The organism is Leeuwenhoekiella sp. NPDC079379 (assembly GCF_044542075.1).
Taxonomy (GTDB): Bacteria; Bacteroidota; Bacteroidia; order Flavobacteriales; family Flavobacteriaceae; genus Leeuwenhoekiella.
Genome location: NZ_JBITTU010000001.1, coordinates 288,357 through 403,699 on the forward strand (window position 1 = coordinate 288,357; position 115,343 = coordinate 403,699).

Sequence of the window (115,343 nt, forward strand, 5' to 3'; positions counted from 1 at the left end):
GGTTTTCTTTTATGAGAACGTTAGATTTATTACAGTTAAGCTAACAGATTTCTATATACCCGTTGTTTAGAGAATATCTATTTTTAGCATCAACATAAATCTTTAATTTTGATTAAAAAATTAGCAACCCTCTTTTTCCTGTGTATCTCGTTTATCGCAGTTGCTCAGCAAAACGAAATCACGTTAGTATCGTGGAATATCCGAGATTTTGGCAAAACAAAAAACAATGAAGAACTTAATGCGATAGCCGAAATTTTAAGAGACGCAGATATTGTTCCTTTACAAGAAGTGGTTGCAGGCTATGGCGGCGCACAGGCGGTCGCAAAACTCGCAGATATTTTGAACCGAAAAGGTGCTAAGTGGGATTATGTTATTAGCGATCCTACACATAGTCCTAAATATGTAACAGAACGTTATGCGTATCTCTGGAAAACCGCTCAAATCAAAATAAAAAATAGAGGTAACTTAATTAAACAAATAGATGAAGCCGTAGATCGTGAACCCTTTCTCATTGATTTCTACTACAATCGAACACCTTTTACAGTGATTAACTTTCACTCAAGGCCCTTTGATCAAAACCCAGAGCGCGAGATTAAAGCGATATCAAATTACATTCTAGATAAACTTACCGGAACCGTATTTTTAGCCGGTGACTTCAATATGAATGAGCAGGAAGATGTTTTTAATCCTTTAAAGAAAAGTGGATTTATAGCGGCTCTTAAAAATCAAAAAACAACACTCAAAAATCTGTGTAAAGCTTCAGGATATCTTAACTACCCTATTGATAATATTTTCTATTCAGACAATATTCAAGGTGTCAAAACCGGTGTTTTAGATTTTGTGAAATCGTGTGCTAACTTAGAGAAGGCACGTAATCTTTCAGATCATTTGCCGGTATTTATTCAATTTAAATTTAAAAACCAGTAGTTTTTTCAGACTTAGAAAATCTGTTTTACAGATTTAGATAATTCCTTTTCTAATAAGTTTAGCCACTAATTCGGTAGTATTTTTAACGCTAAACTCTACAAAAAGTCTGCTCACCCTTTTATCTATAGAACTTTCAGAATTAGGCTTGAGATTTTGTTGCATCAACTGCTCTCTAATTTCACGTTTACTATAACCTTCTGCTAGGCTTTTTAAAACAATTAAATCGAGTTCTTCGAGCTGAAAAAAATTAGAATCTGTATTTAAATTTATTTGTGGGGATGTGTACTTTTTATTTTCATTTACATCCTGCACAGCCATCACGAGTTCGTTTAAGCTTTGTCTACCCTTGCACACATATCCATCAATAGTTAATTGATCAAAAAGCGCCTGTACTTTAGACGGATTATCTTCCATAGAATTGACAATAATCTTAATGTCAGGTTGTATTTTACGTACAGCAGCGATAAGTTCTTCCCCAGAATTAAGCTTTTGTTTAAGATGACTTTCTTTAAAAGATAAATCTGTCACAAGAAGCTCAAATGGGTCATTTTCGGTTAATGCAACGCTAATCCTATTGTAAGCTTTATCACAATATAATTCTTCAAACAAATACGGCACCCCCAGTTTTTCTTTTAAAGTATCAACGATACTTTTATTATCACCTTGAAAATCTTCGGCAATTAGAACTTTTTTGAACATAATACAGAACTTTTATTTTAGTATATAGATCAAGGCTTCAAAGCCTTTTCCTGTTTCTGTGTCAAAACTAATAGTTCCTCTAATGGTTTTTATACGCTTTTCTGTATTACGCAGTGCATTTTTTAAAATTAATGCTTCTTTTGAGGCTCCTACTCCATGATCTTTATAATCAATCCTAGAAAATTTGATGTTTCAGAAAATTTTACCGTTGCTAATTTTGCCTCGCTGTATTTTTTCTGTAGATACTTTTCGGTTTGCTAAAGAACTGGTTTTATCCTGTGCCTCATTAAAATAAAAATATACACTATCTTGAATAGTCTGCTACAAATAATCGCGCTTGTTATCTTTTCCACAAGAGTGTAAAAATCCACAGAAAATAGGAGTAATGCTTTTTTCAATAGTAGAGTTTAAAGCTAAACTATTAACCTGCATCATCATCTTCTGGTCTTGGATATGTAACTTTCCCATCATCTCCAATCATTTTCATTCACTATCTAATAAAAACCATCTAACAAAAAGCCATTTAGATAATTATATATTTACTTAAATTAATGTAATCTCAATATTTACATACCACAATGCAACGCCTCCTACTTCTACTTATATTTTGCATACCGGCTTTAATACTAAGTCAGGAACTGCCCCCTATTTTAAATTATTCTACAGAAGATTATGGTGCAGATAATCAAAACTGGATGATTTCACAAAGTCAGGACGGTTTTATTTATGCTGCAAATAATGGTGGATTACTAGAATTTGACGGCGAGCGATGGTCAAAATACGATTCTCCTAACAGCACTATAATGCGTTCTGTAAATGTGATACACGCTAAGGTATATACGGGTTGTTTTGCTGAATTCGGGTATTGGGAAAAAACTAATCTAGGTACACTCTTCTATACCTCACTTGCATCAAAGCTTAATAACCCTATGCTAGAAGATGAGCAGGTATGGAATATTTTAGAGTATAATGAATGGGTTGTTTTTCAATCAAACAGAGCTCTTTATTTTTATAAAGAAGCAGATCAAACAATAAAAAAAATACCGAGTGAAAATCTTATATATAAAGTATTTATCGTTAATAAATCTATTTATTATCACGTTGCTAATGAAGGAATCTACACAATTGTAGGCGGCGAACCATCACTACTTATTCCTGATACGCAATTCAATTCTGATCGCATTATAAATATTTCTTCTCAAAATAATCAGCTACTCTTGATCTCTAGAAATTCTGGTTTTTTTCACTTTAAAGATAATAAATTAACGCGCTGGGTTACTCCGGGGGAGTCTGCATTAGATACTATTAACATCTTTTCTGCACTGCAGCTACGTGATGGTAGTTTTGTTTTAGGTACCATCTCTAATGGTCTCTTATACTTTGACAAAACCGGTCATTTTTTATATAAAATCACGCAAAAAAGTGGCTTGGGTAATAATACCGTACTTTCTCTATTTGAAGATGAAGACTCAAATTTATGGGCGGGTCTTGATAATGGTATAAATAGTATTAATATAAACTCTCCCGTACGATCATACTCAGATTTTGAAGGTATATTAGGTACAGTTTACACCTCAATTGTCTTTAAAGAAACCCTGTATTTAGGTACGAACCAAGGTGTTTTTTACAAAGACTTAAATTCAAAAGCTACTCAATTTACGTTTCTACCCGGCACCGCCGGCCAGGTATTAAGCTTTTATAATTATAAGAATGAAGATTTACTATGTGGGCATCATCTGGGAACTTTTACCTTAAATAATAAGAAAGCCACGCGTATTGCTAATGAATTAGGAAGTTGGGATTTTAAGCCTATAGCAGACCGTCAAAACATATTATTACAAGGAAATTACAATGGTCTTTATTTGCTGAAAAAGGAGGCACAAGGTTGGAAACTTATATCTAAAATAAAAGGCTTTAATAATTCATCACGATATTTTGAATTTGTAAATAAGCAACATTTACTGGTAAGTCACGAATACAAAGGAGTTTTTAATCTCAAACTGAATGATTCATTAACAGCTGTCACAGAACAAAAATTTATAGATAATGTACCTGTAGGAAAGAATTCGGCATTAACATCGTACCAAAATTCAATTCTTTACGCAACCGAAGAGGGTGTTTACACGTTTTCACCACAAACTGAAGCTTTTAAAAAAGATTCATTACTCTCTTCTATCTATAACGATTATGGCTATATCTCAGGTAAACTTATAAGTGATAAAAAAGACCGCTTATGGTTATTTTCTAAAGAAAACATTAGTCTTGTCTCAACAGACAATCTCACTAACCTACCCAGAATTACACAGTACCCCATTCCTTCTTTTTTGAGAAAGGGTGTTCTGGGTTATGAGAATATTAATATGATTGCTCAGGATGTATATCTATTAGGCGTTTCTGGCGGATATCTAACCATTGATATTTCAAAAGCAGAACAAACCCGTTCCAATAAACTGTTTATAAATAGCATACAATCATCAGACTTAGAAGGTCATACACAACGTCTATCATCACAAAAACCCGGAGTACTTAATTTTAGACACGGCATGCTCACCTTTAAATACGCCGTGCCGCAATACAAGAAATTCATTGATGTAAACTATCAATATCAACTTAAGGGATTTCAATCTAAGTGGAGTGAATGGACGCATAATAGCGTAGTAAGTTTTGAAAATTTACCCTTTGGTGATTATGAATTTCTAGTACGTGCAAAAATTGGTAATGAATTATCTGTAAATACCGCCTCTTATACGTTTTCGGTAGAGCGTCCCTGGTTATTATCTGGGTATATGCTTGCAGTTTATGTATTGATTCTAATTGTAATTCTCGTAATTACTCACAGAACCTACCGCAGATATTACAGTAAAAAATTAGAGCGTGAGCAACTCGAGAATCAACAAAAAATTATGCAAATCCAAAATGAAAAACTCAATCAGGATATTGATAATAAAAACAGAGAACTCGCAATCTCTACGATGAGTATTATTAAAAAGAATGAGGTACTTAGCAAAATTAAAAAAGAACTACTTAAAGATAAAGATACCGCAGATCCTAAAGGCGCAATTGATTTGATTGACAGTCATCTCAACAACAATAAGGATTGGAAATTCTTTAAGCAAGCATTTAATAATGCAGATAAAGACTTTCTAGATAAAATTAAGAAAGCACACCCAGATCTTACTCCCAATGATTTGCGCTTTTGTGCCTATTTGCGCTTAAACCTTACCTCAAAAGAAATTGCTCCACTACTCAACATATCTACTAAAAGTGTTGAAACAAAACGCTACAGATTACGTAAAAGACTTGATCTTGATCACGATGATAGCCTAGTTAATTATATATTAAAATTTTAATACCCCTACATCAAGAAATATCACCTAGACAATACCACTACAAAGTCTTTAAATACTTAAATATTAAGTACGTAACCTAAATTTAACCTTAGCCCAGAAACCTGCATTATACGTGCTCTAATTCTTAGTTATTATTCAATTAAACAGATGTTTTTTACGATGTTCGTTTTTTATCGTGGTGTTTTTTGAAGAATACACAATCACTTCATATTAGATTTGTTTAAACCCAAAACAATTTCATCAGTTGTAAAAAAATTAGGCATTTACAACATAGAACGAAAAACGAAACACTATGAGAAATTTTACTCGCAATCAAAAAGTGAAGTGGTTGTTTTCCTTAATGCTATTTACTTCTTTAACCTTGCTCGCGCAAAATCAAAGAACAGTTACAGGGACAGTAACAGATGCTTCAACTAATATGCCGTTACCGGGGGCGAATGTAATTTTACAGGGCACGTCTTCTGGAACCACTACAGACTTTGATGGTAATTTTAGTCTTTCTGTAAATGTAGAAGCAACAACATTAGTAATTACGTATCTAGGATTTAAACCACAGAATGTCGCTATCACAAATGCTACAATTAATATTTCACTTCAACCAGATGATAACGCGCTAGACGAGGTTATTGTTGTAGGGTATGGTACACAAAAGAAAAGTGATCTTGTGAGTGCAGTTGCACAAACAGATTTAAGCAAGGCCACACAAACCCCTACTTCAGACGTAAATGAGATGCTACGCGGTAGAATTGCCGGACTCGAAGTAAATGTAGGAGGAGGCTCTCTAAGGCCAGGTGGTACTTCAGAAATTATTTTTAGAGGACGCGGTTCTATAGAAGGTAACGTAAGTGGTATTTATGTAGTTGATGGCGTTGTTAGAAATGGCGGTATAGAAGACATTAATGCAGATGATATAGAATCAATAGAGTTTCTAAAAGATGCTTCAGCACAGGCGATTTATGGTTCAAGAGCGGTAAATGGGGTGGTTTTAATTACTACTAAACGAGGTAAGACTAATAAAGTTTCAGTATCCTATCACGGGTATACTACTGTACGCAAACTAGAGCGCAATTTTGATGTGTATAATGGTCAGGAATTTGCACAGCTACGTAGAGAAGCAAGACGCACAAATAATGCATCGGGAGAATATCTTGATGATGAAACCATATTTTCAGAAATCGAATTACAATCTATAAACAACAATGAGTTTGTAAACTGGGAAGATGAATTGTTAAGAAATGGTACAGTAAATAGCCAGTTTATAGGCATTAATGGGGGTACAGAGTTTACTAAAATCTACGGTAGTTTTAACTACTTGAAGGAAGAAGGGATTATACCCACATCGAGTTATACACGTAAAAATTTACGCCTAAATGTAGATCAGAAAATAAATGAGAAGGTTTCAGTACGCTTTGATTTAAACCTACTCAATGATGATACAGAACGCTCTGCAAATGTAAATGTTATTACAATCTCACCCTTAGGTAGAGCTTATGATGAAACTGGCGAAATTGTACGTTTTCCTAGCGGTGAAGAAGGTACAGCTACTAGCCCACTATGGAATTTAAGAGAGTCTGACGACGATGAGAAAGGAAATGATTTTGTTGTCAATGTGATTCCATCCTGGCAAATCACACCAGAATTGAGATATCAATTAACAACTTCTTTAACCCGAAGAAATACAGAGCGTGACAGTTATTTATCTTCACTACATTCTAGTGGTGAGACAGATCGCGGGATTGCGCGAATTCAAAATGAACTTAGGGAGGCTTATTTTGTCGAAAATATCTTGACATACGATAAAGAGATTAACGAGAATAACAATTTTAACCTAACCCTTGTACAGGCGGCAGACGAGAATAAATACACCCAAACCCGCACAACGGGAAGAGGTTTTACAAATGAAAGCCTTGGCTATGATGGTATACAAAATGCAATAGGTAATGTGACTGTTGAGCGTGATAAATCTACTATTAGAACAGCTTCTTTTATGGGTAGAGCGCGTTATAATTTATTTGATAAATACCTCTTCACAGCTACTTACCGCGCAGACGGTTCTTCGGTAAATGCTAATGGGTATAAATGGACGTATAACCCGGCAGGTGCCTTTGCCTGGAAACTGCATCAGGAGGAGTTTCTACAAGACGTGACAGCTATACAAGAACTAAAATTACGGGTTAGTTACGGTGCTTTAGCAAATGCATTAAGCCGCCCATACACTTCTCTTTTTACAGCAGATGGACAACCGTATATTTTTGACGGCACAACATTCTCTGGTTATTCTCCATCAGTGGTATTACCTAATACAAACCTTGACTTTGAAACCATTAGCACGCTTAACTTTGGTTTAGACTTTTCCTTATTCAATAGATTTCTATACGGAAGCGCAAACTACTACGAAGCAACAACTAAGAATTTATTATTACGCAGAGGAGTTCCTTCTATTACAGGATACCAGTTCACCTACTTTAATGCCGGCGAACTGTCGAACAGTGGTTTAGAATTAAGCTTAACAGCAAATCTTATAAACACCGAAGACTTTAAGTGGTCTGTTTCAACAAACTGGTCAAACAATAAAAACGAAATAAAAGAACTATATACAGATGGTAACGGCGAAAATATTCTTCAAGATGACTCTTATGGCTATTATGTAGGGCAATCTACAAATGTTATCAGACAGTATGCCTTTGATGGTATATTTCAAGAAGGTGACGATTTTGAAAATGCACCACAGGCAAATCCTGAATCTGCCAACCCACAAGCAAATCTAGCTCCGGGAGATATTCGTATTAAAGACACTAACGGGGTAGATGAAAACGGAAATATTACCGGGCAACCAGATGGTAAAATTACTCCAGAAGATCGCGTATTTACAGATAGCAATCCAGATTGGTTTGGCTCTCTTTCTACAACGGTATCCTATAAAGGCTTTGACTTATTATTAGACTTTTATGCAGTAGAAGGAGCTACAAAGGTAAATCCGTTTTTATCTGATTTTAATAATGGCGGTACACTATCTAGTAAATTAAACGGGGTTAAAGTAGATTACTACACTCCTGAAAACCCTTCAACATCCTATCCGCGTCCTAATTTTGATGCCGCTCCGCAGTATCTTAATTCGCTGGCTGTAAAAGATGCTTCTTACATACGTTTAAGAACACTTAGTCTGGGGTATACCTTGCCAGATGCAATTGTATCTAAATTAGATATCGAGATGATTAAACTCTACTTTACAGCTACAAACGTATTTACAAATACAGATTATATAGGATACAGCCCTGAGGTAAATATTAGAAATACATTTTCTAATGCAGATACAGGCTACCCTGATGCACGCAGTTTTACATTTGGCTTAAAAGCTCAATTTTAAAAATAAGAACTATGACTACTAAAGATTTTTACAACAGAACTAAATTTTGTTTGTTGCTTATAATGACTCTGGGTTTTGCAGTTTCCTGTGAAGAGTTCTTAGAAGAACAACCAAGTACTATAATTGACTCTAATTACATTTACACAACTGAAGAAGGATTAAAATCTGGAGTTGTTAGCTTGTATAAAATTAATCGAGACCGTTATGATAATAGTATAGAAGATTATATGGGTGGTGTTTTAATACCTTCTCGTAGTGATCTTGCCTTTAACAGATCTGGTTATTTAGGGCTTATAGGTAGATATGAGCGTGCTGTTTCTCCTGTAGATTTAGGAGCTAACTTTGCTTCTTCGCTATTTTGGAAGCACTATTATAACTTGGCTAATAAGGCGACAGATATTATTAATGCAGCAGAGGTTATAGAAGGTGTTGATGATGAGGTACGCAATAAGATTATAGCAGAAGCTAAATTTTTTAGAGCAGAGGCTTATTTCTATTTATACCGCATGTACAATAATATTTATGTAACGACCGAATCTACAACTGTTGACAATGCTTTTAATGTAATTGATGCAAAGTCTACAGATGAGGAAGTATTTGCTCTTCTAAACAGTGATTTAAGTTTTGCTATAGATAACCTGGAATGGACAGATACTTTTGGGCGCGTAACAAAAGGAACTGCTAAACACGTAAAAGCAAAAGTTGCAATGTGGCAGGGTGATTGGACCGAAGCTAAAAACCAAGCTGTAAGTCTTATTGAAGAAGGGCCACACAGCCTTGTAGAAAACACTGCAGATGTATTTGCAGGTGACCGCAATCACGATGAAGCACTATTTGTGGTTCAGTCTCAAAATGATGTTTTAGGTGGCGGAGACAATACGATGATAAACGCAAATTTCGTAACCCAGTATTTTCAGATTCCCGGCATTGAAGCTAATGTAGAACAGGGCGGTAGAGGCTTTTCACGTATCTTGCCTAACCTATATCTTTTAGGCTTGCTTGATGAAGATCCTAACGATACCCGTAATGACGACACCTATTTTAGATTGGAGTATTTCTATACTTCGGGAGATAATATTGGAGAGAAAATAGACATATACAGCCCTATTACAGACACATACCCAGAAGGAAATGATTATGCGCGCTATTACCAGAGATTACATCCTTCGTGTTTAAAATATGCTCAGGAGGATGACGATTCTGAGTCCTATTTACAACGCAGTAATATTTTAGTTTATCGTCTTGCAGAGACCTATTTAATAGCTGCAGAAGCAATTTTGCGCTCTACTGGAGATCCTTTACCATATATAAACGCCGTTAGAAACAGAGCAAAAGCAGCAGATCTAACCGTTGTTGACGAGCAAGCAATTTTAGATGAGCGAGCTCGTGAATTGGCTTTTGAAGGGCAACGCTTTTTTACACTCAAGAGAATGGGACAAAATGTTATAAATCGCCAGATGCGCACCTATGCAGGTGATGGTAAATATTTTCCGGCAAACTTTAATGGCTCAAAAGATCCACGTATCAACTGGATGGATCATTTTATAAACTTCCCCATTGCCCAGATAGATTTAGACTTATTAGGTCCTAATTACCCTCAAAACGAAGGCTATAATTAAATTAAAGAACAAAAATCAAGGCTTGTATACCCAGGTTTACAAGCCTATTAAAATTAAGATATGCATAAATTTCTCTTTTATGTGATAAGTTTTATTGCAATGAGCTGCCAGCAACAAAATAATGCAACAGTACCTGTTTTTGCTGAAAATAAAGCGATTGCACATCGTGGCGCCTGGAAAACCCAAAACCTGCCCGAAAATTCTATTGCAGCACTTAAATACGCAATAGCACTCAACTGTACAGGATCTGAATTTGATGTACGTATGACTGCAGACAGCATCCTAATCGTCACACACGATAATACCTATGCAGGGCTCAATATTGAAGAAAACACCTATTCAGAATTAGCAAAGCAGAAACTTAAGAATGGGGAATCATTACCCCTTTTAAAAGACTTTATCAAAGCCGGAATGACTCAAAACGATTCTACCGCTTTAATCTGTGAAATCAAACCATCTTCAATAGCCGGTAAAAATGAATTACTCGCTCATAAAGTTGTCGAACTCGTAGCAGAACTCAATGCCGAAGATTACATAGGTTACTACATCAGCTTTAGTTATGACATTCTAAAAGCAATAAAAAAACTGAAACCGGAAGCTAAAGTACAGTACCTCGATGGTTCAAAATCACCAGAAGCATTAGCCGAAGATGGTATTGAGGGTATGGATTATTACATAGATGTATTTAGAAAAAAACCAGAATGGATTGCTACCGCGAAAGCAAAAAATATACGCCTCAATGCCTGGACGGTAAATGAGGCTGAAGATATTGAATGGCTCATAAATAATGATTTTGATTATATCACTACAAATGAGCCAGAGCTTGTTTTAGAACTTGATAATTAGAGTAAACACGCATTACTATGAAAAAATTACTATCCCTAAAAGCCGATTTTTTTAAATGCGTGTTTTCACTATTTTTAATTCATTTAGTTTCTATATTCTTAACTAGTTGTGCAACTAAATCTTCTTTAAAAAGTGTTCAAAAGCAAACCTTGGCAGTTGCACATCGGGGAGCTTGGAAGGCCAAGGAGCTGCCCGGCAATTCTATTGCAGCATTTCGAGAAGCAGTACACCTTAGATGTGCGGGTTCTGAGTTTGACGTGAATATGACTTCAGACGATTCTTTAGTTATTACCCACGGACCCAATTACCACAAAATGCCTATTGAAAAAACGCGTTATAAAGATCTCATTAAAGTGAAGTTGCCTAACGGCGAAAAATTACCCACACTCTACGAGTTTATAAATGCAGGAATGCGCGCTAACAATACGACTCGCTTTTTCTGTGAGATTAAATCTTCTTCTCAAAGTCAGGAACGTGGTTTATACATCGCAGACAAAGTATATAAAACCTTTACAGACCTCAAGGCGCAACGCATGGTGACTTTTATAAGCTTTGATTATGAAATCTTAAAATCACTCTTAAAACGTGATTCTCTGGTAGACACGCAATACCTCAATAATAATAAAACCCTTGAAGATCTAGAACGTGATGGTATTAAAGGAGCTAATTATCGTTTTCCGTATTGGCAAAAAAACCCTGAATTTATAGCTATTGCTAAAGAGAAAAGTATTCAGACAAACTCAGGAACGGTAAACGACACTTTAGTTATAGACTGGCTTCTATCACAGGACTTTGATTATATTTCGTCTGATGAACCCGCTGAGGTGATAAGAAGAGCTCAAGAATACCTGTATAAGAAGAAATAAAACTAAAATCCCATCAGCTGATGGGATTTAGTTATTAATATTTTAATCCTCTTTAGCAATCTCTCCTAAAGCATTCAGCATTTTAAAAAATAGTTGATTATTTTCAAAAACACCTCTGAAATTTTGAGCTTGCGGCCCATAAGAAAAAACAGGAACCATAATTCCCGTGTGATCTGTAGTTAAAAAATCTGCTTGTACTGCAACTTGTTCTAAGTCACCACCCACAATGCCCAGACCTGACGTCTCGTGATCTGCAGTGATTATAACCAGTGTATTTTTAGAAGAATCTGCAAACTTTAGAACTTCGGCAATTGCAGTATCAAAGTCAAGCATCTCCTGTATAATACCACTAGCTGAATTAGTATGCCCGTTACTGTCTATTTGTGCAGCTTCAATCATAAGGAAGAAAGGCTTTTTGTCACGCTCTAAAACACTAAGTGCTCTTTGAACACTTTGTCTTAATAAATCACCTCTGCCGTTAGCCATAGAAGGCACTTTATTTTCACCTATAAAAACAGCTGCTTTTTCCCTTAAATCGGTTAAATGGTCAATTGTTTTTAGGCGGTAAGAAGTGGAAATAGACGTTTCTTTAGACTTTCCTCCGGCAATAAAAAACTGAAGTGCAGCCGTTTCTAAATCCTTCAGAATTCCTTTAGAATCATCGCGCTCCTTGCGATGTGCATAAAATGAAGCCGGTGTGGCGCCATCAATTACATCTGTAGATATTAATGCCGTATTATATCCTCTTTCACCTAAAATTTCTGTGATATTTGTTACCGCTTTATCTGAAGCATCAACCCCTATCGCCCGGTTGTGTGTCTTAAATCCGGTTGCTATAGCCGTTGCTCCCGCTGCAGAATCTGTAATTAAATCATCTGAAGATGCCGTTTTTAAAAAGCCTATATCATTTAATTGTGTCAAAGTCAATTCACCCTGGTTAGCAATTTGTGCCGCAGTAATTTGCGCCAGACCATTACCATCGCCTATCATCAAAACTACATTCGTGGGTTTGCTCTGGTAATCAAAATCAAATGCCGGAGTATATACTTCAACCTGCTGCGCATTAACGTAAGTGTTTTTATCTAGCGTATTTAAATAAGAAACCGCTGGCACAGGGTGATCTGTATTTATAAAATCTACCCCCATTTTTGCTAAAGAAGACCAGGCTGTTTTAGTATCTGGACTTCCCCAAAATCTCAAGGGTTTATTGAGTGTATGTGCTTTGCCTATTAATTCTGAAAGTGCTGCCAACTCCTGTTCTACAGGTCTTCCTAAACCATTCCATACTGAATAGTTCTTAAAATTTACACTCAGCATCGCTACTTTATCTAGGTTTATCGTGTCTAAATTATCTAAACGCTGGTGATCAAACTGAATAAAATCAGGATATTTAGCATAGTCAGTTGCAGGAGGCCGGTTTCCGGAAACCACAATAGTTAGCCTATTAGATGCTGTTAATTGGGGATATATACGCAATTTATGTATCAAATTCTGAAGTGTAGATTCTGCTTCCGTTTTAATGTCAATTAAGAGCGTAAGCTCACGTAATTTTGACTTTTGAACCAGCTGAAAAATAGGCTCTATATACAAACTTTGCAGAGTATTTTCAGGATTTAATTCGTCTGCTGTATGCGCTACTAAAAGGGTTCCTTTTTCTAAAAAAACATCAGCTTCAATAGATGCAGCCCCGGCGATATAAGATTCCCAAAACGGAAATTCATGAACATAATCATTGTGAGCATGCACAGAATATCCCGACTGACGCTGAGCATTACAGCCCGTTAGACCGAACCAAAAAATTACAACAATAAAAAACTTCATAGGTTCTATTACTTGGTGTTTATCGCATCAAGAATTTTGTGATAAATCGCATTATTTTGATAAATACCTCTAAATTTTTCAGAGCCTTTACCTTTTGCAAATACAGGAATTAGCTCCCCGCTGTGTTGGTCTGTAATAAAATAAACCGCTACTTTTTGAGGTACTTCGGTCTTTTCTCCCGTCTCCTCATTAACATCATAATATTTACCTATGCTCGCACCACCAGTCTCGTGATCTGCAGTGACAACTAATAAGGTATTAGGGTGTGTAGCCACATAGTCTAAAACCGCACCTATAGTTTTATCAAAATCTGCCACTTCCTGAATCATCATTTCCGCATTTTTATCGTGACCACCCCAATCTATGTAGGAGCCTTCTATCATCAAGAAAAAAGGTTTATTGTTAGTATCAAAATAATCGAGCGCAGTTAAACTTGCTTCTTTCAAAAAATCTCCTCTTCCCTGTATTTTAGACGGAAGGCCCTCATCTTCGATAATAAAAGCATTGCGTTTTGAAACTACCGGTTTGCTTAAACTCAAGGTATCTAAGTTGTAATTGCGTGCTAATAACGTATTAAACAGGGCTTGTTTATCACTACGCTGACTAAAGAATTTACGTCCACCACCTGCAAGAAAATCAATATCTGAAGTCACTAATTGTTCTGCAATTTCTTCGTGCAGATCCCGATCTTTTACGTGGGCATAAAATGAAGCTGGTGTCGCATGGGTAATTGATGTAAGCGAGATCAAACCCGTTTGATACCCTTTATCTTTTAAATGCTCAAGTATTGTTTCTTGCGGAATAGTATCTTTTGAAACGCCTATTGCCCTCTTATAAGTCTTTTCACCTGTGGAAAAAGCAGTGGCTCCTGCCGCAGAATCTGTAATTAAATGACTTACCGAATACGAGCGGTGTAATCCTATATCTTCAAAACGCTCAAAATTTGAAGCTTCTGCTCCAAAATAAAATGCACTTGACACCTGCGGAATTCCCATCCCGTCACCTATCATTAAAATAACACTTAAAGGTGTGTCGTCTAGTTGAGTGACTACTGCAGATTTTGAAGCACAACTGTGTAGTGCAATCACTCCCAAACCTAAAAGGCCTATTCTTAAACTATTTCTCATATTTTAATTTAAATAACTAACGGTAAGAGTTAGCTCTTACCGTTAGATTATAATTCTATTTTAAACTTAATACCCTCGGTTTTGATCTAAATATCCGGGTGTGTTTGAAGCGCCATCAATTGCCGTTTGCGGTATAGGAAACAAGCGATGATTTACATCAGTATCTGTTTTTGACGTCCAACTATCTTCATATTTCCCGAAGCGTATTTGATCTGTACGACGTGTCATTTCCCAATAAAACTCAAACCCTCGTTCTCTAAATAAGGTCTCTAAACTAATCGAACTTAAAGCCGGTGGAGTTTGCGATGGACGTGCAGTTCTTGAGGCTCTTACAGTATTTACATCTGCCAGGGCTGCTGCATTATTGTTTAACCTTAAATATGCTTCAGCACGCATTAAATATACTTCAGCAAGACGTAAAAGTACCAGATCAACATCACTGTAATCATTTCCATTAGGAGAAGTCTTGCTAAACTGCCACTTAGAAAAACGATATCCACCTGCATAACTGTTCTGATTCTGAATGCTAATGTCTAGTGTATGATTTACATAATAGGTGATATCTTCCAGATCTGAACCGTTCTCACGTGCCTCAGCTAAAGGATAAATACGGAATTTCGTTTGCCCAGAGCCATTTGTGCCGGTCAGAAAGTTACCCGATCTAAATTTCTCTTTACGCGGAGCCCACATCGTACCCCGTATGATGCCGCGGTCAATCTCAAAATCTGCTCCGGCTAAAAAGTAATGATCCTTATCTGTTTTAAGTCCTAAAGTATCTTTACTATATGGTGTAAGACCAGATATATCTTCCAGATTTTCTGGTACCATTGCATTTTTCTGGTAAAAACGAGCATCTGCTTCTGCAGGATCTACGCTGCCATAGGCATCTAACCAGGTTTGATAAAAATCTGGAGTTGCCGCAGGACCGTCTGTACCATCCATACTTAAGTATTTATCTCCTGGCCTCGGGAATAACGATCCAGACATAGACCAATATGCCCAGCGGTTATGATCGCTGTCTAAAACACCGCGTAAATCAAGGGCAAAAATCAGCTCAGGATTGGTATGGTTTTCATCATTAAAAAGATCAAAATATTCTGGTGAAAGAGAAAAACCACCCCCATTAATAATATTACCGGTGTACGTTACTACTTTATTCATATCTGCTTCATTAAAAGCAGGTGTACCATAAGGATCTCTGTAAACGGCTGCATTTAAATACAACTTTGCTAAAAAGCCATAAACCGCATCACGTGTCATACGCCCGGGACCTTTATCTGTATTGATTGTATCTACTACCGCTAAAAATTCTGCTTCGATGTATGCAACGGCATCTGCCCCACGTATGATTTCTGAGGTTTGTGAAGTACCCTCTTTCATAAAAGCAATTCCCCAACTGTCTAAAAACAGCATATTTTCATAAGCACGTAATGCCCGCATTTCGGCTAGGGCCTGTACTGCATCTGCATCTCCACTTTCCGCCAGAGGCGTTAAAACATCTATTGCTGCAACCGTTCTAAATAAGGCCGTTGTAAGGTAACCCCAAGAATCACTTACTAAGCTATTGCTTGAAGACATTAAATGCCTGTGCGCTGTGGTATAGGTGTCATTATCTGCCCATTGTGTACCACCTAACCCGGTACGCGGAGGTAAAATAGCCTCATCTGATGCTATTTCCTGCAACCCAAAATAACGCGTATGTCTAAAGGTTTGTGGTAAAATACCATAGGCAGCAGCCAGCGATCCTGATATAGGTTCTACTAAACCGTCTGTACCATTAAGGGATTCATCTAAAATTTCTTCTTCCAGATCTGTACAATTACAGAATATCAAGGCGCTTAGCCCAACCAGGAGTGTAACTATTCTATGTCTCATTTTATAGTGTTTTAAAATTAAAAGGATACGTTAAGACCAAAAACAAAAGTTTGTGGCTTTGGGTAGGTGAAATAATCAATACCATAAGATTTAGAATCACCAGAGCTTCCTGTATTTAGCTCAGGATCAAAACCAGTATACTCTGTAATAACAAATAAATTTTGACCCGTAACCGAAAGATTAATTCCGTTGATCCACTTACCCATTCCTATAACCTGAGGGTCTAAATTGTAAGCCAGCGTTGCGTTGTTTAGGCGTAAAAAGCTACCATCTTCAAGGTATCGTGTTGAAACCGTATTTGAGTTATTAATATCTTCTCCCGGAAACTCTATTGCCTGATCTGTTGTATTCAACGAATTTGCGATTTGCGTGATATTAAATAAATTCATACGGGTATGGTTGTAGATTTTATTACCACTTACCCCATTAAAATTGAATCCTAAATCAAAGTTCTTGTATTTAAATTTTAAGTAAAAAGCATAGATTATATCAGGTACAGCACTTCCTGCCGAAATACGGTCAGAGTCGTCTATTTGACCATCTCCATTTACATCTGTAAAGCTGCTAAAACCATCTTCGCCAATACCATTAAATTCACGTAAGAAAAAATTACCGATAGGCTTATTATTCATATACCCATTAATAGTTGCTCCGGTCTGGCCTCCTCCGCTTGCTGCTCCCGTAGTTACTATAGTAAAGGGTGAATCTGTAATTTCATTTTTAATGTAAGAGAAGTTTCCTCCTACGTTATACGAGAAGTCGCGGGTTCTGTCACTTTGATAATCTAAGGCAAACTCCAGACCGCTGTTTTTAATTTTCATCCCTGGTATATTTTGCCACTTATAACCTACCTCATCAATAGGATCTTGAGTAGAGAAATATAAAAGCACATCATTAGTCTCTTTCATGAAGTAATCTACAGAACCGCTTAATTTGTAATCAAGAAACCCAAAATCTAAACCTATGTTTGTCTGTGTCGTTTCTTCCCACTGTAAATCTGGGTTTGCGGTACGTGCAAATACTAAACCGTATGGGTAATCCTCACGACTGGTAACAGCATCGTCCAGCGGGTAAATGTCATCGTCTTCAAAACTCTCCCCATAGCTTAAACGGGTTTGCTTTGAAGGAATTTCTTGATTACCAGACTTACCCCAACTTGCACGCAGTTTTAAATTATTAAAGCCTGAAGTAGCCATAAATTCTTCCTTAAAAATATTCCACCCAAAAGCTAAAGAAGGAAAAGTTGCATAGCGGTTATTCTCACCAAACTTAGTAGAACCATCAGATCTAAGCGTTGCCGTTACCAGATATTTATCTGCGTAGGTGTAATTTACTCTCCCAAAAAAAGATTGCAATTCATTACTGGTCGCATTAGAATACTGGGTAGCATCTTCCCCGCGTGCTTCTCCTAACTGATATCTGGGTTCGATACCATTATCAGGGAAGTTTGAAAAGTAAAATCCTTTTGACTGAATAAAAAATTTCTGATACGAGTGTCCGGCTAATAAGCTTAGATTATGCTCTCCAAAATCTTTAGTGTAGTTCAGGGTATTTTCTACAAGGGTGTTTTTATTTGATGTGAAACTGGTACTTATAGATCCTAAGGCATAATCAGGATCTGCAGAGTATGGTATAAATTGTACATCACGATCTGTTTTAGAATAATCTACTCCCAGATTTAATTTATAGGTAAGACCGTCTATAATCTCGAGTGATGGCGCGATATTGGCGATCATTCTATTATTTTCTGAAAAATCACCGTAGATATTTTCAATAATTAACGGGTTTACTCCGGTACCAAAAACTGTAGGCTCACCGTTTGTGTAAGCCGGTGTCGTAGGATTTAACTGAAGCATACCGTTTATCATCGTAAACGTATTAGGGCGCTCATTTTCGGTACGTGTGGCGGTAAGATTAAAGTCTACCTTAAGACGGTCATCTAAACCCTTTTGAGAAACATTAGCCCGTGCGGAATAGCGCTTTAAATTACTGTTATTCAAAACCCCTTCCTGATCATTAACTCCTACAGATGCAAAGTAAGAAGTGTTGGGTGTACCACCACTCATTGAGAAGTTTACGTTATGTGTGATTGCAGTTCGGGTAAGCTCATCCTGCCAATCTGTATTACCACCATTATCACTTAAGCTACCTCCTATTTGAGGAACAATCTGTCTAAACTCATCTGCAGAAAAAACATCTATTTTATTTGCGATGCTGGCAATAGCGGTAGATGCAGTTAAATTCATTTGGGTTCTACCAGATTTCCCTTTTTTAGTAGTAATTACAACAACACCGTTTGCAGCACGCGAACCATAAATAGCTGCTGCAGATGCATCTTTTAATACGTTAACAGACTCAATATCCTGCGTATTTATAAAGTTTAATGGGTTTGTAGGCACTCCATTTGCAGAGTTATCGAGTACAAAACCATCTACTACATAAAGCGGAGATGTACCCGAACGTAAGGTACCCACACCACGTATGATAATATCCTGACCTGCACCGGGTTCACCACTGGTATTGGTCACGTTAAGACCAGATACCTTGCCCTGTAATAAGTTACCGGGGTTAGAAACGACTCCTTTGTTAAAATCATCTGCTACTACCGAACTTACAGAGCCGGTTAAGTCAGACTTTTTCTGAGTACCATAACCTACTACCAAAACCTCATCAAGCTCAGAAGTATTTGCCTCTAGTTGAACGCTATATTGAGATGCTGCACCTACAGTAATTTGACTGGTTTTAAAACCTACGTAAGAAACTTCAAGTACATCACCTGCACTGGCTTCAAGGCTAAATATCCCATCAAAATCTGTTGTAACTCCCTTAGAAGTTCCTTTTACCTGTACTGAAGCTCCCGGAAGTAAAACCCCACTATTATCTGTTACCGTACCTGTAATTGTTTTTTGAACGAGTACTGCAGCAGTACTATTTATAACATTTTCTGAGAAGGAATTGTCAAGAATTGATTCCGCTTGCGCTAGAGAAACACATACCAGCGAAGCGAACACAATGGTATTGCTTAATGTATTTTTAATTTTAAAATTCATAGTTAAAAGATTGGTTGGACAATGCTTAATATTTAAGTTGAACAGTTTAAAAACAATCGCATTCAAATGGAGATTTGTTACATAATTAGATCTTTTTAATTGACCCTTTTGAGACCGCTAAATAATTGATTTTTTTAGTAAAACGTTTTACTTAATTGTTATGCATTTATTAACAGTTTGAATAAACCTGCAAGAGCAAAACTTTGAAAACCACTATAAATATAATTATAAATTATTCACATATCCTACTAATTTTTAGACATATACTAAAAAATTAAACTGAGATATTCAGAATTCAATAATATTTAAAGAGAATATATTACTCTAGACTATTACAAAAAGATAGAATTTTTAACAAAATTAGACCGCTAAATTAATCTAGAGTTTACATATCACAGATTATAAAAAAAGCCTTTTAGCTGCAAATTCACGCACTAAAAGGCTTCTCTAAAATTATTAAATCTACACCTCAACCCGTATACTTTAGAAAATGATAAAGGTGGTGCACTTTTTTACGCGTTGACTTTACTACCGTCAAGCAGATTAATTGTACGATTGCCATAAGCAGCGTTTGAATCAGAATGTGTAGCTTGGATTATAGTAACTCCTTCCTGATTTAATTCTTTAAATAGCTGCATAATCTCATCACCTTGCTTTGAGTTGAGGTTACCTGTAGGCTCATCTGCAAGTATTAGTTTTGGCTTTGCAACCAGTGCTCGTGCAATACCTACTAATTGCTGCTGACCACCGCTTAACTGACTAGGGAATAAATCTTTTTTACCTACAATATTAAACCCGTCAAGCATATCTGCTACCAGTGCTTTCCGCTCGGTACCTTTGATATTTTTATATAGTAGAGGCGTTTCAATATTTTCATAAACCGTCAATTCATCAATAAGGTGATATGCTTGAAATACAAAACCAATATATTCTTTGTACAAATTAGCACGCTGTTTTTCTTTTAAAGCATGTACAGATTCATCTAGAAAATTATATTCCCCTTCCTGAAATTCATCAAGCATACCTATAACATTAAGCAATGTAGATTTACCGCTACCCGATGGTCCCATAATACTTAAGAATTCGCCTTCTTTTACTTCAAGACTTACATCATTGAGCAGAAATATGCGCCTTCCTCCTTGTTTTACCCATTTGTAAATATGATTGAGTTGTAAAAGCATGTTTTATTGGTATTTAAATTAAATTAACTGGTTTTACTGAATAACTTTCCGTTAGGTTTTAGAAATGTTTTTGATAAACAGATTATTCTGTTCTGAGTGATTTTACAGGATTTGAAAGTGCTGCTTTAATAGCTTGAAAGCTCACCGTTAGTAAGGTAATTGCCAGTGCTCCTGCACCTGCTGCAATAAAAATCCATACAGAAATTTCGGTATGATAGGTGAATTTTTGAACCCATTGCCGCATCAAATAATAGGAAACGGGAGCTGCTATGAGCAGAGCGATAAAGACTAATACTATAAAGTCTTTAGACAACAATAGCCATAAATTTGCCACTGATGCGCCCAGTACCTTGCGCACTCCTATTTCCTTAGTACGTTGCTCTGCTACAAAAGAGGCTAATCCAAATAAACCGAGACAACTTATTATAATTGCTAAAAATGTAAACACCTTTGCTAAGCTTGAGATACGATCTTCTTCTGCAAACTTTTTTGCATATTCCTGATCTATAAACTCATAACTAAACAAAGCATTGGGGAAATTTCTTTTAAATACTTTTTCGATAGTTGCAATATTATCGCGAATGCTTTTTTTAGGGTTTAATCTTAAATTCCAATAGCTTGCAGACTGCCGGTCATCAAACGCATAAATCGCTTGTTTCACAGGTTCATAAGGCGATTGCACTACTATATCTTGTATTATTCCTATAATTTGATATTTATAAGAATCATCTTCCCCACTCTGTCTCAAATATTTGCCTACAGGATCTTGTAATCCCATATATGCAACAGCTGTTTCATTGAGAAGTACCGCACTAGAGTCTGTGGGAAATTCACGAGAGAAATTACGCCCTGCAACCATCTTAATATTTAGTGTCTCAACAAACTCATAAGATATTCTGGTATGTGCAAGATCTTCCTGAAAGCCTTCAGGTTTTCCATCCCACTCATACCCGCTTTGATTAGACCATACATCTGTTGTGGGGCTACTTGATGTGGCCATTTCTAGCACAGCCCCAGATTCTTTAAACTGGTTACGCATCATATCACTCTTGCCTAAAAACTGATTGCTCATTACCGGAATTTGAATCAAATTTTCGGTGGTGTAGCCTATAGGTCTGTTTTTACTGAATTCAATCTGCGCCATTACAATAAGTGTCCCAATTATTAAAGCTGCCGAAACACTAAACTGGGTCACCACAAGTATTTTCCGCGGAAGCGTACCCAGTTTACCCACTTTAAAGGTTCCTTTCAAAACTTTTATGGGCTTAAAAGACGACAAATAAAGAGCCGGATAACTGCCTGAAATTAGAGCCGTAACAATTATAAATATCAAGGCCACACCCCAAAACATTAAGTTTCTCCAGGGAAATAAAATCGCTTTATCTGCAAGTGTATTAAAAGGTTTAAGGAAAAGTAGTGTAATTGTCAATGCCAAAATAAAAGCGAGAACAACCACTAGAAATGATTCGGTTAAAAATTGTTTTACCAGTTGATTTTTTGTAGATCCTATCGTTTTGCGTATTCCGACTTCAATGGCGCGTTTTTCGCTTCGGGCAGTCGCTAAGTTCATAAAATTTATACACGCCAGCAGCAACACAAATATTCCTATAATACTAAATAGCCATACATTTTCTATACGACCACCGGTTTGTACACCATTTTCAAAGTTAGAATACAAATGCCACTCACGCATAGGAAACAAAAACAGTTGCGGATTGAATGAAGCGATATCTGGATCGCTGTCTTTTTTAACCGAAGATATTGCAGCACTTACGTTTGCGACTTCTACAGCATCAGCAAGCTCAACAAATAATTGAAACGAATTATTACCCCATTGATCTGCCGAAGATTTTACCCAGTCTCGGTTTATATAATGTGACCAGGGCATTAAATACTCTGTGGTACTAAAATCATTACCTTCTGGAATGTCTTCATAAATTGCACTCACAATCATAGTGTCAATGCCGTTTACTTTAATAAGCTTACCCATCGCATCTGCGGCTCCAAAAATTTTATGAGCAGCGGTTTGTGAAAGCATTATGGCATTATTCTGTTTTAATGAAGCGGCATCTCCCTGTAGAATTTTTAAACCAATCATTTGCGTAAATTCAGGTTGTACCGAATATCCTTTTAGCGATAAAACAGTTTCTTCATAATTAAAAAATCGAGAGTCTAACCACGACGCCATACTAATGTGCTTAAATTGAGATTTAAAATCTTCCCTAAGTGCAAATTCTAATGGACGTGGTATTGCAGGACTGGTTTGGGTTACGCCGTTAAAGGTTTGTGACTGGTACACCTGCGCCAGTCTAGACTTGTTTTCAAAATGATTATTGTAATTGAGTTCATCTGCAACCCATAACCCAATCATCAGCGTTACAGCCATTCCCAGAGCAAGACCAAAAATATTTATTGCAGAGTAGCCCTTATGTTTTAGAAGATTTCTAAAGGCGATTTTAATATGATTTTTAAACATGATTGATTGATTTTGATTGATACTTTCTTAGTTTCTTCTTTACTCTGCTCTTAAACTTTTTACAGGGTTTTTACGTGCGGTTTTAAGTGTTCTAAAACCCATAATTAAAATAGCTAGCAGCAACATCCCCAGCCCACTTGATAGAAAAATCCACCAGCTCATATCTGTTTTATACGCATAATCCTGAAGCCAGTTGTGTAATCCCCACCACGCCACTGGAGCCGCAATGACATACGCTATAACAAGTAATTTTAAAAAGTCTGCACACAATAACATATTGAGTTGAACTAATGAAGCTCCCAACACCTTGCGGATGCCAATTTCTTTAGTGCGACGTTCTGTAGTATGAATAACTAACCCTAACAGTCCCAGACAACTTATAATTATAGAAAGTGCAGTTGCCCAATTCAATAAACTTGCAATACGTTGCTCCTGCTCATAAAAACTTGCAATTGTCTCATCTATAAAGGTCATCTTAAAGACTTCTCCAGGATACACTTCTTTATAAACCTGTTCCACTTGTTCAATTATTTGGGTCCAGGTGGTAGCATCACCGCCTAACACAATATGGATGTTTCTAAAATTTGTGCGCCGTTCTCTACTTGTATCTCCCGTAAGCATCAAGGGCAAAACTGCGGTTTTAAGAGAGCGTTGCTTAAAATCCTTCATCACACCTACGATTAGTTTTTCTTCACTATTAAATGCTATATACTCGCCTAAAATATTTTCAGGATTTTTAAAACCAAAAGCTTGCATTCCGGTTTCATTTATGACATATTCTTCAATGGTATCGTTTAAGGCTTTTCTACCGGCTAGAAGATCTATAGTATAAACATCTAAGTAATCTGTATCTGCATTTAAGATTTGTAATTCCTGTATTATTTCCTCTTGATCGCTTTTGTAAATCGCCATTCGGGTCGCCATATTTTGGGAAGCAGGCGGCATTCCTCCTAAACTAACCTTAGCGATTTGAGGTATTGCTTTGATTTTATTTTCTAAGACTATTCTTTTGTTCACAGTAGCGTCAGTCCACGGAGTTTGAAGATAGGCGACCGCATCTGTTCTAAAACCCAGGTCGCTGTGCATCATAAAATAGATTTGCTTGCTTACCAGTAGCGTAGCAATTACAAAAGCCTGTGCAATTGCAAATTGTGATACGGTAAGCATTTTACGCAACGATCCTTTGCCTTCTGGTTTTATACGTTCTCCCTTAAGCGTACGAGCTGGTTTAAATCTAGAAAGTACTAGTGCCGGGTAAAACCCAGATAAAAAGGTAATTGTTACTATAAGACCTAATACAAAACATATAAACCAGGGAGCTATCATTAAACTGGTGTCGATCTCCTTAGACACAAAATCTTTAAAGATATTTAAAGCAAAAACAGATAAAAGGATAGAGCACACAGCAGCAATTACCGTAAGTAGAAAGGTTTCTCCTAAAAACTGTATGATCACCTGCTTTTTTGAACTACCCAGCGTTTTACGTATTCCTATTTCTTTTGCTCGCTGGGTTGCTTGAGCAGTATTTAGATTTATAAAATTGATACTGCCCAGAAGAAGTAGAAAAACCGCTATAAGTATGAGGCTAAACAAAATTTTTTTATTGGCTTCCTGACGAGTATAATCATAAACACCATACTCCTGATCAAAATGCAAATCAGAGAGTTGTTGCAAATTAAAGGTACGAGTATTGCCATATTTAATCATATCTGCATCTACATGCTGCTCACTTAAAACTTGTAATTGTGCTTTTACTTGTTGTGATGTACTCTTTTCTGAAATTTTAATATAAAGCTGAGAAGCGTTGTTTGTCATTCCCCAGTTATCACCTACTATTTGATCATGGCTAGGTGTCTGCTTAGCAGTTTCAAGAGATACAAATTCATCGAAATAAAGATCTGAGCGCTTGTCAAAATCTTTAATTAAACCCGTAACGACAGCTTGAACTTCAGAATTGTACACAATTGTTTTCCCTAAAATAGATTCTAACGGTGTATTTGGAAAATATGCCAGAGCACGTTTTCTAGTAAGCACTACGGTATTGGGTTCTTCAAGTGCGGTCTCTTTTGAACCCGCAATCCATGTATATTGAAAAATGTCAAAATAGCTTGCTTCGGTAAGAATAATACGTTCAGGATCAATAAACTGCTGCTCAGTTAATGCTGCTTTTGATTCGGCAACATACCAGTTGTAAAAATATGCAGACTTCTCAATCCCTGTTAAATCTTCTTTTACAGCTAACCGCATAGGGGGTGCTACACCTCCATTTTTTATGTTTCCTTGCGGAACTTCAAAATCTGAAACCACGCGATAAATGCGATCTCTATCCTTATGAAATGTATCAAACGTAAAATCGTAATACACCATCACACCTATCACAAAAGAAGCACTGAGTCCTATTGCAAGACTTAAAATGTTTATGGCTGAAAAAAGCTTGTTTTTCCAGATATTCCTCCAGGCAATTTTGATATAGTTTCTGAACATGATTTTTTTAGTTTTTGCTTTACTCCGCTCTTAAACTGTTTACGGGGTTTGCCAATGCCGCTTTTATCGCCTGAAAACTTACAGTTACAAGAGCCACAAAAACAGCAGTCAACCCTGCAAGAACAAATACCCACCAGTTTATAGGTGTACGATACGTAAAATCCTGAAGCCAACTCTGCATAATCAAATATGCCAATGGCGAAGCCAGTAGAAATGCTATTCCTACAAGTTTTAGAAAGTCTTTAGATAGTAAGGTTGTGATACCGCTAACACTTGCTCCCAGCACTTTGCGAACCCCAATCTCTTTATTACGTTGCTCTGCAGTAAATGCAGCAAGGCCAAAAAGCCCCAGGCAAGCAATAAATATGGCCAGTATCGAGAAAATAGTAACCGTACTTGCAGTCTTTTCTTCAGAGGCATAAAGCTGGGCTATATGCCTATCTACAAATTGATAATCAAAGGCAGTATTGGGAAGATTCTCATTAAACGTAGTTTGTAAATCGCCAATTAAACCAGGAAGATCTTGCGAGGTGTAACGTACTAGAAGGGTTCGTACACTTTCAGGAGCCTGGTTAGCCTTATAATATACATAACCGCCAATATCTTCTTTAACGGAGTTGAAGTTGAAGTTAGAAACCACTCCGGTTATCAGAGCCCTACTGCCCATCTCAGTATTTATGATTTTACCTATAGCTTCATCAGCGTTTTTGTAGTTTAAATAATTAAGTACTTTTTCATTAATTAAGGTATAGATTGTAGAATCTCCTGCGGCAATAGTTTCCGGGAGTTCGCTACCGGCCAGTAAATTTAATTTCAGCGTTTTAATAATATTACCTTCAGTACGGCAACTGGCAATAGGCATTCCTGTTACATCGGTACTTAATTTACGCACTGAACGTCCACTCTCATTAACTCCCGGCATAGACTGTACAGAAGATAAACTTTCGGTGTATGATTTACGTTTTAGGTCTTGCATTAAGTTTTGAATCTGCTGTCTACTTTCTGCAGATTTTACCGAGATCGCAACAACACCTTTAGGATCATAGCCTAGATTTTTATTGCGTATAAATGCCATCTGCTGAAGGATTATCGTCACCGCAATTATTAAAATAATAGACGCAGCAAACTGAAATACGACTAATCCCTTCCGAACAAATTCTGAACCTAAATTTTTCTTTTTTGATTTACTTACTAATAGAAGTGGCGAGATACCAGACATAGATAGTGCCGGGTAACCGCCAGCAATTAGCGTAACTAAAAGCCATATAAAAAACAATCCTACTACAATAGGAGCGGTTAATAAATCTAAATAGCTGAGTTCATTGCCTGTAATACTGCTAAACGAAGGAAGTGCCAAAAATGAAATACCATAACCTAGTATAATAGATATAAGCACCAGAATAGCGGTTTCTACATAAAAAAGAGAAAGCATCTGACTTCTTCTTGCGCCCAGTACTTTATTTACACCAATGCTTTTTGCCCGCTTACGGGAGTTTGCAGTAGCCAGATTCATATAATTAATACAAGCGATTAAAAGAACAAGCAGAGATAAAAAAAGAAGGCTTCTTACATTGCTGATATTCCCCATTTTTGATGAATAACTATCGCGAATGGCAGCAGAATACAAGTGTATTTTTGTCAAGGGCTGAAAAAGAAACTTAGTAAAATACCTTCCTTCCTTTTCAACATATTTAGTGATTAATCTGCTTGCTTGCGTTTCAATTTGAGCAACGTTAACATCTGGCTGAAGTTGTACATAGGTTTCATAACTGGCATTACTCCAGTACACATTAGTTCCCATCCAGGAGTCCATAATATTATAGACCATATCGCAGTCTATCACACTATTTTTTGGTAAATCTAAATACACTCCAGAAACCTGCAGCGTATCGCGATTATTAACTGTTATTAGCTCTCCTAATGCAGATTTGCTTCCAAAGAAACGCTCTTTTGCAGACTTAGAAAGCACGATTGATTTGGGTTTTGCAAAAGCATCTTTAGCATTACCCGCTATAAATTGAAAATCAAACATGCTAAAAACCGTAGAATCGGCGAGGTATAATCCCGTCTCATTAAAGTTTTTATCTCCTATTTTTAGAGAAGCGGTAACCCCAAAATCATCCTTTATTAAGCGCGTCATTTTTTTAACCTGCGGAATATCATTAACGATGGCCGGTCCAACCGCATTGGGTAATTGTGCCCAGGTTTCAAAATCATATTCTTCAGAGGTTTCCATATTTACTCTGTAAATAGTTTCTGAATGCGTATACATTTTATCAAAACTGAGTTCCCTGCTGATGTAGGCAAACAGAATAATGCAAACGCACAAGCCTATTGCCAATCCTGCAATATTTAAAACCGTAAACAGTCTGTTTGCTTTTATATTCCGCCAGGCGATCTTGATATAATTTTTAAACATGTGATTGCTTTTTTGATTGATGCTTTTCTTAGTTCTTGACCTATTCTGTTCTTAAACTTTTTACCGGGTTTGCCAATGCTGCTTTAATGGCTTGAAAGCTTACCGTTAGTAATGCTATCCCTATCGCTGCTAAAGCGGCAAGTACAAATACCCATGCATTAATAGAAATACGGTATGCAAAACCCTGTAACCAGTTATGCATTACAAACCAGGCTAGTGGTATTGCGATTGCGATTGCTATTACAACCAGAACTATAAAATCTTTAGACAATAAGCCTACAATACCAGCTATGCTAGATCCCAGAACTTTACGCACGCCTATTTCTTTACGGCGTTGCTCTGCGGTGTATGCAGATAGGCCAAAAAGACCCAGACATGAGATTAATATCGCTAACAGTGCAAAAATTTGAGAAAGGTTTCCTACCAGTTGTTCACTTTTAAAGCGCGCATTAAAATCATCATCTACAAAACGGTACTCAAAAGGATACCCGGGATTGTAGGTTTTTAAAGTAGTTTCTACAGTACTCAGTATCTCTGAAGCTGTATATTTTGGATTGGTTTTTAAGTACAGATACTGGGCTTCTGGCGGATAGTTGTAAAACATGACCGGGTCACTCTTACCATACATGTCGCCATATAAGTAATCACTAGTAACGCCTATTACCGTATACAACTCGCCATAGCGATCTATCGTTTTACCTATTGCGCTGCCCGTTCCCATTAGTTTTGCAAACGACTCTGTAATAATGGTATGTGTGCTGTCGTGGGCTACAGCACTGCTAAAGCCACGACCTTCAACCAACTCAATTCCTGACGTGTTTAAATATCCATCATTGATGTATCGGTAAGAAACCAGCACATTTTCGGTATCAGCACCGCCCTGCCATTTGAGGCCAGATCCATTATTTCCGGCAGATAAAATATTAGAATTAGACAAGCCTGTACTGCTTATCATTCCCGATGCCTTTAAGCTTTCTTGTAGTGCTACACTATTTTTTATCAACATGCCATTTACGGGAATTTCTATGAGGTTTTCTTTATTTAATCCCAGGTCGCGGTTCTTAACATGTTGTACTTGTTGATACACCACTATGGTACTTATGATAAAGAGTATAGAAACCACAAACTGGGTAATCACAAGGCCTTTACGTATAAAACCGGCTCCTTTAGCCTGTATGCGATTTCCTTTAAGAACGTCTATGGGTTTAAAGGAAGAAAGATAAAATGCAGGATATAAACCGGCAACGAGTCCGCAGATAGCAGTTATCGCAAGAAGCGAAAAAATATGCGACGGAACGGTAATTCCTAATGTAAGTTGCTTATCTATAAGCGCATTAAAGCCGGGGAGTATTAATACCAACACAACTACGCTTAAGGCTGCCGCAAGAATTGCTGTTAGTAAAGCCTCGGTAATAAACTGAAAAATTAACTGCTGTTTTCCCGAACCCAAGGTTTTTCTTACGCCTACTTCATTGGCGCGTTTTTCACTGCGGGCGGTTGATAGATTCATAAAATTGATGCACGCAATAAGTAGAATTATTAGGGCTATAAAGCTGAATAACTGCACATATTCTATACGGCCACCTATTGCTTTTCCGTTTTTAAAATCAGAACGTAAATGCCAGTTTGCGGCGCTGTGCAAAATTGCCTGTGTGTCTTCATCGCCTGTTTTTGTTGGCAACACCCCTTTTACTTTGTCATTTACTACCATATAATCTGCACCGGGAGCCAGTCTTACAAAGGTTTCGGTAAAATTGCTGCCGTATTCCTGCGTCCACGGTTTATCCTGAGTAAAGTTTTCAAACGGCGTTAACCAGTCAAAACTATAGGTCGTATTTTGAGGAAGATTTTCAATAACACCGGTAATTGTAAAATTATCTTGCTGATCTATACGGACTGTTTTGCCTAAAATATTGTTGGGATTTTCAAAAAGGATTGCGGCTATTTTTTGAGTAATAACAATGCCTTCTTTTTCTTTAAAAGCAGTGGTAGCATTACCTTCAATAAATTTAAAATTAAAAATATCAAACAGGTCCGCGTCTGCAAATGCACCAGCACTATTTACTGAAGAAGCCCCCACACTAAAAAGAAAGTCTGCTCCTCGTAGGCGTGCTGCTTTTGTAATTTCAGGAATATCTGTTTTTAAAGCAGCAGCCAGTGGTCCCGGCGTGGCCTGAAAAAACGTGCGCCACTGTCCGTCGTACTTTTGATTTGTAGGCACACTATATACTTCTTGCTTATCTGCAACAACCGCATCAAAACTAAGCTCATCTTCTACCCAAAGCAGAATTAAACTGGCGCAGGTAATGCCTATTGCAAGCCCAAAAATATTGAGCGCGCTGTACCCTTTCTTTTTCCAAAGGTTTCTAAAGGCAATTTTGATATAATTTTTAAGCATAGCTGATTGATTTTTTGTTTGATGATTTTAAATTTTTTCCTTTTTGAAAAAATGTCTTGAGTACAACAAGAGCTATTCGGTTCTTAATGATTTTATAGGATTTGCCAGCGCCGCTTTTAGAGCTTGAAAGCTCACTGTTAAAAGTGTAATTCCTAACGAAGCACCTCCTGCGATTGCAAACACCCACCACTCAATACTAATTCTATAAGGAAAACTTTGAAGCCAATTTTGCATGAGGTAGTACGATACCGGGGAAGCAATTAGAAATGCAACACCTACAAGTTTCAGAAAATCTTTAGTCAACAGTTGAATTACACTTTGCACGCTGGCACCTAAAACCTTACGAATACCTATTTCCTTTTTCTTCTGTTCGGCTACATAAGAAACCAGCCCAAAAAGACCCAGACAGCTTATAATAATTGCCAAAGCAGTGAATACGCTAGCTATTTTACCCAATCGTTTTTCTTCAGCATATAACTTTTCAACTTCCTTATCTACAAAACTGAACACAAAAGGGGTATCTGCATTTACGCTTTTCCAACTGCGCTCCAGATTTGTAAGTAAGGTTTGATAATCTTGAGTTTCGGCTTTTACTAAGACCCATCCCGGAGCAATCTCGTTGTAAAGTAAAATAGGTTTGACTTCTTCTTTTAGAGAAGCAAAATTATAATCTGTAGTTACCCCTACGATCTCAAATTCTTCATTCTCCCCGTTATACGAATTGATAAGCTTAGCGCCTATAGCTTTATCTAAAGGGATTTCAAAAGCATCTATTGTTGCCTTATTTACTAAAATTTGATACTCATCTGTAGCTCTCAAATTACGCCCTGCCACTATTAATGTACTTACAGTCTGTAAATAATCTGGTGTGATCCCATTGTACATTACTAAGGTTCTGTCTGCTAGATTTCCTCCGGGAAGCGTCATCCCCATATCTCCCATAATGCGCTGAGAAGGGTAATAATTTGATCCTGCGACACGTTTTACCCCGTTTACATTTTTAAATGCGTTCTCAAGTGCTACGTATTTTTCTGAAGCATCTTGTGTCCCCAGACGTATGGAGATCAGGTTTTCTTTATCAAAACCCATATTCATTTTCTGCGAAAATTGTACTTGCTGTGTAATGATGATTACTACAGAAATTAAACCGATAGAAACTACAAACTGAAACACAACCAGCGCTTTGCGCAGATAACCGCTTCCCAAATTCAGATTTACCGATGACTTTAAAACCTTTACCGGGTTTACTGCAGAAAGTATAAGTGCGGGATAGATACCGGCAAGAATACCGGTTAAAATCCCTAATACGAGAAGTGCTACAAGAACCTTCCAGTCTAAGAGATTTAAATAGGTAACATTCCCTTGTGTTAGCGTGTTTACAAATGGTAGTGCGATTGCTGTAAGCGGTAAGCTCAACAGAGAGGCAAAGATAGAGAGCAAAACAGACTCCCCTAAAAATTGACGGATTAAGTCTCCTTTTTCAGCCCCTATGGTTTTGCGCACGCCTATTTCTTTTGCCCGTTTATTAGCGCGGGCTGTACTTAAGTTAATAAAATTAATACAGGCAACGAGTTGAATAAAAAGTGCCAGAACAAGCAATACTATAAGATAGCTGATGTCTGAAACAGACTCCAACTGATTTGTAATTCCTTTAGAATATAAATGGATATCGGCGATTTTTTGAAAGAATAGTTTCTTGGTAAAACCTACTTCAGCAAAATCTTTAGCACCATGTCTCTGTAAAAAATCAGGGATTTTTGCTTCTATTTGACTGGTGTTTGCACCTGGCTTTAACTTAAGGTAGCTATAGGTGAAGTTTTGAGTGGCAAAATTTTTAATCTCTAAAGTTCGTTTTCCAAAGCCTCCGGAATCCATCGTCAGGATGTAATTTGGATTCAGGTGCGATTTTCCGAAATCATCCTTAAAAACTCCTGTGATCGTAAGCGTCTGCTCTGTTTCTCCACTTCCTAAAATCAAGGTTTTGTTAAGTGCATATTTGTTTCCAGACAGCACAATAGAATTAGGTTGCGTAAGAGAACCCGCTGCTTTTCCTTCGATAAAAGGATAATTGAAGACTTTAAAAAATGTAGAATCGGCTAGATACCCCCCATTTTCATAGAAGGCTTCATTGGTTTCCAGATTTTTTAAAAGACCCGAGTCTTCCGGCCCAAAATAGACCACGCGACAGGCTTCGGTCACTTCCGGAAAATCTTCCTTCATCGTAAAAGCTATAGGAGGCGAAACCCCCGCAGAAAGCGCTCCATCATCATGTTCTGCAATGGAGGTATTTATACGGTAGATATAAGAAGAATCTGCAAATTGAGTATCGTAGCCAAACTGGGCGATAACGTAAATAAATATGCTTAGGCAACAAACAGTGCCCACCGTTAAACCCAAAAGATTAATTAGGGTTTGAAGCTTGTTCTTCTGTAAGCTTCTCCAGGCAATGTTCATATAATTTCTAAGCATAATTGAAGAATAGTGAGATTGATTAGATCTCGGTTAACTGTTGTTTTGATTCCGGTTTCCCGGTTGATTGATGATGAATCCCCTTAGTATTTAAACTTCGAGCTTGGCACTTTTAAATTCTGCCAGTACATTTTCTGTTACTTTTTGACCGTCTAGCATCCTTATGATGCGGTGACTGTATTTAGCATCGTGCTCACTGTGGGTTACCATTATAATTGTGGTTCCGGCTTCGTTGAGTTCGGTTAGCAAATCCATCACTTCATTACCGTTGCTGCTATCCAGATTTCCGGTAGGCTCATCTGCCAGAATTAATTTTGGGTTGTTTACCACGGCTCTGGCGACGGCTACCCGTTGCTGCTGCCCACCTGATAATTGCTGCGGAAAGTGTTTACGACGGTGCATAATTTGCATTTTCTCAAGCACTGCATCTACACGCTCTTTGCGTTCTGCTGCCTTTACACCCGTGTAAATCAACGGAAGTTCTACGTTTTCAAAAACCGTCAATTCATCGATAAGATTAAAGCTCTGAAACACAAAACCAATGTTGTGCTTACGCAAATCTGCACGTTTGCGCTCATTAAAACCAGCAACTTCAATACCGTTGAATAAAAAACTACCGCCATCAGGATCATCTAGTAAACCCAGAATATTTAATAAGGTAGATTTACCGCAACCTGATGGCCCCATTACGGCTACAAACTCACCTTCCTGAACATGAAATGAAAGTTTATTAAGCGCAATTGTACGCACCTCTTCGGTAGCATAGTATTTTTCTAAGTCTGTTATTTTTATCATTAGGATAGCATTTGAGTTAGTAGTTCTAGAATTAATGTGATCATATTTTTAATTTTTTAAAATAAGTTCCTGTACTTCACCATAATTATCATAACTGCTGGTGATTACGTTATCTCCCGGCTCTAAGCCGCTTAATACTTCGTAATATTCTGTGTTCTGACTGCCCAATGCGATGTTTACTTTATAGGCTGTATTACCATCGTCGCTTACTTTAAAAATCCAGTTGCCGCCGGTCTGCTGAAAGAATCCTCCTTTAGGAATCAACAACGCCTGTTTTTCCTGACTTAAAGCAACGCGTATTTGCAAGGTTTGACCGCGACGTATACCTTCAGGCACTTCTGCTTCAAACTCCATATCTACCTGAAACCTTCCGTTAGTCACTTGAGTGTACACCTTTTTTATAATTAGTGTATAGTTTTCGCCATTAAAATCAAAGCTTCCGGTTTGACCCGTATAAATTCTGGAGATATAATGCTCATCAATATCTACACGTACTTTAAAACCACTTAAAACATCTATTTGTCCCAGACGTTCTCCTTTATTTTTTGACTGGCCAATTTCGGCACCAAGAGATGTTAACTGCCCATCTACAGGAGCACGCACCACAAGGTCGGCTACTTTTCTACGCATCAATTCCAATGCATTTTCGGTACGTGCATAGCTACTCGCAACCTGACCTTTCTCTTGCTTTACCGCCATAGAATCTTGTTTAAGAATCTTCTTGCTCAACCGCATACGCTCTTTTTGATAGTTGTAATCGTTTTCAGCCTTAATAAGATCCTGTCTTGCAATTACATCTTTATCGTAAAGCTTTTTGTTTAAGTCATATAGCCGCTTTGCTTCTATAAGTCCGTTCTCAACATCTGTATATTGATTTACTTTATTAATGGTATTTTGACTTGCTTGATTTTGAGAAATCTGCATTTGTGTAAGTAGGTTATACACTTGAGTTTCTTGATTTACCAGACTCAACTCGAGGTCTGTGTTAGACAAGCGTAGAATAGGATCTCCTTTTTTCATAATCGTACCGTCTTCTACAAATTTTTCTTCTACACGCCCACCTTCTAAAGCATCAAGGTAGATGGTTGTAATAGGCATTACCACCCCGTTAACCGGTATGTTTTCCTGAAAAACACCTTGCGTTGCTGCTGCAATACTTAAGCGCTCTTTTTCTACGTTAAGTTTTGCACCACCGGTAGATGCAATTATGACAAAAATGATGATTGCAGCGAGCAGAATACCACCGCCAATCAGCAGTATTTTTGAAGTGGTAAACCGTTTCTTTTGTAAAGGAATGTCCATAAATAATTTTATTACATCTAATTACTTATCAATATTATGCCAAAAACATAAAAAACTGTTTTACAGTTGTTTATATATTTATATTGACTTAGATGTGTACGATTTTGATACACCTTATGTACGCTGCCGATACAGTTTTAAAACCTTAGAAAATAGTCTTTTAAACTGCTTTTACGCCCCTGCTAAAATTGTAATATTGTAACTATGCAATTACGAGATGCTAAAATACTGGTCCTTGACGATGATGAAGATGTGCTTACCGCACTACGTTTATTATTAAAACCTAAAGTCAAACAAGTTGTGGTTGAGAAAAACCCCAATGCGTTACAAAGTATTTTCGATACGCAGGATTTTGATGTGGTTATTCTGGATATGAATTATAATGGGCTCGTGAATACCGGTAATGAAGGTATTTTCTGGCTCAATAAAATAAAACTTTGGAAACCTGCTACAGATGTAATATTAATAACGGCCTATGGTGATATTGACCTTGCCATACGTTCTTTAAAAGAAGGAGCTTCAGATTTTCTGGTAAAACCCTGGAAAAATGAAAAGTTGTTGGAGTCTGTTGCCGAAATTTTAAGCAAAAAGAAAACCGCAAAAACGATCAAAGTAAAAGTTGATTCTGAAACCAAAATAGTAGGCGATAGTGAGCCTATGCAGGAGGTTTTTATAAAGTTAAAAAAAGTAGCACCTACAGATGCTAATATTCTAGTACTCGGTGAAAACGGTACCGGTAAAGACCTCATCGCACGTTCTATACACGAAAATTCTCTACGTAAAAACAAACCTTTTGTAAAAGTTGACATCGGTTCATTGACGTCTACCTTATTTGAAAGCGAACTTTTTGGCTATAAAAAAGGAGCGTTTACTGATGCCCGTGAAGATCGAAAAGGACGCTTTGAAGCGGCAGACGGCGGCACCTTATTTCTTGATGAAATAGGTAACATAAGCCTACGCCAACAAGCGCGGTTACTCACTGTTTTACAAAATAGACTGGTAACACCTTTAGGTTCTAATGAAGCCGTTCCTGTAGATATTCGGCTTATTTGCGCAACTAATCTGAGCCTTACCGATCTTGCAGATGAAAGCAAATTTAGAAAAGACCTTATCTACCGAATAAACACAGTAGATCTTACCATACCACCTCTTAGAGAACGTAGTGCAGATATTACTTTGCTGGCTAATCACTTTGTAGAAGTCTATGCTGAGAAATACCTGAAGCAGCCTTTTAAATTAGCCGCAGATTTTCTCAAAAAGTTGAAAGATCATTCTTTTCCGGGTAATGTGCGTGAACTTCAATACGCTTTAGAACGCGCAGTAATTATGGCAGAAGGCGATGTTTTGTACGCTGAAGATTTAGCATTCTCTCAACTCGAAAAACTTCCCGAAACAGATTTAAAATTAAAAACCACCAATCTAGATGCGGTGGAAAAAAATACCATTCTAAAGGTTATCGAAAAAAATAAAGGGAATATCTCTAAGTCTGCAAAAGAATTAGGGATAACCCGCACAGCCTTATACCGCAGACTCAATAAATATGACTTATAAGGGCTATTTCATTCAGTTATTTTTGCGCGTTATGCTGTTGCTTGCGGCGCTAATTAGCATCGCCTATGGCGTAGTAAAAAGTAATGCCTATGCTCTTTGGGGCGGGGCACTAGTTTCAATTATTATACTTTATAATTTATACCGCTTTCTTATACGCCGCTTTGAAGAAATGGACGACTTTTTTGAATCTGTTAAGTACCGTGATTTCTCACGTTGGTTTTCAGAAAAACACGGTCCGCAAGATATTAGAACCCTTCATAAAGGCTTTAACAACGTCAATAAATCCATAAAAGCAATCAATAATGAGCGACAGGCTCAGTTTGTGTATTTGCAGAAAATCTTAGAAATGGTAGATGTGGGTATTGTAGCGTATAATCTAGATAGCGGCGAAGTGCTCTGGGCAAACGAATCGCTCATTACTACACTAGACCTACCCTCTTTTAAAAACATCAGCTTTGTCGAAAAAAGAAGACCGCAGCTGTATGAAGAACTTTTTGATACGTATCGTACCGGTGTAACTTCAGTAGATTTAAGTTTGCGAAATGAGAATCTTAAAGTTTTAATCTCAGACACGGTTTTTCAGGTTGAAAAAGATGCTTTTAAACTTGTTGTACTTCAGAATATAGAAGATACGCTTAATCAAAACGAATCTGATTCCTGGAAAAAATTGTTAAGCGTGATGACGCACGAGATTATGAATAGTATCGCTCCTATTTCTTCTCTGGCTGAAACCTTGCAACACCACATACAAGCCAGCCAGGAAAACCCAGAAGAAAACCCTCTTGAATTAGACGACCTCAACGCCGGTATAAGCAGTATTCAAAAGCGTAGTGAAGGTCTAATGAAGTTTGCAAAAACCTATCGTAGCTTAAGTAAAGTCACTCAACTTAATCTGGAAACTATTAAAGTCGCCGACTTGTTTAAAAATATAAGCGACCTTATGAAACCTACTCTGGCAGATAAACACATCCTGCTTCAGTTTAAAACTGAAAATACTGAAATGAGTCTGGAGATAGACAGCTACCTTATTGAACAAGTGCTTATAAATCTTATTTTAAACGCCATAGATGCCTGTGCTTCTGCCGAAAATGCACGTATTAGCATTACAGCCTCTCAAAACACACAAGGGCGTGTTCTACTAAAAGTATTAGATAACGGATCTGGAATTCCTGAAGAAATTAAAGACAGTATATTTATTCCATTTTTCAGCACTAAAAAAACCGGGAGCGGTGTAGGTCTTAGTTTAAGTAAGCAAATAATGACACTTCACAAAGGTAAAATTCAGATTAAAAGTGAACCCGATACCGGTACCGAAATACGCTTACTTTTTTAGAAAAACCATTATATTTTTACCAGTTCTCGATGCGCTATTCCCCAGGCAGCAATGGTATCTGTAAGTTCTTTTAAAGAAGAACCATAGGGCGTAATTTTATAGTATACACTTATGGGTTTTGTATCTTCAACCACGCGTTCTACCAGCTTATTCATTTCTAAATCTTTAAGCTCCCTGCTTAACATTTTCCCCGAGATTCCTTTTACCTCGCGCAGTAATTCAGAATACCGCATACCTTGATAACATAAACAGGCTATTATTGAGACTTTCCATTTTCCGCTTAAAACGTCCATAGTATCGTGTATAGCACGTATTTTCTGACTGCAGGTGATGTTGTTTTCTAAATTCATTTGAATCTCTTTAATGGTTACTCTTATGTCACTATCACTTTAGTTCACAAAGTTACTTTATGTCACCAACCTTTACTAATTTTGCAGAAAATTTAAAGACAATAGAAATGAGTTTATTAGAAGATCTACAATGGCGCTATGCTGCTAAGAAAATGAACGGTGAGCAGATACCGCAGGAGAAATTAGATTATATACTAGAAGCGGCACGTCTTGCACCGTCTTCATCTGGTTTACAACCCTATAAAGTATTTGTAATCTCAAACAGAGAATTACTTGCTAAAATAAAAGAAGTAGCCTGGGGTCAAAGTCAGGTAATAGACTGCTCTCACTTGCTAGTTTTTGCTGCCTGGGATGGGTATTCTAATGAGCGTGTGACTGAAGTATTTAACTATACCATGGATGAGCGCGGACTGCCTCATTCTACTATGGATGATTACAAAGCAACTATAATGGGGCTTTACGAGCCATTAGGTAAAGAGTGGCAGGCAGACCACGCTTCTAAACAAAGTTATATTTCTTTTGCTATGGCTATCGCAGCAGCGGCAGAGCAAAAAGTAGATGCAACTCCTATTGAAGGATTTTTACCTCCTAAAGTAGATGAACTTTTAAACCTTGAAAATAGCGGATATAAGAGCACACTTCTTCTTACGCTAGGTTACCGCGATGCAGACAATGACTGGTTAGTTAATATGAAAAAAGTGCGTACACCTAAAGAAGATTTTATCACAGAAATAAAATAAAGTTATTTCTGTTTAGAAACTACAAATGCCCGCTAAAGCGGGCATTTTTTTTAAAGACGTACTAAACTCAACATCCAATAAAACCAAAAAAACCCGTAGCATACGGGTTTTTTTTAGTTGTTCTAAATGCTTACTATTAGAATACACCTATAAAGTGACTTCCTGTAGTATTTACCAATTCAGCTCCTTTTGTAACTGCGCCGGTTTCTGTATCAATAACATAGATGTTTCCATTTTTACCTACGGGAGCCTGAGTCACATAAATATCGTTACCATCTACTACAAATCCTTGATATTGAAATAAGTAAAAGTCAGGATCGTAAGGTATAGCATCAATTTTTTGTGCGGTTTTAGCTTCTAAATCTACTAATGCAAAAAATCCTTGAGCTCCTGCAACACCTTCTGCTGAACCTGCGTGACGATAAGCAACAATAGCTTTTCCGTTAGCTGCTGGTCTCCACGCTAATATGTATGCATCATTTATACCTAATGCATCATCAAAATTAAATACATACGAATCATCATACGTATTGTCTGCATTTATTTTTAGGATATGCGAACCTTGAGGATCGCCTTGATTTGCCTGGTAAACGCTTCCATTATAAAGAAAAGAGTTGATACTTCTGTATCCATTTGTATTACCTAATCCTACATTAGAAGTAATAACCGTAGGATTTAATAATGATGGATAATCTAACACGATCGTTTTAGATCCTAAAATCTCATAGTCAGACTCACTTTCTGCTGTATCAGGATTTACCTTACTTAAACGCGCTCCTATGTATAATTTATCTCCTGCAGCATTTAAAGTAGGCATATCTATTCTTGAGATATAATATCCTTCTGCTTCTTCCTCTGCAGTGAGTCTTAGGCTAGACTCTTCAAAATTCTTTATTAACGAGTTTTCTAAATCTAAAGTTACAACACCCATTGTTGCTTCGGTACGTACATAGAAGTCATCTGTAACTATATCTGGCGTATCATTGTCATCAATTATATTTTCAGTATCTACATATACCGCAGCTCCGGTCTGGTCTCCATCAAATAATTTAATCCATCGTGGTGCAGATCCTACATAAGGTTCGATACTAATATCAGAACCTACCTTTGTATAAACCTGACCCCCTTCTACTTTAAATTTTGAGTAGTTACCACCGGTATCCCCTGCATAACTAATATTAAAAATTGTGCTACCATCTTCAGAAGACTGTAAACGCGCCGTTCTGTTAGAAGGTACTGTAAACCCGTTGTTAAAAGCGTCTACAGAAAAGTTAGGATCTTTTGCCTGCTCACTCGTAATCGAGAAAATAGAAGTTCCGCCATTTCCATCTCCCGCGTCTGTACCCATTCGTGCAGCTGCAATGGTGATAAATCGTGATTCTGCTACAGGATCTGTACCGGGATCTGTATCTACGCTCGTATCGTCTGTACTGCAAGATGCCATAAGACCTGTAAGCAGTGCTCCTACTGCTATATATTTAATATTAAAAAAATTACGTTTCATAATAGTTACTTTAGTAATTAAAATTTATTGATTGTATAGTTTAGTTTTAAGTAGAAAGCTCTTCCTGGTTTTTGTACCGAAAGATTATCAAACACCGGCTTATCAAAAATATTCTTGACATCAAAACTCATTACAAGATTGTTTTTAGGAAAGCTGTAGCTCAACCCAAAATCCTGTTGTAATTGCTCAGGCACTTTAAAAAATTCGTCGCCCACAGTGTTTGATCCTTGGGGTACGAGATAGGAAAACTCATCTGTATAATACAGGGTGTAGAACAGATTTAAACGAGCATCTTTTTGTATGAAGTCTTTAAATGAATATCTAAGACTACCATTCATAGTAAGAAAAGGCGTATTGGGAACATCTACTTCAGCTCCGCGATTTTCTATTTTTAGATCAAATTTTGAAACATTAAAATTGAATCCGAAGTTTCTATCATAGTTATAGTTTAATTGCGCATCAAACCCTTTAGAAGTTCCGCTTCCCTGATTTACGTAGACGATTAGTTCATCGTCTATGTTTGATGAGTTTTCAATAGGAAGTCCTATTCTGTCTTTTATATTTCGGGAAAATAAATTTGTAGAAACCGTAAACTGATGCTTCTTAATAGTAAACGAACCAAATCTAAAACCAAGGTTGTAGTTGTTACTTTGCTCAGGATTTATACTAGAGTTAGCAACTACATTATCTCCATCATTTCCAAAAATTTCGGTCTCATTAGGTAAGCGTATGGCTTTCTCTGCAGAAGTAAGTAAGGTGAGCTCAGGCAAAATTGCATAAGAAAGTGCAAACCCGTAACCCTCATAGGTTTTGTTACTACTTACCACCTCATCTACAAGTTGACTATCACCATTTGCATCGGTTGTTATTGCCGGGTCAACGCTAATTGATTTTTGCTGATAGTGCTTACCAAACAAACTGGCTTCTAGCTTATCATCAAAGGCATTAAATTCATAGGTAAAAGAGTAAATATTTTTATGTAAATCTCTAGTACCTATAAATGTATTTTCTAAAAGGGATACGAGTTCATCGCTATCTTCCCGATCAATCCCACTGTACACGTGATTAAGCAAAAACCTATGATTGTCATTTACTGCGTAAGATAATCCCGTACGTATAGACGCTACATTTCGCTTAATTTTTGCAAGTGTAGGACCACCCTCTTGTTGAGAACCCCACAGATATTCAAATTCGTTACCTCTAAAGTCAATTGCACGCTCACCCGCCCAGCTATATGCTGCAGCTACCGTATCATTAACCTGACGATTACGTTTACCGTAGTATCCATTTATATTAAGATCTAAACCTTCTACAAATAAATCTTGCTTTTGGTACGTAAGATTTGCAAGCGTCGCGTCAGACTCTAGAAAACGACCTTTATACGGTCTTATCGTCATAAATGCACCGTGCTGTACTTCTTTGTAATCGTCAGAACCGGTAAAGCCTACAAAAAATTGATCTGCCCAGTTTACATTGGTAAATCCTAATTGCACCATTCCTCCGGTTGAGCGGTAGGCATCGTTAAATCTACGAGCCGTAATAGGAGTTTGTACACCCCCTAATCCTGCAACTACAACACTTCTACCCGAAACCTTATAATCGTTATCTGAATAATTATGGAAACCAGAAGCTTTAACGGTGAAACCCGAATCTTCAAAACGATACAACCCGTTTACACTTGTTTGAAAAGTATTAAATGACCCATAAGAAACGGAAGCATTCAAGTGTGTGTTGGCAGTTTTGTCCAAAACAATATTTATAGCTCCTCCTAAAGCATCATCGGCTAGATAACCGGGCACGACACCCTTGTACACTTCGATCTGCTCAATTAACGAAGGTGGAATACTATTTAGATTAAATGACGAGCCAAAGGTCGAAATAGGAATCCCATCTATAAAAATACGTACCGCACTTCCTGAAAGTCCGTTTAAGGAATATTCAACATTAGAACCTAATCCCCCATTTTGACGAATCTTAACCCCAACGGTAGTATTGAGCAATTCGTTAGTTTGTATGTTACGCTGGCTGGCTTCTTCAGTATTTATAATATTTACTGCAAAGCCTTTTTTCTCAATTTTTGTCTTTAAAGATTCACCCTGAATAGCAACTTCATCAAGCTCATAATCTTTATCATTTTTTAGCTGAATATCAAAACGCAGCGGAGTATTTTTTACAGTCACCTGCTCAAAGCCTATAAAATCTCCTGATGATATTTCTAACGTATAGGTTCCTGATGGAATACTTTTCAAAACATAAATTCCGGCTTCATTAGATACTACACGTTGGCCATATTTAGCATGTTTTAATTGAATGCTGGTATTAGCAACTAGGTATCCGTTTGCATCTTTAACCACACCGCTAATGTCGTATTGTGCAGCTGCCAAAACCGGAAACAGAAGTATTAAGAAAATTAATTTTTGCTTCATCAACGTTTAATTGAGGTGCAAACTTATACTTATTTAGATTAAGTACAAATAAAAATAATCAATTTTATTAATCAAATTTCCCAGTAATTACTGGAACTCCCATAACCGTTAGGATTTGCGGCATTAATTAAAAACGAAATTATTTTAAAGGAATGAAAACGAATCAGGATTTATGATTCAAATAAAAATGGTGAAAATAGGTTTACAAGAGAGGATATGAATAGCTACACGCCGAAGCTTAAATAGATTTCTAAAAAATCTGAATTAACGCTTAAAGCAAACCATCGCTGACTTGAGTAAGTGAGGCTTTATCAATAATTTTAATACGCTTCCCTACGGTTTCTATAAGTCCGTTCTTTTTAAACTTAGCAAGCGACCGTATGCACAATTCGGTAGCGGTGCCTACCACATCTGCGATGTCATTTCGTGACAAAACGAGATTGAGAAACCCGTCTGCATCGGTGCCAAAATGGGTATCGAGATAAAGTAAAATTCCGGCCAGACGCTGGTTAACAGTTTTCTGAGCCATATTTACAATAACGTCGTCTGCCAGTTTGAGTTCGCGAGCCATATTTATGAGCAAGGCTTGTATAAATTCTGGGTTTTTAGATAGACTTTCGGTAAAATTCTCTTTCGGTATAAAACAAACCTGCATATCGTTGAGTGCAACCGCACTAAGATTTGAGGCTTCTTCGGCAATAAGAGAACGCTGTCCCATTACCTCGCCTTTAGAAGCAATTTTTACGATTTGATCCTTACCGTTTTCGCTAAGCTTAGAAAGTTTAGAAACGCCATTACGCACACAAAAAACACCATTCAGCTTTTCGCCTTCTTTAAATATAGCCTCCCCTTTTTTGATGCTACGACTCACTTTACTATCAGAAATTTGTTTGAGCTCTTCTTTCTTCAAAGCTTTAAGCGCATTTAACTCTCTAATAATACAGTTATCACATCGCGATTCTGAATGGTCTGTCATATTTCAAAATTAGACAAAACAACTCAATCATCTATACTTGTTTATGTTTGCCGTAGGGTTTCAGTAAAAAGAAAACCTCAGAAAATTAGGAGTAAAATTCTGAGGTTTTGTATTATATATTTTAAAGAAACTATTAAATCACCAAGCTGCCAGCGATAATTAAAATACTCGATACAATACTTACGCCAAGTAATTTAAAAATAAGTTGAGGCTTTTGAACGGTTAAAATTGCTGCGTTATGTAAACTGCATAAAATTACCGAAACCATAACCAACAGCATTTGTGCTAAACCGTGCCCAAAATGCAATACACTAAATACAGCTACAGAACCTAAACAAGTGCTTAGAATGATACCCAGAGCAGAATATCCCATTATATTATGGGTAAAATCGTTTTGAAGTTTTGAAAATGTGGTCATACCTGAAAATTTAAATTACTATTAATTTACAGGGTAAAAGTACCGGACGATTCTTCCCTATTTTATGACTTTTGTCAGTTTACAAGAATTTTTAAAACTAATTCTAGAGGTGTTGTAAGACTTGTGAATGCTTGTGGACTAAAACCTCTTAAACAACCACCTTATGAAATACACAGCACTGGCATTACTTTTTATAATCTGTCTCTCATGCAACTCTAAAAAAGAGCAACAACCGGTTACTATAACGCAAGCTATAGTTGAAGAAACTACAAATTACCCTGAGATTTTACTTAAAATTCTTAATGCACACGGTGGTCTGGATACCTGGAAAACCTATCAAACACTAACATTTACAATAGACAAAGCGCCTAATACAGATGAGGTGCACACCATAGATTTGCACTCACGAAAAGACCATATTGATATGGGTACTGTCTCGATGGGATATGATGGTAATAAAGCGTGGCTACGTGATCCTGAGCAGACCTATAAGGGAAATGCAGACTTTTATCACAACCTGATGTTTTATTTTTACGCCATGCCTTTTGTACTGGCAGATCAAGGTATTATCTATGAGCAAACCGAAGATCTTGTAGTAAATGACACGAGCTATCTCGGTCTTAAAATAAATTTTGAAGCTCAGATAGGATCATCTTCTAATGATGAATATTACCTATACTACGATTTAGAAACCTATCAAATGCGCTGGTTAGGCTATACTGCAACATTTGGCGCGGCAGAGAAATCTGATGCGGTTAATTTTATAGCATATGACAACTGGACTCTGGTAGAGCATATACGTTTACCAAAATCAATTTCCTGGTATACTTCTGAAAATGGAAAACTTACAGAACCTCGAAATACGGTTGACTTTAAAGAAATAAGACTAAGCACCGAAGCCAGGCCCGAAGCTTTTTACACAAATAAATAAGTTGATTCTTAGAACCTATTATTAAACGCAGCGCATATCTTGTGCTGCGTTTCTAATTAAATCAAAGTGTATGAACAGTATGTCTCAACGTATTTTAAGACTGGTTCTTCTTTTTGGGGTCATCATAACATTTTTTGCCACCGGCCTTAATGTGCAGGTTCTTGCCCTTGTACAACGCGGTATGCTTAAAACAGGACTCCTCAATCCCGATCTGGAGCAGACTAAAAACAATACTGATGCTACAGATTCTGAAGCTTTGGTAAAAGCAGATTTAGACGTTTCTTTTTACAACGAACAAAATGAATTGGTTTCCCTTAAAAGCCTTAGTGATAAACCCATTTTTCTTAATTTCTGGGCGACCTGGTGTCCGCCCTGTATTGCAGAAATGCCCGGAATTTCAAATTTATATCAGGATCAAAAAGACGAAGTAAATTTTGTGCTGGTTTCTTTTGATACAGACTTTCAGAAGGCACGAGATTTTAAAGCAAAAAAAGGCTACACCTTTCCTATTTACCGCATTGCAAACGATCTGCCCGACATGTATAATACCGGCAGTCTGCCTACCACGATATGTATAGATGCTCAAGGCCATCTCGCACTTACCCATATGGGTATGGCAGATTATGATACGCAGGATTTTAGAAATTATCTCGACGCTCTAAAATAACCCCCATTTTATTCCGAAGGATTACCTCAAAAAAACTTCTAAATTTGGCAGAGCTTTAAGAAAGTTAAAACCCCACTTTACGTCAAAGGCAAAAACCGGAAGCGTTTAAAAAGCGTTTATATTAAAAAGATTATGAAAAATAGAATCTTATTTTCAGCATTACTGGCAGCGACTATCGCACTAAGTTTATTATTTACCTCGTGTGCAGATGGCAAACAGGGTAAAACAAGCGTTTCTGACACGTCAGATATGGCGATGAATTCTACCTTCCCAGATGCTAAACCAGATGCCGAATGGAAATCACAACTTTCTGAAGAGCAATATGACATTATGGTTAAAAAAGGAACAGAAGCTCCTTTTAAAAATGCATTTTTCGACAACCACGCAGAAGGTATTTATGTGAGCGCTGCAACCGGGCAACCTCTTTTTAGCTCAGATACTAAGTTTGATTCGGGTTCAGGATGGCCGGCCTTTTATGCTCCTATAGATGAAGACGCTGTAATCTGGGTAAAAGACAACAGTCTTGGGATGAGCCGTGATGAGGTGATTGAAAAAGAAACTGGTTTACATTTAGGTCACGTTTTTAACGACGGCCCAGAGCCTACAGGCTTACGCTACTGCATAAATTCTGCTGCATTAAAATTTATTCCGAAAGATGAAATTGAAGCGGCTACTTCACAAAAAGAAGCCACTGCTTATTTTGCTAGCGGATGTTTCTGGTGTGTTGAAGCAGTTTATGAAAGTGTAAAAGGTGTTAAAGAATCTGTTTCAGGTTACGCCGGTGGTCATACTAAAAACCCAACTTACGAAGAAAGCAATACCGGTAAAACAGGTCACGCAGAGGCTGTAAAAATTATATATGATCCTAGTGTGGTAAGTTTTAGCCAACTTGTAGATGTATATTTTGGCTCACAAAATCCTACACAGGCAAATGGGCAGGGACCTGACAAAGGATCGCAATACCGCTCAATCATTTTCTATCAAAACGATGCCGAAAAGAAAATTATAGACGACAAAAAAGCTGCTTTAGCTGAAGAACTTAACGCTACCATTGCTGCGGAAGTTAAACCTTTTGATAAATTTTGGGAAGCTGAAGGCTATCACCAAAATTACGAAAGACAACACCCCGAGAATCCTTACATTCAAAATGTATCGATCCCAAGGTTAGAGCGTTTTCAGGCAAAATTTCCTGAGCTTCTAAAAGACGGAACGCATTAAATCGTCAACCTGAACTTGATTCAGGTTCTCATTCAGCTTGAACCCGTTACGATGCGATTCTGAAACAAGTTTAGAATGACGGCCTACATCTATTAAAATTTGAAATACTAAAGGCTCCCTTCCTCTCTGAGGAGGGGAGTTTTAATTTTAATTCCGTTTAGAAATTCAGATTCAAACGGGGTGGTGCCAACCGCTGCTCCAGCAATTCAAACAATCCCTTTTGCGCCTTTGGCGCATACATCCCCTCTTTAAAAGGAGTGGAACTTTTAAAGAAATGCCCATGCACCTACGTGACGCCTCCCAATCCCGAAAGAAAATTGCAACAATCATCACTTTTTTGTCGATTCCCCTATCTGGGTTTATGACCGATATTTATTTGCCGTCCTTTCCGTCTATGGCGCGCAACCTCAACGTCTCAGAACAAAGCATACAGTTTACACTCACCTGCTTTTTCCTGAGTTATGGCTTTGCCCAGTTGTTTGTGGGTCCTGTAGCAGACAGCATTGGCCGGCGTAAACCAGTGATGATCTCGCTGGTTGTTTTACTCTTAAGCAGCCTTGCGGTCACCTTTACCCACGAAGTCGCGGTTATTAGCCTGTTGCGCATTGTACAGGGGATTGCGACTGCGTTTATTGTAGTTGCTAAACGCGCCTATTTTGTAGACCTCTACGACGACAAAGAGCGGAAGCACTACCTCAGCTTCTTTACCATTGTCTGGTCGTGCGGACCTATTATCGCCCCATTTCTGGGTGGTTTTCTTGAGGAACAATTTGGCTGGCAGTCTAACTTTTACTTTCTCACAATTTATGCCGCAGTACTTTTTGGAGCAGAACTTATCTGGGGCGGAGAAACCATACGCAATTACAAGAAATTCAACCTTAAGAAAACCTCGCTGTTGTATATGGCGATGCTTAAAAATCCCGGCTTTATTTTGGGAATTCTGGTATTGGGATTTGCCTACTCGGTGGTGATGGTGTTTAACATCGCCGGGCCGTTTGTCGTAGAACATCATTTTAATTACAGCCCGGTAATTATTGGGTACTGCACACTGGTTCTGGGACTTTCCTGGATGATAGGCGGTATCCTGAGCAAACAGTTTACACCAATAGCTTTTGCTAAAAAAATACGGTTAGTCTCCTTGATACAATTAGGAATTATAGGAGTATTTATCACGCTCGCCAGCTTTGTAGATAACCTCGTGCTGCTCGTAGCCTTTGCCTTTCTCATACACATCTGCTCGGGCTTTTTGTTTACTAATTACTTTACCCAAAATATGATTTTCTTCCCGGGGAATGCCGGTATCGCAGGCGGACTAATGGGCGGTTTGCTTTATATCATTACTTCTATAGGGAGTTTTGCAATCTCTGCCTCGGGCGAAATCAACACCACGTTAGATATGTCGTTGCGCTATTTAATGATCGCATTACCGCTGGCAGTGATACTTTATTTTTCGCTACGTTATTTTAAAAAACGACAACTGCGGAAGCGGGTTATGAGTTAAGATTTAATGGTTAGAGGTGAAAAGTTTAAGGGTACTCGTCGTCATGCTGAACTGGTTTCAGCATCGCATCCTGCTTAGCTGGAAGGGCTTGTGAGATTCTAAACTAAATTTAGGATGACGGTATAGTTTACAAAACAAGATTGGAAAAAGGTATATCAAATTAAATTAGAAGAACTGTTTTTCACATAAGTCCTTTTAAAAACTAGTTTTTATTATCTTAATCGATCAATTTTCACTTTACCTAAGGATTTATCTCTATCTCTTCCAGATTGGAATGCTGTAATTCCAGGTCTATTTACAGAATTTCGTGTTTCATCATAATAAACACTCAATATTCCTGTTAAAAGATATTGCAGTCCTAAATGACTTTCGTAATCTGAATGATTAAAATAGATATAATCTGCTTCCTTAGAATTCTTTGAGGGCCGTCTCTTAAAAATACTCCATTCGTCCAGAGAACCTACATACCCAATTAAGTCATCAAATACAGGTGCAGGATTTGTATCATAAACTTCTTTTAATTTTTAAAATATCCAATCTTCAGTGGTCGGGTTTAATTTGCTAATTTTAGATTTAACTGATACCAATCCTAAAAATGGCCCTCTTAAAAGAGTTCCATTCTTAGAGTAAGTTCGGCACAGTTTAGAAGTATTTAGTAAGGCAAGACTTTCTTTTTTTATATCTGTATCATTAAGATGTTTCTTAACAGAAATAATCCCTAAAACTCCTTCTGGCGGGACGATTACGCTATTTCCAAATCTTTGAAAAATCGGATATTCTGAGCTATTATAAATTATAACGTCAAGTCGCGTAGAGTGAGAGTCAGTCTCATTTCTTCTGACTTTGAATTTTAATCCAGTTTTAACTGCTGGTCTTAAAATAAATCCAGTTAAAACTTAGATAGATTTTGGAAAGTATTTTCGTAAATACTCTGATATCAAATCTTCCACAAAACGTCCGTCTTCTCCATTGTGTGCAGACCCGTCAACTTTATCGCTTGGAATAAGTAATTCAAATTATCTATCAGTCTGCACTAATGAGTCTATCTCACGTGACCAGTATTTTTGGATTCTCTTTCCATCCATAAGTTTACGCTTTTATAAATGGCTCGTAACTTTTGAATTAGCAATTAATTCTAGGTTTAGGAAAAGTCGCCTTTTTAAATTTGACTATTTTTTAAAATGTCCAACCCTAAGGTGCTAGCTAGTATTTTTTCTTAATATTAGCAATATGTCTTTACTCCTCCTTATTCAAAATATATTCATAAATAGAAGATATTATTTGTCTCAAGCCGTCATCAAATTTTCCAGCATCTAAAGTTTTAGAAAAGTTGACACCATCGTAATTTGTTTTTAATATAATTTGACCATTTTCAGTTGAAATATCTAAAGGGATATTTACGTCAAATCCCAAATCGAAGTCAAACTTCGCAAAATCACTTTTCTTAAGAATGTATTGCTTAGCACTTGAGGATTCGAACAATGTATTATCATCTAATCGAATGGATTTTCTAACCTTATCTTTTTCCTTGATTGTAGTAACTTGGATAATTTCGTATTCTTTCAGCTTACCATCCTCATCAGTTCCCATAGCAGCAGGTGGAACGATTCTTTGAATTACGGATTTATCTTTTAACTTGATTATTGAATAAGGCTTAGATTTTGAGTTTTTGATTTGAAGTTGAAAGTTTGGATTTTCTATAATTTTGAAAATAGGCTCAAAAATTTTCTTTCTATCCTCCTTGGTGTAATTCGATATAATTATTTGAACATTTTCTTCGTCGTAGTCCTCATCCAAAACAAGCTCTTTGTATTTGTAACCAACGTCCATAGCCCATTCCCTTACCTTGGTGTCTTCAATTGATTGCTTCATTACTTTATCAACAGCAAGACCAATTTCAAAACTCCTGAAATTTAAATCGACCATTCTATAATCAAGGTCATCCGATAATCTATTAAAGAAAGAATTTAATTTTTTTTCATCTGTCAATTTTTCTTTGAAAGACTCAAAGAAATCTGCTTTGAGAAAACTTTTAAATGAGCTTGAAATATTTTTCAGTAATTCTCCAACCAATTCGTTAAATCCGATCGTATCAGCATATTTTTCATTTGTTGGTGCTAAACGAATGTAGAAAGCATCTCTTTGTAGTGATCTTAAATATGTTTTTGCTTCAAAGTTTTTAATAAGAGTGTAGTAATAAGAATCATTTGCTGGATCATAAGTTAGATAAGAGTCATTAGAGGGTAAATAGGATTCTGACAGAGAATGGCTTTGTGTCAAAGTTGTATTTATTATCAAACCTTCAAAATCTTGTTCTATTTTATAAATCAAATTTTGATTGGAACTAATAACATTTCTTAAAGTAATTTGTTTTGTTAGGTATTCGAAGATTGTAGTCTCCTCTAACTCGAACATTAAATAGATGTCTATATTTTCAACTGTATCAACAAGATAAAGTAAGAAGTGTTTACCATTTTTAGTTAGATGCGTTAATATTGGTTCATCTAAATAAATAATATCCTCTATTTTCTTGAATAAGCTTAGATCAAAGTCGCTAAGTGATTTTTGTCTATTCATTACCGACTACAATTTTGAAATTTTCAATTACATTAAGTTCTTCTTTTGGAAAAAAGGTATAGTGCTTCTTGTTTTTCGAACCATATTTTATTCCGTGCTCATCTGTAATTCTGGCTTGAGCAATTTTTTTATAATTTACTCTTTTATTTTTAGACAAGTTTTTCAACATTTCGTTTGCTGAATCGAAAGTACTGAATACCGAAAGTCCCCAAGCAATACAGTGATCTTGAAACTTTGGTTTTAAGAGAACTGCATTTGGAATAAATGACTTTTCAGACAATTCACTTTCGACACATCTAAAAACTATTTTTTCGCCACGCTCATTATTCGCAGGACAATCTTTTATTCTCTCGATGTTTGCTTGAAACTTTAATTTCATTCTTTATTAGTTATTTTTTGAGATTGTAGCCAATGTTTTTGAGATAAGTAATTACGATGACTAATAGTCATTGTTAAGCATAGTCTTTTTTAGGAATTTAGTAGTTTTCTTTTTAAAGTCAAACCTTTATTCGGTATTTCATATAATGTGTCAAAGACATTTTCAACAATTTCAATTGCAAGTTTTAAATCATCTTTAGAGGGCGTTGACAATTCGTGAACAGCTTCATTTCCCAAAAATCTATGTTCATGTAATATTTCCGCATTTTCTGCTGTTAATTTTCCATTTTCATGCAGTCCATTAATTTTACCTTGTAGGTTTGTTTTTCTTATTGTTGACGTAGAACCATCATTTCTCGTTAATTGGACATTGCCTCCGGTAATTCTGTTTTCTTTACAAATTCCCTCAACTAATGCTCTAACACCTGCACCACATAAAGTCAAATTTCCGTAATTATAACTCTCTATTGTTTCTCTATGAATTCGCTGAAGATTGAACGGAACATTCATATAATTTTTGACAACCAAAGTTTCTTTACTTCTTTGAGGGTAAATTCGTATTGTTGGAATTGAACGACCGTCGTGGTCGTCGTGTTCAGAATTTATTGAATGAGTTCTAAATGATACTGTTTCACATCCAAGACATTGAATAATTTCAAAATCAGTTTCCCAATGAAAATCGTGAGTTGAATCCCAAGCTTCAGTTCCTTGTTCTATAACTGATTTAAGGATTTTATGCTTTGTATTATTCATACAAGAACTGCAAAGTACTCTAACGACATTGTCCTTTGTTACATCTTCTGTAAAACTTATTTTCATTGTTCTCTATGGTTTTTTCAGTGTGTTGCCTAACTATTATATCTACATAAACATACTTCAAATACTTCACTATCAGAATTATAACAAGTAAATTGACTGTCTAATGATTTATTTCAAATCTACTCATTCTCCAAAATTAAAAACTACAGTTTTCCGTAAACCCTTGATTTAAACTTAAAAAAGGGGATAAATCCGCTAAATAACCCCAATTAAACTAGTATTTAAAAAGCTCCCTAAGCTGTGAGAGACAATACAGTCACCCTGATAGTTAACAAAGGCATCTCGACTGCGCTCGATGTGACAAGAGCTCTTCTGTAAACGCAGCGCAAGTGATGAGATAACAACATTAAAACTAGCAAAAACCGTATCACTTCCTATGATACGGTTTAGAATAAGCTAATGTTAAACCGTAGGTAATTTCCAGCCGTTGTGGTACTGTGCTTTTACCAGTGCATCTGCCTCTGCGTTGTTAAACGAGCCGCTTGCGGCGTCCCAATATATCTTATTTCCGGTTTTGTAAGCAATGTTACCCATATGTGCGGTTATGGCTGCGATACTTCCGGTTTCTACACCACAGGCCAGTTTTGACGCGTCGTTGTCGCGTATGGCGGCAACAAAGTTTTTGGCGTGATTGTCTAGCGCATTGCCTTCGGGCTTAATAAGCTCTACGCGATCAGTTTTTGTAATCCACTCGTCGTCTTTGCGTTTTCCTTCAGGAATTACTTCCCAGCCGCCACGGTTAACCACAAGTGTACCGTTATTTCCTATAAAGGCAATGCCCTCGTTACGCCCGTAATTTCCGCCGTCTATACCTGTAGCGTGTTCCCACAACAGGTTAAACCCATCAAACTCATAAATCGTCTGTAGGGTATCTGGAGTTTCGGAAGCATCATCGGGATAGGCCAACTTTCCGCCCGAAGCCATAATAGATTTTGGAGCTTTTGCACCCATCGCAAACAAGGCAATATCGAGTTCGTGCACACCCCAGTCGGTCATTAGGCCGCCTGCATAATCCCAAAACCATCTAAAATCAAAGTGGAAACGGTTTTCATTAAACGGAAGCTCGGGTGCAGGACCCAGCCACATTTTATAGTCTACACCTTCTGGTGGAGTGCTATTAGGTTTGACCGGTACCGGATTCATCCAACCCTGATATGCCCAACATTTCACTAAACGGATCTGTCCCAGCTTCCCCGATTGTACATATTTAATAGCCTGGTCATATTGCTGGCCGCTGCGCTGCCACTGGCCTACCTGCACCATACGGTCTGAGGCATTTGCCGCTTTAAGCATCACATTACATTCTTCAATACTGTTTGCCAACGGTTTTTCTACATACACGTGTTTACCCGCCTGCACCGCATCTACCATATTCAGACAATGCCAATGGTCTGGCGTGCCTATGATGACCGCATCAATATCTTTATTTTCAAGCATTTTGCGGTAATCGGTATAAAGTTTAGGTGCCTTACCGGTCATTTTCTTGATTTCACCTGCACGACGGTCTAAAACCCGCTGATCAACATCTGCCAATGCCACACAGTTAACGTTGGGAATTTTTAAATGTGCCTGCATATTAGACCAACCCATACCGTTACACCCTATAACGCCAAAATTCATTCGGTCATTTGCGCCAAAAAACGATAGTGGATTTGCTAAAAGAGAACCTGAAAGTCCCAGTCCTGCGGTGGCTAAAGTGGTTTGCTGTAAGAATCTACGCCTTGGAATACTGCTCATAATACTGCTATTAAAGTTTTAAATATTGAATATAGTCATTTTTACTACAACGATTTTTATTAAAATGTCTGTTTTCTACAAAATGACCTACATTTTCTATTCTACTGGTATAACGGCTACAAGAAGATATCGTAAAATTTGAAGTGAGCGAAACGTCGCAGGCGGTTCTGTTTGAGGCCGGTGCGCCGGCCGAGTTAAGCGCATGCAGTGCAGCGAACGAAAAATTTAGATACCGTCTTGTGAGCCTTGATTTTTTGGTTCTTTGGCATCAAGGCAAAAGAACAGAAAGAGGAATAGAAGTTGATATGTTCCTTTCTTTTCTTAATCTTTCAAAAAATATCTTTAGTTGTATCTCGAATGCACTTCGACAGGCTCAGTGTGACACGCTCAATTAAATGAAATCAGTACAGACGCTGTGACAGAAAATTATTCTCGAATTAAAGTAACCTCATCAATGATGGCTTCTACACCAGCCTGAGCCTTCACTTCAAAACCTATAGTAACGCTTCCATTTTGTATGTTGATGTTTGATAAGCTGATGCTCGTCCACTCTGCAGTTGCCGCTTTAAAATCTAGTGTTCGCGTGCTTCCTGCGCTAGTCGCAAAAAGTTGTAGCTTAAGAAAACCTTCGGTGTTCTTGACTTTCGCGCTTAGCGTATAGGTTCCGTCAGGAAGATCAACGTAGGGTGTTGCCGTTATTTCCTGACAGATTACCCGCTCAAAAGGGATAGCATCACTAATGTACAGGCTTTTTTCGCCCACCACCTGTTTGCGGTCTGCTTCCGTATTAAAGTAATTCAAGACCGGAGAACTTGCGGCAGTGGTGGAAATGGAATTCCCTTTTAGTATTTCAGTATTCCAACCTAAAAGCTGTTCCTGCACCGGTTTGTTATTGCTGGGAATGTGACGGCGATCGGCTTCAAAACTGCCATTTTTTACGTAATTATTGGTTTTGGCGACAGTCCAGTTTCCAGATTGCTCATCAAGACTCCACGCGCTCAACGAATTAAAATATGGTGTTTCACCCTCAAAAGATAAGGGAAACCACTGGTTGTATCCGAGACCGTTGCCTGCAAATTCTGCCCAGCGATCACCACAATACAACACAGTTTCCTGCTCGCTTCCCGCTATGGTATAGAAAAAACCCGTTTGGGTAATGTGCGCATAATCCTGCTCACTACCTGGCATTATTTTCATCTCGTTTGTGGGTAAATACGGACCATAAATGTCGTCTGCTACAAGATAATAAGCAAACGAACTGTCCCAGCCGTAAATATTAGATGCTGCCATATAGTATTTACCGTTGTAGGTAAACATACAATTGCCTTCGCGGCTGGCTCCTCTAAAAATTTCAATACAATCAAGTAGGTCTACTTTGCCATCACGAATACCAATTTCCGAAAGGTAAATTTTATTCCGCCCTTGTCCGTAAGAATACACGAGATAGGATTTACCCGTTGCAGGATCAGTGAAAACGGTTTGATCTCCAGTATTGGGCGTGCCAATTCGATCTGTCATATCAATTTCCCGATGGGTTTTGAAATCGCCTGTGGGCGAATCTGCCAATGCAATCAAAACCCCTTTCCCATGCTGAATAAGTATAGCATACTGTTTAATTTCGGGTATATAAGCTACACCCATACGTCCCAACCAGGTAGGATTGTTCTCATAATCTACCGCTTCTTTAGTAAACACATGTTTTTCAAATTTCCAGTTTACCAGATCTGTAGAAGAATAACAGGTCACACCTTCAAAATGATTTCTTTCTAAGGTAACACTGGGATCGTTGCGGTAGGTTTCGGCTTCTTTATAATGCACGCCATACCAGTAATAGGTTGTTTTTCCGCTCTGCGGATTGTTAAACTGAAAAATACCTCCACCCTGACTGTAAATAGGTTCACCATCTACTGTGTCCCAAAACGTATCATTAATAATGGTTTTTTCCTGAGCACACCCGCTAAAACCAAAGCTCAAAAAAAACAAAACCAATACTAACGTATGGGTATATACTCTAAGTGATTTAATCTGTGTGTGCATCCTAACAATTTTAAGGATTCAAATTAAATGAAGCTTCTTACAAACTCATCCTGCAGCATCCTGCTTCTATTTACAAACCGGTTTTGAGGTTTTGCAACTCAGCCCACTCTGTCCACGAGCCATCATAAACGCGTTTACTATTTTGACCGGCGATTTCAGAAGCCAACATAATAATACAGGCTGTTAAACCCGATCCGCAACTAAATACTAAATCTGTATCCTGCTCTACTGAATCATCAAGCACTTCCTGAAGCGCGCCTTTGCTTTTGAATTTGCCGTTTTCTAAAACCTCGGTATATGGGATATTTACTGAATGTGGAATGCTGCCGCTTTGCAATTGCTTTCGGGGTTCAGGCTCGGTGCCGTTAAAACGTCCTTCAGAACGGGCATCTACAATTAAAAACGAAGGCTTTTTAGTATTAGCAACTACCTCTTCATAAGTTACTATCAGCTCCTGCTGCAACACCGCTTTAAAATTTCCTGGTTTCCAGTTTAGCTCTTTGCCTTCTTCGACCCTAAAACTCTGCGCCTTCCATTCTGGGAGACCACCATCAAGAACAGATACTTTTTTATGCCCCATTACCTTAAACATCCACCACACCCGCGGACTTGAATACACCCCCATATTGTCAAAAACCACAATTTTTGATTCGTTATTTATACCTAACTTTTGGCATTCAACTTCAAAATCTGCTGCTGTGGGAATTGTATTTGGAAACGCGGCATTACCATCAGAAAAGTTCGCTTTCAAATCAAAATATCTAGAGTTGGGAATACTTTTCTCATTAAGATCGGTTTGGGTACCATCTATAGTGGCGCCTAAACTTGCGTCTAAAATGATTAGGTTGTTGTCGTTTAAATTCTCGTGAAGCCAGATTGCGGAAACTATTTTTTTCATTTTGATAAATTAAAGGGGTTTTTGTTTTGTTCTACTGTAGGTTAAAAAATTACCTCGGGGCAGATATAAAAGTCTTAATGAATCTTCCGTTAATTCATCTATAGCATAACTCATCGAATCACCTGCTTGTGTCAGAATCAGATATTGCGTATCGGGATTTGAAGGTTGGTTTTCTGGTAATTTATCTACGATAGTTATTGTATACGTATCTAAGTGCGATTGCGAACCCTCATATCCCATAAGTAGTTGATCATCGGTGATTTTTAGATACGATGCAGCATCCTCAGTGCTATACCAGTTGCCCTGCATCAAGGCAAGTTTTGCATCTGCTTCAGTTTCAAACACCGGTTCTTCCTGAACCGCAGAAGCCTCTTTGATCTGCTCACGATTAATAGTAGGTTTCTCTTTCTTTTCTGTGGAAGGTTTGCATGATATTAAAAAGGTAAAAGCAGCGATACCAAAAAGAAGAAGTTTCATTCGTAATATTTAGTTCTATTAAAGCTACTCTTTTTAGGTATGATATACCTAATTCTTAGTTTATTTATAAACTTGAGGAGGTAATGAAACAAGACCTAAAATGAATTCATAAGCAATTACCTAATATGCTATTTAGTATTTATAGCTTCTTAAAGATACGTTCAAAGAAAAGAGCCCGTACAAAAAACCTATTTTTACAAGCCTTAAAACACTAGAATGAATTCAACTCCAGAAATTCGCCACGTTAATGTTACGCGGTATATCACGCCCCTGCGCGAAGGTGGTTCGCTACCTGCTGTGGCAGATGCTGACGACGGTTTTAAATATGTTGTTAAGTTTAAAGGCGCCGGTCACGGGGTAAAAATGCTGATTGCAGAATTGATAGGTTGTGAAGTGGGCAGAGTATTAGGTTTTAAAGTTCCTGAAGTGGTTTTCGCGCATCTTGATGAAGCCTTTGGCCGCACCGAAGCCGATGAGGAAATTCAGGATTTGTTAAAAGGAAGTCAGGGCTTAAATATTGGTTTGCACTTTTTATCGGGGGCAATAAATTTTGATCCTGTTGTAACCACAGTAGATTCGCAACTGGCTTCAGAAATTGTATGGTTTGATGCCTTTATGACCAATATTGACCGTACATTTCGCAATACTAATATGCTCATGTGGCATCGCGAATTATGGCTTATAGATCACGGTGCCTCACTGTACTTTCACCACAGTTTTACAAACTGGGAACAAGGAGCTCAAACGCCTTTTGGGTTGATAAAAGATCACGTATTGCTTCCTCAGGCAAATGCACTTGAAGAAGCAAATACAAAACTAAAAGCTTTACTAACAGCTGAAGTTTTACAAAATATCGTTAATCTCATCCCGGAGGAATGGCTTGACTGGGAAGGGTACGATGAAACCGCAGAGGAGATTAGATCTATTTATTTTGAGTTTTTAAGCACGCGACTATCCCAATCTGAAGTATTCACTAAAACCGCACAAGATGCACGCAAAGCACTTATATGAGTATGCGGTAATACGCATTGTGCCTCAGGTTGAACGTGAGGAATTTTTTAATGTTGGCGTGATTGTGTATTGTAAGAATCCGCGGTATATTAATATGAAGTATCAGCTTGATGCACAAAAACTTTCGGCATTTTGTCCTGAACTAGATACTGAACAGGTACAAAAAAACCTAAACGCATTTAAAGCGATAAGCTGCGGTGAAAAATCTGGTGGACCTATTGCCCAACTCGAAGCTTCAGAACGATTTAGGTGGCTTACTGCCACCCGAAGTTCTGTAATACAAACATCAAAAACGCATCCGGGTTTTAGTGAAAATCTGGAAGCTACTTTAGAACAGTTGTTAGAAGATTTGGTGTTGTAGTTAAGATTCGCAAATAATACAGCTTTTAATATATAAAAAGCCCTTTCAACCATGAAAGGGCTTTTGTTTTTCCGCGAAAGCGAAATATTATTCCTGAAACAATCTAGGTACAAATTCTGAAAGATATATACGCCAGTTTCTCCAGATATGGCCGTCACCATTTTCTACATATTCATAAGGCATACCTAATTTATCAAGCCTGGCTCTAAACAGCTCATTAGTTTTATATAAGAAATCGGTTTCTCCTATTGCCATATAATACAGTTTATACCCTTTCTCCATCTGTGTTTTTAATGTACCATCAAGATCGTCATAAACGCCTACCCCGCTTTGATCTGCACGCGGATTAATCGCTGCAGAAAACAAACCTACATAATCAAAAGTGCCTGGGTAAAAACGGGAAATATGCATGGTGTGGTAACCACCCATAGAAAGACCTGCGATTGCTCTACTGGCCTGTTCTGCTTTAACGCGGTAATTACTTTCTACAAAGTTAATCACATCTTTAAAGTTGGCTTCATACTTACCATTCATTGTTTCTGCAGTAAAAAAGGTAGGCATATAATAGCCTCTGCTTCCTGCTCCCGGTGCAGCATCCTGATCTACGTTACCATTAGGCATTACAACCAGCATAGGTTCTGCTTTACCCTGTGCAATAAGATTATCAAGAATTTGTACCGTACGCCCCAGGTTTAACCAGGCTTCTTCATCACCACCCGCACCGTGTAATAAATACAAAACAGGATAGTCTGCTTTTGAATCTTCATAACCTGGTGGTGTATAAATGGATAGTTTACGATCTATACCTAAACCCGGTGAATCATACCAGCGACTGGCAAGTGTACCGTGAGGTACATCCTGCACCATATATAAGTCTGCACGATCTCCCGGAACGATAAAAAAGTTTGTGATTGCAGAAACATCACGAAGACCAAAAGAATTTGTAGGATCTGCAACACGTAAACCATCTACTATAAAATGATATTTATATAAATCTGATGGTAAAACCGGAGTAGTAAATGACCAAATACCGTTCTCATCTTTGGTCATATTTGCAATACCCTCTTTATCCATATCACCCATAGGACTTTTAACCTTGGTAAATGGTAAAAACGCACCAGTAACCTGTACGCTGTCTGCTTTAGGTGCTCTCAAAGTAAAGGTTACTGTCTTGTCATCATTAATTTTAGGAGTTAATTCATCTGGTGCGCCAAAAAGGGTGTCCTGAGCTTGCGCGAAAAATGTAACACTCAAGATCAATAGAAGTAAATATTTTTTCATAGGTATTAAATTGGTTTTTGAAAAGTACTCAAACGTTTGCGTACTTAATTATAAATTTAAGTAAATACTCTATTACTCGCATACATAATATGTATTTTATACGCTTAATAATTCATTTTGATAAATTGAGGTATTTAAAAAAGATTAAAAACAGCAATAAAAAACTGATTTTAGGGTGTTTAATCACAACAACTAACAGAAATCTTACTCCTAATATTCCAGATAAATACAAAATTAAAAAGAGGAAGCTGTATAAACTCCCTCTTTTTACTAACTCCAGATTTAAAACCTGTATGTGACTTTTCCTCTTAAATAAAATGGGGTTCCCGGCGTAAAATGAATCTCTTCTACAGCCGCAGGCTCGTTAAAAAGTCGGCTTTCTGTAGCAAACTGGGTTTCATTCCATTGGGTGTCAAAGAGATTTTCGACAATTACGCCCAGTGTCCATTTGTTCCAATTGTAATTGACATTAAAATCGGTTACAAAATAGCCTTCCGCAGTGATTGAATCATCCTCATTTGCTGCACGATCGCCCAGCCATCTGTAGGCTAACGAACCTGAAAAACCATTTAGCTTTTCTACACTAAAACCACCCGCAGAGGTAAACTTTGGCGCAAGCGGAATAAAATCTGCTCCATCTGGCTCTTCGGTACTTCGGGCGTAGGTGTAATTAGCATCTGTATAGAAATACAACCAATCGAGAACTTGATAGCGCGCTCCCAACTCTACACCCATACGTCGCGTTTTTCCGCTAGGTTCTACAATACCGGCATCACCTACATATACAAACTCCTGATCGAGAAAAAGCGTCCATAACGTAGCGTTAAGTGCAAGCTTTTCTGTAGGTTTTACAATAGTTCCCAGGTCTGCACTGTATGCAGCCGGTAAAATATCTTCTCCGCTATTTGCAACGACTACACGTGCATCATTAGAATGAAAACCAATTCCTGTTTTTAAAGAAAGCTGCCAATTACGATTCACGGAAAAGACCGTATTAAATTTCGGACTAAAGGCAACTTTAGACTCGCTTTGCGCATTGTAAGTTTCGGTAAGCTTGTTGTAATAATCAAATTTAAAATAGTCTAATCGTACTGCAGGATTAAACGTGAACTTACCGGTTTTAAATTCGGTATTTAAAAATGCAAAAGCATTAAACTCATCTACATCACCATAGGCGAGACGGTCTAAGGTAATCTGTCTGTTAAGGGTATGTGCCAGTTCTACATCATCTACATTATCATATCTAAACCCAATACCGGCTTGATAATCGAGTGTAGTGGCAGTAGAAACCTGAAGCTCCCGCTGCTCATAAACACTTTGTAAACCTGCAATAAACCGATCTTCATGTTGCTTAATCTGGTCGCCATTCACAGGGTCTTCTAAGAAAAAGGTGAAATTAGAATAAAGTTCAAAATCATACTTGGAGACAAAAGCATTGGTTTTTAAAATCGCGTCATGCTCCAGATGTTTAAGGTGGTTGAGGCTAAGATTAGATCTGCAGGTTTGCCCGCCTTCTGTAGCGTCTATTGCCCCAAACCTACCTATTAAACCCTGATCGACCGCACGCTGCGGTATTTGCCCGGACGCATCCCACTTGCTCTGAAAATGAGACGCGGTAAGTGTAAGCTTGTCGTTGTTTGCATTGGTATACCCATAACGTCCCATAACATTAAACCGATTAAAATTTTGTGGCGCATCAAACGGACCATCGGTTAAGTAGATCTCAGAAGCTACATAAGCGGTATGTTTTTGCTCATCGATGAGATTAAACATTCCTGTTAATCGGGAGGTGTTAAACTGGCCCGCTTCTAACGAAATACTACTGGCGTTAAGTTGGTCTTTTAAACGTAAATCTACATAGCCGGCTGTATTAAAATTCCCTTTATCTGCATAGTAAGCGCCTTTACCAAAATCGATATTCTGGATGGTTTCAGGTATCACAAAGTGCAAATCTGCATAGCCTTGACCGTGTGCGTGAGACACCATATTGACGGGCATCCCGTCAACGCTAATGGCAACATCAGTCCCGTGGTCTACGTCAAACCCACGTAAGAAAATCTGTTCTGCTTTTCCTCCTCCTGCGTGCTGGCCTATAAATAACCCGGGTACTTTTCTAAGAATTTCTTGTGATGATTTTACCGGGTTGAGTTGCAGATCTACAGCGGCTATGCTGCTTAGCGTGTTCACCTTTGAAGTAAGTACAATTTGATCTAGCGAAGTGCTCGCTTCCACAATTGTGAGTATCTGAGACTGGGTAAGTTTTTCTCTGGTGAGAACAAGATTTTGAGTTTGAAAACCGAGTCTTGAGATCATTATAGAATCATTTATATGTGCATTAGGAAGTATAAAGTTTCCCTTGCTGTTTGTATCAGTATGTTTCGCGGTATTGAGATTGTAAATAGTTACATTCGCAATAGGATTGTTCTGAATATCTAGAATGTTTCCGGTAAAATTCTGAGCAAAACTCAGGTGTGCGCAAAGCGTAAAAAGCAGTAAAAAACTGTATTTCATATTTTTGTGTATTAACATAATTGTATGAGCTGTATCTTCTTTTTTATTCAAAAAGCACAGCATAGCGTGGCTAACCCCAAAGTAGCGGCTAGCGGTAAAAATTATATGAAATACTACAGTTTAGGAGGTGGTGATGGTGTGTGAAGTGCCAGCTGCTGATGTGTAGCAGCTATAAATTTGATTACCGGCTTTTTTCTTAATTGAAGAGTCGCCAGGTCTGTTTTAAAATGTGCGCCAGGAAGGTGTTTATCAATTTTAACCGGCTCCTGTTCTTTTTTTTCTTGCTGAAAATCATCTCCAAAAGGCTCTAAAACCTGTTTGATATATTCTAAAGTTCGGTGGTCGTGACCGGCCTCTGCAAGAAGCTGCTCGGCATTTAAAAAATCGTGATTGTGATCGCTAGAAGTTACGTGATCAAATTTATGTTCCAGATCGTGAACCAGCGTAAGCATCTCTTTTTGTAACGGCGCTGCTATATAAACAAGCGCCATAAAAAGACTTGCAAACACAATAGCTTTAGATTGTAAAAAGGACTCTTTTTTAAACATCAGGCTTCACTCAATACTGAAGTTTACAAAACTAATACTATACCTTATTTAACCTTGATTATTTGGCTGAAAATTTAATCCTTAACCGAATATATCTATATAAGTTTATACGATAGATTTTAATTTTTGAAACTTCCTATATGCCAGAGTATTCCGGAAGGATCGTGCACAAAAAACTCGGCTCCCCAATCGTTAGTCACAATTTCTGAAACCCGAACACCGGGATATTTTTGTGGCAATTGAAGCGCTTTTATATCAGACAGGTGCTGCTCTAAGTCTTCAACTTCAAGAAAGAGCATGCTATTGTCTATCCAGTCCTTGACGTAGGCATCCTGCAAATAAAAGGAGAAATCTCCTAGAGTAAACACTGCCATTTTAGGCGGAAGCAACACATCGTTGAAACCCATATCCCGGTAAAACCTACATGAAGTTTCAAAATCTTTAGCTCCTATAAATGGTCGAATGGATTTGAGTTTAAAATTCATTTACTCTCTAGTTTCTCAATCACCCGCTCGGGGTAATCTGTTATAATACCATCTACATTTAAATTAATCACTGCGTCAACATCTACTGGCTCATTTACCGTCCACGGAATAACCTGCATTCCCTTTGCGTGTATTGCGGCAACTTCGGTTGAATCGAGTAACTTAAAATACGGACTATAAATCTGGGGTTGAAAACTGAGTAATGCAAGATTATTTGCAAAGTCACCTTCTTCTAATAAATAAGCCAATTCGATATCTGGATACTTACTGTGTATTACCTCAAGAATACGCTTATCAAAAGACTGAATATTTATCTTATCCTCTGCATTTTTAGCGTGTACCACCTGCATTACCAGATCTACAAATTCGTCTGGACCGGGCTGAAATATGCCATAAACTTCTTCTTCAGATTTAATTTCGATATTAAATTTTACAGGCTTTAAATTTTCTGCTTCAATAGTCGACGCAATAGTATCAAAAACCTCACTCAGTAACGGCTTGTAGGTTTTCATTTTTTGCTGCTGCGGAAAGCGTACATTCCCTTTAGAGCCGCCATCAAATTGTTTTATTTCGGCATACTCCATCTCATAGAGATTGTATTCTTTTTCGGTTTCTTTAGCGATAGAATCCCCTGTGGGTGTTTGCATATATAGAGCGAGCATATATGGCTCGTGGCTTACAACCACTTTCTTGTCTTTAGATATAACAACATCAAGCTCAAGCACGTCTACTCCTTTACGTAATGCGCCCAGAAAAGCCTCGATAGTGTTTTCGGGTAGATTACCGCGCTCGCCACGGTGGCCTTGTACCTGTATTATATGTTGTTCTGCTACCTTCATCGGTTTTTGCTCTTCAGATTTTGACTTACAGCCTGTTGCAATTAATACCAGTGTAAGTACTCCTAAAATTACATTTTTCATTGTGGATTCAATTTAAAAAAAAGCCCGCCATCTATTTTACAATATAGGCAGGCTCAAACAAACAAGTATAAAAAAACTATTCTAAACGATAGGTGGTTTCCCCACTATGGGTTTTCCATATTGATCTGTCGCTCTAACTTCAATTTTATGGGTTCCTACCGGTAATTTTGTAGGTAACGCCGCACGCCATAAATGTTTACTCGTTTCCAGTATTTGTCAAATATTAAATTAAAGGCGTGATCCCGATCTTTATTGAGGAGAAGTTGGAGCTCTAAATCTGTATAGCTGGTAAGCTGGGCTTGCATAATCTTTCGGTTAAAACAAAAGAAATACATAGCGGCGCTTTCTCGTAATAAAAGGCTTTACCATTTGGTTAAGAATTACAGCAAGGCATCAAAATTAGGTGGTATTAAAATCTAGGAAATATTGAGTTTTTTAAATACCTCATCTTTATAGGTATCGCCAATAGGAATACGAATCTCGTCGATTACAATTTTACTTTTTTGAACTGCTCGTATGGCATTGATATTTACAATAAAGCTACGATGGGTTCTTAAAAAATTTTGCTGAGGTAGCTTGTCTAATAATTCTTTAAAGCTACTTAGCGTGAGAATTGCTTTATCTGAATGCTGGGTGTAAATTTTTATATAATCTTTTAAGCCCTGCATATAGCGTATATCTGCGACATCGATCTTTATATTTTCATATTCAGATTTGACAAATATAAAAGCCGGAGTAGTATCTGGTATTTGAGGTGCCTGTAGTGCTTTGGGTTCTACCAATTTATTAGAAGTGGCTTCAAATTTTTCTTTAGCTCGAGCTATAGCTTTTAAAAAACGCGGAAAAGGTATAGGTTTTACTAAGTAGTCTGTTGCGTTGAGCTCAAACCCTTCAAGCGCATATTGAGGATAAGCGGTTGTGAAGATAAACTGCGGAAGACGATCGAGCGATTTTACAAGATCAATCCCAGAAAGATTGGGCATTTCAATATCTAAAAAAATTAGATCTACAGATTGCTCACTTAATATATGTATTGCCTCTAAGGGATTTGTACAGCGGCTATTTAAATCTTTCTGGAGCTGATGTTAAAAATTATTCGATGAGCGTGGGAGTAGGTCTTCCTATTAGCCGAAGCGGTTCTAAGCTTAATTTAATGTATTCGTATGGACAGAATGGTGAATTAGCAAACGGGCTCATACGTGAGAACATTCATTCGCTTTCTGTAAACTTTAGTTTAGATGGTATCTGGTTTGTAAAATCTAAATACAATTAAAGAATCTTAACTTCTAATAGGGTCGCTTTACCTCCAGCCCCTTCATTAGAAATATAGAGTTTTCCATCTGGTGTAAATGTGATGCCTTCTGGCTGCGGAAAATGCTTCTTATCTAGCTTTATAACCTTTGTGATTGTGCCGGTCGCATCGAGTATTAAAAGTTTTGGGTTTACACCTTCAAGCATATAAATCTTACCATCTAGAGGATTAATAGCTAAATCTGAAGGTCGAAAGGTTTTAGAACTTTTCTTTTCGTGATAATCTTTTAGCGCTTTATCCTTCATATCAATTCTGAAAACTAAATCTGCTAACATGGTCTGTCCTTTTAAATCAAAGGCATAGACACCCTTTATGTTTTCATCGTTTGGATCTTCATCTTTTGGAGCGATTAACAAGCGGTTTCTTTTAGAATCCAGAGCTAGAGTTTCTACATTATTTTTGTGTGATAGTGCAGATTGATAGGTTTTAGTTGTGCGCTTGTTTGACTTGTAATTGAGTACTTCAAATAACAAACCATCACTGCGCATGACATACGCATTAGCGCCATTTATAGCAATTCCTTCATAATCTCCCTTATCTGCAAATTCAATTTCAGTAGTTATTTCTTTAGCCTTCAAATCATAAATAAAAATTATACCGTCTTCATCTTCAACGGCAGCAATTTTATTATCGCCTATCCAGTCTATTCCTGACACTTCGCGTAATTCGTCAGGAAGTTCCCAACTATTTACAATCGTTAAATCTTGTTTTTTGGCAGTTTCTGAAAGCTGTTTCGGAGTATAATATGCCGAAAACACTCCTATTGTTAATACCAGACTTATATATTTTAGATAATTCATTGCGTGTAATTTTAATTTACCAATTAGGCAAGCTCCTTAGATCACCCAAAGTGAGTAAAGTTCGTGAGCATAAATTTAGTTTCTCTTAAAAGGGTGCAAATCTTGTGTATTAGCCAAACAGAAATTTTTTAATTCTTCAGTATTATACGATTGCTTTGAATTGCAGTTATTTCTATCTCCCAATTATTCTATTTTATTTAAAAAATGAAAAGTGTTGTGTCAAAATCTGCATTGTAGCTTTGGGGTTTATTAATTTCGCAAATACAATGCTAATCTTTCGACCAAAATATTATTTGTGAAGAGCCTTTTTAATTTTTTAAAACACAATTATAAGTCCGCAAGTTTTGGATGGTCGCTTACTTTTCTATCCAGCTTTGGACAAACATTTTTAATATCTCTTTATGTACCCGAACTGCTTAAAACCTTTAAGATTTCTGAAGGCACCTTTGGCAGTATTTACGCTTTGGGTACGGTAATCGCTTCGGTCATTTTAATTTCTGTAGGACATACCATAGACCACAAGCCCGTAAAAAAAGTAGTTTTTTTAAATATTGTGGGGCTAATAGCTTCCTGTCTAATTCTTAGTATTTCTACTCATCATATTAGTCTCTTAATTCTTGCAATGATAGGTTTGCGTCTTACAGGACAAGGTATGATGAGTCATATTAGCCAGACCGTTATGAGCCGCTATTATGGTGCTAACCGCGGAAAAGCGTTAAGTATTGCGGCTTTAGGATTCCCAATGGGAGAAGCGTTGTTTCCTATTTGCATTACAACACTCATACTCACTTTTGGTTTTGAATTTGCCGCTCAGGCAAGTGCGGCGATTCTTCTTTTATATCTGTTTTTTTTAAGTTTTAAGGACTTAAGCTATTTTGATGAACAATCTCAGGTCGCCAAAAGGCCGGGTTTTAAAATGCTTGCTAAAGATTTTGGGACGATTTTAAAAGATAAACGTTTTAGCGTGCTTATGCCTTCTACATTTATGTTGAGTTTTACTTCTACAGCGATTTTCCTGTATCAATACACCTTTGTTGAAGAAAAAGGCTGGTCAGTTTCATTATACGCAGCTTTTTTTACCGGCTACGCAATTACCCGATTTTTGATGTCTATCGTAGGTGGGTTATGGGTAGATAAATTTACTGCTAAAAAGCTATATAGGTTTTTCCTGATTCCGCAGGCGTTAGGCCTATTACCGTTTGCTTTTATGGAAAGTATCTGGGGAGCCTTACTATTTCTTATTATGACCGGTATTACGACAGGTGTGGCAGGTACCGTAAAATCTGCAGTGCTTGCTGAAGTCTATGGTATTCAAAAACTAGGTGCGGTAAATAGTTTATTTTCGATGGCTATGATATTAAGTACAGCGCTCGCACCTTTACTTATAGGTTTTCTTATAGATCAGGGCGTTGAATTTATGTATTTAATACTTACCCTTTTTGGGTTACTGGTTCTGGCAATAGTAAATTCACAGCGCTTAAGCCATATACCACCCGCCGAAATGACTAACAATTAGTTTGGCTTAAGATTAAATCCAATATTGGCGTCAGGTTACTGGTTTTTAATAATTTTAGACCGAATAGGTATATCAGGTAAAATTAAATCTACCTATACTATTATTGTCAATTACGCCTGCCATCTGTTAATACAGGTAACCATGTTTAAAAAATTAAAACAAACTTTCTTATTGCTGTTCATTATGGTATTGAGCCAGATGAGCGTTTTAGCACAAAACTTTTTACCTCCTGTAACGGCTTACAGTAGTAGTAATTATGACGCTGCCAGTCAAAATTGGGGTTTGAGTACAGATAAAGACGGCACATTATATGTTGCAAACAATGAAGGTTTGTTACGCTTTGACGGGCAACGCTGGGAAGTATTCACCCTTCCTAATAAAACCATAATCCGTTCTGTTTTTTGTTTGGGAGACCGCATTTATACCGGTTCTTATGAGGAGTTCGGCTACTGGAAAAAAGACGATTACGGTTCGCTAAACTATACCTCACTTTCAAAATTGATTAAAACGAAATATGCCAATGAAGAATTTTGGCAAATAAGTGCGTGGGAGAATACCGTTATATTCAGATCGTTTGGAAATCTCTACTCCTACACAGGTGAAAACATTAGAACTTTTAAGCCTCAAGAGATCATTACCGCTTTAAACGTAGTAGGTAAGCAGTTGCTCTTAGGTACAAATTCTGGAGGAATCCTTGAATTTGATGATGGTGTCTTTAAACAGGTTACTGCCTCCAAACTCAATCAAACTTCTATAATAGAATTAGTTACCTACAAAGATTTTAATCTTGCAGGCACACGTACTCAAGGAATTTTTTCACTTAAAAACGGTTCTCTTGAGCCCTGGGGTAGCGAGGCTCTTACACGGTTTCTTCAAGTAAACGAACTCAATAAAATAGAAGTTTTTAATGATGACCTGCTAATAATTGGCACAGTTAAAGGTGGTATTATTTATTACAATCCTAAAACACAAACACTCAAAAATCATTACCGTGAAAACGGACTCCAAAACAACACGGTGTTATCGTTGCATAAGGATCAACGTAAAATCTGGATAGGTCTTGACAACGGCATAGATGTAATTATTCCTGATGCACCTATACAATACTTATTAGATAATACCGGGCAGTTGGGTGCGGTTTACGATATCGCATCTTTTAAAGGTGAACTGTATGTGGGCAGCAACACCGGCGTACATAAAATAACCGATGACGGCATCAATTTTATATCTGGCTCACAGGGACAGGTATGGAGTTTTACAGAGATAGAAGACCGGCTTTTTGTAAATCACAATCTAGGTCTATTTGAATTAAAAGGAAATCAGTTAGAGCGGGTTTCTGGGCCTTCTGGGAGCTATAGTCTAACTTCTATACCAGATACAAGCCTATTTTTAAATACTACCTACAATGGTTTAAAATTCTATACTACCCTTGATAGCGCACTAAGTAATTTTCCTATTGCCGAAACAGATGGTGCACCCGTAGAACACGTAATTTTTGAGGATAAAAAATATTTCTGGGCAGCGCATCCTTACAAAGGTTTCTACCGTGCAAAGCTTGATGACACTAATAACAAAATTATAGACAGAGAGTCTTTTAATAAGACTGCAGATTTAGTGGCTTCAAAAACTAAAATACATAAAATTGAAGGTGAGATTGCATTTTACAATGCCGGTAACTGGTACCGCTATAATAGTATTAATGATAATCTTGAAAACTTTACAGATTTAAAAAACTACCAGTCATACGCACTCATAAATAATCAAAACACTAAATACTGGTTTAAAAATCAAAATGGTAATGGTCTTATATACACAGACTTCAGTAACGATAGTATTTATATCTATGAACCGCTACTTGAAGATCGAGTTATTAAAAATTATGAGAAGGTAATTGAGCGTAATGACAGCATTTATTTTATTACGCTTAATGAAGGCTTCGGAAGAATAAATCTTCAGGAACTACAAAAGAACACGGGGCTGCCTAACGCACAAAAGCCTTTACTCAATCGCCTTCAAACTTCAGCTTCTATCTTAAAACTGAATGCTACCAGTTATGAAATTCCGTTTAATGAAGCTTCTCGTGTACGCTTTGACATCGCTGCACCTGCACTGTATAAACCTATGTTTTATTATTCCTTGTCTAATGGGATGAGTGCCTATTTTTCGGGACCACTAGAATTTCAAAACTTATCAGCTGGTAATTACACCTTAGAGGTCTGGCCACTTATAAATGGTCAAAAAGGATCTAATCCTCTAAAAATTGAATTTACAATTAAGAGACCCTGGTATTTATCTAATTTGATGATTGTTATATATGTGCTCGGTACTTTCGGAGTAATTATTTTAGTAGGTCTATATAACAAACGAAAATTAAACTACCATCGTAAAGAACTTGAGGAACGTCTTATTAAAGAACAAGAACGCAAAACCCAGCTCGCAGAACGCAATAACCTACTACAGGAGATAAACACTAAGCGTAAAGAACTGGCAAATACCACTTATTTAGCAGCAAAAAGAAACAGCAGCCTCATTGATATCAAAAATGAACTGGAAGAGGTCAAAAATGCAGGGGCAAATCCTAAAAAGGTTTCTACCATTCAAAGTAAGATTAATCACATCATTGATGCAAAAGACAACTGGAAAGTATTTGAGACCACCTTTAAAGAAATCAATGACGATTTCTTTCATCAGTTATTAGAAGATCATCCTACTTTAAGTTCTAAAGATTTGAAGTTGTGTGCATACTTAAAAATGAATTTAACGACAAAAGAGATTGCCCCGTTAATGGCAATTTCTGTTCGGGGAGTAGAAATTCACAGGTATCGTTTACGCAAAAAACTGAACATAAATAGCGGTAAGAATTTATCAAAATACCTGATCAAAAATTACTAAATTCTCATACTTCAAAGTTCATTTTAACGCTTTAAGACTTTCTCATTACTACATCAAACACATTTTCGCAAACGTTATAATCGAATTTTAAAATACTTATACTACTGATTTTCAGTGTTTTTACTTTTATTAACGTTTTGATGTATTTGTTATGTACCTAGATTAACTTCTAACTCTTCTATATTCACCCTCAAATAACAAAATACTAATTCAAAATATAGTGCGTATGAAACTTAAAATAACATTTATGTTATTGCTGACGCTTATTACATTTAGTGTAACTGCGCAGGAGACAAAAACAGTTACGGGAACTGTAATAGACACCCGAAATGTTCCCTTACCGGGAGCAGAAGTGAAGGTTGTAAATAAAGACAACTATGCCGTTACCGATTTTGATGGTAACTTTTCTTTAGAAGTAACCGAAGGTGATCAGGTACGTATTACCTATTTAGGTTTTCAAGCTCAAACGTTTTCTATTAGTAATGACGCTACTTATAACATCACGTTGCAAGATGACTCTAATGAACTTGATGAAGTAGTTGTAGTAGGTTATGGAAATCAGAAAAAATCTGATATAACCGGTGCAATTGTTTCTGTTAAAAGTGAAGAAATCACAAAACAGCCAGCTACCTCTGCACTAACATCTGTACAAGGTAAAGTTGCAGGTGTCAACATTATAACAAATGACGCTCCGGGATCTACTCCTACCGTTCTTATGCGTGGTTTAGGAACTGCAGAAGGTGGTAGAACGCCTCTATATATTGTAGATGGCCAACCGCTAAGCGATATAACCAGTATTAACCCTAATGATATTGAAAGCATAGACTTTCTAAAAGGCGCATCTTACGCTAACATCTACGGTATACGCGCGGCAAACGGTGTTATTTTGGTAACTACCAAAAAAGGGAAACAAGGTAAAGCCGTTTTTTCTTTTGAATCATATTATGGAGCTAAGACTGTGCTAAACCAGGTAAAAATGGCTAACGCGCAGCAGTACACACAATATTTCAATGAAGAAAGTGCTGCAAATGGTGGTTTCTTATTACAAGATAATCAGCAATATGACACAGACTGGTATGACGAATTATTACAAACAGGAACAATTCAAAATAATAGTTTCTCGGTTTCAGGTGCAAACGAAAATATTGATTACTTCTTAAGCTATAACTTATATCAGGAAAAAGGGATTTTAGAAGGACAAGAATACCGTCGTGGTACGATACGTAGCAACAACACCTACCATTTGTTTAATGATCGCTTTAGAGTTATTCAAAATTTAAATGTTGCTTATACTAATGAAACTCCAAAACCTTTTGGAGCATTTAGCACAGCATACCGCCAGTCTCCACTAGTTCCTGTGCGTTATGATAATGGTCGTTTTGGTCAATCATTAGTAAATCAGCAAACCGGTGTGGTAGGATTTCAAACCGCTCCTGGTGAAACTTTAGGTCGTTTAAACTCTCACGGAAATCCGGTTTCTCAAGTATATTATGAAGACACCTATATAAATACTACAAGCTTACAGGGCCAGATAGCTACCGAGTTTGATATAACCGATGATTTGATGTTGACTACCCGTTTTGGCGCAACTAAATTTTACTCTACAAATCATAGCTATTCAGACATTAGAGATCAATGGTTAAATAATAATCCTACAAGAACTGAAGCTCAGTTTGAAGCAGGACGTATTCCTAATGCAGACGGAAACGTCTCTACTGAATTTGCAAATAACTCATACACAGTTAGCCGCGTTGAATCGTATCGCTGGAATGTGGAAGGGTTTCTTACTTATACTAAAGAGTTTGATAAACATAATCTAAGTGCAACTTTAGGTATTAGCCGTGAAAACTACGAAGGTGGAGAATTCACAAGCTCACAGGCTTATGACGTAAGACCAGAACGCAGCCTACGTAATTTTAATACTAGAACGAGTCAGTTATTTAATGACAACGTAGGTGGTGATACTTACCAAAGCACTAATCTACAATCCTACTTTGGTCGTGTAGAATACAATTACGATCAGCGGTATTATGTACGTGGGGTAATTAGAAGAGATGGTACCAGTGATTTTATTACTGGTGACAGTAATTTCTTTGGTTATTTCCCGGCGGTAAGTTTAGGATGGACGATGACTAACGAGGCCTTTATGGAAAATAACGGCGTGCTTGACAACCTTAAATTCTTTGCAGGATGGGGTAAATTAGGAAACCAGTCTGTGCCTATTAACATTCAACGAATTAATACCAGCGATGGTAGTAGCAATACAAACTATGTTTTTGGTCCTGCTCAAAGTTTAATACTGGGCGCTGCGGTAGGTTCTCCCGCGCAACCCTTATCTTGGGAAGTTACTGAAGAATTTGAAGCAGGTTTTGACTTCGCTTTATTAGATAGAAAACTATCGGGTACTATAGATTATTACAACCGTTTAAATACTAATGCTATCCTAAGCGTTAAGCCCTTACTAAACTCTCAATTTTCAGCAGATTTCTTTGATGAAGCTGCCGAAATTTCTAATAGTGGTTTTGAATTCTTAGTAAACTGGAGAGATCAGATAGGATCTGATTTTAGCTATAACGTAGGTCTTAACTTTTCTACAAATGAGAATAAAGTACAAAACGTAAAACCAGCGTACGATGGTGCGATAGGTGGAAGTTTAGGAAATGGTCGTATTACAAAACGTCTTGCAGAAGGTCAACCCATATTTGCGTGGTGGATGTATGAAGCAGATGGTGTATGGCAAACTCAGGAAGAAATTGACGCTAACACTTCTCTAGGGAGTGCTGCGCCGGGTCACTTACGCTATGTAGATCAAAACGAAGATGGTGTTATAGATGACCGTGATAAAAAATACTTTGGTTCTTACATTCCTACTTATAACTACGGGGTAAACTTGGGCGCTAACTACAAAAACTTTGATTTAAGTGTTTCTGGTTTTGGCGTTGGTGGCAATAAAGTGTACAATGGTCTTTACAGCACCCGTATAGGTGGTGAAAATATTACCGAAGATATCTTTAACAAACGATGGACCGCTGCAGGGTCAACTAATTCTGACCCAGGTGCAGATCGTGATGTAGAAGCTTCTTCGTATTACTTAGAAGATGGTTCTTACTTTAGAATTAACAACATTACACTGGGTTACACACTTCCTGAGATATCTATCATTAGTAGTGCCCGCATTTACGTGACCTTACAAAACCCATTTATGATTACAGACTATTCTGGGTTTACTCCAGAATTAAATCAGAACGGAGATCCTACTAGTACAACAGGTATTGAGCTTTCGGCTTATCCTAACACCAAGTCTTTTATACTTGGAGCTAATTTCAAACTTTAATTAAACACAAAAAGCATTATGAAATATACCTATAAAATAGCCCTGCTTAGCCTGTTTACAGCAGCCACAATCACCAGTTGTGATGACTTTGTTGAAGAAGTTGAGATTGTAGATCCTATTGCAGAAGGCAGCGCAGAAAACTTTCAGCCTGTAGAATTTTTAACCGGAGTATATGGGATGCATACTGATTTTGCTTATGCATTCTCCTATCTGGGAATTACCGATATGATTTCTGACAATTCTGATAAAGGAAGTTCGCCTACAGATAGTGGAGCAGATAAACGTGTTCTTGATGAATTAACATTTACGTCTTCATCAGGTTCAGTAACTTCTATGTGGACACAATGGTATAAAACCGTAGGTCGTGCTTCACAAACTATTGAATTTACTGAAGCTTTTGAGGGACAATCTTCAGCACCTAAAGACCGTGTAGTAGGTGAAGCAAAATTTTTAAGAGCTCTAAATTACTTTTGGTTAGTACGTTCTTTTGGAGCAGTACCGCTTCAACACATAGATTTAGTAGAACGTGCTCCTGTTGCTGACGTGTACGCCTATATTGAGCAAGATCTTACCGAAGCAATTGCTGCATTACCACTCAAAAGTGATTATGCTGCGCAAGACTTAGGTCGTGCAACTAAAGGTGCTGCGCAAGGCCTACTTGCTAAAGTATATTTATATCAGAAAAAGTGGCAACAAGCCGCAGATATTGCAAATACTGTAATTACTTCTAATCAATATGATTTAGAGCCAGACTATGCTACGGTATGGAGAGCATCTACAGAAAACGGACCTGAATCTTTATTTGAAATACAAGCACGCGGAGAAATTCCTCAGCACGGTGTTCAGCAATATTCTCAAACTCAAGGAACCCGTGGTGGATCTAATGGTATGGGATGGGGCTTTAATACACCTTCTAAAAACCTCGAAGATGCTTTTAATGCTGAAGGAGATGCCATACGTAGAGATGCAACTATAATTTTTGCAGGAGAAACTTTGTTTGATGGAAGATTTATAGATGAGGGTGTTGAAAACCCACGCTACAATGAGAAAGCCTATTCTTCTGCAAATGGAGGTCAAGGTGATGGCGATAAGAATATTCGGGTATTGCGCTTTTCTGAGGTTCTTTTAATTAGAGCAGAAGCTTTAAATGAATTGGGTCAAAGCGCTGCTGCTTTAACACCACTTAACCGTGTTAGATCTCGTGTTTCGTTACCTGCAGTAACAACTACAGATCAGGCTGCATTACGACCACTAATCTGGAAAGAACGTCGTCTTGAATTGGCTATGGAACACGATCGCTGGTTTGATCTAGTACGTACAGGTCAGGCAAAAACAGCAATGGCAGCAGACGGAAAAACCTTTATTGAAGGTAAGCATGAGTTGTTTCCTATACCTAACAACCAGTTAGTACAAACTCCAGAAATGACACAAAACCCGGGTTGGTAAACCTATTTAAAAAAGCTTTATGCGTTTATTTTTAATTGGATTGGTTCTTTTATCCCTGCCAGGATGTAAAGATTCTAAAACTGAAAGACAGGATCAAGAGGTTGTTACCACAACCTCTGATTCTCTTTCTGACGAAGCATTATTAGATACTGTTCAAAAACAAACTATTAACTACTTCTGGGAAGGAGCAAATAAGAACTCGGGGCTTGCCGCAGAGCGTATTCACTTAGATGATATTTACCCTTCAAATGATAGAGATGTAGTAACCATAGGGGGTAGTGGTTTTGGCTTTATGGCTATTTTAACGGGAGTAGAACGCGGTTTTATCCCTAAAGACTCCGCTTTCACCCGTTTTCAAAAGATGGTCAACTTTTTAGAAAAGGCAGATCGTTTTCACGGCGCTTGGCCACATTGGCTAGATGGTGCTACCGGCAAGGTAAAACCATTCAGCAAATTTGATGATGGAGGTGATCTTGTAGAAACCGCATTTTTAGTACAAGGGATGCTTACTGTAGCTGAGTATTACCGTAATGGAAATGAGCAAGAACAAGCTTTAGTTGCCCAAATTGAAAAAATGTGGGAAGAGGTAGAATGGGACTGGTATACGCAAGGTAAAAACACTTTATACTGGCACTGGTCACCTAATGTGGGTTGGAAGATGAATTTCCCTGTGGGTGGTTATAATGAAGCCCTGGTAATGTATGTATTAGCTGCTGCCTCTCCTACTCATCCTATATCAAAAGAAGTTTATGAAAAAGGATGGGCATTAGATGGTAAGATTGCAAAAGACACGACTGCCTATGGGTTGCGCACGGTTTTAAATCATTTTGAACACGATGATGAAGCTATTGTAGGACCTATGTTTTGGGCACATTACTCGTATTTAGGATTAAATCCAAAAGGTTTGTCTGATCAATATGGAGACTACTGGAAACTTAATGTGAATCACGCTAAAATTCAATATGAGTATGCTGTAGAAAATCCAAAAGGCTATAAAGGCTATAGCTCAGATCTTTGGGGAATGACATCTAGCTATTCTATGAAGGGTTATGACGGGCACCGTCCCGGCAATGATCTGGGTGTAATCTCTCCTACTGCAGCTTTATCTTCTATGCCATATACGCCTGATGAAAGTCAAGCCTTTTTACGCAATATGTACACAAATTTAGATTCGCTAGTAGGTAAATACGGCCCTTATGATGCATTTAGCCTACAAGATGACTGGTTTTTACCTCGCTATTTAGCAATTGATCAAGGCCCTATCCCGGTAATGATCGAGAATTACAGAAGTGGCTTGTTGTGGGATTTATTTATGAAGAATAAAGATGTCCTCGAGGGACTTCAAAAACTCGGATTTGAAAGTCCGTATTTAAAACCAGAAAATGACTAAAAACGCGATCTATATAATTCTTTGCTTTTTAATTTTAGGATGTTCTAGTGATAGCAGTGATCCTGTTGCAGAACTTCCTGAAGAAAATCCCGGACAAAGCAATGGTGGTGAAAACCCTACTCCACAGCCCGAGTTAACAGATGTAGAATTATTAGATCTCACTCAGCAGGAAACCTTTAAATATTTTTGGGATTTTGCTAATGCAGAATCTGGAGCAGCTCGAGAACGCTATATTCCTGCAAATCCCAATCAGGATCAAAACACGGTCACTACAGGTGGAACAGGTTTTGGGTTAATGGGAATTCTTGTAGGTATAGAACGTAATTTCGTTTCGCGTACAGAAGCGGTAAACCGGCTTTCAAAGATTTTAAATTTCTTAGAAAATGCAGATCGCTTTCACGGAGCATGGTCACACTGGATTCACGGCACTACAGGAAAAACACTTCCATTTAGCACACTTGATGATGGAGCAGATTTAGTAGAAACCGCTTTTTTAGCTCAAGGTTTAATAACTGTTGGAGAATATTTTAAAAGTGGATCTGCCGAAGAAAAAGCACTTTCAGAACTCGCTTTTTCTCTTGTTGATGGTATAGAATGGAATTGGTTTACTCAAGGTGAGAATGTATTGTATTGGCACTGGAGTCCTAACAATGAGTTTGCGATAAACCTAAAGCTTCAGGGATATAATGAAACTTTAATCACCTATATCTTAGCTGCCGCTTCACAAGACTACAGTATTGATGCTGATGTTTACAATCAAGGATGGGCATTAAACGGAAATCTAAAATCTAGTGCTTCGGCATATGGTTATCCATTAGAAGTAAAACACGCAGGGTCAGAGCAAACCGGCGGTCCATTATTTTGGGCACATTACTCCTACCTGGGTCTAAATCCTTTTGGATTATCTGATGCCTATGTAAATTATGAGACCGCTACTGTAAATCACGCATTGAGTAATTATGCCTATTGCGTGCAAAACCCGTTAGGATGGCGCGATTATGGTCAAAATTTCTGGGGATTAACAGCAAGTTACACGCTTAACGCAGATGGAAGTCTGGGTTATAAAGCCCATCGTCCCGGCGAAGATACAGGTGTTATTTCACCTACGGCTGCTTTGAGTTCGTTCCCGTACACACCACAGGAATCTATGGCAGCTTTACGTGGATTTTACAGCATTAAAAATATCCTTTTAGGGCCTGCAGGTTTTTACGATGCCTATAGTCCAGATCAAAATTACAAAGTTGCAGAAGCATATCTAGCAATAGATCAAGGACCCATATTAGTGATGATTGAAAATCACCGAACCGGCTTACTCTGGAATTTATTTATGCGTAATGAACGCGTACAGGCAGGTCTAGATAAGCTCAATTTTAGCTATGCAATCCCACAATAGAACGTTATGAAAACTCAATTTACACTTGTAATTACACTTTTATATTCAGCTTTAATTCTGGCGCAAGAGAGTTTTGAACCTGCCGTTTATCATAGTGCAGGTGACAGTTTACAATACCGCATTCAATACCCTTTAAATTATGATGAAACTAAAGAATATCCATTAATTCTGTTCTTGCACGGTGCGGGAGAGCGTGGTTCAGACAATACATCTCAATTAACTCACGGTGCAAATGTGTTTGCAACTACTGGTAATCGCAACGCGTTTCCGGCAATTGTAATCTTTCCACAATGCCCGGCAGATTCATATTGGGCAAATGTAGATGTCGATCGCACAAAATCTCCTGTTGGCATCACCTTTCACCCCGAAAAAAAGCCAGCGCCGCATCTCAAAATGGCAGTAGAATTAGTGGATTCTTTTATTAAAGAACGTAAAGTAGATACTTCTAGAATTTATGTAGGCGGCCTTTCGATGGGTGGTATGGGTACTTATGAAATCGTACAACGCAACCCCAAAAAGTTTGCAGCAGCAATCGCAATTTGCGGTGCAGGAAGTATAGACGAAGTTAAAAAATATGCGACTCAGACGCCGTTTTGGGTAATTCACGGAGCTGATGATAATGTAGTAGACCCTGTCTATTCATTGCAGATGGCACAAGCTCTGCTTAAAGCCGGTGCAAAACCCAGAGTAACGGTTTATGAACATGCAAATCACAACAGTTGGGATTCGGCATTTGCTGAACCTGATTTTTTACAATGGCTTTTTAGTCACACCAACCAAAACTAAAAATACACGTGCAATAAGAATTATGAAAAATACACTCCCTAAATTACTCCTCTTTTTAGCAATCGCAAGCTTCGGCACCGCAGTTGCTCAGAAACAACAAGCTATACCCGAAGTTGAAGCATTGTTAAAAAAAATGACTCTTGAAGAAAAAATAGGTCAGCTTAACTTATTAACTCCAGGTGGCGGGGTTGCTACAGGCTCTGTAGTAAGTAAAAATGTTGAAGAAAAAATTAAAGCCGGAAACGTAGGTGGTTTATTCGGCGTTTCGGGTCCTGACAAAATAAGACAAGCACAAGAAATTGCGGTTAAGAAAACGCGTTTGGGAATTCCGTTATTGATAGGTTCAGATATTATACATGGTTATAAAACCACCTTTCCTATTCCATTAGGGTTATCGAGTAGTTGGGATTTAGAATTGATTGAAAAAACAGCTCAGGTTGCTGCTAAAGAAGCCACAGCAGACGGTATAAACTGGAATTTCTCACCTATGGTTGATGTTTCGCGCGATCCACGTTGGGGACGTATATCTGAAGGTGCCGGTGAAGATCCGTATTTGGGGTCTCAAATCGCGAAAGCAATGGTTCACGGGTATCAGCAAACCGACTTGACAAACGAAGCTACGATGATAGCTACCGTAAAACATTTTGCCTTGTATGGTGCTGCAGAAGCGGGTCGTGACTACAATACTACCGATATGAGTAGAGTAAAAATGTATAACGAGTATTTACCTCCTTACAAAGCTGCTTTAGACGCAGGTGTAGCCAGTGTTATGAGTTCATTTAACGATGTTGACGGTGTTCCTGCAAGTGGTAACAAATGGCTATTAACTACTCTATTGAGAGAACAATGGGGTTTTGATGGTTTTGTAGTTTCAGATTATACTTCAGTAAATGAGATGGTGGCTCACGGTATGGGAGATTTGCAGGCAGTTTCTGCACTCTCTATAAATGCAGGTCTTGATATGGATATGGTGGGTGAAGGGTTCCTTACTACTCTAAAAAAGTCTGTTGACGAAGGTAACGTTTCCGAAGAAACAATCACACAAGCATGTCGTCGTATTCTGGTTGCTAAATATAAATTGGGACTGTTTAAAGACCCCTATAAATACTCAGACAGCAAGCGACCTAAACGTGATATACTAACTGCTGAAAACAGGCAATTAGCCAGAGAAGCTGCCAGAAAATCTTTTGTTCTATTGAAAAATGAAAACAACATACTTCCGTTAGCAAAAAATGCAAATATTGCGTTGATAGGTCCTTTAGCTGATAATAAAAATAATATGTTGGGAACTTGGGCTCCTACCGGTGACCCGCAACTATCTATTCCTGTTTTACAAGGATTGAAAAATGTAGCCCCAAATGCTAAAATCACCTATGCAAAAGGAGCAAATATTTCTAATGATTCCGCATTTGCAAAAAAAGTAAATGTATTTGGACCACGTATCGAAATTTCAGAACAAACTCCCGAAACCCTTTTAAAAGAAGCTTTAGCAACAGCTAAAACCGCAGACATAATCGTTGCTGTTGTAGGTGAAGCAACAGAAATGAGTGGGGAAGCAGCAAGCAGAACAGACATTACAATACCTGAAAGTCAAAAAGTATTAATACGTGCTCTCGCAGAAACGGGCAAGCCTCTGGTTCTTGTTTTGATGAGTGGTCGTCCACTGGTTATTGAAGAAGAATTGGCTTTACCGGTAAGTATTTTACAGGTATGGCATCCCGGTATTGAAGCGGGTAATGCTATTGCTGATGTGCTATTTGGAGACTACAATCCATCTGGAAAGTTAACCGCTACCTGGCCGCGTAATGTAGGGCAAATCCCTATTTACCACAGTGAGAAAAATACCGGTCGCCCGGCTCCTACTGCAGCCTTTGAGAAGTTTAAATCTCAATATTTAGATGTACCTAATGCACCTTTATTGCCTTTTGGTTTTGGTTTAAGCTATACTAGTTTTGCCTATAAAAACATTACTATTAATAAGAAAGAAGTAGCACAGGGAGAACCTGTAGAAATACAGGTAGATGTTACAAACACGGGCGATTATGACGGTACAGAAATCGTACAGGTTTATCTTCACGATGTAGTACGTACTCTCGCTCCACCTAAGCGAACACTTAAAGGGTTCAAAAATGTATTTTTAAAGAAAGGTGAAACAAAAACGGTAACCTTAACTTTAGAAGCAGATGATCTTAAATTCTATAACGGCGAGCTTGATTTTGTTGCAGAAGCCGGGGAATTTGAAATTTTTGTAGGCGGCGACAGCAATGCTTCATTAAAAGAAACGTTTACGTTGAACTAAACTAAAATTACAATTAGATGAAACGCCAGATCAGTATTCTTTTTTTATTCCTGTTTACAGGAATACTTACACAAGCACAAGAACACTATGTAGGTCAGATATATGCTGATCTGGTTAAGTCTACACATACCTATTCTGATTCTTTAAAATTAGATTTTTATACCGCTAAAGAGAATGAGAAAGATGCAGCCAGACCCTTAATTGTTTTAGTTCACGGTGGTGGTTTTTCTGGTGGTCAACGTGACAATCCTTTAGAAGTTAAATTTGCTCAAACAATGGCTGCAAAAGGCTATGCAGTAGCTTCTATAAGTTATACGCTTACGCGGAAAGGCAAAGCAACAGGTTTTGGTTGTGCGTGTCCCGCTTCAGAAAAAATGGAAACTTTTAAACAAACGACTGCAGATATTTTAAAGGCAACTAACTTTCTAATAGCTGAAGGCAAATTTGCGTTTGACAGATCTAAGATTGTGCTTGCGGGTAGTAGTGCGGGCGCTGAGGGTGTTTTAAATACTGCTTATATGTCTAGTCATCCCGATTTTAAAGAACTAGGAACTTATCCTAAATATGCTGCTGTAGTATCACTTGCAGGAGCTGTCGTTGATGCCAGATATATTACAAGAAATAATGCTATACCCGCATTATTTATACACGGTGATGCTGATAACCTGGTGCCTTATGCTAGTCAGCCCCACCATTTTTGCAGCGCAGAAACCCCGGGTTTTTTACCCTTAGATGGTGATGCTTTTATTGCAGAACATCTTAAAAATCTAGATGCTTCCTACAGTTTACTCACGGCAGAAGGTGGTAATCACGACTGGGCTAATCTGGGTTATGCATTTGTGAATGAGATTGCTGAATTTTTAAATTCAGTAGTAAACGAAGGCACGTTAATTCAAGAATCCATGTCTGTTACTAAAAAATAAAAATAATGAAGAAGTTACTTTTAGCCTATTTACTCTTAGTACTAGTTTCCGCTTGTAAAGAGAATGCTAAAGAAGAAGCGACTGCAGAAGTAATTTCTAAACAGCCTAATATTATTTTTATAATGTCTGATGATCATGCATATCAGGCAATAAGTGCCTATGATCATCCTGTAAGTAAGTTAGCCCCCACACCTAATATAGATCGTATCGCAGAGAATGGCATGCGTATGGATCGTGCTTATGTTACAAATTCTATTTGCGGTCCCAGCCGGGCAGTAATCCTTACCGGAAAACACAGTCACATAAATGGGTTTCGTCAAAATGGGGATCGTTTTAATGGGGATCAACCTACGTTGCCTAAGAAACTCAAAGAACTTGGATATACGACCTCAATACTTGGTAAGTGGCACTTAGATGGATACCCACAAGGATTTGATTATTGGAATATCATACAGGATCAAGGTAATTACTACAATCCTAATTTTATAAAAGACGGCGACACTACACAAGTTGAAGGTTATGCTACAGATATCATCACAGCAGATGCAATTAAATGGCTAGACAAACAGCGCGATACCAGCAAGCCATTTTTTATGATGGTACATCACAAAGCTCCGCATCGCAACTGGATGCCTGCTTTGCGCCACGTAAATAAATACGATTCGGTTACCTTTCCATTACCAGAAACCTATTTTGCAGATCATCAAGGTCAACAAGCTGCTCAAGAACAGCTACAAACAATCTATACAGATATGTATGAAGGTCATGATTTAAAAATGACCAAAACTCAAGGTAATCCGCAACTTGCGCATAATCCATGGACTACAGATTTTGACCGTATGACTCCGCAACAACGTAAAACCTGGGACGCGGCATACCAACCTAAAAACGATGCTTTTCATAAAGCAAACTTACACGGTGAGGAACTCGCCGTATGGAAGGCCCAACGGTATTTACAAGATTATATGGCTACAATTGCAGCGGTTGATGAAGGCGTAGGTTCAATTCTCGACTATTTAGAAGCTAATAATCTAGACAAGAATACGATTGTTGTTTACACCTCAGATCAAGGATTTTATCTTGGAGAAAAGGGCTTTTTTGATAAGCGTTTTATGTACGAAGAATCATACCGAACCCCGCTTTTAATTCAGTATCCAAATTCAATAAAAGCAGGAACTACCAGCGATGCATTGGTTCAAAATCTGGATTTTGCTCAAACTTTCTTAGATTATGCAAATGGTACTAATCTTACTACAGAAATGCAGGGTCAATCTTTGAGACCGGTTCTAGAACAAAAACTAGGAGAGGCAGATTTTAGATCTGTTTTATATTATCATTATTATGATTTTCCGGCATTTCATATGGTTAAGAAGCATTACGGTGTAAGCACAAAGCGCTATAAACTAATGCACTTTTATGATGATATTGATGCTTGGGAATTTTATGACCTTAAAACAGACCCTTCAGAAATTCATAATAAAATAGATGATCCTGCTTACGCTGACGTTATAAAACGCTTACATAAACAATTAGACTCTATACAAAACGTCTATGGAGTTACACAAAAAGAGTTTGAGCAAGCTCCTAAAGAGCGCGTAACCAAAGAATATCAAAATTTTAAAAGATTGCGCGGTACACCTATGAAGTAACTTAATGTTCAAGTAAAGTAAGAGAATCTAATTTGACTTTGTATAATCGTACTTTTATAAATTAAATAAATTCAAAATGAAAACACTTCTCTACACGCTAATTTTCGTTTTTAGTATTACAGGGCTTTGTGCACAAGAACTAGGACTAATGAGCTACAACATTCGGTTAGCTACAGAGTCTGATGGTGAGAATGCCTGGAGTAAGCGTAAAGAATTTCTAAAAAACCAGGTGCTCTTTTATGGTCCAGATGTAATGGGCGTACAAGAAGCTTTACCTGAACAGATGGATTATTTAAACCATAATCTTACAGGCTACAAGCATATAGGCGTGGGTCGCGAGGGAGAAAATCAAGGCGAATTTTCAGCACTATTTTACAATGCTGATAAATTAGAGGTTCTTAAAAGTGACACCTTCTGGCTATCTGAGACTCCTGAAGTAATTTCCACCGGTTGGGATGCTGCTTTGCCGCGCATTTGCACCTATGCTTTATTTAAAGATAAAACTACCCAGGAAAAATTTTATGTATTTAATACACATTTTGACCACGTAGGTGTTGAAGCTCGCAAAGAATCAGCTGCCTTAATATTGCAAAAAATGACCGAATTAAATACCGAGAATGTAGCGGTTTTTCTAACCGGAGATCTTAACCTGGAACCAGATAGTGATCCTATTGCGGTTTTAAAAACCAAATTATTTGACACAAATGAACTGGCTCCCAGAGGAGCTTTTGGACCATCGGGTACATTTAATGGTTTTAAATTTGATAAGCCGGTTATACGCCGTATAGACTATATTTTTCAAGGAAAAGGAAACACGTCTCAGGTTCTAAAGCACGCTGTATTAAGTGATTCTAAAGATTTACATTATGCATCAGACCATTTACCGGTTTATGTTTTGATTAAATTGCAATCTTAAAATTTAGATTTGTTGTCTAAAATTCAAAAAACTAATACTATTTTTGTTTTCTTACTAAGAAATAACCGCAGCTTTTAAGCTGCCTCTTTATAACGATGTTGTGTTGTTTCCAAAGAAATTTGGAAACTGGTTTTGTAGTGAAACCTTTGAGAAGCTTTACCTTAAACGGTGAGGCTTTTTTGTTTTATCTCGTAGCTATACTTAAAAAACAACCTCAACTTTTCAAACTATTCTGTAACTTTCAAGCTGTTCTCTAATTTTCAAGAATATTCTATGATTAAATTCTATTTTGGTGCCTGCCTGGTTGCTCTTATGTGCTTCAGTAATCTTACTCTTTCTGCTCAAACCAGCACACTTTCGGTAGAAAAAATAATGAAAGATCCTAAATGGATGGGTAACTTTCCTGAAAATGTACAGTGGGGAATGCAAAGCAACACCATCTATTTTGATTACAATCCAGACGGGAATACAAGTGATAGTCTCTATAAAATAGAAGTTAACAAACTTGATAATATTCAAAAAGTGTCGCTCGCTGAGCGCAAAGCGATGATTAGCTCGTATGGCAGTTTTAATAGTTCAAAAACTAAAAAACTATATACTAAAGATAATGCCCTCTACCTCTATGATGTAGCGAAAAATGAATCTAGTTTAATAGTAGATCTGGGGGCACGATTGGGCGATGCTACTTTTCTTTCAGATGAAAATAAAATCGCTTTTACGTTTGAAAACAATGCGTATGTTTTTAATACTGCAAAAGGAAGTCTAGAAAAACTTACCAATTTTAAAGAGGGAAAAGCTACAGACGATAAGGATAAAAAGTTATCTGATAAGAATAAATGGTTAAAAGAAGAAAACCTAGGCCTATTGCAGATCGTAAGAGAGCGAGAAGAACAAGACTCTCTTTCTAAAGCCTACCGCGAGATGACAGCAGACCCAGAACCGTTTGTCTTTTACTCGGGCGAACAATCTATTAACAGTTTACAGGTTGCTCCTAACGCAAATTTTGTAACTATTGTATTGACAAAGCGCGATCGTGGAGAAAGCACTAATGTACCTAATTATGTAGATGCGTCAGGTTATACTGAAGATTTACGTGCTCGCAGCAAAGTAGGCGATGATAAAACTGAAGCTTCTTTGGCCATTTACAATCGTGAAAAAGATACTGTCTATCAAGTAGACCCATCTACATTACCGGGAATTACAGATTTACCTGATTACATTTCTGATTACCCGGATAAAGAGTGGGAGGCTAAAGAACGGGAAGTTATCATATCCCAAGCTATCTTTTCTAATGACGGAGGCAAAGCCATTGTAAATGTGCGTTCTAAAGATAATAAAGACCGCTGGATTGCCCTTTTAAACCTTGAAGATGGCAGTCTTAAAACCTTAGATCGCCAGCGTGATGAGGCCTGGATTGCCGGTCCGGGAATTGGCTGGTCTTTTGGAGGTGGCACGCTGGGGTGGTTACCAGATAATACACACATTTATTTTCAGTCTGAAGAAAGTGGATACTCACACCTGTATCTTCTAGATGTTAATAACGGTAAGAAAAGAGCCCTCACGCAAGGGGAATATGAGGTTTTTGATCCGTTTTTATCTAATGATAAAAAGTCCTGGTTTTTAACCACATCGCAGGTAAATCCCGGGGAACGACATTTTTATAAAATGCCTGTAATGGGCGGTAGTATGAGGCAGCTTACTACGCTTCCGGGCAACAATGAAGTGGCACTATCTCCAGACGAAAAATATATGGCTATTCGTAATTCATATAGTAATAAACCTTGGGAACTCTATTTTAAGAAAGCTACTACTTCAGAAACCGCTAAGCAACTTACAAGCGGCCAGTCTGATGCTTTTAAAAATTATGCGTGGCGCATACCTGAAAATATAAAATTTGAAGCCGCAGATGGTGCTATGGTGCCTGCACGCCTATATACTCCTGAAGCTTCAGTAAAAAATGGTGCTGCAGTTGTTTTTGTACACGGCGCGGGGTATTTACAAAATGCACATAAATGGTGGTCTAGCTACTTTAGGGAATATATGTTCAACAATATGTTGACAGACCTGGGCTATACCGTTATCGATATTGATTACCGGGCCAGTGCCGGTTATGGTCGCGATTGGAGAACAGGAATATATCGCCATATGGGCGGAAAAGATCTTTCTGATCAGGTAGATGGTGTGGAATATCTCATTAAAAATCACGGTGTCAATCCTGGAAAAGTAGGCATTTATGGTGGAAGCTATGGCGGTTTTATTACGCTAATGGCACTTTTTAACCAGCCGGAAACATTTAAAGCCGGTGCTGCTTTACGCTCTGTTACAGATTGGGCACATTACAATCACGGCTATACAGCGAATATTTTAAATGAGCCTACTCAAGACCCTATTGCCTACAAGCGCTCTTCTCCTATTTACTTCGCCGAAGGCTTACAGGGAGATTTACTAATAGAGCACGGTATGCTAGACACCAATGTTCATTTTCAAGATGTGGTGCGGTTAACACAACGCTTAATCGAGCTGGAAAAAGAAAACTGGGAACTGGCAGTTTACCCTGTGGAAAGTCACGGATTTATAGAACCCAGCAGCTGGACAGATGAGTATAAACGTATTCTAAAGTTGTTTAATGATAGTTTACTTGAGAGGTAAAATAAGAATTAAAAAATAAAGCTTTAAATAACCTACATATCAATCTTACGGTAACGCATCTCAACAAACACATACAGTGAATAAACAATAAAACCTATAGCGATTGACCCTAATATAAAGTCGCCGAAGGCATACTGCATAAATGAGAATGCAGCTTCTTTATTTGCGCTCGTAATATCGCGGGTAGTATATGCTGAGTCTAATAAAAGTAATGCAGCTATACTTACTGTAAAACCACGTGAAGCGTACCCTATAGCACCAAAACTCATCACCGCTTTTTGAAGTTTAGGGATTATGGCATCTATATTTATGGTCTTTTTAAAAATACCTGAAAAAGCGATATAAAACTCATTTAAAGCACCTCCCATCATCCCTAAAGCTACTCCTACGACACAAATTCTACCAAAATCTGTATGAATAAACTTCTGAAAATCTGTGGTTGTTAGGTAACTAGATCCGTCTGGGTTAAATACAACTTGCAACGCACTTATAGCTAAAAAGGCATAAACAAGACCTCCAAAACAAAACCCGATGCGCTGGCCTAAACCCATAATACTCGTACCATAACCCTCGTTATCAACAATAGTTTCATAGACACGCCAAAACACATAACCAAAAAGAGCCACTGCCCATAAGATAAGTAAAGCGTTTCCAAATTCTTGCTTAGCTAAAACCTCCATTAAGGTAAAACTCCCTGCTTTAAAACCGCCCAGTCCAAAGGCTTCCATAGCGGTAATTACCCCTATTGCTAAAAAGAGTATTGCTTTTGCAAAAAGACCCGAACGGGCGTATATATTTTTCTTAGAATTCAAAAAGCTGGGTAAACTATTAAAAGATTAGAAATTAAATGTCTTGGTACATTGTAGGATGCAAAATGTAATCAAATAAAATTGAATCAGAAAAAATAGAAGTTTAATATCTAAAACTGAAGCACCACTCCTATTTGATCTCCGGTAAAGGTAAGATTCCATTCTAGATTTAATTCTTTAGCAGCAAGATCAGGGTTGTATTTTTGTTCATATTTTCTATCAAGATATTTGTCTATTGCTTCAACAATAAAAGCACTCATTGCCCAACTTAAAGCCACATCACTTGCCCAGTGTGCTTCTTCATAAATTCGGCTTAAACCCGGTATTAGACCTATACCTATGATACCACCTTTAATCCACTTATTATCAAATTGCTTTGCAATAGAGTACGTGGTTGTAAACGTAAGAACCGCATGACCTGAAGGAAAAGATCTATATGCGGCAGTCCCACCAAAAGGTTTAAAATGGTGATTTCCAAAGCCGGCTCCCGGTCGTGCCCGTCCTACCAGTGATTTACTTATTTGCTGTACCACACCAGCGGCAGTTGCTGAAGCAATCATTAAAACTCCGGTACGTCTTAATTTCTCATTTTTAGTAAATAAACCCGTAAGGTAAACCGCTCCCGTAATCCCGTAATTATTCTGAGGTGCTCCAGAATAATACCCGAAGTCTAAAAGAAGAGACGGCACATCATCTTTATGAGAAATGAGTGCTTTACGTATCTCATCATCTAGTAAAAAAAGACCCGCAGTTCCTGCTGCGACACCTCCAAACCTTAGAAAATCATCACTCTGCCAATGCAACGGTCTAGAATACGCAAAACCTACACCTCCAACGACATTACCCATATCATAGGTAAAATCATTCCATAATGTGTGTTTTTTATCAGTATTAAAGGCTACAAAAAGGCTATCCTGAGCAATTGCAGGAGCTACATATAAAAGCAAAATAAGGAATAGGGAAAGCGTAATTTTTGGCATAACAGCACACTTCTTATTTAATAAACTGATTAGGATGAAAGACTACTTCAAAACTTTCAGCCCATGTAGTCTGCTAAATACCGTTGAGATTACAAATAATACATACTAAATTTATTTAAAGCTGTGATTGAGAATTCTTTTTCAATAGATCTTCAATTTTTGAAAGTTCATCATTTGAAAATTCAAGATTAGATAACGCATCAATGTTGTTCTGAAGCTGCTCAACTTTACTCACCCCAACCAATACCGAAGTCACCCTGTGATCTTTTAGCAACCAGCTAATGGCCATTTGCGCAAGACTTTGACCACGCTCTTTTGCAAGCGTATTTAATTGCTTTACCATATTTATGAGATCTTCTGTAATTCGGTCTTCAGAGAGATACATAGAATTAGCAGCACGTGAATCTTTTGGGATTCCGTTGAGGTATTTATCTGTTAATAATCCTTGCTGTAAAGGTGAAAAAACCACACTTCCCAGACCGGTCTCATCTAACGCATCTAGCAAACCATCTTCAACCCAGCGGTCTAACATATTGTATCTGGGCTGATGCACGAGAAAAGGTGTTCCCAGCTGCTTTAAAATCGCTGCCGCTTCACGCGTACGTGCTGCACCGTAATTAGAAATACCTACATAAAGTGCTTTTCCAGATCGTACAATCTGATCTAGCGCACCCATGGTTTCTTCAAGCGGTGTCTCTAAATCTGGACGGTGATGGTAAAATATATCTACGTAATCTATGCCCATACGCTTTAATGATTGATCGCAACTGGCGATTAAATATTTTCGCGACCCAAAATCTCCATAAGGTCCGGGCCACATATCATAACCCGCTTTTGATGAAATAATAAGTTCATCCCGATACGGTTTAAAATCTTCTTTAAAAATCTGACCAAAATTAGTCTCTGCAGAACCATACGGCGGACCATAATTATTAGCGAGATCAAAATGCGTAATCCCTTTATCAAATGCGGTTCTTAAAATTGATCTTCCGTTTGTGAAATCTGCTGAATTACCAAAGTTATGCCACAATCCCAGAGAAATCATAGGCAACTTAATTCCGCTCCTTCCACAACGGCGATAGCGCATAGTTTCATAGCGATTTTCTGCAGCCAAATATTTAGAATTCACATTCATAGCGGTTGAGTTTAAAGGAAAGTTACTGTAAAAATAAGCTAATTAGAATACCTAATTGAACAATAAAGTCTCTTCAAATTTAGATTTTACATAGGTTAATCTGTTAATTATATATTAAAATAATAAATCAAACAACTGACTATCAGATTAATAAATAAATGTAATAATTATCTATTTAAATTAAGTCTAAATAAGTTTTGTTGTTTACAAAATCACAAATACATTTGCCTTTCAAAATTATATTAATTTAATCTAAATAACAATGCGTAACATTATAGGTGTTTTTCTCTTTACGCTAATCACTATTCAGGCCTCAGCTCAAACTGCGCAATTACAGGGTTTAGTTCAAAATTCAGCAGCTCAACCTTTAGAAGGAGCAACTATAGATGTAGGGAGAACTAATCTAGGGACTACAACAGATTATAATGGAAATTTTTTACTTGAACAAATCCCGGCGGGTAACTATCGCATTACGATTTCTTACATAGGTTTTAAGACAAAATATATAAACATCGCATTTGCCGATGGAGAAACTAAAAAACTTGGTGTACTAACGTTGCAAGAAAATCAGGAACAACTTGCAGCGGTAAGTATTAATGGCATAAAACACAATAAGTTTAGTAGAGAGATGAGTATGAGTGTTTCTAAGATGCCTCTTGCTGATATCGAAAACCCTCAGGTCTATACGAGTATAACTTCAGCTTTACTAAAAGAACAGGTTATTACTAACTTTGATGATGCCCTTAAAAATGCTCCCGGTATAGATAAGCTTTGGGAATCTACGGGTCGCGGCAGCGATGGTGCCGGTTATTTCACATTGCGTGGTTTTGCAACACAACCTAATCTGGTAAATAGTCTTCCTGCATTAACTAACGGAAGTCCTGACCCTGCAAATATTGAACATATAGATGTGATTAAAGGTCCTTCAGGAACGCTCTATGGTAGTAGTTTAGTTTCTTATGGTGGGCTTATAAATATCACCACTAAAAAACCATTTTTCGGTTTTGGGGGTACCTTAGCATATACTGCAGGTAGCTATGGTCTTAATAGGGTTACTGCAGATGTGAACACTTTATTAAGTAAAGACAAGGACATCGCCTTACGTGTAAATACCGCTTATCACACTCAAAACAGCTACCAGGATGCGGGTTTTAAGAAGTCCTTTTTCTTTGCTCCCTCGTTAGCTTACCGTGTAAACGACCGCCTCTCGTTTAGTCTAAATACTGAATTTTATAAGGGTAAAAGCACCAACCAAACTATGCTTTTTCTAGACCGTGCTGCACCCCTTCGTGTGCATACTATTGAAGAGCTTGGTTATGATATCAACCGCTCCTATACCGGCAATGACTTGTATATAGAAACTCCAACGTATAGCCTTCAGGCACAGATGAATTATAAATTAGATGATAACTGGACCTCTCAGACTGCTTTCTCGAGTTCGTCGTCAAAATCAGATGGCTATTACTCCTATTTATATGAAGGCACACAGTACACCACATTAGATGAAGGCATTAGTTTATCCCGCTATATAAGCAAACAGAATTCAGAAACTAACGCTACAGATATTCAGCAAAATTTTATTGGAGATTTTAAAATAGGTTCGGTACGCAATAGGCTGGTCGTGGGGCTTGATTATTATAAAAACACGATAACTAACAACAGTTCTCCCTACGTGGCAAATGGTATGATTTATATTGGCGACAACCTTCAGGAGTTTAATGAAGAAGTACTTGGAAATACAGATCCTGCTAACTTTACAGATGATTCTGGTATATTAACCCAGGCGGGAACTAATGCTTTATTAGAAAACTCAGCGATAAACCCATCAAAGTCTGAACAGGAAATCTTTAGCGCATACGCTTCAGATGTTATTAACATTCTTCCAGAACTCTCTGCGATGTTAAGTTTACGCATTGACCGTTTTAGCAATAATGATCACGCACAGACTGCGCTGTCTCCAAAATTTGGTTTAGTTTATCAACCTATTTTAGATAAGGTCTCTATTTTTGCAAATTATATGAATGGCTTCAGTAATACGGCACCTGTAGAAGAACTTGCAGCTGGTATTACCACCTTAAGAACTCTTAATCCCGAGCAAGCAAACCAGTTTGAGGTAGGCACAAAATTCAATCTTTATAAAAACAGAATTAGCGCTACATTTAGTTACTACGACATACGTGTTAGAGATAAATCACTACGTATAGATGTTGATGCAAACAACTATTTCTTTACGCAAAATGGTACTCAAGAAAATAAGGGTTTTGAAGCCAGTTTAATTGCAAATCCCATAAATGGTTTAAACCTGGTAGCTGGATATAGCTATAATGATAGTAAGCTTGTAGAAGGAGATGCAGATTTTAAAGGCCTAAGACCAGAAAGTGCAGGTCCTGAAAATCTTGCAAATCTGTGGGCAAGTTACCAGCTTACAAATGGTAAATTAGACGGGTTAGGTTTTGGTTTTGGCGGAAACTATGCTAGCGAAAACAAAATTTTTAACCGAAGTCTGGGCGGTACTTTTACTCTGCCGGAATACACTATTCTAAATTCATCAATCTTCTACGGAACTTCTGATTACCGCATTACATTAAAGCTAGATAACATTACCAATAAATCATATTACAAAGGCTGGTCAACTATTAGCCCACAAAACAAGCGGTCATTACTAGCCAACTTCACCTATAACTTTTAAAATTTTAAAGATGAAAAAATTAATTCTACTTTTTACGATTGTACTTTTAAGCAATTCTAACGTTGCATTTGCACACTATTTATGGTTAGAAACCAGTGCTGAAGGAAACTTGAACGAATCTCAGGAGGTAAACATATTTTTTGGGGAATATACGTATGGTGTTATTGAAGAAATAAACGGTGATGCCTTTAAAGGTGTAAGTGATTTTAAAGTTTGGCTGGTAGACCCTTCCGGAAAAAAACACCTACTTAAAACGACAGCAAAAACAGACCACTATTCTGCCGAATTTACACCTACAGTTGAAGGTGTTTATCTCATGTATCTTGAAAGTCAAAACATTGACGTTCTGGATTATACAGAATATGACTTCGGAATATTTAAACCGGTTTACAAAACCTTCAAACAAGTTCAGGTAAATTCTGAAGAATCTGTTAACCCATCACTTTATACAGAAGGACTTATAATTAAAGAACTGCAAAACGATTCTAACGAAGTTAAATTACAGGTTTTATACAATGGCTCTCCTTTAAACAAAGCAGAAGCTACTGTATCTATGCTTGATTTATGGACTAAAAAAATCACCACAGATGAGAATGGCATCCTTAGTTATGCAAAACCATTTAATACAAAATATATTGTTGAGGTAACTCATAACGAAGAAACTCCCGGTGCTTTTAAAGGGGTAGATTATCAATTTATATGGCACTGTGCCACTTACACAAGCTTGCCTTAATGCTAGTTATTGCCTGCTCCTTACTAATGGTTGGTTTTTATCTAATGTACAGCACATCTGCTAAGATGCAACCCAAAAATGATATAACTCAAAAAAGTAAACTCCGAAAGAATAAATGGGTTCTCAATTCTTTCGGACTGTACCTGCTATGTATGGGTTATGGTATTTTTATGAATGAATTGGGTATTGGTTCAGGTTTTTTTACGGCCAGCATCACCTTGATGACTTTTAGCTGCCTCCTATTAATTCTAGCTCCTTTGAATCTTTTTAAAACTAAATAACAGTGCCGGCAAACTCAAAATATTTAACGACTTCCCGGGCACAACGCCTCCTACGCCTACTTACAGGATTTGTAGGTGGCTATGCAATAACTACATTAGTACATTTACTAGCTGCATCATATGTATCAAAAAGCATAGCTCTAATAACATTTACTTTTAGCGGCTTTATTCTTTGGGCGGTATTATTTATAACTGCATACATTCCGAAGAAAACCTGGCATGCCCTTGTAATTTATACCGGTATTTCGGTGATTTTGGGGATGCTTTTATTTTGTGTACCAGCTAATCAACCCACACTATAATAACTATGGGGAATCGACTTTACAATCTGTTTTTTAGTTTACATACGGTAAGTGGTATCGTGATTAGCGTGGCATTATATATCATTTTTTTTGCAGGTTCTTTTTCATTTTTTAGAGATGACATCATTGCCTGGGAACGCAATCAAAATGCGTTAACAAATGATAACTTACCTGCTCAGATAGATCCTATACTAGACAGTCTCAATTCACGTTACAACCTAAACAGCCGAGATATAACTCTTAAGACGTATTATGCAGAAAGACGTGTTAGCATAAGTCTGACTGCCCAAAAAGACACCTTATTAAAAAACCCGGATGCCGGAGCACATTTTTTTTATTTAGATCCGCTAGAGTTTACTGAGCAAACCTATACAGAATCCTATACGCTGGGCGAGTTTTTATACAGGCTTCATTTTCTAACCCAGTTTTTTTATCCGGTAGGTTATTATGTTTCCGGCTTTGTTGCTTTCTTTTTTCTAATTGCGATACTTACAGGATTGCTCATTCACTGGAAAAAAATAATAAGCAACTTCTATACATTCCGCCCGTGGGCGAAATTAAAAACTTTATGGACCGATGCGCATACCGCACTGGGTTTTATAGGACTTCCTTTTCAATTTGTACTTGCTGTAACCGGAACCTTTTTTATGTTGAAAATATTACTGCTTACCCCGGCAGCGATAGCTTTATATGGCGGTGATGAACAAAAAATATATGAAGAATTAGAGTATGACACACCTGCATTTGAATTTACAAATCAAAAATTAGCACGCAAACCAGAACTCGATTTAGTTTTAAAAAATACCAGAGCAGACTGGCCAGACTTTAATATAAACGAGGTTATTCTAAATAATTATGGCGACACTAATATGTATGTCACTATAAAAGGACAGCAAAATTATAGTACGAAATTTAATGCTCCCGGGGAATTACGATATCGTGTAGCTACTGGCGAAACAACGATTATAAAAAACCCGTATGCAAACACCTCCTATCTTGACAGCGTTAAAAATATAATGTATCGGCTACATTTTGGAGATTATGGCGGCTACTTATTACGTATTATATCCTTTTTGTTAGGAATCATTACCTGCGTAGTTATAATCTCTGGTGTGATGATCTGGTTGCTAGCAAGAGATAAGAAAAATGTTTCCTTAAAAAAGCAAAAGTTTTACAGACGTGTTGCCCTTTCATATCTTGCAATTTGCTTGAGCATGTATCCCGTAACTGCGCTTAGCTTTGTCGTAGTCAAATTTGCATACCCATATAATGAGACATCGTTATACTGGTTTTATTTAGGAATCTGGGCATTGGCAAGTTTGTATTTAATACTCAAGAAAAACAGAACGTACTGTATAAAATTCAGTTTGCTGTGGGGAAGTATCTTAGGTTTTCTAGTACCTATAGCTAATTATATTATAACAGGTACCGGGTTCTGGAAAAATTATGCGGCGGCTAATTATCAAATCGCCTTTGTAGATTTATTCTGGATGGTTTTAGCAACCTGTACCTTATTTGCTTTTTTTAAGATAAAGCGATCTAATAGTTAAACCCAAATCTACCATCTGTTATTTGAACAGTACTCGACCCCTGTGCTGTAAAAGAAAACGTGCCTCCTACTGATCTTGCATCTCTATTATGTGAAGATATGGTTAGTGTTCCGCTTTGAACTATTGGGTTTGTATTTGAAGATTGATACGAAGCCTGATAAGGACTCGTAACTGAAAAATCTGTTAAAGGATAGGTACCCGGTTCAATATTCTTTGGAAAAACTAATCGAATTACAACAGAACTTTGATTACCAGACCCTAATATAGCTGTTGAACCTGCTGATGCATTAACACTTATAGGATTAAATGTATTTCCGTTTATTCTACAGTAAAAAGAAGTTGCAACTACCGGAATTTCTTCGGGAACCGGTGGTTTTTTATAAAAAGGAACTTCATAAAAATAGCCTTTAGTAAAATATACATCACTGCTATCTACCTGTGATCGCGCCCTAAATCTAAAAGATCCCGTATACGTACTATCTTCTATTCGCTCAACTACGATTGAGCCTTCACCATCAATTAGCGTCGAAAACTCTTTCCCGGAGGCCGAAATATATGTTGCGTAAGTAGGGTTATCAGGCTCTATATTAAAAACACCTTCACCATAAAAAGGTAGCGTAAGGCTTACCTGCTCTTCATTTAATATACCCGATAAGCGAATTACCGGTACCGAATTGCCGGGAACAGTAACCTCAAAATTATCTTCATCAACAACTTCTGCCCTAGATATATTAGCTTTAAAAAAAACCGTGTCACGTATCGCTTGAAAAGCCGGTGTGTTGAAGCTCACATCGTCTGTACAGGAAATAATAGAAAGCAGACCTAAAAAAGCAGCAAGGTTCTTCAACATAACACGTTAAGTATAAGGAATCAAATTTAAGATATTATAGATTAAAAACGTATTGACAGCCAGAAAATTGTAGTATATTTGCGCCCTCATTTAGAGAAACTATTTTTAAGCCTGTGTTTAATTATAGTATTCAACAAATTATAATCGAGGTCGGGTACCTCAAAAATTAATTTTTATGCCAGTAAAAATCAGATTACAAAGACACGGTAAAAAAGGAAAACCTTTTTATTGGGTAGTAGCCGCAGATACGCGCGCTAAACGTGATGGTAAATTCTTAGAAAAACTAGGAACTTACAATCCAAACACAAATCCTGCGACTATTGATTTAGACGTAGATTCATCAGTAAAATGGTTGCAAAACGGGGCTCAGCCTACTGAAACTGCAAAACGTTTACTTTCTTACAAAGGTGTTTTATTGAAAAATCATTTAGCCGGTGGTGTACGTAAAGGTGCGCTTACTGAGGAGCAAATGGAAGAAAAATTCAATGCTTGGTTAGAAGAAAAATCTTCTAAAGTAGAGTCTAAAAAAGACAATCTATCTAAAGAACAGGAAAAGGCAAAGAAAGAGGCTTTAGCTGCTGAAAAAGCTGCAAACGAAGCTCGTATCGCTGCTGCTCAACCTGAAGAAGTAGCTGAAGAGGCTGCTCCTGAGGCAGAAGCTGCAATTGAAGAAGCTCCTGCGACTGAAGAAAACAACGAAGAAGAAGCTAAATAAATAAAACTCACGATGCGCAAAGAAGAATGTTTCTATCTGGGCAAAATCGTGCGAAAATTTAGTTTTAAGGGCGAGTTACTAGCTAAGCTAGATACTGATGAGCCTGAAATGTATGAAAATCTGGAATCAGTATTTGTCGATTTTAACGGCAATCTGGTTCCATTTTTTATTCATTCTTGCCAGCTGCATAAATCTACATTACTTCGTATTGATTTTGAAGACGTAAACACAGAAGAAGATGCAGAAGATCTAATTAATGCAGAACTTTTTTTACCGCTTTCAATGTTACCTCAACTTGAAGGCACACAGTTTTATTACCACGAGATTATAGGTTTTACGGTAAAAGATATTTCTTTTGGGAAAGTGGGCACCATAACCGGTGTAAACGATAATACCTCTCAGGCCCTTTTTGAAATTGATCATAAAGGCAAAGAAGTCCTGATTCCTATTAACGATGACTTTATCAAAGAAGTAGATCGCAGTACAAAAATCATTACTATTGATGCGCCAGAAGGCTTGATTGATATTTACATCTAGCCTCTAATTATTTTCTAAGTGTCAAAGCCTTTTAAATTTAAAGAGTTTACAATAGCTCAGGATCAATGTGCCATGAAAATAGGTACAGATGGCGTTTTGCTGGGTGCCTGGGCACCGGTAACTCATTTTCCAGATGCTATACTTGATATAGGCACCGGTACCGGCATTATTGCTTTAATTCTTGCTCAGCGCTCTGACGCCGAGCTTATAGATGCCTTAGAGCTAGATGATGCTGCATACGAGCAAGCCGTGTCTAATTTTGAAAATGCGCCCTGGGGAGATCGTCTTTTTTGTTATCACGCACATTTATATGAGTTCGCAACAGAAATTGAAGATAAATACGATCTAATTGTATGTAACCCTCCCTATTTTGAAGGAAATTCCCCCCTTACCGAACAAAAAAACTCAGCTCGGGAGCAAGCACGTTTTGAAGACGCAATGCCTTTTGATTTACTGGTTGCTTCTGCCCGTCACTTATTAAACACAAACGGTATTTTTTGTGTAATAATTCCCAACGCACGTGAAGAAGAATTTTTAAGCCTTGCTTCAAAAACAGGTTTATATCCTTCAAAAATCACGCGTGTAAAAGGTACTGCTGCAGCAACATCTCCCAAGCGTTCTTTAATAGCTTTTACCACTCAAGAAACTAATCCGAAAGAAGACACGCTAATTATTGAGATTCAAAGACATGTCTACACGTCTCAATACATAGATCTTGTCAAAGATTTCTACCTCAAAATGTAGCGCTCATTTGAGCATTTTAATCTAAAAAATTGTAATATTAGTTATAGATTTTTTGTCATTTTCTACAAAAACAAAGAGTATAACCGCTATTAATTCAATCATTTTAAATTTAAAATATTTAAAATGAAAATATTACAATTATGAAACCAGATCTTTTTGAGTCTCCAGATTACTACAATTTAGATGACCTGCTAACTGATGAACAAAAACTTGTACGCACAGCAGCAAGGGATTGGGTGAAGCGCGATGTATCGCCCATAATTGAAGAGGCGGCACAAAAGGCTGAATTCCCAAAACAAATAATAAAAGGGCTTGCAGATATTGGGGCTTTTGGCCCCTACATTCCTGAAGAATATGGCGGCGCAGGACTAGATCAAATTTCGTACGGACTTATTATGCAGGAAATAGAACGCGGTGACAGCGGGGTTCGCTCTACGGCTTCTGTACAATCATCGCTGGTTATGTATCCCATTTTTAAATTTGGGAATGAAGAACAGCGTCAAAAATACCTTCCGAAGTTAGCCAGTGGCGAATATATGGGATGTTTTGGCCTTACGGAGCCCGATCACGGCTCTAACCCTGGCGGTATGGTGACTAACTTTAAGGACAAAGGCGATCACTATTTATTAAATGGTGCAAAAATGTGGATATCCAATTCTCCTTTTGCAGACATCGCTGTAGTCTGGGCAAAAAGCGAAGAAGGGCGTATTCACGGTCTTATCGTAGAACGCGGAATGGAAGGGTTTTCAACTCCAGAAACACATAATAAATGGTCTTTGCGCGCCAGCGCAACAGGTGAACTGATATTTGACAATGTAAAAGTGCCTAAAGAAAATCTACTACCCAATAAATCTGGGTTGGGTGCACCGCTTATGTGCTTAGATTCGGCTCGCTTTGGAATTGCCTGGGGGGTCATTGGCGCAGCTATGGATTGTTATGACACTGCACTGCGCTATGCAAAAGAACGTCATCAATTTGGAAAGCCTATTGGTTCTTTTCAACTTCAGCAGAAAAAACTCGCAGAAATGATTACCGAAATTACAAAAGCTCAATTACTGGCGTGGCGTTTAGGAACATTGCGCAATGAAGGCAAAGCTACTTCTGCGCAAATCTCTATGGCAAAAAGAAACAATGTCGATATGGCTCTTAAAATTGCACGTGATGCACGCCAGATTTTAGGAGGAATGGGTATCTCGGGAGAGTACAGTATTATGAGACATATGATGAATTTAGAGAGCGTGGTAACCTATGAGGGTACACACGACATTCATTTACTTATAACCGGTATGGATATCACGGGTTTAAATGCATTTAAATAATAGTACTATAAATAATATCAAGGTTTAAACTAAGCTATAGTCTTAATAGTTTACTAGTTTTGCGAGAAAATACAGAGTATGATTGAGGATGTGAATAAGGCGATCGCCCCGTATCAAGACCAGTTATTAAATCACCGTTTGTATAAAAATTTGCGTACTCCGGCAGATTTAAAGGCTTTTATGCAACATCACGTTTTTGCTGTCTGGGATTTTATGTCATTACTAAAAGCCCTTCAGTTTGATTTAACTAAGGTTTCTACACCCTGGTATCCTTTAGGAAATCCTGAAATACGCTATCTAATTAATGAGATAGTTTTAGCTGAAGAAACAGATTTAAATCCTGATGGGAAACGTCAAAGTCATTTTGAAATGTACCTTGACGCGATGGCAAAGTCAGAAGCTTCCACCGAAAAAATAAACTCTTTTTTAAGTCATATCACCCACGGCACAGATATTTTTCTGGTAATAGCAGTGAGTGAAATCCCAGAAACTGTAAAAGAATTTCTACGATTTACATTTGAAACTATTTCTGAAGGTAAAGCACATAAGATTGCAGCTGCTTTTACCTTTGGCAGAGAAGATCTTATACCCAGTATGTTTACAAAAATAATCGAAAACATACAGCAAAATTTCCCTATGGAAGATCTTACTCTGTTTAAATATTACTTTGACCGTCACATCGAGTTAGATGGTGATGAGCACGGGCCTATGGCCTTACAAATGGTTTCAGAATTATGCGGAGATGACCCTGTAAAATGGGAAGAAGTAAAACAAACTGCTGTAACTGCTCTTAAAAAACGTTGCGTGCTTTGGAATGGAATTGATCAGGAAATAGTTTCTAAAATCACAGCATAAAGAAGCATAGTGTATCTTTAGTTAAAAGATAATCTATGTCATTTATCTCCAGATTCGATAAGGCTTTTAAAAATGCTCCTGTCGTAACTTTTGACGACTCCAGTAAATTTATTCTATTTAGTGATTGCCACAGAGGTGACAATAGCGGTGCAGACGATTTTGCTAACAACCGCAATATTTACTATCACGCCTTAAAGCAATACTATCAAAATGATTTTACATATTGCGAATTAGGCGATGGTGATGAACTCTGGGAAAATCTAAACTTCAGTACGCTGTTTGAATCCCATAAAAATATTTATGGTTTGATGCAATTGTTTTACAATGATAAGAGATTGCATTTACTATGGGGAAATCACGACATGATTTATAAAAATAAAAGTCAGGTTGAGAAAAATCTCCATAGTTTTTTCGATCGAAAAACAAATACCCAACAACCGCTATTTCCGGGAATACAAGTTCACGAAGCGCTAATATTAAAACATGCACAAACCGGCCAAGAGCTATTTTTATGTCATGGTCATCAGGCAGATTGGATGAATTATGTAGGCTGGCAATTCAATCGGTTTTTAGTACGTGTATTGTGGAGACCGTTGCAAGGAGCCGGAATTTCTGACCCCACCAGCCCTGCAAAAAACTACTTAGAACTTATTAAGGTAGAACGCAAGACTAAAAAGTGGATTACAGAACGAAATAACCAATTCACAATAACCGGTCACACACATAGACCACGCTTTCCCGAACCCGGTGATATTGCCTATTTTAATGATGGCAGCTGCGTACATCCGCGAAGTATAACTGGTTTAGAAATTGAAAATGGAGCCATCTCACTTATAAAATGGCAAATTGCAACTACAGATGATGGTGTACTTAAAATTGTACGTGTTTTATTAGAAGGACCACAGAAGCTTATTGATTATAAAACCGAATAGCCGGGCACAGCGTATATCTAATATGAACATATTTCTATTTAAGTACGCATATCTCGTTTTAATTATAATTATTGCGACCAGCTGCAGCGCTTCGGCAGAATTAGAAAAAGAAACCAGTACTTCTTTTGAACAATCATATTCCTATCTCGCCTTAGGAGACAGCTATACTATAGGAGAAGGCGTTTGCGATAACTGTAAGTTTCCAATACAACTCAAAAATAGATTTGAAACCACAGCGAGTAGCGGTTTAGAAACCACTATAATTGCCCGTACAGGTTGGCGCACAGACAACCTTATAAATGCTTTAGCTAGTGAGAATCTCAATCCTGATTTTGATCTTGTAACCCTTCTAATAGGTGTTAATAATCAATATCAGGGAATCGTATTTTCTGAATATCAAAAAGACTTCAAAACTCTTCTAAAAACTGCAATACAACTAGCTCAAGGAGATGCAGCACGCGTTGTTGTTATTTCAATACCCGATTATGCTTACACACCATTCGGTTTAAATTATAGAAACCCGGAAGATATTTCTAGCGAAATAGATGAATACAATACTTATGCTAAAGAGCTTTCTAAAGCTAATGGAGTGATCTTTTTAAATATCACAGACATTACCAGAAAAGGCTTATCTCAGCCCAATCTTGTTGCTTCTGATGGTTTACACCCTTCTAAAGATGCTTATGCTTTATTTGTAAATCGTTTAATACCACTTATTAATAAGTCATTTGAAAATTAAAATGAAGCGTATAAAAATCACTTTATTTGTTCTAATTCTCTTCTTCAATTGCAATTTAGGATTTACTCAAAATTCTGAAGAAGCTAAGACTACTGTTACACAGCTAAAATATTTAGCTCTTGGCGACAGTTATACCGCAGGCACGAGTGTTTGCTACAAATGTGCATTCCCTGTACAACTCTCCTATGCTCTAAATGAAAATAAAAAACGTGATGTTAAGCTCACTCGCTATGCAGAACCGGGCTGGAGAACAGATAATTTAATAGCAACTTTAAAGAAAAATAATATTGCTTCAGACTTCAACTTCACCACTCTCTTGATAGGAGTAAACAATATCTATCAGAAAAAATCTTTCAATCAATTTAAAACTGAATTTGAACTTCTTTTAGATTTTGCAATTAATCATTCTAAAGGAAATGCTCAACGTGTGATTGTAATTTCAATCCCAGATTATGCATACACCCCTTTTGGATTAAAAGAAAAAAAAACAAAACGTATTTCTTCAAAAATTGATGTGTACAATAAGTTCACTAAAAAAATCGCAGCAGATCGTGGCGCCTTGTTTTTAGATATTGTTGACATTACGCGCAAAGGCTTAAACTCTCCTCATCTTGTAGCCGAGGATGATTTACACCCATCTTCAGCAGCGCACACTCAATTTGTAGCGCGCTTAATTCCAATTATCGAAAAACTATTAAAATAAAAAAGCCTTAATGTGTAGTATCATTAAGGCTTATCTATTAATTATACAACTTATTTTAACTCTCAGGAGCTAACTTGACTTCTAATCCGTTTAAATCTGGCGTTATAGGAATTTGACATCCCAAACGGCTGTTATCTTCCACATAAAAAGCTTCAGAAAGCATTGCCTCTTCATCATAACCCATTTCATTTAGCTTGTGATCTGATACTACGTAACATTGGCAAGATGCACACATTGCCATTCCACCGCAAGTACCTTCAACCGGAAGTTCGTACATTTTGAACACTTCCATTAAATTGAGATTCATATCTGTAGGCGCCTCTAGCGCGTGAGCAACACCTTCCCGGTCTATTACTGTAATTGTTATATCCTGCATATCTGCTTTTCTTAAGAGGAAGCTAAATTAGTAAAAAACAGCTTTCGACCACCTTAAAAACCTACTAAAAGAATAGGATTATGAAGAGTCTAATTAAACGTCGCAAATTTTTACACCCTCTTTTAGAGCTGCTATTTTATCTTCGTAAGTAGGAATAAATTCTTGAGCCACATAACCTGTATATCCCGTTTCTAAAATAGCTTTGATTATTGCAGGATAATTAAGCTCCTGACCATCGTTAATCTCGTGACGGCCCGGTACACCACCCGTATGATAGTGTGCGATATAGGAATGATAATCTTCTATAGTACGTATAACATCACCCTCCATAATTTGCATATGATAGATATCGTATAAAAGTTTAAAATTTTCAGAGCCTATAAGTTCACAAAGTTTCACACCCCAGGGAGTATGATCACATTGATAATCTTTATGGTCTATTTTACTGTTTAATAATTCCATTATTAGAACCACATTTTTCTCTTCAGCTTGTTTTACTAAAGGAGCCAGACCTTCTGCACAGTTCACGAGACCTTCATCTTCAGATAGCTCACGTCTGTTTCCTGAAAATACAATTACATTTTTAATGCCTTGAGCCGAAGCTTTATCAATTAAAACACTGTACTGCTCCTGAAGGGAAACGTGATTGGCTTTATCATTAAAACCATCTTGAATATTTGCAAATGTATCTGTTGCAACAGCACATTTTAAACCATATTTCTCAGCAATTTCCCACTCTGCGGGTTTTAATAAATCAATCCCTTTTAAACCTAAGTCAGCTGCACTTTTAGCGAACTCCTCTAAAGGCATTGAGCCATAACACCAGTAGCACGCAGAATGGTTTACATTTCCTTTTAAAGAGTCATCTTCTGGTGCTGCGATTGTGGCCTCTGAGCTATTAGGCGAATCTTTGCAGCTCAAAGCGGTTAATCCTAGACTTATACCAGAGGTTGTAAGTGCGATGTTCTTTAAAGCGTTTCTGCGACCGTTAGAATGGCTCATAATAAGTTGAAGTTTGTAATTTGAATAAAACTAATCATTTACTTTATAGAATGTAAATTTTACGCTTATAAATATAGCTTTTACACATAAAAAAAGCAGTTTTAGGTAAACTAAAACTGCTTTTTGAAACTATTTTTTATATTATATGTTATGCTACTACATTAATAACATTCTGAATTTGAGGCGCGTGTTTTTTAATAGTCATTTCAACACCACTCTTTAAGGTCATTTGATTTACACTACAACCTACACAAGCGCCTTCAAGCTGAACCTTAACTGTAGTACCATCTTCTATACTTAGTAATGCAATATCACCACCATCACTTTGCAAAAAAGGTCTGATTTCTTCTAATGCATCTTCAACTTTACCCTTTAATTCTAAATCTGTCATAATCTATTTTTTAACGGCAGAACAGCCGGCCATTGTAGTGATTTTTACCGCTTCGGTAGGGGGTAAATCATCATTACGCTTCACTAATTCTTCTACAGTATTACGCATCATACTTTCAAAAGCTTCTGCTAATATAGTGTCATTTTGTAATGCTGCAGGATGACCTACATCACCCGCTTCTCGTATACTTTGTACTAAAGGAATTTGAGCTAGCAAACGCACACCCAAGTCTTCTGCAAGATTACGCGCCCCGTCTTTGCCAAAAATATAATATTTATTATCTGGCAACTCTTCTGGAGTAAACCAAGCCATATTCTCTACAATACCTAAAACCGGTACGTTTATACTTTCTTGCTGAAACATAGCAACCCCTTTCTTAGCATCTGCTAAAGCAACATTTTGTGGAGTGCTTACCACTACTGCACCTGTTAAAGGCATTGCTTGAACGATACTTAAATGAATATCTCCTGTTCCTGGAGGAAGATCTACCAATAAGAAATCAAGTTCTCCCCAGGCTGCATCAAAAATCATCTGGTTTAAAGCTTTAGAGGCCATAGGCCCACGCCAAACTACAGCCTGATCTGGCTTTGTAAAAAATCCTATAGAAAGAATTTTTACACCATAACTTTCTACAGGTTGCATTTTTTGTTTACCATAAACTTTTACAGAGAGTGGCTTAGAATCTTGAACATCAAACATTATAGGTATTGAAGGACCATAAATATCTGCGTCAAGTATTCCTACTTTAAAGCCCATTTTTGACAGGCTAACTGCAAGATTTGCGGTAATTGTAGACTTACCTACCCCTCCTTTACCAGAAGCTACCGCAATTATATTTTGAATTCCAGGAATAGGTTTTCCTTTAATTTCGTTTTTGGTTTGCTTTTCAGGAGTATCTACACGCACATTAACTTTTACCTGAGCCTTCATATGCACTTCTGCATGTATAACTTTCATGATCTCAACCTCAGTTTTCTTTTTTGCTTGCAAACTAGGATTGTTGATTGTTATATCTACGATAACCTCATCGCCAAAAGTCATGACATTTGTTACCGCACCACTCGTTACCATATCTTCTCCTTCACCAGGCGCACTAATGGTTTTCAGTGCATCGTATATTGCTTGTTTTTCTAACTTCACGTTAACTTACTTAGATTGATTCTAAAAATACAAATATAGGCTGAAAACTTCAGAACTCGAAAGAGTTATTGCCTATCTCTATATTGATTAGTTCTATTATTAGATGTGTTTAGACTTGAGTCTTAGCCGAAATGTAGCATTAATCATTACGATCAAAACCCATTTCTTTTACGGGGTCCCAAAGATGGTTTTTAAAGTCTTGAAGTTGATCATTAATCACAGTATGGCCCTCACTTTCTAAAAGTTGCTGCATCAAATGGGTTCCCGGGAAATGATGTTTACCGGTAAGTATGCCATTTCTATTAAGCACACGATGTGCAGGAACATCCTCAAGATTAGAAGCCCCGTTCATAGCATAACCTACCATACGAGCACTACCAGCTGCTCCCAGATATTTTGCTATAGCTCCATAAGACGTTACTTTCCCATAGGGTATTTGACGCGCTACGGTGTATACCCGCTGAAAGAAATTAAGCGTTTCAGGTTTTAGCATACAGCATACGTATAAGTGTGAGTGCAACTAAGACGACCATTAACGCAGCCATAAAATAATTAGAATATTTAGCAAAGTTGCGGGGTTCATTTTGAATTCGGTTGAAGCCTACTACATAAATATAAAGAGCAGTGAAGGTACCAGAAGCTGCTGCAAGAACAAAAAGTAAGACTTCTATTAAACCATTATCAATAGAACTTGTTACATTAAAAGCAGCACTTAACGCACAGAAATAAGGTATAGGAAGTACATTTATGAGTGCTACCAGCATACCTTTTGCAAAACTCTTTCTACCCGAGTGTTTAGGTATCTCAACCTCTTTAACTTTATTCTTTTTTGCAGCAATAAAAAAATACACAGCAAGCATCCCAAATATTACAATCCCTGTGCGTAATAAAGTATTGCGTACTATGGGATGGCTAAATATGTATCGCGCAAGAAGTATCGCTACAAATGCTTGTACTAAAACTATTATTGAAGCACCTAAAGCCACTAACATACCATTGCGCTTACCCCTATGAACACAGGTTTTAGCAACAGACATGTTTACTAGACCTGGAGGTAATACCCCAAGGAATGCTGCAAAATAGGTGATGAAAAATAGTTTTGTTATTTCCAAAAGCCTCTAGTTAATCCTGAATTTGATATATGTTATAGGTTTTCCTATTTCAAGATACTGTTTTTCATAAAAAGTCTGTATCTCAACCACTTCTTTTGGCGCATCGTGATTGATATAAATATTATGGTGCGCATATAAAATCTCATGACCCAAACCTTCAAGCAGGCCTAATGTGTACCCATGCATGTACTCACTGTCTGTTTTGAGATGCATTAATCCTTCGGACTTTAGAACTGTTTTGTAGCGTTCTAAAAAATGAGGATTGGTCATACGGTGTTTAGTGCGCTTGTACTTTATCTGTGGGTCAGGAAAAGTAATCCAGATTTCAGACACTTCATTTTCAGCAAACGCTTTATCTACCAGCTCAATTTGAGTACGCATAAAACCTGCATTTGTAATTCCTTCTTCTAAAGCAGTTTTAGCTCCTCTCCAAAAGCGAGCTCCTTTAATATCTATTCCCAAAAAGTTTTTCTCAGGAAACCGCTTTGCAAGTCCTACGGTATATTCTCCCTTACCACAACCTAATTCAAGAACAATAGGCTGGTCATTTTTAAAAAAATCGCGATTCCAGTTTCCCTTTAAAGGAAATTCCTGATCTGTAAGGTCTTTTCGCTCAGGCTGTACGACGTTACTAAATGTTTCATTTTCGCGAAAGCGTCTTAATTTATTTTTACTTCCCAAACCAGGTATCTAAATGATTAAAAAATTACGCGCCAAAGATACGAGTACTCTTGAAATAGTACCTGCTTTATTGAGATTGAAATACCAGATAACATAGAAATAACATATCATAATATTTTCAAACCTTTAATTTTCAATAATTTAAACCTGCCATATAATCTGTAAATAATAGAAAAAACTTAGTAGGTTTAATAGTTTATTAATCTAGCGGAAACATTTGTGTTTGAGACTTATCTCAATTTTGTAAGGTGCAAAAATTAAAAACCATACTTGTAGCTCCACTAAACTGGGGTCTAGGTCACGCTACGCGATGTGTGCCTATTATACGTGAGCTCATATCTGAAGGGTTTGAGGTTATTATTGCAAGTGATGGGCAGGCGCTGGAGTTGCTAAAAAAAGAGTTTCCGCAGCTAAAAGCTATTGAACTGCCTTCGTATAAAATTGAATATGCAAAAAACGGAAAACGTTTTAAGTGGAAAATGTTGTTGCGCAGTCCAAAAGTACTTACCGCCATTCGTAAAGAGCGCGAACACTTAAAGAACCTGGTTAAATTAAAGTCTATTGATGGGGTTATTTCTGATAACAGATTAGGCTTATATCATCCAGAAATCCCTACCGTTTTCATCACACATCAATTACAGGTTTTAAGCGGTAAAACAACAAAGCTTACCTCAGCGATGCACCGCAGTTACATAAAGCGCTTTGATGAATGCTGGGTTCCCGATTTTGAAAAAGAACCTAATCTAAGCGGAAAGTTGGGGCATCCTAAAAACTACGACATTCCGGTAAGATATATAGGTGCTCTATCTCGCCTTGAAGCAAAAGAAAAGAAATCTATATACGATGTGATGGTTTTGCTTAGTGGTCCCGAACCTCAGCGCACCGAGCTTGAAGAAATACTTATGCATGAATTAAAGCATTACAAAGGTCAGGTTCTAATTGTACGTGGCGTAATAGAGGAGACGCAAACAAGTTGTGTAAAAGACCACATGAAGATTGTAAACTATATGGAGTCTGAGGATTTACAGTCTGCATTGTGCTCGAGTGATCTTATAATAAGCAGATCTGGGTATACTACAGTGATGGATTTAGTAAAGCTAGGTAAGAAAGCCTTTTTTATACCTACTCCCGGGCAAACCGAACAGGAATACCTGGCAAAACGTTTTCAGAAAGCCGGGATTGTACCGTATGCAGAACAAGAACATTTTAAAGTTAAAGACTTGAGTAAAGTAAAAGTCTATAGTGGCTTTGATAAATTATCAAATCAATGGGTCCTTGAAGATGGTAGGTTCCGGGAGCTCTTCGGCCTTTTCGAGGGTAAAAGAAAACTCAGATCCCACTCCAAAATCACTTTCTATATAAATCTTTTCGTCATGGGCTTCAATAATGTGCTTGACGATAGAAAGACCTAAACCAGAACCGCCTTCCCGACGCGACCCACTTTTATCTACACGGTAAAAACGCTCAAACAAGCGTGGGATGTGTTCTGAAGCAATACCTTCACCATTATCGGTTACCCGTACAATTACTTTATTTTGTATTAAATTTTCTATAGAAACTTCAGTAGTACCATCTTGTTTCCCATATTTAATGGAGTTTACAATAAGATTAGTAAGTAATTGCTGTATACGCTCTCGATCTGCATTAACCATTATAGGACCATTATAAGGCATATCATAGGCTAATGTAATATTCTTTTTAGCAGCTTTCATCTCTAGTAAATCAAACGTGTTTTTTACAAGCTCTACCATATCAAAATACTCATAGCGCAAATTGAGATCTCCCACTTCTAACTTTGAGATCATATCAAGATCACTTACTAAATACACTAGACGCTCTACTGCTGCTGCTGCACGCTTAAGATATTTTTTACGTACTGTTTTATCTTTCATCGCCCCGTCTAGCAATGTATGTATATATCCTTGCGTAGTAAACAGTGGTGTTTTGAGTTCGTGAGCTACATTACCCATAAACTCCTTTCTATACTCTTCCCGTATTTTTAAGGATTCAATCTCTAGTTTTTTACTGGCTGCAAAACGCTCTACTTCTTTAGTAAGCGTGCCCATATCTGTAGTAACCTGGCCCCTTCTTAATGTAGTAACATCAAGCAACGACACATCATCATATATTTTTTTTACCCGCTTATAAATAAACTTCTCAACCCTAACCTGAAGAATAACAAATGAAAAACAAAAACTTATTAAGAAAAAACTAATAAGCCAAACTATACTTAGCCGCCCCTCTGTGTAGAAAAAAACGCCCACAAAGAGCGTTAAGAAAACCGTTATATAAAGCGCAGAAAAACCCGCAAAGCGATATGATTTTTTAAAATTAGCAGACATTAAACAACAAATTTATACCCTACCCCTTTTATGGTTTTAAATCGTTTATCTCCTATTTTTTCACGTAGCTTTCTAATATGAACATCTATAGTTCTACCACCTACAACAACCTCGTTACCCCATACTTTATCAAGAATATCTTCTCGTTTAAACACCTTACCGGGTTTTGAAGCTAATAGCGATAATAATTCAAATTCTTTTCTAGGAAGTACTAGCTCTTTCTTGTCTTTAATAATTTTGTATTCTTCACGATTTATAACAAGATCACCCACCTTAACAAGTGCATCTCCCTCTTCTTCCTCTTTAAGTCTTCGTAGTAGAGCTTTAACCTTACTTACAAGAACTTTAGGCTTTATAGGTTTTGTAATGTAATCATCTGCTCCTGCATCATAGCCCGCTACCTGAGAATAGTCTTCCCCTCGTGCAGTCAAGAATGTAATTATAGTTTCTGCATGTTCAGGAAGTTTACGTATTTGCTCACACGCCTCGATACCATCCATCTCAGGCATCATCACGTCTAAAATAATAAGATGCGGATTATGCTTTTTTGCCATCTTAACACCCTCTTTACCGTTTTCTGCAGTAATGACCTGATACCCTTCGTTACTAAGATTATAACCTACAATTTCCAGGATATCTGGCTCATCATCAACGAGCAAAATTTTAATTTCCTTTTTCTTCATGCGTATAAAGATTTAATGTAATCGTAAAGATAAGGTTTAAATCGTGGCACAGCATTGCTATTTACATTGGTAACATTTAGATAAAGTTGAGCAGTTTATAGCTAATATATAGGAAAAGAGACTTTCATTTTAAATACCTTTACAATTCTAAATAATGGTATGCATCCTAACGCTATTTTTGATATTTCCAGCAAGTCACAATTTAAAGATTTGGCACTTCAGTCTTTTAAGCACCAGTGGCATTCTAACTCGATTTACAGAAGGTTTTGCGATCTTTTACAGGCTGATCCCCAGACAATTAACACGGTAGAAGAAATTCCGTTTTTACCCATTCAGTTCTTTAAACAATTTGATGTGGTGGCATCTACAGATCCTGTTCAAACTACATTTACAAGCAGTGGCACTACAGGAAGTGTAACCAGCAAACATCACGTTACAGATCTTGATTTATACATAAAAAGTTTTCGCCAAAGCTTTAGGATACATTATGGAAACATTAAAGAATATACCATACTTGCACTATTACCCTCTTATCTGGAGCGAGATGGATCTTCATTAATTTTAATGGTAGATCAACTCATTAAAGACAGCAATCAACCAGACAGTGGTTTTTATCTAAATGATTATACAACGCTAAGTAAAAGATTAAAACGTCTAGATGCCGAAGGAAAAAAAGTGCTGCTAATAGGGGTGTCGTTTGCATTACTAGATTTAGTTGAAGCATTCAAATTTAACCTGAATTCAACTATAATTATGGAAACAGGCGGTATGAAAGGTAGACGAAAAGAACTTATACGTGAAGAGCTTCATCAGATCTTAAAGGAAGGATTTGGCGTTAGTGAAATTCACAGTGAATACGGTATGACTGAATTATTATCACAAGGCTACTCAAACGGAAACGGGATATTCACCACGCCCCCCTGGCTTAAGGTTTTTATGCGCGATACAGAAGACGCGCTACAACTTGTAAAACCGGGAACTACCGGCGGTATAAATGTTATAGATCTCGCCAATCACTACTCTTGCCCGTTTATAGCAACTCAAGATTTAGGAAAGAAAATTGACGAAAATCGTTTTGAGATTTTGGGTCGTTTTGACACCTCAGATATACGCGGATGTAATTTAATGGTTTTTTAAAAAAATATTTAAAAACCGTGTAAGCTAACTTACTTACAAACGACTATATAGGTGTTCATAATTGATTGGTTAGTTAAGTTGAAAAACCCGGATACTTTAAGATTTTAAAGTGCCGGGTTTTTTATGTTTAAATCTGTATTTGTCGTTCTATTTGTTGATTTAAAGAAATAAAGGTTTCGGTACGAGAAACACCTTCAATAGCCTGTATTTTTTTATTGAGCAAATGCATTAAATGCTCGTTATTTTTACAGAGAATTTTAATAAAAACAGACCAGTTTCCTGTCGTGTAGTGACATTCTATTACCTCAGGTATTTCCTCTAGCTGTTTTACTGCTTTAGGATTACTCATCGCCCTGTCTAAATAAATACCTACAAAAGCCATTGTATTATAGCCTAAAATTTTAGGATCTACAATAAAACGAGAGCCTGCTATTAATCCTGACTTTTCTAATTTTCTAAGACGTTGATGTATTGCCGCACCAGAAATACCCACCTGGCGAGCAATCTCTAAAATAGGTTTTCGGGCATCATCCATAAGTTGACGCAAAATAATTTTATCGATTCCGTCAATTGCGATCTGTTCATTTACAATTTTCATAAAGCACTATTTGTAATTAAAAGTACTACTTATACTTATATTAATAAACCAATTGCCATTATAAGTGATGCGGATTGTAACCTAAATAGGGAACGTTGTATTCCTTAAATACAATCCCGTAATTCTCTAATTCTTTTAAGATAGGCTCATAAACCGCTCTACTAATTGGGAGTTGTACACCAGGCTGTATGATCTCTTTATTTAAAATTTTTAATGTTGCTATAGCTACGGGCAACCCTACTGTTTTAGCCATAGCTGTATACGTTTGATTCTCACCTATATTTACCATCGTAGCGTCAATTTGTTTTTGCGCTCCGTTTAATTCATATCCAAACTTGTGATACATCACAATCATATCTTTATCGGTATTCTCTAAAGTCCATTTATCTTCGAGAATGCGTTGCAAGCATTGTGCTGGAGTAGCGTTTTTAAGCTTTAGTAGCTTTGAACCGTTAAACAAGTCGAGTTCTAATAACTTATCCCATAATAAATCATCCTGATCTATTTTGAGCATATGTCTTAATTTTAATTGAACTGAATCTGTAGGAGAATAAGGCAAAAACAGATTTGTAAACTCCCTGTAACTCATATGCTCTGTATCTTGTAATGTATAACTATCATCAGTCATACCGAGCTGCACAAATAAATTCCATGCTCTAGAAAAACCAACTCTACGCATCGTACCTCTATATAAAGTAAGTACATCTTCAAGACCGTAAATACTTCGGTATTTTAAAGAGTTACGATTTGCATAGGCCTCAAATCGCCCGTAACCTTCAACATCCAGAAATTCGGTACGTCTAAAAAGACGGTGGTATGGGATATACTTGTACGTCCCTTCCTGTATGAATTCTGCAACACCTCCTTGTCCTGCTAGCACAACATTTCTGGGATTCCAAGTAAATTTATAATTCCACAAATTAGTATCACTATCGGGAGCTAGCAAGCCTCCACAGAACGATTCAAACAGTAATATCTTTCCTCCCTGGTCTCGTATTCTATCTATCACCCGCATAGCACTCATATGATCAATGCCGGGATCAAGACCTATTTCATTCATAAAAATTAAGCCCTTTGCTTTTACTGCTTCATCCATTTGTAACATTTCATTACTTATATAAGAAGCCGTAACCAGGCTTTTGCCTAAATCCAAACAGTCTTTTGCAACGGTAAAATGTAGGTGAGCAGGCAACATACTAATTACAATATCTACTGATTTAATAAGTTGCTGGCGCGCTTGAACATCTGTAATATTTAATTCTATCGCTTCGGCATACGACGTATTCTTAATTAGACGAGCGGCATTTTCTAAAATTTGATCAGCTACAACTAATCGTATTTCTTCTTTTTCTGCCTTATTTAAAAGGTATTGAATTAATTGCGCAGTAGATTTTCCTGCACCTATAATTAATATTTTTCGCATAATAATGTTTTATTTTTGCCTGCGTTGAGTTCTTAGAAAATTAATCATTTGATAGCGCTTAAAAAATGTTATTATGAAAAGAAAAATTCTTATTACTGGTTCTATTTTAGGCTTAATGGCTGTTATTTTAGGCGCATTTGGAGCTCATGGTCTTAAAGATAGCTTAAGTGCCGAAGCTATAAACTCTTTTGAAACAGGAGTACGTTATCAAATGTATCATTCATTTTTACTGCTTATTGCAGGTAGTTTTTTACCCTTAAATTCAAAAGCTCTAAAAACTGTTTTCTATTTAATTATTAGCGGTATCCTCCTTTTTAGCGGCTCAATTTATTTATTGAGCACACGACCTCTTACGGGAATAGATATCTCCCCTATGGGCTGGATAACACCTATAGGAGGCGCGCTACTTATATCTGCCTGGATATGTATCTGTTACAACTTTATCAAATCTGCAAAATAATTAGTTAAAATTAAATAATTTGCAAAAATAAAGACTTAATTTTGGCTCGTATTTACCAAAAATTCAATTTTATGGCTTCAAGCGCCTTATTAAC

91 protein-coding genes and 2 pseudogenes (1 of these 93 only partly in view) are annotated in these 115,343 nt (G+C 37.4%); 44 read left to right on the forward strand and 49 right to left on the reverse strand.

Annotation, left to right across the window (positions count from 1 at the left end; all coding sequences use genetic code 11):
* Positions 1-108 precede the first annotated feature (108 nt).
* On the forward strand, positions 109-927 hold the full coding sequence (locus ACIGAM_RS01220) for an endonuclease/exonuclease/phosphatase family protein (protein ID WP_396509650.1): 819 nt from the start codon (positions 109-111) through the stop codon (positions 925-927).
* A 33-nt stretch (positions 928-960) separates the two neighbouring features.
* Here ACIGAM_RS01220 and ACIGAM_RS01225 read toward each other — a convergent pair whose 3' ends face one another.
* Entirely contained in the window at positions 961-1,626 is a 666-nt protein-coding gene (locus tag ACIGAM_RS01225) for a DNA-binding response regulator (RefSeq protein WP_396509651.1), read from the reverse strand.
* Between the two features lie 578 nt (positions 1,627-2,204).
* Between ACIGAM_RS01225 and ACIGAM_RS01230 the strand changes: the two genes are divergently transcribed.
* The 5 genes from ACIGAM_RS01230 (at position 2,205) to ACIGAM_RS01250 (ending at position 11,674) form a co-directional block, all read left to right on the forward strand.
* Entirely contained in the window at positions 2,205-4,976 is a 2,772-nt protein-coding gene (locus tag ACIGAM_RS01230; RefSeq protein WP_396509652.1) for a triple tyrosine motif-containing protein, read from the forward strand.
* 292 nt (positions 4,977-5,268) lie between these two features.
* Entirely contained in the window at positions 5,269-8,343 is a 3,075-nt protein-coding gene (locus tag ACIGAM_RS01235; protein ID WP_396509653.1) for a SusC/RagA family TonB-linked outer membrane protein, read from the forward strand.
* 11 nt (positions 8,344-8,354) lie between these two features.
* Complete coding sequence (locus ACIGAM_RS01240) at positions 8,355-9,962, forward strand: RagB/SusD family nutrient uptake outer membrane protein (RefSeq protein WP_396509654.1); 1,608 nt, start codon at positions 8,355-8,357, stop codon at positions 9,960-9,962.
* 60 nt (positions 9,963-10,022) lie between these two features.
* Entirely contained in the window at positions 10,023-10,808 is a 786-nt protein-coding gene (locus ACIGAM_RS01245; RefSeq protein WP_396509655.1) for a glycerophosphodiester phosphodiesterase, read from the forward strand.
* Between the two features lie 17 nt (positions 10,809-10,825).
* Positions 10,826-11,674, forward strand: coding sequence for a glycerophosphodiester phosphodiesterase family protein (locus ACIGAM_RS01250; protein WP_396509656.1), 849 nt, complete (start codon positions 10,826-10,828; stop codon positions 11,672-11,674).
* A gap of 42 nt (positions 11,675-11,716) precedes the next feature.
* On the opposite strand, the gene ACIGAM_RS01255 is transcribed toward ACIGAM_RS01250, so the two are convergent.
* The 12 genes from ACIGAM_RS01255 to ACIGAM_RS01310 all read right to left on the reverse strand — a co-directional run bounded on the left by ACIGAM_RS01255 (position 11,717) and on the right by ACIGAM_RS01310 (position 35,071).
* Positions 11,717-13,495, reverse strand: coding sequence for an alkaline phosphatase (locus tag ACIGAM_RS01255; RefSeq protein WP_396509657.1), 1,779 nt, complete (start codon positions 13,493-13,495; stop codon positions 11,717-11,719).
* Between the two features lie 8 nt (positions 13,496-13,503).
* Entirely contained in the window at positions 13,504-14,622 is a 1,119-nt protein-coding gene (locus ACIGAM_RS01260; protein ID WP_396509658.1) for an alkaline phosphatase, read from the reverse strand.
* Positions 14,623-14,688: 66 nt separating this feature from the next.
* Positions 14,689-16,497 carry a RagB/SusD family nutrient uptake outer membrane protein gene (locus ACIGAM_RS01265; protein ID WP_396509659.1) on the reverse strand — a complete coding sequence of 603 codons (1,809 nt, stop codon included), beginning with the start codon at positions 16,495-16,497 and terminating at the stop codon, positions 14,689-14,691.
* A gap of 17 nt (positions 16,498-16,514) precedes the next feature.
* On the reverse strand, positions 16,515-19,547 hold the full coding sequence (locus ACIGAM_RS01270) for a SusC/RagA family TonB-linked outer membrane protein (protein WP_396509660.1): 3,033 nt from the start codon (positions 19,545-19,547) through the stop codon (positions 16,515-16,517).
* A 512-nt stretch (positions 19,548-20,059) separates the two neighbouring features.
* Positions 20,060-20,728 carry an ABC transporter ATP-binding protein gene (locus tag ACIGAM_RS01275; protein WP_396509661.1) on the reverse strand — a complete coding sequence of 223 codons (669 nt, stop codon included), beginning with the start codon at positions 20,726-20,728 and terminating at the stop codon, positions 20,060-20,062.
* 82 nt (positions 20,729-20,810) lie between these two features.
* Positions 20,811-23,204 carry an ABC transporter permease gene (locus ACIGAM_RS01280; RefSeq protein WP_396509662.1) on the reverse strand — a complete coding sequence of 798 codons (2,394 nt, stop codon included), beginning with the start codon at positions 23,202-23,204 and terminating at the stop codon, positions 20,811-20,813.
* 39 nt (positions 23,205-23,243) lie between these two features.
* Positions 23,244-25,688, reverse strand: a complete 2,445-nt coding sequence (locus ACIGAM_RS01285; protein ID WP_396509663.1) for an FtsX-like permease family protein — start codon at positions 25,686-25,688, stop codon at positions 23,244-23,246.
* Between the two features lie 19 nt (positions 25,689-25,707).
* Positions 25,708-28,107: an ABC transporter permease gene (locus ACIGAM_RS01290; RefSeq protein WP_396509664.1), complete on the reverse strand. Its 2,400-nt coding sequence runs from the start codon at positions 28,105-28,107 to the stop codon at positions 25,708-25,710.
* A 40-nt stretch (positions 28,108-28,147) separates the two neighbouring features.
* The gene (locus tag ACIGAM_RS01295) at positions 28,148-30,505 is read right to left on the reverse strand and encodes an ABC transporter permease (protein WP_396509665.1); all 2,358 of its coding nucleotides are present in this window, start codon (positions 30,503-30,505) and stop codon (positions 28,148-28,150) included.
* 72 nt (positions 30,506-30,577) lie between these two features.
* Positions 30,578-32,974, reverse strand: coding sequence for an FtsX-like permease family protein (locus ACIGAM_RS01300; protein WP_396509666.1), 2,397 nt, complete (start codon positions 32,972-32,974; stop codon positions 30,578-30,580).
* A 90-nt stretch (positions 32,975-33,064) separates the two neighbouring features.
* Positions 33,065-33,769 carry an ABC transporter ATP-binding protein gene (locus ACIGAM_RS01305; protein ID WP_028376743.1) on the reverse strand — a complete coding sequence of 235 codons (705 nt, stop codon included), beginning with the start codon at positions 33,767-33,769 and terminating at the stop codon, positions 33,065-33,067.
* A 48-nt stretch (positions 33,770-33,817) separates the two neighbouring features.
* The gene (locus ACIGAM_RS01310) at positions 33,818-35,071 is read right to left on the reverse strand and encodes an efflux RND transporter periplasmic adaptor subunit (RefSeq protein ID WP_396509667.1); all 1,254 of its coding nucleotides are present in this window, start codon (positions 35,069-35,071) and stop codon (positions 33,818-33,820) included.
* Positions 35,072-35,275: 204 nt separating this feature from the next.
* Here ACIGAM_RS01310 and ACIGAM_RS01315 point away from each other — a divergent pair, with 204 nt between their 5' ends.
* Together ACIGAM_RS01315 and ACIGAM_RS01320 are read left to right on the forward strand one after the other, a co-directional pair.
* Complete coding sequence (locus ACIGAM_RS01315; protein WP_396509668.1) at positions 35,276-36,622, forward strand: sigma-54-dependent transcriptional regulator; 1,347 nt, start codon at positions 35,276-35,278, stop codon at positions 36,620-36,622.
* Positions 36,612-37,955, forward strand: a complete 1,344-nt coding sequence (locus ACIGAM_RS01320) for a sensor histidine kinase (protein ID WP_396509669.1) — start codon at positions 36,612-36,614, stop codon at positions 37,953-37,955. Before ACIGAM_RS01315 ends, ACIGAM_RS01320 begins: the two co-directional genes overlap by 11 nt.
* Before the next feature lie 8 nt (positions 37,956-37,963).
* Here the strand turns inward: ACIGAM_RS01320 and ACIGAM_RS01325 are convergent, their stop codons facing one another.
* On the reverse strand, positions 37,964-38,305 hold the full coding sequence (locus tag ACIGAM_RS01325) for a winged helix-turn-helix transcriptional regulator (RefSeq protein ID WP_396509670.1): 342 nt from the start codon (positions 38,303-38,305) through the stop codon (positions 37,964-37,966).
* Positions 38,306-38,412: 107 nt separating this feature from the next.
* Between ACIGAM_RS01325 and ACIGAM_RS01330 the strand changes: the two genes are divergently transcribed.
* On the forward strand, positions 38,413-39,045 hold the full coding sequence (locus tag ACIGAM_RS01330) for a nitroreductase family protein (RefSeq protein ID WP_396510075.1): 633 nt from the start codon (positions 38,413-38,415) through the stop codon (positions 39,043-39,045).
* Positions 39,046-39,181: 136 nt separating this feature from the next.
* Here ACIGAM_RS01330 and ACIGAM_RS01335 read toward each other — a convergent pair whose 3' ends face one another.
* The 4 genes from ACIGAM_RS01335 to ACIGAM_RS01350 form a co-directional block, all read right to left on the reverse strand.
* Positions 39,182-40,549 carry a hypothetical protein gene (locus tag ACIGAM_RS01335; protein WP_396509671.1) on the reverse strand — a complete coding sequence of 456 codons (1,368 nt, stop codon included), beginning with the start codon at positions 40,547-40,549 and terminating at the stop codon, positions 39,182-39,184.
* A gap of 17 nt (positions 40,550-40,566) precedes the next feature.
* On the reverse strand, positions 40,567-42,975 hold the full coding sequence (locus ACIGAM_RS01340) for a TonB-dependent receptor plug domain-containing protein (RefSeq protein ID WP_396509672.1): 2,409 nt from the start codon (positions 42,973-42,975) through the stop codon (positions 40,567-40,569).
* 271 nt (positions 42,976-43,246) lie between these two features.
* Positions 43,247-43,951 (reverse strand): Crp/Fnr family transcriptional regulator, encoded by a 705-nt coding sequence (locus ACIGAM_RS01345; RefSeq protein ID WP_396509673.1) that lies wholly within the window; start codon positions 43,949-43,951, stop codon positions 43,247-43,249.
* A 133-nt stretch (positions 43,952-44,084) separates the two neighbouring features.
* Positions 44,085-44,369: a hypothetical protein gene (locus tag ACIGAM_RS01350; protein WP_396509674.1), complete on the reverse strand. Its 285-nt coding sequence runs from the start codon at positions 44,367-44,369 to the stop codon at positions 44,085-44,087.
* Positions 44,370-44,532: 163 nt separating this feature from the next.
* Here ACIGAM_RS01350 and ACIGAM_RS01355 point away from each other — a divergent pair, with 163 nt between their 5' ends.
* From ACIGAM_RS01355 to ACIGAM_RS01370, 4 genes are all read left to right on the forward strand, one after another.
* Positions 44,533-45,300 (forward strand): DUF6503 family protein, encoded by a 768-nt coding sequence (locus tag ACIGAM_RS01355; RefSeq protein WP_396509675.1) that lies wholly within the window; start codon positions 44,533-44,535, stop codon positions 45,298-45,300.
* A 70-nt stretch (positions 45,301-45,370) separates the two neighbouring features.
* Positions 45,371-45,967 (forward strand): TlpA family protein disulfide reductase, encoded by a 597-nt coding sequence (locus tag ACIGAM_RS01360; protein WP_396509676.1) that lies wholly within the window; start codon positions 45,371-45,373, stop codon positions 45,965-45,967.
* 255 nt (positions 45,968-46,222) lie between these two features.
* Entirely contained in the window at positions 46,223-47,185 is a 963-nt protein-coding gene (locus tag ACIGAM_RS01365) for a bifunctional methionine sulfoxide reductase B/A protein (protein ID WP_396510076.1), read from the forward strand.
* A gap of 280 nt (positions 47,186-47,465) precedes the next feature.
* The gene (locus ACIGAM_RS01370) at positions 47,466-48,686 is read left to right on the forward strand and encodes an MFS transporter (protein ID WP_396510077.1); all 1,221 of its coding nucleotides are present in this window, start codon (positions 47,466-47,468) and stop codon (positions 48,684-48,686) included.
* Positions 48,687-49,210: 524 nt separating this feature from the next.
* On the opposite strand, the gene ACIGAM_RS01375 is transcribed toward ACIGAM_RS01370, so the two are convergent.
* From ACIGAM_RS01375 to ACIGAM_RS01410, 8 genes are all read right to left on the reverse strand, one after another.
* Positions 49,211-49,567, reverse strand: a complete 357-nt coding sequence (locus tag ACIGAM_RS01375; RefSeq protein WP_396510078.1) for a DUF6602 domain-containing protein — start codon at positions 49,565-49,567, stop codon at positions 49,211-49,213.
* Between the two features lie 355 nt (positions 49,568-49,922).
* Positions 49,923-51,263, reverse strand: a complete 1,341-nt coding sequence (locus ACIGAM_RS01380; protein ID WP_396509677.1) for a hypothetical protein — start codon at positions 51,261-51,263, stop codon at positions 49,923-49,925.
* Positions 51,256-51,642 carry a hypothetical protein gene (locus ACIGAM_RS01385; RefSeq protein ID WP_396509678.1) on the reverse strand — a complete coding sequence of 129 codons (387 nt, stop codon included), beginning with the start codon at positions 51,640-51,642 and terminating at the stop codon, positions 51,256-51,258. The genes ACIGAM_RS01380 and ACIGAM_RS01385 overlap by 8 nt, the downstream gene beginning before the upstream one ends.
* A gap of 89 nt (positions 51,643-51,731) precedes the next feature.
* A complete protein-coding gene (locus ACIGAM_RS01390) occupies positions 51,732-52,460 on the reverse strand; it encodes a DUF4145 domain-containing protein (protein WP_396509679.1) in 729 nt (242 codons plus the stop codon).
* Between the two features lie 402 nt (positions 52,461-52,862).
* On the reverse strand, positions 52,863-54,197 hold the full coding sequence (locus ACIGAM_RS01395; RefSeq protein ID WP_396509680.1) for a Gfo/Idh/MocA family protein: 1,335 nt from the start codon (positions 54,195-54,197) through the stop codon (positions 52,863-52,865).
* 426 nt (positions 54,198-54,623) lie between these two features.
* Positions 54,624-56,234 carry a family 43 glycosylhydrolase gene (locus ACIGAM_RS01400; protein WP_396509681.1) on the reverse strand — a complete coding sequence of 537 codons (1,611 nt, stop codon included), beginning with the start codon at positions 56,232-56,234 and terminating at the stop codon, positions 54,624-54,626.
* Positions 56,235-56,304: 70 nt separating this feature from the next.
* The gene (locus tag ACIGAM_RS01405) at positions 56,305-57,132 is read right to left on the reverse strand and encodes a sulfurtransferase (RefSeq protein ID WP_396509682.1); all 828 of its coding nucleotides are present in this window, start codon (positions 57,130-57,132) and stop codon (positions 56,305-56,307) included.
* A 9-nt stretch (positions 57,133-57,141) separates the two neighbouring features.
* Positions 57,142-57,609, reverse strand: coding sequence for a hypothetical protein (locus ACIGAM_RS01410; protein WP_396509683.1), 468 nt, complete (start codon positions 57,607-57,609; stop codon positions 57,142-57,144).
* A 216-nt stretch (positions 57,610-57,825) separates the two neighbouring features.
* Between ACIGAM_RS01410 and ACIGAM_RS01415 the strand changes: the two genes are divergently transcribed.
* Both ACIGAM_RS01415 and ACIGAM_RS01420 read left to right on the forward strand, forming a co-directional pair.
* Positions 57,826-58,620: a HipA family kinase gene (locus ACIGAM_RS01415; protein ID WP_396509684.1), complete on the forward strand. Its 795-nt coding sequence runs from the start codon at positions 57,826-57,828 to the stop codon at positions 58,618-58,620.
* A complete protein-coding gene (locus ACIGAM_RS01420; protein ID WP_396509685.1) occupies positions 58,598-58,981 on the forward strand; it encodes a DUF3037 domain-containing protein in 384 nt (127 codons plus the stop codon). Before ACIGAM_RS01415 ends, ACIGAM_RS01420 begins: the two co-directional genes overlap by 23 nt.
* Positions 58,982-59,068: 87 nt before the next feature.
* Here the strand turns inward: ACIGAM_RS01420 and ACIGAM_RS01425 are convergent, their stop codons facing one another.
* The 7 genes and pseudogenes from ACIGAM_RS01425 to ACIGAM_RS01455 form a co-directional block, all read right to left on the reverse strand.
* Complete coding sequence (locus ACIGAM_RS01425; RefSeq protein ID WP_396509686.1) at positions 59,069-60,262, reverse strand: esterase; 1,194 nt, start codon at positions 60,260-60,262, stop codon at positions 59,069-59,071.
* A gap of 282 nt (positions 60,263-60,544) precedes the next feature.
* Positions 60,545-62,773: a TonB-dependent receptor gene (locus ACIGAM_RS01430; protein ID WP_396509687.1), complete on the reverse strand. Its 2,229-nt coding sequence runs from the start codon at positions 62,771-62,773 to the stop codon at positions 60,545-60,547.
* A gap of 113 nt (positions 62,774-62,886) precedes the next feature.
* A complete protein-coding gene (locus ACIGAM_RS01435; RefSeq protein WP_396509688.1) occupies positions 62,887-63,321 on the reverse strand; it encodes a hypothetical protein in 435 nt (144 codons plus the stop codon).
* A 119-nt stretch (positions 63,322-63,440) separates the two neighbouring features.
* Positions 63,441-63,806, reverse strand: a complete 366-nt coding sequence (locus ACIGAM_RS01440) for a glyoxalase (protein ID WP_396509689.1) — start codon at positions 63,804-63,806, stop codon at positions 63,441-63,443.
* Positions 63,803-64,726, reverse strand: a complete 924-nt coding sequence (locus ACIGAM_RS01445) for a glycerophosphodiester phosphodiesterase family protein (protein ID WP_396509690.1) — start codon at positions 64,724-64,726, stop codon at positions 63,803-63,805. Before ACIGAM_RS01445 ends, ACIGAM_RS01440 begins: the two co-directional genes overlap by 4 nt.
* 416 nt (positions 64,727-65,142) lie before the next feature.
* Positions 65,143-65,508, reverse strand: coding sequence for a LytR/AlgR family response regulator transcription factor (locus ACIGAM_RS01450; protein ID WP_396510079.1), 366 nt, complete (start codon positions 65,506-65,508; stop codon positions 65,143-65,145).
* 51 nt (positions 65,509-65,559) lie between these two features.
* Positions 65,560-65,769 (reverse strand): annotated as a pseudogene (locus ACIGAM_RS01455) (LytR/AlgR family response regulator transcription factor); the annotation flags it as partial.
* A gap of 56 nt (positions 65,770-65,825) precedes the next feature.
* On the opposite strand from ACIGAM_RS01455, the gene ACIGAM_RS01460 reads away from it, so the two are divergent.
* Positions 65,826-65,999, forward strand: coding sequence for a hypothetical protein (locus ACIGAM_RS01460; protein ID WP_396509691.1), 174 nt, complete (start codon positions 65,826-65,828; stop codon positions 65,997-65,999).
* On the opposite strand, the gene ACIGAM_RS01465 is transcribed toward ACIGAM_RS01460, so the two are convergent.
* Positions 65,996-66,838: an SdiA-regulated domain-containing protein gene (locus ACIGAM_RS01465; protein WP_396509692.1), complete on the reverse strand. Its 843-nt coding sequence runs from the start codon at positions 66,836-66,838 to the stop codon at positions 65,996-65,998. The genes ACIGAM_RS01460 and ACIGAM_RS01465 overlap by 4 nt on opposite strands.
* Before the next feature lie 295 nt (positions 66,839-67,133).
* Between ACIGAM_RS01465 and ACIGAM_RS01470 the strand changes: the two genes are divergently transcribed.
* From ACIGAM_RS01470 to ACIGAM_RS01525, 12 genes are all read left to right on the forward strand, one after another.
* A complete protein-coding gene (locus ACIGAM_RS01470; protein WP_396509693.1) occupies positions 67,134-68,354 on the forward strand; it encodes a nitrate/nitrite transporter in 1,221 nt (406 codons plus the stop codon).
* 24 nt (positions 68,355-68,378) lie between these two features.
* On the forward strand, positions 68,379-71,246 hold the full coding sequence (locus tag ACIGAM_RS01475) for a LuxR C-terminal-related transcriptional regulator (RefSeq protein ID WP_396509694.1): 2,868 nt from the start codon (positions 68,379-68,381) through the stop codon (positions 71,244-71,246).
* Positions 71,247-71,472: 226 nt separating this feature from the next.
* On the forward strand, positions 71,473-74,580 hold the full coding sequence (locus ACIGAM_RS01480) for a SusC/RagA family TonB-linked outer membrane protein (RefSeq protein ID WP_396509695.1): 3,108 nt from the start codon (positions 71,473-71,475) through the stop codon (positions 74,578-74,580).
* An 18-nt stretch (positions 74,581-74,598) separates the two neighbouring features.
* A complete protein-coding gene (locus tag ACIGAM_RS01485) occupies positions 74,599-76,026 on the forward strand; it encodes a RagB/SusD family nutrient uptake outer membrane protein (protein WP_396509696.1) in 1,428 nt (475 codons plus the stop codon).
* A gap of 19 nt (positions 76,027-76,045) precedes the next feature.
* Positions 76,046-77,416, forward strand: a complete 1,371-nt coding sequence (locus tag ACIGAM_RS01490) for a glucoamylase family protein (protein ID WP_396509697.1) — start codon at positions 76,046-76,048, stop codon at positions 77,414-77,416.
* Entirely contained in the window at positions 77,409-78,809 is a 1,401-nt protein-coding gene (locus ACIGAM_RS01495) for a glucoamylase family protein (RefSeq protein ID WP_396509698.1), read from the forward strand. Before ACIGAM_RS01490 ends, ACIGAM_RS01495 begins: the two co-directional genes overlap by 8 nt.
* A 6-nt stretch (positions 78,810-78,815) precedes the next feature.
* Positions 78,816-79,595 (forward strand): prolyl oligopeptidase family serine peptidase, encoded by a 780-nt coding sequence (locus ACIGAM_RS01500; protein WP_396509699.1) that lies wholly within the window; start codon positions 78,816-78,818, stop codon positions 79,593-79,595.
* A 22-nt stretch (positions 79,596-79,617) separates the two neighbouring features.
* Positions 79,618-81,894, forward strand: coding sequence for a beta-glucosidase BglX (gene bglX, locus ACIGAM_RS01505; RefSeq protein WP_396509700.1), 2,277 nt, complete (start codon positions 79,618-79,620; stop codon positions 81,892-81,894).
* Between the two features lie 17 nt (positions 81,895-81,911).
* The gene (locus ACIGAM_RS01510; protein WP_396509701.1) at positions 81,912-82,817 is read left to right on the forward strand and encodes an alpha/beta hydrolase; all 906 of its coding nucleotides are present in this window, start codon (positions 81,912-81,914) and stop codon (positions 82,815-82,817) included.
* Positions 82,818-82,822: 5 nt separating this feature from the next.
* Positions 82,823-84,466, forward strand: a complete 1,644-nt coding sequence (locus tag ACIGAM_RS01515; RefSeq protein ID WP_396509702.1) for a sulfatase — start codon at positions 82,823-82,825, stop codon at positions 84,464-84,466.
* A 76-nt stretch (positions 84,467-84,542) separates the two neighbouring features.
* Positions 84,543-85,382: an endonuclease/exonuclease/phosphatase family protein gene (locus ACIGAM_RS01520; protein ID WP_396509703.1), complete on the forward strand. Its 840-nt coding sequence runs from the start codon at positions 84,543-84,545 to the stop codon at positions 85,380-85,382.
* A gap of 273 nt (positions 85,383-85,655) precedes the next feature.
* Positions 85,656-88,031 (forward strand): prolyl oligopeptidase family serine peptidase, encoded by a 2,376-nt coding sequence (locus tag ACIGAM_RS01525; RefSeq protein ID WP_396509704.1) that lies wholly within the window; start codon positions 85,656-85,658, stop codon positions 88,029-88,031.
* Between the two features lie 32 nt (positions 88,032-88,063).
* Here the strand turns inward: ACIGAM_RS01525 and ACIGAM_RS01530 are convergent, their stop codons facing one another.
* The 3 genes from ACIGAM_RS01530 to mgrA form a co-directional block, all read right to left on the reverse strand.
* On the reverse strand, positions 88,064-88,843 hold the full coding sequence (locus ACIGAM_RS01530; protein WP_396509705.1) for a DUF1206 domain-containing protein: 780 nt from the start codon (positions 88,841-88,843) through the stop codon (positions 88,064-88,066).
* Positions 88,844-88,950: 107 nt separating this feature from the next.
* Positions 88,951-89,820 (reverse strand): phosphatase PAP2 family protein, encoded by an 870-nt coding sequence (locus ACIGAM_RS01535; protein ID WP_396509706.1) that lies wholly within the window; start codon positions 89,818-89,820, stop codon positions 88,951-88,953.
* Positions 89,821-89,935: 115 nt separating this feature from the next.
* The gene (gene mgrA, locus ACIGAM_RS01540) at positions 89,936-90,955 is read right to left on the reverse strand and encodes an L-glyceraldehyde 3-phosphate reductase (protein WP_396509707.1); all 1,020 of its coding nucleotides are present in this window, start codon (positions 90,953-90,955) and stop codon (positions 89,936-89,938) included.
* Positions 90,956-91,217: 262 nt separating this feature from the next.
* Here mgrA and ACIGAM_RS01545 point away from each other — a divergent pair, with 262 nt between their 5' ends.
* The 4 genes from ACIGAM_RS01545 (at position 91,218) to ACIGAM_RS01560 (ending at position 96,510) form a co-directional block, all read left to right on the forward strand.
* The gene (locus tag ACIGAM_RS01545) at positions 91,218-93,644 is read left to right on the forward strand and encodes a TonB-dependent siderophore receptor (RefSeq protein ID WP_396509708.1); all 2,427 of its coding nucleotides are present in this window, start codon (positions 91,218-91,220) and stop codon (positions 93,642-93,644) included.
* A gap of 10 nt (positions 93,645-93,654) precedes the next feature.
* Complete coding sequence (locus tag ACIGAM_RS01550; protein WP_396509709.1) at positions 93,655-94,377, forward strand: DUF4198 domain-containing protein; 723 nt, start codon at positions 93,655-93,657, stop codon at positions 94,375-94,377.
* Between the two features lie 283 nt (positions 94,378-94,660).
* Positions 94,661-94,960 carry a hypothetical protein gene (locus ACIGAM_RS01555; RefSeq protein WP_396509710.1) on the forward strand — a complete coding sequence of 100 codons (300 nt, stop codon included), beginning with the start codon at positions 94,661-94,663 and terminating at the stop codon, positions 94,958-94,960.
* A gap of 5 nt (positions 94,961-94,965) precedes the next feature.
* Positions 94,966-96,510, forward strand: a complete 1,545-nt coding sequence (locus tag ACIGAM_RS01560; protein WP_396509711.1) for a PepSY-associated TM helix domain-containing protein — start codon at positions 94,966-94,968, stop codon at positions 96,508-96,510.
* On the opposite strand, the gene ACIGAM_RS01565 is transcribed toward ACIGAM_RS01560, so the two are convergent.
* Positions 96,500-97,360 carry a DUF6252 family protein gene (locus ACIGAM_RS01565; RefSeq protein WP_396509712.1) on the reverse strand — a complete coding sequence of 287 codons (861 nt, stop codon included), beginning with the start codon at positions 97,358-97,360 and terminating at the stop codon, positions 96,500-96,502. The two genes, ACIGAM_RS01560 and ACIGAM_RS01565, sit on opposite strands and share 11 nt — an antisense overlap.
* Before the next feature lie 175 nt (positions 97,361-97,535).
* Here ACIGAM_RS01565 and ACIGAM_RS01570 point away from each other — a divergent pair, with 175 nt between their 5' ends.
* The 8 genes from ACIGAM_RS01570 (at position 97,536) to ACIGAM_RS01605 (ending at position 103,904) form a co-directional block, all read left to right on the forward strand.
* Positions 97,536-98,075: a 30S ribosomal protein S16 gene (locus tag ACIGAM_RS01570; protein WP_396509713.1), complete on the forward strand. Its 540-nt coding sequence runs from the start codon at positions 97,536-97,538 to the stop codon at positions 98,073-98,075.
* 12 nt (positions 98,076-98,087) lie between these two features.
* The gene (gene rimM / locus ACIGAM_RS01575; RefSeq protein WP_396509714.1) at positions 98,088-98,612 is read left to right on the forward strand and encodes a ribosome maturation factor RimM; all 525 of its coding nucleotides are present in this window, start codon (positions 98,088-98,090) and stop codon (positions 98,610-98,612) included.
* A 72-nt stretch (positions 98,613-98,684) separates the two neighbouring features.
* On the forward strand, positions 98,685-99,356 hold the full coding sequence (locus ACIGAM_RS01580) for a tRNA1(Val) (adenine(37)-N6)-methyltransferase (protein WP_396510080.1): 672 nt from the start codon (positions 98,685-98,687) through the stop codon (positions 99,354-99,356).
* A 140-nt stretch (positions 99,357-99,496) separates the two neighbouring features.
* Positions 99,497-100,675, forward strand: a complete 1,179-nt coding sequence (locus ACIGAM_RS01585; protein ID WP_028376809.1) for an acyl-CoA dehydrogenase family protein — start codon at positions 99,497-99,499, stop codon at positions 100,673-100,675.
* Between the two features lie 78 nt (positions 100,676-100,753).
* Positions 100,754-101,530: a DUF3050 domain-containing protein gene (locus ACIGAM_RS01590; RefSeq protein WP_028376810.1), complete on the forward strand. Its 777-nt coding sequence runs from the start codon at positions 100,754-100,756 to the stop codon at positions 101,528-101,530.
* A gap of 35 nt (positions 101,531-101,565) precedes the next feature.
* Positions 101,566-102,462 carry a metallophosphoesterase gene (locus tag ACIGAM_RS01595; protein ID WP_396509715.1) on the forward strand — a complete coding sequence of 299 codons (897 nt, stop codon included), beginning with the start codon at positions 101,566-101,568 and terminating at the stop codon, positions 102,460-102,462.
* Positions 102,463-102,484: 22 nt separating this feature from the next.
* On the forward strand, positions 102,485-103,201 hold the full coding sequence (locus tag ACIGAM_RS01600; RefSeq protein ID WP_396509716.1) for an SGNH/GDSL hydrolase family protein: 717 nt from the start codon (positions 102,485-102,487) through the stop codon (positions 103,199-103,201).
* Position 103,202: 1 nt separating this feature from the next.
* The gene (locus ACIGAM_RS01605; RefSeq protein WP_396509717.1) at positions 103,203-103,904 is read left to right on the forward strand and encodes an SGNH/GDSL hydrolase family protein; all 702 of its coding nucleotides are present in this window, start codon (positions 103,203-103,205) and stop codon (positions 103,902-103,904) included.
* 55 nt (positions 103,905-103,959) lie between these two features.
* Here the strand turns inward: ACIGAM_RS01605 and ACIGAM_RS01610 are convergent, their stop codons facing one another.
* From ACIGAM_RS01610 to trmB, 7 genes are all read right to left on the reverse strand, one after another.
* Positions 103,960-104,280 carry a 2Fe-2S iron-sulfur cluster-binding protein gene (locus ACIGAM_RS01610; protein ID WP_396509718.1) on the reverse strand — a complete coding sequence of 107 codons (321 nt, stop codon included), beginning with the start codon at positions 104,278-104,280 and terminating at the stop codon, positions 103,960-103,962.
* A 93-nt stretch (positions 104,281-104,373) separates the two neighbouring features.
* Positions 104,374-105,282: a hydroxypyruvate isomerase family protein gene (locus ACIGAM_RS01615; RefSeq protein ID WP_396509719.1), complete on the reverse strand. Its 909-nt coding sequence runs from the start codon at positions 105,280-105,282 to the stop codon at positions 104,374-104,376.
* 148 nt (positions 105,283-105,430) lie between these two features.
* Entirely contained in the window at positions 105,431-105,673 is a 243-nt protein-coding gene (locus ACIGAM_RS01620) for a NifU family protein (protein ID WP_028376815.1), read from the reverse strand.
* A 3-nt stretch (positions 105,674-105,676) separates the two neighbouring features.
* A complete protein-coding gene (locus ACIGAM_RS01625; RefSeq protein WP_396509720.1) occupies positions 105,677-106,813 on the reverse strand; it encodes a P-loop NTPase in 1,137 nt (378 codons plus the stop codon).
* A gap of 139 nt (positions 106,814-106,952) precedes the next feature.
* A complete protein-coding gene (locus ACIGAM_RS01630) occupies positions 106,953-107,306 on the reverse strand; it encodes an MGMT family protein (RefSeq protein ID WP_396509721.1) in 354 nt (117 codons plus the stop codon).
* Entirely contained in the window at positions 107,293-107,925 is a 633-nt protein-coding gene (locus tag ACIGAM_RS01635; protein ID WP_396509722.1) for a LysE family translocator, read from the reverse strand. Before ACIGAM_RS01635 ends, ACIGAM_RS01630 begins: the two co-directional genes overlap by 14 nt.
* A gap of 6 nt (positions 107,926-107,931) precedes the next feature.
* Positions 107,932-108,606 (reverse strand): tRNA (guanosine(46)-N7)-methyltransferase TrmB, encoded by a 675-nt coding sequence (gene trmB, locus ACIGAM_RS01640; RefSeq protein ID WP_396509723.1) that lies wholly within the window; start codon positions 108,604-108,606, stop codon positions 107,932-107,934.
* A gap of 902 nt (positions 108,607-109,508) precedes the next feature.
* Here trmB and ACIGAM_RS01645 point away from each other — a divergent pair.
* Positions 109,509-109,775, forward strand: a pseudogene (locus ACIGAM_RS01645) (glycosyltransferase); the annotation flags it as partial.
* A 90-nt stretch (positions 109,776-109,865) separates the two neighbouring features.
* On the opposite strand, the gene ACIGAM_RS01650 reads toward ACIGAM_RS01645, so the two are convergent.
* A complete protein-coding gene (locus ACIGAM_RS01650; protein ID WP_396509724.1) occupies positions 109,866-110,948 on the reverse strand; it encodes a sensor histidine kinase in 1,083 nt (360 codons plus the stop codon).
* Complete coding sequence (locus tag ACIGAM_RS01655) at positions 110,948-111,631, reverse strand: response regulator transcription factor (RefSeq protein ID WP_396509725.1); 684 nt, start codon at positions 111,629-111,631, stop codon at positions 110,948-110,950. The genes ACIGAM_RS01650 and ACIGAM_RS01655 overlap by 1 nt, the downstream gene beginning before the upstream one ends.
* 159 nt (positions 111,632-111,790) lie before the next feature.
* Here ACIGAM_RS01655 and ACIGAM_RS01660 point away from each other — a divergent pair, with 159 nt between their 5' ends.
* Entirely contained in the window at positions 111,791-112,768 is a 978-nt protein-coding gene (locus tag ACIGAM_RS01660; protein ID WP_396509726.1) for an acyl transferase, read from the forward strand.
* Between the two features lie 127 nt (positions 112,769-112,895).
* On the opposite strand, the gene ACIGAM_RS01665 is transcribed toward ACIGAM_RS01660, so the two are convergent.
* Together ACIGAM_RS01665 and ACIGAM_RS01670 are read right to left on the reverse strand one after the other, a co-directional pair.
* Positions 112,896-113,366 carry an Lrp/AsnC ligand binding domain-containing protein gene (locus ACIGAM_RS01665; protein WP_028376824.1) on the reverse strand — a complete coding sequence of 157 codons (471 nt, stop codon included), beginning with the start codon at positions 113,364-113,366 and terminating at the stop codon, positions 112,896-112,898.
* Positions 113,367-113,424: 58 nt separating this feature from the next.
* Positions 113,425-114,789, reverse strand: a complete 1,365-nt coding sequence (locus tag ACIGAM_RS01670) for a saccharopine dehydrogenase family protein (RefSeq protein ID WP_396509727.1) — start codon at positions 114,787-114,789, stop codon at positions 113,425-113,427.
* A 73-nt stretch (positions 114,790-114,862) separates the two neighbouring features.
* Here ACIGAM_RS01670 and ACIGAM_RS01675 point away from each other — a divergent pair, with 73 nt between their 5' ends.
* Positions 114,863-115,249 (forward strand): DUF423 domain-containing protein, encoded by a 387-nt coding sequence (locus tag ACIGAM_RS01675; protein WP_396509728.1) that lies wholly within the window; start codon positions 114,863-114,865, stop codon positions 115,247-115,249.
* Positions 115,250-115,320: 71 nt separating this feature from the next.
* A protein-coding gene (gene pckA, locus ACIGAM_RS01680) for a phosphoenolpyruvate carboxykinase (ATP) (protein ID WP_396509729.1) crosses the window boundary here: on the forward strand, positions 115,321-115,343 show its 5' portion. It continues 1,588 nt past the right edge of the window; the window shows 23 of its 1,611 coding nt (coding positions 1-23); its start codon is at positions 115,321-115,323; its stop codon lies beyond the right edge, outside the window.

Coding starts and splice junctions, on each gene's coding strand:
- ACIGAM_RS01250 (WP_396509656.1), top strand. CDS start 10,826: ATGAAAAAATTACTATCCCTAAAAGCCGATTTTTTTAAATGCGTGTTT.
- ACIGAM_RS01325 (WP_396509670.1), bottom strand. CDS start 38,305: ATGAATTTAGAAAACAACATCACCTGCAGTCAGAAAATACGTGCTATA.
- ACIGAM_RS01515 (WP_396509702.1), top strand. CDS start 82,823: ATGAAGAAGTTACTTTTAGCCTATTTACTCTTAGTACTAGTTTCCGCT.
- ACIGAM_RS01480 (WP_396509695.1), top strand. CDS start 71,473: ATGAAACTTAAAATAACATTTATGTTATTGCTGACGCTTATTACATTT.
- ACIGAM_RS01650 (WP_396509724.1), bottom strand. CDS start 110,948: ATGTCTGCTAATTTTAAAAAATCATATCGCTTTGCGGGTTTTTCTGCG.
- ACIGAM_RS01315 (WP_396509668.1), top strand. CDS start 35,276: ATGCAATTACGAGATGCTAAAATACTGGTCCTTGACGATGATGAAGAT.
- ACIGAM_RS01590 (WP_028376810.1), top strand. CDS start 100,754: ATGATTGAGGATGTGAATAAGGCGATCGCCCCGTATCAAGACCAGTTA.
- ACIGAM_RS01675 (WP_396509728.1), top strand. CDS start 114,863: ATGAAAAGAAAAATTCTTATTACTGGTTCTATTTTAGGCTTAATGGCT.
- ACIGAM_RS01340 (WP_396509672.1), bottom strand. CDS start 42,975: ATGAAGCAAAAATTAATTTTCTTAATACTTCTGTTTCCGGTTTTGGCA.
- ACIGAM_RS01615 (WP_396509719.1), bottom strand. CDS start 105,282: ATGAGCCATTCTAACGGTCGCAGAAACGCTTTAAAGAACATCGCACTT.
- ACIGAM_RS01390 (WP_396509679.1), bottom strand. CDS start 52,460: ATGAAAATAAGTTTTACAGAAGATGTAACAAAGGACAATGTCGTTAGA.
- ACIGAM_RS01270 (WP_396509660.1), bottom strand. CDS start 19,547: ATGAATTTTAAAATTAAAAATACATTAAGCAATACCATTGTGTTCGCT.
- ACIGAM_RS01405 (WP_396509682.1), bottom strand. CDS start 57,132: ATGAAAAAAATAGTTTCCGCAATCTGGCTTCACGAGAATTTAAACGAC.
- ACIGAM_RS01330 (WP_396510075.1), top strand. CDS start 38,413: ATGAGTTTATTAGAAGATCTACAATGGCGCTATGCTGCTAAGAAAATG.
- ACIGAM_RS01225 (WP_396509651.1), bottom strand. CDS start 1,626: ATGTTCAAAAAAGTTCTAATTGCCGAAGATTTTCAAGGTGATAATAAA.
- ACIGAM_RS01500 (WP_396509699.1), top strand. CDS start 78,816: ATGAAAACTCAATTTACACTTGTAATTACACTTTTATATTCAGCTTTA.
- ACIGAM_RS01230 (WP_396509652.1), top strand. CDS start 2,205: ATGCAACGCCTCCTACTTCTACTTATATTTTGCATACCGGCTTTAATA.
- ACIGAM_RS01535 (WP_396509706.1), bottom strand. CDS start 89,820: ATGCCAAAAATTACGCTTTCCCTATTCCTTATTTTGCTTTTATATGTA.
- ACIGAM_RS01370 (WP_396510077.1), top strand. CDS start 47,466: ATGCACCTACGTGACGCCTCCCAATCCCGAAAGAAAATTGCAACAATC.
- ACIGAM_RS01570 (WP_396509713.1), top strand. CDS start 97,536: ATGCCAGTAAAAATCAGATTACAAAGACACGGTAAAAAAGGAAAACCT.
- ACIGAM_RS01395 (WP_396509680.1), bottom strand. CDS start 54,197: ATGAGCAGTATTCCAAGGCGTAGATTCTTACAGCAAACCACTTTAGCC.
- ACIGAM_RS01440 (WP_396509689.1), bottom strand. CDS start 63,806: ATGAATTTTAAACTCAAATCCATTCGACCATTTATAGGAGCTAAAGAT.
- rimM (WP_396509714.1), top strand. CDS start 98,088: ATGCGCAAAGAAGAATGTTTCTATCTGGGCAAAATCGTGCGAAAATTT.
- ACIGAM_RS01585 (WP_028376809.1), top strand. CDS start 99,497: ATGAAACCAGATCTTTTTGAGTCTCCAGATTACTACAATTTAGATGAC.
- ACIGAM_RS01275 (WP_396509661.1), bottom strand. CDS start 20,728: ATGCTTTTACAACTCAATCATATTTACAAATGGGTAAAACAAGGAGGA.
- ACIGAM_RS01260 (WP_396509658.1), bottom strand. CDS start 14,622: ATGAGAAATAGTTTAAGAATAGGCCTTTTAGGTTTGGGAGTGATTGCA.
- ACIGAM_RS01545 (WP_396509708.1), top strand. CDS start 91,218: ATGCGTAACATTATAGGTGTTTTTCTCTTTACGCTAATCACTATTCAG.
- ACIGAM_RS01620 (WP_028376815.1), bottom strand. CDS start 105,673: ATGACAGATTTAGAATTAAAGGGTAAAGTTGAAGATGCATTAGAAGAA.
- mgrA (WP_396509707.1), bottom strand. CDS start 90,955: ATGAATGTGAATTCTAAATATTTGGCTGCAGAAAATCGCTATGAAACT.
- ACIGAM_RS01295 (WP_396509665.1), bottom strand. CDS start 30,505: ATGCTTAAAAATTATATCAAAATTGCCTTTAGAAACCTTTGGAAAAAG.
- ACIGAM_RS01595 (WP_396509715.1), top strand. CDS start 101,566: ATGTCATTTATCTCCAGATTCGATAAGGCTTTTAAAAATGCTCCTGTC.
- ACIGAM_RS01255 (WP_396509657.1), bottom strand. CDS start 13,495: ATGAAGTTTTTTATTGTTGTAATTTTTTGGTTCGGTCTAACGGGCTGT.
- ACIGAM_RS01600 (WP_396509716.1), top strand. CDS start 102,485: ATGAACATATTTCTATTTAAGTACGCATATCTCGTTTTAATTATAATT.
- ACIGAM_RS01605 (WP_396509717.1), top strand. CDS start 103,203: ATGAAGCGTATAAAAATCACTTTATTTGTTCTAATTCTCTTCTTCAAT.
- ACIGAM_RS01560 (WP_396509711.1), top strand. CDS start 94,966: ATGGGGAATCGACTTTACAATCTGTTTTTTAGTTTACATACGGTAAGT.
- ACIGAM_RS01280 (WP_396509662.1), bottom strand. CDS start 23,204: ATGTTTAAAAATCATATTAAAATCGCCTTTAGAAATCTTCTAAAACAT.
- ACIGAM_RS01485 (WP_396509696.1), top strand. CDS start 74,599: ATGAAATATACCTATAAAATAGCCCTGCTTAGCCTGTTTACAGCAGCC.
- ACIGAM_RS01350 (WP_396509674.1), bottom strand. CDS start 44,369: ATGACCACATTTTCAAAACTTCAAAACGATTTTACCCATAATATAATG.
- ACIGAM_RS01670 (WP_396509727.1), bottom strand. CDS start 114,789: ATGCGAAAAATATTAATTATAGGTGCAGGAAAATCTACTGCGCAATTA.
- ACIGAM_RS01525 (WP_396509704.1), top strand. CDS start 85,656: ATGATTAAATTCTATTTTGGTGCCTGCCTGGTTGCTCTTATGTGCTTC.
- ACIGAM_RS01430 (WP_396509687.1), bottom strand. CDS start 62,773: ATGAAATACAGTTTTTTACTGCTTTTTACGCTTTGCGCACACCTGAGT.
- ACIGAM_RS01445 (WP_396509690.1), bottom strand. CDS start 64,726: ATGAAAAATGTAATTTTAGGAGTACTTACACTGGTATTAATTGCAACA.
- ACIGAM_RS01300 (WP_396509666.1), bottom strand. CDS start 32,974: ATGCTTAGAAATTATATGAACATTGCCTGGAGAAGCTTACAGAAGAAC.
- ACIGAM_RS01360 (WP_396509676.1), top strand. CDS start 45,371: ATGAACAGTATGTCTCAACGTATTTTAAGACTGGTTCTTCTTTTTGGG.
- ACIGAM_RS01285 (WP_396509663.1), bottom strand. CDS start 25,688: ATGTTCAGAAACTATATCAAAATTGCCTGGAGGAATATCTGGAAAAAC.
- ACIGAM_RS01265 (WP_396509659.1), bottom strand. CDS start 16,497: ATGAGACATAGAATAGTTACACTCCTGGTTGGGCTAAGCGCCTTGATA.
- ACIGAM_RS01420 (WP_396509685.1), top strand. CDS start 58,598: ATGCACGCAAAGCACTTATATGAGTATGCGGTAATACGCATTGTGCCT.
- ACIGAM_RS01580 (WP_396510080.1), top strand. CDS start 98,685: ATGAAAATAGGTACAGATGGCGTTTTGCTGGGTGCCTGGGCACCGGTA.
- ACIGAM_RS01510 (WP_396509701.1), top strand. CDS start 81,912: ATGAAACGCCAGATCAGTATTCTTTTTTTATTCCTGTTTACAGGAATA.
- ACIGAM_RS01305 (WP_028376743.1), bottom strand. CDS start 33,769: ATGATAAAAATAACAGACTTAGAAAAATACTATGCTACCGAAGAGGTG.
- ACIGAM_RS01520 (WP_396509703.1), top strand. CDS start 84,543: ATGAAAACACTTCTCTACACGCTAATTTTCGTTTTTAGTATTACAGGG.
- ACIGAM_RS01565 (WP_396509712.1), bottom strand. CDS start 97,360: ATGTTGAAGAACCTTGCTGCTTTTTTAGGTCTGCTTTCTATTATTTCC.
- ACIGAM_RS01425 (WP_396509686.1), bottom strand. CDS start 60,262: ATGAAAAAATATTTACTTCTATTGATCTTGAGTGTTACATTTTTCGCG.
- ACIGAM_RS01490 (WP_396509697.1), top strand. CDS start 76,046: ATGCGTTTATTTTTAATTGGATTGGTTCTTTTATCCCTGCCAGGATGT.
- ACIGAM_RS01335 (WP_396509671.1), bottom strand. CDS start 40,549: ATGAAACGTAATTTTTTTAATATTAAATATATAGCAGTAGGAGCACTG.
- ACIGAM_RS01495 (WP_396509698.1), top strand. CDS start 77,409: ATGACTAAAAACGCGATCTATATAATTCTTTGCTTTTTAATTTTAGGA.
- ACIGAM_RS01380 (WP_396509677.1), bottom strand. CDS start 51,263: ATGAATAGACAAAAATCACTTAGCGACTTTGATCTAAGCTTATTCAAG.
- ACIGAM_RS01415 (WP_396509684.1), top strand. CDS start 57,826: ATGAATTCAACTCCAGAAATTCGCCACGTTAATGTTACGCGGTATATC.
- ACIGAM_RS01385 (WP_396509678.1), bottom strand. CDS start 51,642: ATGAAATTAAAGTTTCAAGCAAACATCGAGAGAATAAAAGATTGTCCT.
- ACIGAM_RS01320 (WP_396509669.1), top strand. CDS start 36,612: ATGACTTATAAGGGCTATTTCATTCAGTTATTTTTGCGCGTTATGCTG.
- ACIGAM_RS01310 (WP_396509667.1), bottom strand. CDS start 35,071: ATGGACATTCCTTTACAAAAGAAACGGTTTACCACTTCAAAAATACTG.
- ACIGAM_RS01435 (WP_396509688.1), bottom strand. CDS start 63,321: ATGTTTAAAAAAGAGTCCTTTTTACAATCTAAAGCTATTGTGTTTGCA.
- ACIGAM_RS01240 (WP_396509654.1), top strand. CDS start 8,355: ATGACTACTAAAGATTTTTACAACAGAACTAAATTTTGTTTGTTGCTT.
- ACIGAM_RS01610 (WP_396509718.1), bottom strand. CDS start 104,280: ATGCAGGATATAACAATTACAGTAATAGACCGGGAAGGTGTTGCTCAC.
- ACIGAM_RS01400 (WP_396509681.1), bottom strand. CDS start 56,234: ATGCACACACAGATTAAATCACTTAGAGTATATACCCATACGTTAGTA.
- ACIGAM_RS01630 (WP_396509721.1), bottom strand. CDS start 107,306: ATGCTAAAACCTGAAACGCTTAATTTCTTTCAGCGGGTATACACCGTA.
- ACIGAM_RS01660 (WP_396509726.1), top strand. CDS start 111,791: ATGCATCCTAACGCTATTTTTGATATTTCCAGCAAGTCACAATTTAAA.
- ACIGAM_RS01345 (WP_396509673.1), bottom strand. CDS start 43,951: ATGACAGACCATTCAGAATCGCGATGTGATAACTGTATTATTAGAGAG.
- ACIGAM_RS01460 (WP_396509691.1), top strand. CDS start 65,826: ATGAGCGTGGGAGTAGGTCTTCCTATTAGCCGAAGCGGTTCTAAGCTT.
- ACIGAM_RS01290 (WP_396509664.1), bottom strand. CDS start 28,107: ATGTTTAAAAATTATATCAAGATCGCCTGGCGGAATATAAAAGCAAAC.
- ACIGAM_RS01655 (WP_396509725.1), bottom strand. CDS start 111,631: ATGAAGAAAAAGGAAATTAAAATTTTGCTCGTTGATGATGAGCCAGAT.
- ACIGAM_RS01465 (WP_396509692.1), bottom strand. CDS start 66,838: ATGAATTATCTAAAATATATAAGTCTGGTATTAACAATAGGAGTGTTT.
- ACIGAM_RS01365 (WP_396510076.1), top strand. CDS start 46,223: ATGAATTCTACCTTCCCAGATGCTAAACCAGATGCCGAATGGAAATCA.
- ACIGAM_RS01355 (WP_396509675.1), top strand. CDS start 44,533: ATGAAATACACAGCACTGGCATTACTTTTTATAATCTGTCTCTCATGC.
- ACIGAM_RS01550 (WP_396509709.1), top strand. CDS start 93,655: ATGAAAAAATTAATTCTACTTTTTACGATTGTACTTTTAAGCAATTCT.
- ACIGAM_RS01235 (WP_396509653.1), top strand. CDS start 5,269: ATGAGAAATTTTACTCGCAATCAAAAAGTGAAGTGGTTGTTTTCCTTA.
- bglX (WP_396509700.1), top strand. CDS start 79,618: ATGAAAAATACACTCCCTAAATTACTCCTCTTTTTAGCAATCGCAAGC.
- ACIGAM_RS01665 (WP_028376824.1), bottom strand. CDS start 113,366: ATGAAAATTGTAAATGAACAGATCGCAATTGACGGAATCGATAAAATT.
- ACIGAM_RS01410 (WP_396509683.1), bottom strand. CDS start 57,609: ATGAAACTTCTTCTTTTTGGTATCGCTGCTTTTACCTTTTTAATATCA.
- ACIGAM_RS01245 (WP_396509655.1), top strand. CDS start 10,023: ATGCATAAATTTCTCTTTTATGTGATAAGTTTTATTGCAATGAGCTGC.